This window comes from Psychrobacter sp. NPDC078501, from assembly GCF_044900935.1.
Taxonomy (GTDB): Bacteria; Pseudomonadota; Gammaproteobacteria; order Pseudomonadales; family Moraxellaceae; genus Psychrobacter.
On the sequence record NZ_JBJDOS010000005.1, the window covers coordinates 56,390 to 171,732 of the forward strand.

Below are 115,343 nucleotides of genomic sequence, written 5' to 3' on the forward strand. Positions count from 1 at the left end.
GCATATTGGCTGCATTGGCCTTGGTGACGCTACTGATTCAACAAGTCATGACCAAGATACAAGAACGTAAATTTGCCAAGTCTGAGCGGCTCGCCAGCGCACCTGAACTGCCAGTGAGTGCCAACGCAACGGCCGCCACTGAATCGGTAAGCGCGGACAGTACTGGCAAGGTATAACTGCCATTATCTGATAAATGATGTTAATACTACGGATGCAGCCGCTACTCAGCTACTTGCCACGATACGACAAAAGATATAATAAGAGATACGATTATGAGCATTGAGATTCGCAACGTTAATAAAAAATTCGGCAATTTTACCGCTTTAGACAATATCAATATCACCGTGCCGACTGGCAAGCTGACGACGTTACTAGGTCCATCAGGCTGCGGTAAGACTACTTTGCTACGTATTATCGCGGGTCTGGAATATGCCGACTCTGGACAGGTATTGTTTGATGAGCTAGATGTGACCAATACCCCAGTCCAAAAGCGCCATATTGGCTTTATGTTTCAGCATTATGCGCTATTTCGCCATAAGAACATCGCGGATAATGTGGCGTTTGGATTGACCTTGTTGCCAAAAAACGAGCGTCCGAGCAAAGCTGATATCAATAAGCGCGTGGCAGAGCTCTTAGACCTCGTACAGCTACCACAAGTTGCCAATGCTTATCCACATCAGCTATCAGGTGGTCAGCGTCAGCGCATAGCGCTAGCCAGGGCACTTGCTGTCAAACCGAAGCTGTTGCTGCTAGATGAGCCGTTTGGTGCACTAGATGCCAAAGTCCGTAAAGAGCTGCGCACATGGCTAAAAAACATCCACCATGAGCTTGGTATCACCAGTATCATGGTAACGCATGATCAAGAAGAAGCGCGTGCAGTATCAGATGAGATCGTCGTGATGAATCAAGGCCGAGTAGAGCAGGTGGGCACGTCAGAGGAGCTGATACACCAGCCAGCCAACGCCTTTATCAGCGATTTCTTAGATCTTGTATAATTATTTGACCTAGCGCAATTTAGGTCGAATTATCAATATTTGAGCAAAAAAAAGACCTACGAAAGTAGGTCTTTTTTGTTTGGCGCATTGCCGCAGATCTATTGTCTTAAGCGCTTTTTATAAAGCACAGTCAAAGAACCAAAAATCTAAGCGGACAATAGTATCTAAGCAAGATCCGATACATCTCTACTAGTGCCTCTAGGAGTGATTTGCTCGTAGGTGATGTCTAAGATATCTTGACACCAATCTGGTAAATCATCAGCGACCTCATACCACATCCAAGTACCGTCACGTACACAGCTCAAAATACCCAGTTTTTTCAAATGGTTTAGGTGGCGTGATATCGTTGGCTGTGGCTGGTCAAGCATATCTACCAAATCACCCACGCAACGTGCTTCTTTTTTGAAAAGAATTTGAAATATTTTTAGACGTGTCGGATCAGATAGGACTTTGAATAAATCGATAGGTCGTATCGTAAAGTTATTATCAGACATAGGAGAATTCCAATGGGCTTCGTTAATAGGGGTTCAATATAACAGCAGTTATCTACAAAATCGATTAAAAAATAAGCAAATTTACAGTTCATCGTCAATTCACTACCTTTGACAATATTCGGTTACACGCACATTTATATCCACTTACATAAATGAACTACCTGTAATACAAGGATACTGTCTCAACAAATAAATATATCGAATGTGATTGAAAATGATAATAATTATCGTTATTATACTGCAAGCGTTAAACGTGATTTCAACGACTAATTTTTAATTGCTAGAAGACAGTAAATTATCCGTTTATCAATGACACTTATCACAAAGGTTTTTATATAAGTGTCGTATGCCGTCATTATCGAATAGTGGTATTCCGAGGAGCCAATCCATGTACGTATGTATCTGCAACAACGTAAAAGAAAAGCAAATCAAAGCAGCTATTGCTGCAGGTGTTGATACGCTCGATGGTCTAAAAGATACGCTCGATGTAGCAACGTGCTGTGGCTGCTGTGAGCCGATGGTCAATGACTACCTAGACGAACATCATGCAAAACTTGATGATTTAGCGTACGCCGTTTAAATATTATCAACCATATAACTTATAATATAATACGATAAAATATATTCATTATTTTGCATCTAACTTTATTTATTATACATAAGGGGTAGGGTGCAAGCGTCCATATAACCTCACTCAAACGCCAGCATGTTATATAACACATATCAATACTAGTTGTAGCTAATTATGATTCTCAATTAGCATCTTATTCTTAGTTCATAACGTTACACCCTATACTGCGCCTGTATGCTACTATATTTATCTGAGATTAGAAGCCATTTTATTGATTTTGATTTTTACTGATCAGTTCGCCAATTATGCTATCCTTATATAATAAATTGTGGATGTATGGTGATCGGTAAAAATAAATAGGGGAGTACGCGTTATGATAGGTAGCCAGAAAGTCATTGATTATTTGAATTTCTTACTAGGTGGTGAGCTTGCTGCCCGTGACCAATATTTTATCCATTCAGAGATGTATGCTGAGTGGCACTATGGCAAGTTGTACGATCGTATCCATCATGAAATGGAAGACGAAACGCTACACGCACAGAACATCATTCGCCGTATCTTGATGTTGAGTGGCACGCCAAAGATGTCTGTCGACGCTATCCATATTGGTGCGACTGTCCCTGAGATGTTGCAGTTTGACCTAGATTTAGAGTATCAAGTACAAAAGCATCTAAAAGAAGGTATCGCACTTTGCGAAGCAGAGCATGACTATGTCACGCGTGAGATGCTGGTTGAGCAGTTGAAAGACACCGAAGAAGATCATGCGCATTGGCTTGAGCAGCAGCTCCGTCTCATCGACATGATTGGTCTACCGAATTACCTACAAAGCCAAGTGGCTGAAGTCACTCCTAATATTGTCTGATATCATCCTACGTATGAATAGCATTCACAGTATTTAGCATAAATAATAGAGATTAAGGGAGAAAGGTAATGACAGGGGATAAAGAAGTTATTCGCGCGTTAAACAAAGTACTTGGGCAGTCATTGATTGCCATCAACCAGTATTTTTTGCATGCACGTATTGCACGTCATTGGGGTCTAGAGGCGCTTAATGACTCATTGTATAAGCAGTCTATTGCTGAGATGAAATGGTCAGACGACCTAATCGCTCGTATTTTGCTGTTAGGCGGCTTGCCAAACTTGCAGGAACTGGGCAAGGTATTGGTCGGCGAAGATGTACCAGAAATCATTGAGTGCAACCTACGTCTTGAGAGACAAAAGTTCGATATTATTACTGATGCCATCACCTTGTGTGAGACAAAGTCTGACTACGTCTCTCGCCAGCTATTAGTCACGCTAAAAGATGGCAATGAAGAGTATGAAGACTGGTTAGAGACGCAGCAGGACTTAATCGAGAGTATTGGTGTAGAGCGCTACATCCAATCGCAAATGAGTGATGATGACGCATAATAGTACTTATTATTGAGGTAAGTCGTAATAAAAAGCCAGTATGAGATTGATAATCCAATCGCATACTGGCTTTTTTCTGTCTATAGATAAGACATTTCTAACAGTTCGGCTATACAGAATAGAGATGTGTCGTACGTAAAATCTCACTTAATAGAAAGCTTATCTCGATTGAAGACACGCCCTAGTATAAACCGCGGCCATCCTCAGGTTTTAAACGTAAAAAATACAGCCCCGAGAGAATGGTCAAAATTCCCAATATCCAGTAAGTGGTTTGGAACGCTACTAACGTATCCATCTGTAGACGCTCACGTAATAGATTCAATACAGCAGCACCGAACGCAATACCAAAGCTAATCGCTAGCTGCTGATTGACTGCCATTAAGCTATTGCCGCTACTGGTCTGTGTGCCTTGTAAATCGCCAATCGTAATCGTATTCATCGCACTGAACTGCATAGAGTTGCAGGCACCCATGATGGTCAAGATAGGTATAAACCATAGCCACTGCGATGCATCATTAAACTGCGCTAGTACAATGATAAGCGAACCCATAAACAAGGTATTGTAGACCAGTACTTTGCGATAGCTAAACCGTTGAATAATCTTGCTAACCCAAGGTTTGATGCCTATAGCACCCACTGCAATCGGGGCAAGCAACCAACCTGCCTGCGAAGGTGAGTACTCAAATACCACCTGTAGTAGTAAAGGAAGCAAAAATGGTACTGCACTGATACCAAGCCGCGTAAATAAATTGCCTGTAATACCGATTCGAAAAGTGCGAATGTCAAACAAGCTGAGTGGAAACAGGGGAGCTGCTCGCCGTTTGGCATGCCAGATATACGCACCGATCAATAGACTTGCGCCTAACCCAAGCAACAATCCATAAATCCCGCGACCTGTCTGTGAACCAAACTCGACAGCCAGTGTGAACCCGCAAGCAGCGGCGGCAAACAATACAAACCCTGTCCAATCAAGACGCTTAGTATCTTCATAGAGCGCTGGGACCAGTTTTTTGCCCATAATAAAACCTGCCACACCCATCGGTATATTGATCAAAAATATCCAATGCCAGCTAGCATATTGCACGATATAGCCGCCTAATACTGGACCGACCAGCGGTGCAACCAAAGCAGGTATTACAGCAAAATTCATCACAGTGAGCAGCTTATTGCGCGGATAAGACTTAACCAATATCAAGCGAGCGACAGGCGTCATCATGGCACCGCCGATACCCTGTACCACACGTGAAGCAACCAAAAAATCTAGCGTTTGCGACGCCGCGCACAGTAATGAGCCAATACAAAAAATGATGACCGCGGATAGAAATACGCGGCGTGTGCCATATTTATCCGCTAAAAAACCACTGATAGGGATAAAAATCGCCAAGGTTAATGCATAGCTGATGACAGCCCACTGCATCTTTAGTGGCGACTCACCCAGTGCTTGCGCCATTTGTGGCAACGAGGTATTCAAAATAGTAGCGTCTAAAATTTGCATAAATAGCGCTACCGCTAGTACGTAAGGCAGGTATTTCTCTTGAGTTGGGGTGAGCGTTACCATGTGAGTCCCATTGAACGTCTCGTTATGAAGTAAGAAAATAGCGGATTTGCGAGCAGATCACTATGCAAGCTGAGTAGTATAAGAAAGCCTAGCTCATAATAAAAGTGACTCAAAGTAACTGATATAAGATAACTTATATAAGAGCAACGATGCGAAAGGTAGCTAATAAAAAGGCAAAGAGGTGAAATAAGACAAAAAATTCGATGCGTGCTAATAGCTCGTCTCTATTTACTTTGGCAGTAGAAACACAACATTGATTACAAGAGAGGACTTTAATATCGTTACGAGTTCTCGTTATAGTAAACCTTCGCGGCAGTCATAAATACAAACCGAGGATAAATTATGAGTCAAGATAATAATAAATACGTACCACCAAAAGTTTGGACGCAAGATAAAGATAATGGCGGCAAATTTGCTAGTATTAATAGTCCAACGTCTGGAGCTCGCTATGATAAAGAGCTGCCTGTTGGCGATGCTCCGTTACAGCTGTACTCATTAAACACACCAAATGGTGTCAAGGTAAACATACTATTAGAAGAGCTGGCAGAACTTGGTATTGACGGAGCAGCATATGATGCCTACAAAATTGATATTTCTAAAGGTGAGCAGTTTGGCTCAGGGTTCGTAGAGATAAACCCTAATTCAAAGATTCCAGCTTTGGTCGATCATTCTACTGATACAGCAGGCGAGCCGATAGCACTGTTTGAGTCGGGCGCTATCTTAATGTATCTAGCAGAAAAGTTTGATAAGTTCCTGCCACTGGCTACTGGCAAAGCGCGAGCAGATTGTCTGTCTTGGATTATGTGGCAAATGGGTAGCGCGCCTTTCTTAGGTGGCGGCTTTGGGCACTTTTATGCGTATGCGCCTGAACCTTTAGAGTATCCAATCAATCGCTATACGATGGAAACCAAGCGTCAGCTCGATGTATTAGACACGCATTTAAAAGATCATGAGTACCTATGCGGCAATGATGAATCTGATTACAATATTGCGGATATGATTGTCTGGTCTTGGTATGGCCAGTTGGCACTAGGTAAGCTCTATGACGCAGCAGAGTTTTTACAAGTAGAAGACTACAAACACTTGCAGCGTTGGGCTAAGAAAATCGCTGAACGTCCTGCAGTTAAACGTGCAGTAGCGCTAGAGCTAAAACCAATCGACTAAACCAAGCACTCAATACAGTTTAGATCTAGCACTACAGTTTAAACATAAGTAAATCTTAAACACAGCAGCAAGGCTGATAAGCAAATAGCTTATCAGCCTTTTTATTTATATTCATATAAATGAATATAATGATGCTAGGTCTTCCCTTTGTCTTTACACAATGATACATTAGTACAACAGATAGAAACACTAGTGCGTTAAGATAGCCGAGCACCATTACAATAGACAGGTGTTTATACTTCTTCTACTGAAAGGTGATGATTATGAAAGACAATAATTATATAAAAGATATGTCGCTATCAAAAGGTGCTGATTTAACTGGTGTTAGTAGGTCAAGCATTACCTATGACGATCATAAGTATGATTATAATAGCTATAAAGACAGTGCCCAGTCTAATAAAAATCCCAAAAACCTCACTGTAGAGCATTATTCGGAAAACATACCTAAAAAAATAAAAGAACAACCCACCTATATGATAAAAAATAAAATATTACTGCCTGTACTTGCAGCGCTTAGCACAGCTTTACTCAGTACCACCAGTATGGCCAATACATCGACTGAGTTTACCAGTCAAGACTGGCAAGTCGCTTGTGATAATACGCGTACGTGCCGGCTAGCAGGCTATCAAGCAGAGAATAACAGTGAGTTTCCGGTTTCTATATTGCTCGTACGCCGTGCAGGTGCGAATGCTGGCGTGGATGGTAAAGTAAAGCTTGGCGGGGCAAAGGACAGTTCGTCTAAAGCCTTAATGCAGCTCGGTAACCGTCATCGCATCTCGTTGTTTATTAATGACAAGGATTATGGCGAGACGAAGCCGTATTCAGCCGCTGCAGGTAACGCTGAGTTGACTCAAGCACAGGTAACTGCATTGTTAGAGGCGTTGACCAAATCTAGCAAGATTACGTTAGCCTTGCGCAATTCACGTTGGCAGCTCTCTGACAAAGGTGCCAGTGCTGCTATGCTAAAAGCCGATGAGTTCCAAGGTCGCGTTGGTACATCCAGTGCTTTTATCAAAAATGACGATGCTGTTAAATCTAGTGGCGGTATATTGCCTCCCAAAGCTGCACCAGTACTACGGTTTGTCGTGCCAAGTGCCAAAGCAGACGATGGTAATGACAAAAAGTTTGTGATGAGGTCCTCTCAGTTGGCAGCGTTGGTAAAAGGCACAATGAAAGATGCAGACAGCGTTTGTCCCAATCTTTCAGACAAATCACCTTGGCGTATTAGTCGTCTAAATGGCTCGCAACTGTTGGCACAGCATGAGTGCTGGACGGGCGCTTATAACGCTGGAGCAGGGGTTTGGGTGATCAATGATAGTAAACCTTATAAGCCAACGTTGGTAACGACCAATGCTACTGGCTACGATAAAGGCAAGCTTACCTCTGTACAAAAAGGGCGCGGCATCGGTGATTGCATGAGCAAAACTGATTGGCTATGGACGGGCCGTGCATTTGAAAAAAGTCATGAAAGCACTACTGGACTGTGCCGCTTAATCGAGGCGGGTGGGGCATGGCAGCTACCTACCTATGTCACAGAAGTCAAAGTAGTACGATAGATAAATAACGAGTAACTCATTTGCTTTAGCTATTCAATTTTGCTTTAGGTATTAAATAAATCACCTAAACTTGTTTATTATCAACACTGTTAGTGCTTATTTACTCAGTAATTGAAGAAATAGGTACATATAATTTTTTATTGTGCTATACTGCGTCGCCACGTTAGCTTAGGCTTTCGTGAATTATGAGATTGATAACATCGCCTGCGATTTTGGGTCTAGGATGACCATAAGTAATTGTTGCCGATGATTTTGTGTACTTAAATAACCTTTAAAAATATCCGTTATTTTTGACTCATATCTTATCTACTGGCCTATAACTAGGGTCTAGATTGGTTGCTGTTTGCCTTTATCTGCTTTGGACAAAGCATTGATAATGAGCGTATATCAAGCAAGGATAAGACACTCGGCACTACCACCAAAATACGTCAGACAGCACGAACGCATTTATTATAAAGACGCTAAGCTCTATTGGCTTGGTTTCTAATTATCGACAATTTTATGTTGCTCGGTAATGCTAATAAGAGCAGCGTGGTGAACGGTTATCAGTGGTATGCATCAAGTTTGCTGAATTTACAGCAACTTATACTTACCAAGGATTCTTATGACTGACATCTTATCTGCAATCGCCGCTGAAAACGGCATCATCGAAAGCACTGACACTCCAAATACTGATAATAATACTCAAGCGGCTGCTACTGACGCCACTGAAGAAAACAAAATTACCTTTACTGATCTTGGTATTGCTAAGCCAATTCTTACTGCGCTTGATCGCAGTGGCTATACCAATCCAACCCCTATTCAAGAACAAGCTATTCCTTTTGCTCTAGCCGGTCGTGACCTTTTATTGTCAGCGCAAACGGGTAGTGGTAAAACAGCGGCTTTCGTTATCCCTGTACTTGACCGTTTGAGCCGTGCCACTAGCTTTGACAAACTAACCAAAGCACTTATCCTAACGCCAACGCGTGAACTTGCTCAGCAAGTACATGACAGCGTTCGCACTTATTCTAAAGACATGCGCGGTCTATTTTGTGTACCACTAGTTGGCGGCGCACCATACAACGGTCAGATCACTGCTTTGAAAAAGGGCGTTCAAGTAATCGTTGCAACTCCTGGTCGTCTACTTGACCATATCAATGCAGGTCGCGTTGATTTGTCAAACCTAGAAGTATTGGTACTTGACGAAGCTGACCGTATGCTAGACATGGGTTTTGCTGATGACATCAGTGATATCCTTCGTGCAGCACCAATCGATCGTCAAACGATCATGTGTTCAGCAACTTGGGATGGCCCAGTAGGTAAAATCGCTGCCAGCTTCACTAAGAACCCTGAGCGCGTATCAATCAAAGTAGAATCTGCACACATCGAAGAAAAAGTGTATTACTGTGATGATTTTGATCACAAAAACCGTTTACTTGACAAAATCGTTTGCCAGCAAGATATGGAACAGATCATTATCTTTGCTGCTACCAAACGTAGCACTGAAAAACTGGCTAAGCAGCTACAAGAAGCGGGCCATAAAGCAAGCTTCCTACATGGTGATTTGCCACAGAGCAAGCGTAACCGTATCGTTCAAGACTTGCGTAATGGTAAAGTAAAAATCCTAGTAGCGACTGACGTTGCTGCTCGTGGTCTAGATATCCCAGCCATCTCGCACGTTATCAACTATGACTTGCCGCGTCAGACTGAAGATTACGTCCATCGTATCGGTCGTTGTGGTCGTGCTGGTCGTACTGGTGTTGCTATCAGCCTATGTAGCATGGATGATCGTCCACAGCTTAACGCTATCAACCGCTATTTAGATCGCAAAATGGAAGTATGTGTTATCGAAGGTATGGAGCCTAAGAAAACTTACGTACCTAGCGAAAACAAAGGTAATGGTCGTGGCCGTGGTCGTGGTCGTTCTAACGGCGGTGGCGGTCAAGGCCGTGGTCGTTCAGGCGGTGGCTATGCTGGTAAATCTAGCGGTGGTGGTCAAGGTCGTGGTCGTTCAAGCGACAGTGCTCCAACTGGTCAACGCGCTAGCAACGACAGCGGTTATCAAGGTAAGCCACGTGACACGTCAGGCAAACCAAATGAGCGTTCAGGTGGCAAGCCGTATCAAGGCAAGCGCACTGGTGGTCCAAGCCGCGGTGATAGCAATGGCGTTCCACGTGGTGAGCGTGCTGCAACTGGTCGCGGTCGTCCAAGCGGCAGCCAAGGTCGTCCAGCTGGTCGTTCTGACAGCCGTGGCCAAGGTCGTCCAAACGGCGGCAACCGTGGTAATAATTCGTAATACAGCTATATTTGACGATTAAAATCATTGATTCATTAATCGTCTAAAGATAGCATTGAAAAAGCCAGATACTTGTTATCTGGCTTTTTTGTGTTTACTTGTTTTGTATTACGCCATGATTAGCTTATACCCTTACTTGCCTAGCCGTTCCCTTGCTATTCATCCTGTCAAATACTACTCGGCAAATCCTAGCTAATAGTCGATGGCTGCTTGCAGGAGTTTTTTGCCTTGTCTATACTGATTTACTTTTGCCCGTTGTAACTCTTGGAGCGCCTTGATGCCTGCCACCTCAAACTTAGCAATTGATAATTTGCCATTAGCCTTTGGCATCATTATGGCCATTATTGGTCTGGTTTTTTATACCCAAGGCTTGCCGGGTAAGTTTTGGCGTCGGTTTTATGCCGTATTGCCTGGTATTGTACTTTGCTGCTTTATACCAGCCACCTTAAATAGCTTAGGCGTGTTTGCCGATGGCGTTGGTTCGCAGATTTATGGCTTTACTGCGACTTATTTGCTGCCAGCAAGTTTGCTATTGATGACCTTATCCATGGATGTGCCCAAAATATTGGGCTTAGGCTGGAAAGCGATCGCGATGTTTTTTGCTGCCAGTATCGCTATCGTCATCAGTGGTCCAATCAGTTTGGGAGTCGCTAAATGGGTATCGCCTGCCATGTTTACCGATGATACGTTATGGCGTGGGTTCTCGGCCGTAGCGGGCAGCTGGATTGGCGGCGCAGCTAACCAAGCAGCGATGAAAGAGCTATTTGGAGTCAGTGATGATTTGTTTGGTATGATGATTTTGGTCGATACCACCAATGCCTCACTGTGGCTGCTAGCTATCTTAGTAATGGCTAAACATAGCGACAAGATAGACCGTTTTTTGCGCGCTGATACCAGTAGTATTGATAAAGTAGTCAAAGCAGTCGAGAGCTATGAGCGTGATCATGCCCGCCCAGCAACCATCAATGACTTGATGGTGATGTTTGGCTTATGCTTTGCCATGGTTGGAGTGGCACACTTTGTCGGTGGTCAGATTGCAGATTTCTTTGCCCCTTATAGTTGGGCCGTTCAATATAGCTTTGCCAGCTCGTTCTTTTGGATGGTAGTGATTATTACGGTAATAGGGGTTATATTTTCGTTTACTAAGATGCGTAGGTTAGATCATGTTGGCGCATCAAAAATCGGCACAGTATTTATCTTTGTATTAATTGCCGCAATCGGTATGCAAATCAATCTGGCGGGTATCGTCTCACAGTGGCGTTTACTGTTAATCGGCTTACTATGGATGAGCATCCATGTCGTTATCATATTTGCCGTCGCTAGAATCATTCGTGCGCCATTTTTCTTTTTGGCAGTTGGCTCTAATGCCAATACGGGCGGTGCATCCTCAGCACCGATTGTCGCTACGGCATTTCATCCATTACTGGCGCCTGTTGGAGTCTTCTTGGGTATTTTAGGTTACGCAGTAGGGACATTTGGTGGTTATATTAGTACCCAATTGATGCGTTTGGTTGTGTCTTAATACCTAAGTTGCCAGTCTCTTAGCAACTTAATAGCATTTCTTGCTAAACAAAACCCGCGTTGATGCGGGTTTTTTATTATTAATGATTGGGTGACTTGAGTTATCGTTTTGTCTATCTATGCTATTGATACGTAAGCCTAGCCATGGCTATGTATGAGTACGTGTTAACCTTTCTGCTAATTGGATAAAGACAATTAATTAAATAAAAAAAACTAAGCACGTTAGGAATAAACAACGACTTGATAGGAACAATAACGCTATGGCGAATTCAAAAAAACTAGAAGAAAAAACAAGTAAAACAAGCACAGTGAGAAATGCCCTTTATAACCCTGATCAAGACAATATTCAGGTCAGAGGCGCGCGCGTACACAATTTAAAAAACGTCGATGTTGATTTGCCTCGCAATGCTTTGGTAGTCTTTACCGGTATATCAGGCTCAGGGAAATCATCATTGGCATTTGGTACACTATTTGCCGAGTCACAACGCCGTTATCTTGATTCTGTATCGCCTTATGCTAGACGACTGATCGATCAGGTCGATGAGCCAGATGTCGATACCATAGAAGGGTTGCCACCAGCAGTCGCCTTACAGCAAAAACGGGGTACGCCTTCAGTGCGCTCGTCCGTAGGTAGCGTAACGACGATATCCAATGGCCTGCGTATGCTCTACTCACGCGCAGGAGAGTATCCAGCAGATCAAGGAATACTATATGCCGATGCATTTTCCCCCAACACCCCAGATGGCGCTTGTCCGACTTGCTCAGGTATTGGCCGCGTATTTGAAGTCACTGAAGAGCTGCTGGTGCCAGACAATACCAAGACCATCCGTGAGCGGGCAATTGCGGCTTGGCCACCAGCGTGGCAAGGTCAAAATCTTAGCCGTATATTGACTACATTGGGCTATGATATTGATAAACCATGGTACACACTGCCGAAAAAGACGCGTGACTGGATTTTGTTTACGGATGATACGCCAACAGTACCTGTCTATCCTGAATACAACATTGAGCAAACGCGTGATGCGATCGAGAAGGGCGAAAAGCCAAACTATATGGGTACTTTTACCAGTGCCAAAAACTTCATTTTGCACTCTTTTGCCACCACTCAGAGCCCGCGTACCAAAAAACGTGTCTCGCAGTTTATGCAGATATCTGAGTGCCCAGAATGTCACGGAAAAAAACTAAAGAAAGAATCGCTATCGGTTAAGTTTGCAGGACTCGATATTGGAGAGCTATCACAGCTAACACTAACTGAAATGGCGGAAAAATTAGAAACAACCGCTCGTACCAAGGTAGCGGATAACATACCAAACCGCGAAAAAGCCATCGTTGCCCAGCGTATTGCTAGTGACATTCTCTCTCGTGTTGAAGCGCTGACAAGGTTAGGTTTGGGCTATCTCTCGCTTGAACGTACCACACCGACACTCTCTCCTGGCGAGCTACAGCGATTACGATTAGCCACTCAAATTCGCTCGCAGTTGTTTGGCGTGGTATATGTCCTTGATGAGCCATCAGCTGGTTTGCATCCCGCTGATACTCAAGCATTGCTAGGGGCGTTGGATGAGCTAATCGCGGCTGGTAACTCGGTGTTTGTCGTTGAGCATGACGTTAGTGTTATTAGACATGCTGATTGGGTAGTAGATGTCGGGCCAAAGGCGGGCACGCATGGTGGCGAGATTGTCTATAGTGGGCCTATAGAAGGCCTTCGTGAGATTGAACAGTCGCATACTGGTCAATATCTATTTGCCAATGCTACGTCTAACGCACAGTCAAAATCTAGCACAAGGCAGCCAGCAGCCTGGCTCAAGCTTGCCAACATTGAGCGAAATAACATAACAGGATTAGACGTTGAGTTTCCGCTTGGGGTCATGACCAGCGTCACAGGGGTCTCGGGCTCAGGCAAATCAAGCCTTGTCAGTCAAGCGTTGGTAGAGCTTATCAATGAAGCATTGGGACAAAAGACAGTTACAGAAGCGCCTATTGGTGAAGCGGATTTGTTAGAGCAAGAGCTTGAATCAATAATTGGTGGTGAAATCGTCGCTGGCATGGAGCACGTCCGTCGGCTTATTAATATCAATCAAAAAGCGATTGGACGTACACCGCGCTCTAATTTGGCAACCTATACTGGCTTGTTTGACGATGTACGTAAGATTTTTGCGGCGACTAAGCAAGCAAAATCTCATGGCTATGATGCAGGCAGGTTCTCGTTTAATACGACCAAAGGTCGCTGCCCAAATTGCGAAGGTTTAGGGTTTGTCAGTGTTGAGCTGTTATTTCTGCCAAGCGTCTATGCACCTTGTCAGGTTTGTCATGGTCAACGCTATGACGAGGAAACGCTAGCAATCACTTATCGAGACAAAAACATCGCTGAAGTATTGAATTTAACAGTTGAAGCGGCACATGAGTTTTTTGTTGATGAAGCACCTATTTTTCGTGCATTAGAGGCGTTGCTACAAGTTGGACTTGGTTACTTACGTCTGGGTCAGCCTGCTACCGAATTATCGGGCGGCGAAGCACAGCGTATTAAACTTGCCACCGAGCTGCAACGCACGCAGCGAGGCGACACGCTATACATATTGGATGAGCCAACCACCGGCTTACACCCTGCCGATGTGTCTATGCTTATGACGCAGTTAAATGGTCTCGTCGATGCGGGCAATACCGTCATCATGGTTGAACATGATATGCAAGTGGCTAGCAATAGTGACTGGATCATTGATATTGGGCCAGGGGCAGGGGATGCGGGCGGGGTAATCGTCGCTCAAGGCACGCCATATGACGTTGCCCAATCAAAAGACAGTCGTACTGCACCGTTTTTATTGGTGTAATGGCAATATATTTATATCAGTGTCTTTACATCAGTACATGTTACTGATGTAAAAATTAGTATTAGAAATAGAGTTTTTCTAATACTAATTTTTTATAAATATAAATATCTATGCAGATGTCTCTTGCTGCACTTGCAAACGCTCAATCCTAGTGAGGTAACTGTGTCCCAGCTCTGGCTCTGCCGAGGCTATCCAAGCAGCATATCCTGACAACGTATTTAAAGTCTCATCAGCGCGTAATGTACCGCCTGTCTCTAAGTTATGAACGGCTGCTCGTAACATGCGCTTAATCTGACGAGATACCCTTGGTACACCTTGTCCATTGACCACCATGCCAGTAACGTTATGCTGATTGCCTTTACGAATCACACGTGTCTTATCGTTATTTAACGCAAAACCTTCTTCGCGTAATATCTTATGGACTGAGCCGAGCAGTTGCCCGATTAGCTTATTATGCTGCGTATCAGCTTGTTTCTTTGCGGTGCTGGTCGTGGCTTTAATCGTTGTTTTAGACTTCGATTTGGGTTTGGTGTCTTCAATAGCAGGAACACTAAACGTCAAGTCATCGGCGTAACGGCTATAACGTAGGCCTAACTTTTCTGCCAATCCTGTCAAGCGTCGATCCAGATTTAAGCAAACGATGTTCGTTAATGCAGGACTGGTAGGCGCGCCTTGTGGCAAGGCTCTATCGCCTAATGCCACATAGTAGGTAACGCCATCTTGCTGCACCACTTGTCGGGGCGACTCCGTACACAATAATGCCAATAATGTGGCAATTTGCTCTGGGTAGCCAGCATGACGGAATACTCCTTTGACACGGCGCCAGCTCACGCTAGGAAAGAAATCTTTGACATCAAGCTTAATAAGCAGCTCACTATTGCTATGTATGGCTGCGTTGGTCACGATAGATTTGCCGCGTACAAAGCCATGGGCGGCACCATGCGTCGTTAAGTTATTCAAAATATTGTGCAAAATCCAGCGTTGTACAAACTTCAAACGTGGTATCGGCGACCATATTTGACGCGCTGTGCCATTGCGTTTGGCAATAGTAAAATGCGAATAAGACAGATTGGTGGCGACCTCTCTTTGATAGCACAATCCTTTTAACTGCGGGATGCTAAGGTTCACCGCTTCTGCTAGCTCATTATGTTTACGCAGCAGTGGCAGTTTGTTTTCAATCAGCCGATTGGCCGCGTCTTTGATATCCCATTTATCGGTACTGGTATCGTCCGTCCAATATACATGGCGGCCAAGATAAACCATGTGATGCGCTTTGTATGCTTGCCAAGCAGCTTTTTTGAGACTTTTTTCTTCAGCTGCTTCCTTTTTTAAGGATTTTTTATAGCAATCCCGTTCTTTTGGGCTCATGTTATCGACAGGCTGACGATCGACCATAAAGCCTTGGCTGACCAGCTGCTGCTGAACGTATTGGTAACGGCCGCCTGCCAGCTCAATCTCTTGCCATAATTGTTGCCACTGACGCTCAAAAGGAGTGGGTGCTGGCTCAGGACTGATGTAATCGTTATGGTTGGCTGTGTGTGTGATCATACATTACATCCCTTGGTTTTCGATAAAGCCTTTGGCTTCAAATCTGGCAATATGTTGTAAAAAAGCGGCTTTGGCTTGAGCTGGTTGATTAAACACCAGTTGCTGGCGTGCGTCCTTATTACCTGTAGTTTGTTCAATGGTAATTTTTTTATGGGCAATGGTGATGTAGACATACGCAATAGAGGTTTCTTGCGCTGCTAAAGTCTGTGGTTTGTTGTTTGCAGTCTCATGTGAGTGGGTCGCTGGTTGAGTTAAGGCTGTCAAATCAAGCGTCATTTCAGAAGGTAATGCCTTCAACGAGTTGTTGGCTGCTTTTGTTGGTACGCTTTCTTGATTACTCACCGTCTTATTAACGCGTTTACTCAAGACACGAGTGTCATGCCAGCTGTCATTACTGGTGTTATTCGGGTCGTATTGATTGTACCTAAGACGCAGCGCGATAAGATGCGCGCACACACCATGAGTGAGACGATGTTGTAGATACTGCGGGCAGCTACATTCTGCTTTGGTCACCAGTCCTTCGTCGCCCAATTGCAGCTGACTGTGGTAAGTACGTCTGTCTTCTTCGACATGGATATCTGCACGGATGGTAATGCCTTTGATAGCAACAGTCTCAACCGAAAAATTCTGTACACCATCGGCACGACTTAATAAATCAAAGGCCTGTTTTTCTGCCTCATTGTGATAAGCAAACTGCGCCATCTCAAGCGGTGCTTGGGTCAATGGTCTGTAATGATACAGCTGCGTCGCCACATCATAGCGAATCAAGCCCTGCTGAGTACCTGACAGTAGCCATTGCTGCACTTGCTGATTAGACACTGATGCAGGATCTAATGACGTATCTGCTGATAGCGACTTTACCAAGTCTTCTAGATTGCTGGGGGTATTTGCCAGCGTGGTCATCAATACAGACAGGCCGTTATTGTCATCGCTATTATCATCATTGCGAGCGTTTAAGGTTGCTTTACCACTGCCTGATAACCCTTCCCTAGCAGCTAATGTATTATGCAATGGGCGCTTGGGCAATAATAAGTCAAAGTTTAATGACTGTGACCAGTTGGCTTGGCTAAAGCCTGTCATGGCAAAGGTGAAGTGAAATCCTTTGCCCGTCACGGTCCAATAGCTTGGCATGCCTTGACCCAATAAAGAGACGGAAACACTATCAGCATGCGGCAACAGTCGTTTTAATAGGCTGAGACGACGACGACCCCATAAGCGAATCAGTTTGGCCTGTTGGCCTTGATAGGGTTTTTGCTGTTGGCTAACTTGGCTTGTGACAGTGATATCAAATGGCTCAAGTACAATAATCGGTAATTGCTGTGGTCTGAGTTCAATCAGCAGGCCTCGACGTTTGCCCTTAATATCAGCATGCATACGCAGCTCAAACAGCACGTTATACAATGCGATTGGATCGAGATGGATGGTGTCTTGTGGCAATTGACCTGCAGACTGTACTTGTAGCAGCGCTCTGATCCAGCTTTTGGGCACATTGATACGTTTTTCTATGATCTGTCTTTTTACGGTGGGCGTAGTTATCGTACTATCAGTATCTGCTTCAGCGGTTTCTGGCATGGTTTCGAGTAATTGTAAGCCGACCGCTTCATGACCAATGTCTAATATCGTTTGTTGATGATCGCGTATTTTCTCAATACCGTTAAACAAGGCTGTACTATAATCAATACTAGTGGTGCCAAGGGTAGCTTCGGCACTTTGCTCAAAAATCTCATTGGTCAATGTCAGTTGGGCATAGCAGCCTTCATCACGGCTAAACACCTCAAAGCTGACACCTTGCTCATGCACCTGAATAATCGGGTCCAAAATACAAAAAGCCAGTGGGTCATTGTCGAACAACCACGTGAAATAATCACGCTGCGCAGTAAATAGGTTCTTATTGCTGCTGGCACGGCGCATCTGCATAAATACCGTGTACGCTGAGCGGTCTTTTGGCACATAACGGTAGTCACTACTGACCACATCAAATAGGGCTAGCAAACTGTCACGAAAGACAAGGGGAGACTTGACCTTACCGTGGAAGTTAACCTCCGATCGATTCAGCTGAGCAAATAGTGCCACATGCTGAGTGTGTTCGGTCGTTTGCGCCTCCAACAATGAGTCTGACGATTCGCTAACTTGACTGATTTGGCTGGGTGCGGTGTAGTCCAACTGCATCATCAGGCCATCAGTGTTTGCTACTACTTCTGATTCTGTTTCTAATGCTTGGTCTAATTGATTATCTATAGTCATTGACTGTCTCCTTCACCCTGATTGCTTTTTTGACTGCTGTCCTGACTATTTTGTGCTGCGATGGATGACGACGGACGTTTTCGCTGTGCTCGTATCATGGCACGCTGCCAGCGGCGTAGTACTTTATAAGCAAGCTTCTGAATGTCTGAGTTTTCATGTGTCATGAGCGTCGTCAGCCACTGTTCAATATTTGGATCATGTAGCTGTCCAAGCGCTTCGATGGCACGGATGCGAACTGTCATCTCCATGTTGTCATTATTTGCACAATGATAAAGTGTGTCAGCGTCTTTTGCTTTGATCCACTGTAGCAGCTGTTGATTGATTGGTATCTCGGTAGACGAGCCCTTATGTTTCAGCGCATTCTTTACTACCGTTATTATGGATTTTTGGGTAGATATACCGCTTTGTTCAATACGAGTTAGTAGCGTTGATAGTAAGGTTTGGTTGTCATAAGTGAGCGGCGATTGAACCGTAGTTGATACGCTGCTCAATGTTGGCACTATATTTGATAACACCTTATCGTCAGCGACTGGTCTGGCCAGTAGTCCTAACAGCGCTTGCTGCCACCAATCGCTAACAGTCGTAAAGAGCAGTGGAATAGAGGTGATGGTCAATGGTTGACGAGCATCACTGAGCCACTCAAGCATTGCTGAGATCCGCTTAGCTGCTACTTTATCGACAGCACCTTTAGCAGTTGTGATAGAAACATGACGCATGATTAGCCAAACCAGTTGTCTGATGGTGCCACCCACTTGCCCAACCATATCAATCCATTGACTATTATTGATGGTCGTTGGACTGCGGTTGATAGTGTCGATAAGCGTATGCCATTGCTCGCTTGCAGTGTCAAAATGCTGCTGCAATGTCGCAACCATTTCTTTGTCTAGATAGCTGGCTGGATACTGAGTCAGATAGCACAGTCCAATATGCTGTGTCAGTGTGTTGTTACTGGTAATCAACGCGGTAAGCTGTGATGTTGGCATATCTTGCTTGGCCATAATGGCATTTTGCAGTGCCATCAAGATGTTGGCTGGTAAGTGTGCGCCATGCTGGGTGATAAATGCTGCCAGCTCATTGATGCTGCTATTATCAATAATACGCTTGAGGCTCAAACGCTCCGTCTCTTCTACAAAGTCATCATTATGGCTTTGGATGGCTGCCCAGTCATAAGGATAAATCTGCGACGCGAGACTGCCCCAGGTTTTCTGTGCCGCAGTATAAGCCACCATGAGCACAGCACGATCTAGATTGTTTTGCTTTAAGATATCTAAAATTAATGCTTTATTGGCATCGCTATCATTCATCTGCAGTAGCCATACCGCATGCCTTTGTGGACGGAAAAATATGGCTTTATCGATATGAGTGCGGATATAGCTGCGGATTTGTTCCCAAGCAGGCGTTGTGTTGAGCCAGCGCAGTCCATTTAACCAATGGACAATGGCGGGATTGGTGAAATAGACTGCGGGGTCTGACAAGTGCAATTTTAATAGCTCAAAAATATGCGAACTATGCTCAAAGTCACCACCTTGTGCAAGGCGACCTAAGGCTTCACTGGCCACGTCTTGTAAGTAGTGCTCGTCGTCCTCGGCCAGTTTGATTAACTTGTCATAGGCTTTGTATAAGGTATGAACCTGTAAGTTTTTATCAGCGTTGTCCGCAGGCGAGCTAGCATTAGGCGAGTCAGCATTTTGATTTTGGTTTTGATGGTCACTGCTGCCTAGTAGCTCGCCAATGGCTAACACACTGCAGTTGCGGAATTCGACATCAGGATTATAATCGATCGTGGCCATCAAGATATTGACCCCATCAGCATGACCGCATTTAGCGAGTCCTTCAGCCGCGGCAAATTGCACATCGGCGTCTTTATTACGCAGGGCATTTTGTAATGAAGCAATGCTGCCGTGTCGTTTTTTGGCACGATATGCCAGTGTCTCGACCAATTTAAAAGTGTATTTAGCTGGCATCTGCTCGTAGGCTAGCGCTAAAGCGCTATCAATGCGCGAGGATAAATCACTGTCATCCGACTGCACCCATGCAAGTGACGGCAATAGCAGCGCGGCAAGTGCATAATCACTATGATTCATAAGCGTAGTAAACAGTGACAGCAAGACTTGCGAGTCTCTAGGGTGCTGACGTTGTAACCAACGCGTATCTTCACGCTCATCTAGGTAGTCATCAATGTGCTGATCGTAGCCACTAATTTTCACCAAAGTGTCAAATAAGTATTTACGCTCTTCTTTATTTTTTTGCGGCGTGTGCTCAAACAGATTCTCTAAACGCTGTAGTAATGGCGCCACGAGATTCGTGTTACGTAGGTCAGCGATATCACTATAAATAAACTGCTTAGGTTTGTTTATATGTGGGTCATCAAGTAAGACTAATAATCGTAAGTGCGCTTCATTAGCAACTTGTTCAGCAGTAGCAATATCAAAGCTGCTCTCTAAACCACTCTTTAAACGACCCTCTAAAGTGTTCTTATTGATGAATTGGTACGATGTGAGTGCATCAACAAGCAACTGCCAGCTACGGTATTTCTCATTATTGGCCTGAGAATCTTCAGCAAAATCAAATAAGCTATCAAATAGCGTGCTGTCTGCAAAGAGTACGTCATAAAACTCAACCAGTTGACTCAGTGCTTGATATTTTGCATTCCAATCATCACTCTTCACAGCATGCAGCAAAAACGTCAGTTTGTCTTGACGCTGTACTGACGGCGATTGACTGTTTGCAAAAGGCGTGACAATGACTTGTTTCCATTCAGCAACGATCTGAGGCAGTAACGACTGACAATAAGTCTGTAGCCCAAGTAAGCTAGCAGGCAGATGGCCTAGTCGGCCCTTTAACAGCTGATAGGCCTCTTCTGCTAAGGTGTGATTATTGGTTTTTAACAAATCAATGAGTTGTTGATCAGCGCTACTACTGACGGTGTTAATATTAGTATCTGTTGTTTTGCTCGGCTGCTGTATAGCATCGTTCTTTGCGGTATCTAACAATAGATCCAAGCCGCGTTTTACCATGTCACGGTAGGGCGTACTCATGGCATAGTCAGCCAGCTTTTTGGCAGGCATGTTTAGCTTATACAAGCATGCCCAAGCCAACTCACGAGTGTCAAAACTACTGTGGTTGAGTAGTGGTAACAACACGCGACTGGTACTGTCTCGCCAGTCCTCATTGTTATTAGTATCAAACGCCGATGATTGAGTAGCAAGCCACATTAGCCCTCGAATGGCTTGGTCTGTGGTGCTGCTATTAGCATAATAATCATCGCCTGCGCGTATGACGCCAATCCAAGCACCAAAGGCAAGAGACTGGTATGGATAATGCACCTCAGAACTGTCTTGCTTATCAGTAGGAGAGCTATCGACTGTTTGTGCATGGCCTGCCATGTTAACGGTGGCTGTAGCGGGGTGAGCACTTAGCAATGCCTGCAAACTGCGTTGCCATTTTTGTAATGTCTCAAAAACATCGTCCTCATCGTCATAGTAATCATGGGCGAGTAATTCAGATAAGTTGCAGATAACATCGATAGTTTGGGCACGTACCAATGGCTGCTGATGGCGACTAAGGTTGGCGAGCTGTTGTAAGTTTTTAGTACTGACGGTTGTCAGAATATTTGCTCGGATAGAGACCGTATTATGTGACTGTCCTTTAACACCAGCTTTATCTGCCGTGTTTGGCATGGCATCCATCATCATCGTGATGACTTCAGAGTGAGAAGATAAAATACTGCTTAATTGACGTGACAAGTAATCACTTAGGTACTGCCACGCTGACGATAGTGCTGGCTGACTACTAGGATATTGTACGTCATTCGGGTAACGAGCGAGTATATTGGCGTAGACTACTGCCGTGTCATTATCCGCAAAGCTTAGGGCTTCTATCAGTCGGTTAGGTTGACCAGTGCTAGTAGCGGTCTTTTCAGGAGCTTGCAGGCTATCTTGCCAGCCACCTTGTAAGTCATTAAATATCAATAACAGTCTGGCTGCTACTGCATAGGACTCTGACTCAAACAAAGGCCGTAGTTGACGGGCATGAGTGATGGTCAAGCCATGCTGTGCTTGAAGCCAATGCGTAGGCGTCATCGGTGCGACAAGCGTACTAAGATTGTCTGTTTCGTCTCTTATGTTATGAGTAAGGAAGTATTGCCCGCGAGCATCACCCAAAATAGCCAAACACAAACTGGCTGATTGACTGATAATGGCGCGCTCATATTTTTGCCATTTCACCAGTAGATCAATGTCCTCAAAAGAAACTATTTGCGTAATCTTTGGTGCAAGAGGTTTAAAATCAGCATCAGGGTGGTGTAGATATTTAGCATACCAACCTAGCGCATCATGCTTTGATGGGTATGCCAGTTTAGACAAACCAAACAGTGCTTGGCTTACATGACTGTGCCACTGAGTATAGCTGTCACTTTTCTTGCCTTGAGGGGGCATAGGTAGCTCTAGATAGTGTTTAAAGACTTGATACGCTTGTTCATCACTCCGCTGCGCCTGTTCTTCGTCAGCATATAGGCGTGATTGGCTGGCCAGTAGTTGAGCGACTGTCAGCTGGATGTCAGGATAAGGGCTGCTTAGGGCTGCGGCAATCAATGCTTCGTGATGATTCGGTTGATCATCGGTGCTACTATCATCTAGGCTATTGTGATCCGCTAAAATAGTAGGCTGTAAGTCTGTTAGCGCCAAAGCAACCGTCAAGGCTTGTTTACGCAGCTCAATACTGTCATCAGCGAACATAGCCACGAGAGCTGGCATCAGTTGTGTCAGCTGAGTCGTATTCGCTCTGGCTTGCACTGTCGTAAGGGCCAGTTGCTTGGTATCAGAATAAGGGCTGGCAAGCGCGTTCAGCATGACGTCAGCAAACCCTAAATGCTTGCTTTGCTTAAGTGCGATGTCAAAGGCTTGTTTGCGAATAGCGGCAAACGTATCTGCAAAAAACAAGGTTAAGACAGCTTGATTGATCTTTTGACTATCAGTTTCTTCAACTTTATTTGTTTTATGCTTCGATGTCATCGACAGCAACAGTCGTTGCCATTCTTCTATCGCCACTTGATGCACATCTTCAAAGAGGCTTTGCTGCAATAGCTCAATAATGTCAACGATAGCACTGTCAGAAACATTTTTAGAAATATTGTCAGATGACTGCTGAAATTGGCGGTTTAATAGAACTTTAACCACTTCTAACCGAATACTGGTAAAAGGGTTGTTCAATGCCTGTAGCAGTATGTCTGTCATCTCTGACGACATCTGAGTGCTTTTGTCACCACTATTTGAGCTATTTGGTGCAACATGCTTTAAAAACAGCGCTAAAGACTGCTCATGAATGTCTTGATGTTTAGAAGCAAAACCTGTCGCCGCCCAAGACAATGCATTGTCTGCCAACTTACCATAGGCTTGCATGGCCACTTGGCGCACGCCAGCGTCCATATCGTCTAGTAATGTCGGTAGGACTGCTTTGGCATCTTCTATATTTAAATGACCAAGCGCGGTGGCGACACCAGCACGGATGATGGCGCTGTCATCCGTGCTCATCAGACTAATCAGGGTGCCAAACGCTCGTTTGTCTTGTAGGCAAGCCAGCGCATAAGCCGCTCGGAAACTGATATCTTCGTGACTATTGCTTAAGCTTTGTAATAAGGGCTCTAACGTATCATTGCTTAGCTTTATAGATTCAGCAGTAGGCTTCTTGGATTTTGCCTTACTCTTAGATGCTTGGGCACTATCTGCTTGCGAGATAAAATCTTGTGTAGATAAGGTTAAACGGATCGCCTCATCGGATTGTTTAACCGTATCATTCGCCGCTGTGCTACTAGCGTTATCTAGTAGCGTGCCACGTAGTAAGCGAAAGTCATCAAAATCAGTCAGGGTGCGTAATATTTGCGTGTCACCTTGCTGTTTTAACGCCTCTATCAACTTAGGCTGAGACAGTAGCGAGACGTAAAACGCCGTTTGCCTAATCTCTGTATCACGATGGTTCTGTAGTAGTATCAGCTGACGCGAGACTTCAAGGTGGTTTAGCATATCGCGTTGATACAGACGAATTAACCCTGATTGGACAATGTCTGATTGATTGCAGTCTAATGCCATCAAATCTGCTTGAGGACTGTTCTCTGGCAACAGTGTCTCAAGTGAGGCCAATGCTTGCTTACGAATATTCGCAAAACTGTGTGATAACGCTTCTCTTAAAATAGGTAAGATGCGGCGCTGGCTCGTGGCATCCTTCATCGCGACCTTTAGGTAACCTTGTAACGCAGAAGCCACCACTTCTTCGTAGTAACGATTTTTAAAGGCTTCTTCTAGATAATGTAGCGGGCGCTTTGCCGTACTTGCGCGGTCGGCCAAGGCATGAAAAGCAGCAAGACGTACTTTTGCACTGTGCGCTGAGCTTAGTTGCTGCTCTAAAACCTGTGCAGTTTTATCAAGATTAGTAGTAGCAACCCACTGTACCAATTGCAATGCTTGATTGGCCGTGAGGGTGTCGCTATCAGCAAGTAATTTTTTAACCAGTTCTAACGTTTGGTTATCTGCTTGCGCCTGTAGCAGCGCTAGGCCTTCTTTAAACGACACATCATTATTGTTTGACGTATCTGTCAGTAACTGGCTGATTCTCTGATAGCCATCTTTGATGATATAAGTGACTGGCAATAGCTTACTATTTTGTGAGGAGCTATTCTGTGACGTACTTTGAGTATGGTCAATAGGTATGAAACGTAGGCTCTGATCGGCACTGACGACGATGAGCGTTGGTTGTTCAGCGTAAGAAGATAAGACGATCTGTCGAGCCTTGGTTAGATCCTCTTTACAGCTGTTTGGCTGACCTTTATCAAATGCCCATGACTTAACACTTTTGTCATCTGCTGCGGTAAATAACCGTGTGTCTGAGACACAAAGCGCCGTGATCATTTCGCTGTGCTGACTAGACTTGGCTCTATCGACAGGGTGTAGATCGCCTTGGACATGAGTACGGTATAAGCCCTTATCTGCGCCTGCTGAGAAGAAGTACTGACCGACTGGCTCAAAACAAAGCGCATTTACTTTACCTTGGTGGAGCTGTTTGCGGCTACTTAGATTGAGCTGAGCTTTATCTGATACCCATTGATAGCTACTAACATCTCCCGTTTTATCTGCCACGACTAACCACGAGCCATCACTTGACGTTGCTAGCGCTGTTAATACAGACTCTTTGCTTGATGCTGCTATAGAAGACGAATAAGGCTCAATGATGACAGTACTGCTGGCTTGACTGTCCTGATAAAGCCATACCACGATGTGTTTTGGATATAAGATAGCCAAGGCATCTTGTAGTGGTGCCATTGCTACGGCACGGCCTATAGCATTTTTGTTATTTTTAGGTGCATCGAATAAGGATGTAGCACTGGTCTTCTTAACTTTCTTGGCTTGCCAATCCGTTTGGTACAGATGACCGTCGTCACCAATCATAACAATAGTGCTGTCATCTATTTTGGTAATGGCTTGCATCGCACAAGGCAGCGTAGTTGTCGATAAGCTAAATTGCTCACCTTGTTGATCAAGGACGTATAAGACCGTAGTAGATGCTTGCTGCTGGCGAGTAATAAAAAGACTGCGCCCATCTTGCTTGGTTGTCTTTTGAGTTGCCGCTTGGGTGCTGTTGACCTTACTGACTAAGCCAATAATTTGACCCCAATAGGGGAGTGTTATTGTTTTCATGGTGTTATCTCAGTTGGGGTGACGTCATATTTTTTTAAGTATCTTTTATTTATATCTGTCTGCCAAAGCCGTTAAGCCGATGCCACTGGCTGCAGATTTTTAGATAGCTCAGGATAGCGATGCAATAATCGTGTGACGGCAACCAAACACGCATGACGCTCCATCTTGCCTGCCGAGTGCGTAAAGGTGAACAGTATGGGCATAATGAGCGCCGCGAAGGTGCTGTCAGCCAATGCCACATCACGGAACGTTTCAATCAACGCCAATTTGGCACGACTCGCAGATATGGGTTTTAGTGTGATGTTGCTATCTGACTCAGTTTGCTCTGATGACGAGCGCTTATCTGAGTAGCGTTGTTGCTTATGCTTACTGCTGTCACTAGCACTTGACGCTTGCGAACCGCCTAGACGTCCAGGCGGTAGCTCAAAGAGACCACGGCGTAGCAGCATTAATAATTGATCGATTTCTGCAGGCAAGCTTGCCAAACGTTTATCTGACTGCTCTGTTATGACTGGTTGAGCGCTGCTGTCTTTATCTGGTGCAGCATCTTTATCTTTACTATCGCTACTGGTTGGTTGCCAGTTTGGGGATACGTGACGCGCCTTGTAGTGTTTCCATAGCATGGTCACAGCGGCATAACGTACTTCACGGTCTGTGCTTTGGGTCAATCGATATAAAGACTGCACATCTTGGAAATTGGCATGACGCTGTAGTAGGGTGATACCGATTTGGCGAGCGACTCGCGCTTTGCTTTCAATCAACGCATTCAGCATGCTAGCATTCAATTGTGCTGACTGAACGTGATAACGTCGATTGGCAACGGATGGCTTATCCAATAGCGCACGCTTCAGCAGTTGCGTGACTTCAGTATAGGGAGATTCTGCCATCATCAGCCATAGGGTTGGCGTTGGTTGCCACGTCGCCATCTCATACTCACTCAGTAATAAGCCAAATTCTCGCAGCTGGCTGTTACGGTGTTGAAGTAAAGGAATGACACGCTCTGCATCAAAAAATGAAGAAGGAATAATCGCATCGGGATCGACAGGTCTGTCAGTCAGTGCCATACAGATCTGTTCATGATGATGACTGAGATAGCTGATCGCAAGCTCACTGATAGGTGCAGTAGCGTCATCTGTTGCCATATGCCACAGTGCGTTGGCACCTGCAAAAGTATCGTCTTCAGATACCTCTCTCGATTGACCACTCAGCATCTGTAAAAAAGCTGTTTCGGAAATAATCTTTAGGGCAGCACCATCGGCGATTAAGCTTTCGGCTTTAACTTGCTTGCTACCTTTACGGCCATTACCGTATAACGGTGAACCATCATCACCGATGACTAAGTAATCTAACTTGCCGTTGACGGCGCTGCTAATAGTACCATTAGCTGCTTTCACAACTTTTTCGGCCTCGCCACGAGTCATACTTTGCATCTTGCCTGTGAATAAATACCGTTGGCCAGTTAAATCTACTTCAGTAGCAGCATCGCTATTTGAGTCTTTATTGTCAGTGCCATTACTAGAAGCGTTGTCAGTAGAGGCGTCTTCATTACTGTCAAGATATGCGATAAAGTCGGCAGGCAAGAACCCTTTGTTAATGCGTTCAATAGCAAATTCACGATAGAGGGCTTGTTCGCTATGTGCAAGATTCATAAGCCAGTCGAAACCTAAATCTATCGGCGCAAACCGACGCACATCAGACAGCCAATTCCTCACGTTTTCTGCTAAGTACTCATCAAAGGCCAAGTACTTTTGCCAGTTTTTAATAGGAGTGTCAGCAGATTTCAATTGCTCAACATATTCACTCAATTGCCAATCAGGCTCATAGGCAAGTGCATGCCAATAGCTCATATCAAGCGTCGCGGCTGACAGTACATCTTCATCAAACCAATCGGTAATAGTGGGTTGCGACAGTGGATGTAATAGCAGTATTTGCCACACGTCAGCGTTTACTTGGCTCAAATCCAAACGTCTGAGCTGATCTAACGCAAAGTCCATACAGTCGCTGTCGTTATTAGCAGAGAAGTCGTGTACTTCTGGTATATCTAACTGCTGGGCAACGCGAATAAAGTATTCAGCGCCCAGCTCTTTGGCACTATAAAGCTCAGGCAGCTTTTTTATCGCAAACTTTACGCTGTGTGTTCTACCACTAGTCAATCGTTCAAAAAACCATTCAGGGGTTAAATCGCGCCTCGTAAAGTGTTTGTTAAGTTGTTTGCTCGCGGTTTGATAGTGATGTTCGGTATCTAATAGCTGACCCCAACCGTTGATACCAATATCAGCAACAGGGTCACGACTCAGGATACTATTGATGGCAAATGCTCTAACAGGTTCATAATCTGACATGGCCAGTAACATCAGCTCAGTGAGCGATAAGTCTTGAGCATAGCTTTTGGCATAGCCAATCGCATATTGATAGGCGGCAGGATAGTGTGAATGGAGTAGCTTTAGCACCACTTGATGCAAGTCCAATGTTTGAAATTTAGACTTTTCAAAATGCGGTGAGTTTTCTAATAGCCAAACAATCATCTCATCCCGCGCTTTACTGTGCGCTTGTCCAGCAGATAGATATTGTAGCGTCTCACCACTCACATCACGCAATTGGGTCTTAAAGTCATGCTTTAGGCTATCGGTTGCGAACTGTCTGATAGCCTCGTTTTTAGCGATGGCCAATAGCTGGATAAGTGGTTCAGGGTCTCGTTGCCATTCCTCAGAGAACGCGCGACCTTTTGCATCAAAGAGCTTGCGAGGTGAGCGACTGCTGAATCGATTGACGCCATAATCAAGGCTGTTATGAAAACAGATATGATTGAGCACCCAGCTGTTCGTTTGTTCAAGGCTGCCTGCCGTCATGGTTTCGTCATAGCTGGCGAGTACAGAGACGGCGGCATCAATGTAGCCAATTGGCATTTGCTGACCCAACTGGCGCAGATAACGCCATGCTCTAAGGCTCATATAGGTTTTGGTCGCTAGGCTGACCGCAGAGTTGGCGGTTTGATTGAAACGCTGTAAATCAATCTTGGCGGCTATTTGCCCAAATATCTCATAATCTTGAGAAAATTCTGCTTGCTTATAAATGCGCTTTAAACCTTTCCACACACCGTAGCTGACTGGCAAAGCCGTAATGGCTTGTTTTAAGATGGCTCTAGAGTACGCGCTGCCATCTTCCCACAGTGCGGTCAGTATTATGTGGATTTTGTAGCGATCTGGGAGGGGGTAAACGCCTTCGTCTGCTTCCAGTTTAGCAATCATTGCCACGCGCTCTGCAAACTGTACTTCGGGGTGTTGCTCCCGAAACTGATGACTAAATATCTTATCTAAAAACCGATCAAAAGTAAGCTCATGCTCAGGGATGGGTGTCTCAGGAATCGCATCAGCTTGAGTTGCCAATGTACATAGTTTATCGACCAAACTTGGATCTTGGACTTGCCAAGCTTGCTGAATTTGTGAAAATGACAGACTCATAGAAATTTGCCTTAATTTTTATTTTGTCAGTGCGCGTAATTTTGTAGCACCATAAAAGCGCGTTTCACAGAAAATATCAAGGACTTTTGTAAGGAAATATATGGGCTGCGACATATAGCGTCGCGCCTAATTTTATTTGCAATTATATATTGACAATAATAACTATTATGAGGCAAACTTAACAAGTTGTGAGATTTAGCGTTTCACCGTTTACGGTGAGGGGCGACGTTGCGTCGTCCACGAGTCAAGCCATTACATTTTACCCAAGGAAGACTGTTTCAGTCCTGCTAATACCTAGATAAAGGCCCTAGTGTCATTAGCTCGCTGGCGCAATCACGCAATCGTGATTGAGCTAATGCACTAGGGCCTTTATCTAGGTGCAGTCCAGTGAGTCTTCCATGTACCAGGTCATGAGGTAGATTACACAACAATTGAGTGTGACATCATTATGATGGCATTCAAGGCCTTTAAAGCAAAACCGGAGTAGGGCTGTTTATTCAGCGCTACTCCGGTTTTTTATTGCCTGATTATTAGGTGATAATAAAAAGCCCTTTATGATAGACAAAGGGCTTTTTATTACAGAAAATATGATTTTATACGGAACTATTTACCCCCAATAACCATCAGGACATTTTGGCAATTCAACTAACGTGCGACGTAACGCATCTGACCATTGATGACGGATGGTATTAAAATATTCATCACGCTCATCAATACGTCGGCCATTGGGCAGAGCTAGGCTGTCATTGTCATAAAGTACAAAATCTATCGGCATACCGACTGATAGATTTGAGTGAATCGTGGAATCAAATGATAGCATCAAGGCACGTGCTGCGTGTCTTACATCTGTGTTATAGCTGACAGAACGATCCAAAATAGGTTTGCCATATTTGCTTTCGCCTAACTGAAAGAAGGGCGTATCTTCTGTGGCTTTGATGCAATTGCCTTCAGGATAAATCAGGTATAGCTCAGGTGGCTGTCCTTTGATTTGACCACCAAGCATAAACGAGCTGGTAAAGGCGCCATCGCGACTAGAGTTAGCGACTGCTTTTGCATGGTTCATCTTTTCACGCATACATTCACCAACCATTTGCGCGGCATCAAACAACGTCGCTACTGTGTTGAGGTTACTCTCAGCACGCTGGTCAATGTCGCTTTGTAGTTTATTGAACACTGCCTGCGATGTCGCTAAGCTGCCAGCTGTCTGTAGCACCATAAAGCGCTCGCCCTCAACGCCGTATTGATACAACTTTCTGAATGTCGATATGTGATCAACACCGGCATTCGTGCGCGTGTCACTGGCAAAGACCATACCGTCTTTTAGACGAATGGCAGCACAATAAGTCATAAGATACCCTTGATGAATAAACGTAATAAAAAATAGCAAACGCTATGATAGCTTTTTGACTAATACCAAACTGTAAAGATTTTCGTAACCGCCGCCCATACGCACGCCGCGAACAGGCGCCGTATCTAAATAGTCTCGCCCAATAGCCACATACACATGTGAGTTTGGGGTAAATGCCTGATTTGAGATATCAAAAGTATACCAGTAACCATCCAGCCAAACCTCAGCCCATGCGTGACTGGCCATGTGATTTTCGGTATCGTCATACAGATAACCGGACACATAACGCGCTGGAATCTGTTGATCGCGCAAGATACTTAAAAACACATGCGTATGGTCTTGGCACACACCTGCACTTGTCGCAAACGCCTCAGCAGCGGTCGTACCCACATGCGTGACGTCTTTAACGAAGGGCATTTTCATAATAAGGGCATTCGCCATTGCCTTTAGACTGTCATGAGTGGGCGTTTTTAGATATGGCGCTGCAAATTCTCGCATCTCTTGTGAACATTTGGTCAATGGGGTTTGTACGGTAAATAGCAGGTAGGGGACATGATCCATATCCTCTAGTCGTTCGGTTTCGGTGTTGATCTCAACGATACCCGACGCCTGCATTTGTAAGTTGTTATGTGCCTCGTTACGACTGAGCGTGAGCCATGCATTACCAAAGCCGTCTTTTTGGTTGGTCGCCACTTTAGGGAGCATCACATCCCATTTATGTATGGTTTGGTGCGGCATTTGCATGGGGGTCATGCGTATATACTGTACACTGCGCTGTGCCAGCTCATCGTAATAATAGTTGGTTTGGTGACTGATTTGAAGTTTCATGGCATTTTCCTTATAGCATCTTTCTATTTTCTGTTTATTCCATATGTCTCATGAGCCGTTGTTATTGGTTTTTGGCTAGACACCTTCTATACACCTTGACGCAATATGAGATTGAACTCCTTGCTAATCAGCGCAAAATCACTAAATTTCTTTGACCTGATCATCTGGTTGGTCAAGCGGATAAGTTCACGCCAGCGCGTATTCTCCGGCAACTCATTAATCCAGTGTCTGAATTCAAAACTGACCTCTGTTGAATCTTCTCCTAACAAGACGGCACGCTCAAGCTGCTCAAAGTGACGCCCTAATTGCCAGAAGCAAGTCACTGTCGGATTCTCTTGTTTCATCGCAGCGTTACACGCATGTAGCTGCAAGGTCGCTGCTCGATACGTGCCAGCACTCGATAAACGCTTGATCAAGTTATATAACTCAGCAGTATCTTTACCAATGACACCTTTGGCCTCTTGGACATTATCCTCAATCGATTGCACGATATTGGGTATGATGTTTTGTTCCAAATCAGCCATCATTTGTGCTTTCATGGTGGTAAGTGACACTTCACCATCAACGGCAAACCCTAGGTGACTGATTAAATGCCTAATCTGTGATTTTTTGAGATCGCCTTTGATAAGTTGTTTCATAACATCGTCGTAGTAATACAGACGCTCACTATATCGGCCTAGCCATATTAAGTGACTGGCGGTAGAGAGTAGCAGTATCATGGGCGCATCATCTAAACTCTCGTAACCTGTTTCTAAGGGTTGGACGCGATCATAATAGTTCGCGTGCCCTGAAGCATTGACACCTATTGATGATAAAGGCGAGCACTTGTCGGTTTGCTGGCTGTCTAAATCGCTATCATCAATAATCCAAGTATCCTTGATACCGCCGCCTTGTGATGAATTGACGACCAAAGAGCCTTCAACCATGGCCACTCGTGTCAGACCACCAGGTACAATATCTACTGTGCCATCACCATGACTGAGGATAAAGGGACGCAAGTCAATATGACGCGGTGCGATACCGTCGCTTACGGCAGTAGGATTGGTAGATAATGATATAGTCGGTTGGGCAATAAACCCGGCTGGGTTTTCAAGCAAGCGCAGGCGATATTCTTCGATTTCTTTTTTGGTTGATGTTGGACCAATGAGCATCCCGTAGCCGCCTGAGCCTTGCGTTTCTTTTACCACCAGCTTATCTAGATTGTCGAGCACATATTTTAGATCGTCAGGCTTACGGCACTGGTATGTCTCGATATTAGGTAGGATAGGCTCTTCATTTAAATAGAATTTAATCATATCCGGTACAAAAGGATATAAACTCTTATCATCGGCCACGCCCGTACCTGGGGCGTTAACGATCACCACGTTGCCAGCGCGATAAGCACTCATTAGCCCTGATACACCCAATATGGAGTCAGATTTAAAGGCTAACGGATCAATATAGGGATCATCAATGCGGCGGTAGATCACATCGACTTGTACCTTGCCGCGAATGCCTTGCATATAGACTTTGCTGTCTTCAACGACCAAATCATAACCATGGACGAGTGGTACATTCATCTCATGCGCTAAGAAGGCATGCTCATAATAGGCACTATTAAAGCGACCTGGCGTTAAAATGACGACTTGTGGATCATATTTGGATGTTGAGCTGGCAAGACAGGCTTTGAGACGGCTAGGGTAATCACTAATACCCATAATAGGCGTTTCAGTAAATATATCAGCTAATAGTGTCTCTGATATATTTCGGCTCTCAAGCATATATGAGACGCCTGAGGGAGTACGCAAGTTATCCTCTAACACACAAAATTTACCTGTCTCGTCTCGAATCAAATCAATACCGCTGATATGAGAATAGATAGGTTTGTCGAGCTCAATGCCCATCATCCATGGCTCATAGCAGCCACTAGCATAGACGTAGCTGGCAGGGACAATATCTGCCTTCATGATGGCTTGGTCATGGTAGATATCATGTAAGAATGCATTGAGAGCCGTGATACGCTGTTTACAACCTGCTTCTATTTGTTTCCATTCGCTCGCTGCAATAATGCGTGGAATGATATCAAACGGAATCATACGCTCGATATTTTTGGCATCGCTATAGACGGTAAAGGTGACCCCTTTACGGTAAAAGATATTTTCTGCTTGTTCGTTTAGATAATTGAGGGCATCCATGTTGATGTTATCAAGCCAATGGCCAACAGCTTGTGCCACTGGGCGATACTTACCCTTACTGATCTGCAATTCATCGAAACTTTGTGGTTTTTGCTCAGGTTTTTCTGAAGTGTCTTTTCTTAAGGCGTCTGTGACTGTCGTTGAATGAGGACTTGTGGTATCGGTACTGGTTGATTTAATAGATTGACTCTGACTCTGATTTGCAGATTTTTCTTTGTCTGGGTTTCCATCTTTAGACTGACTTTGAGATGCTGTTTTATTCATAAATACCTCACGTATCCTTGGTAAAGTTATACTTTATGATGAATACACTGTCTATGCTAAGTAGAGTAGCACTTGTACTGCGCCCAACAGGTAGTCTATCTCCTGTATGAACTATACAACGGTTACTGAGCAATATACAACAAGAGTTAAATAATAGATTTTTAAAAACTTTAACCTAATTTTAATAAGTTTAACTCAATAAAAACAGGAGGAGAGAAGACATGAAGCTACGTGGTAGGTTCTTAATGCTGGCAGGTATAGGGTTGTCAGCGACTATCAGTGTGACTGGCTGTGGTAGCGAACCACAACAAGATATCTTGCCCGCTGGTAGCACAGTGGTCGCACTTGGGGACTCATTGACCTATGGCTATGGAGCAAATACTGAAACAGCGTATCCTACGGTGCTAGCAGAGCTAAGCAAATGGAACGTCGTTAATGCAGGTGTCAATGGTGATACTTCTGCAGATGTGCTTACTCGAGTGAATGAGATCACTGAGCAAAATCCTGATTTAGTATTATTGGGTGTGGGCGGCAATGATGTATTGCAGCGCATTGCACCTGATACGACGCGGGATAATATCATCGCGACTATCGATACTTTGCAATCCAAAAATATTGACGTTGTCCTAATCGCTGAGCCGCATCTCAGTACTAGTGCTTTGTTTGGAAAAGCCAGTGATAATCCACTGTATGAAGATATTGCGGAAGCTGAAGGCATACCTCTGTATTCTGATGGCTGGTCAACTGTACTGTCAGATGATGCATTGAAATCTGATAAAATTCATGCCAATGCAGCAGGATATAGACAGTTCGCTGAAGGGCTGCATGATTATCTAAAAGACGAAGGGTGGGTACGCTAAACCGCAATGTAAACCACAGTTTTTAAGTTTAAAAGCCTTTAAACTTAAAAACTGTGAGTAGAGCGTATGTCTGTAGTCAGTGTATAAAGCACAAAAAAAGCAGAGAGCTGATTGACTAGGCTCTCTACTTTTTATTTTCATTTTGCTAATGACAAATAGTCGATAAATTTAATAGCCTAGTCTTTTTCATTGTCACCCATGACGACTACCAAACCTTCATCAGCGGCTATCTTACCTTCGCAGATATCTTCATAAACCTCTAGTAAGCCATTGACTCCATCAAGCTCTTGAATCTTTAACCACGCACTAGTTTTTGCGGTGCTATTCATGATGTAATGCATAGAGCGTTTATTAAATTCTTCAGGACCCCATTCTTTCATACGTTGCTGTACATGACTGGGCGCAAAAAACTGTTGGCTACGCGCTTGAATGATACCTTCGGTATGACGTGGTTCGTCCCAGTGCGTAAGACCGACATTGCTGGTGTAGCGCATGTTATCGCCTAAGTGTCTATGTAGACGGCTGAGCACATCGGTATTGGCCGACATATCGACAATAACTGTCGTCTTAGTCGCATCAATCTGCTCTAGCGTGTCATAGCTAAGCACACTGTCATAAGCGTCAATTGACTTAACAAAATCTATATTACGGTTTGATGTGAGACCGATAACGTGCGGTGTGTCTTTATCATCAACTAAGCCGTATGCTAAACCTGTACTGGTCTTACTAGAGGCACTGATAATCACCACTTGCTCTGCACTAAACCAGTCATTACTCTTCAATAAGTCATGTAAGCAAAATGAGGTCAGATGCAATACGAACAACAGCATGCGCTGATCGTCATGAGCGCGGTCATAGCCTCGTTCATGATTGACGCGCTGATATAGGTTATAACCGGGTGGTAGCTCGGAACGATGGACACTACCATCTAGTAAGCTGCTCTGCGTGACTCGCTTGGGCGTTATGATTAACTCATTGGCGGGCGGGAAGTAACCGAATAAGCGCTCACCAACCGGTAGTGCATCGCTATTTGATTCGATCACATCACCAAATCCCCAGACTGGAATAATACCCCATTTTTCGGGCTCGTTGCCATTTGGCGGAAAAAACTGCCAATAGCGTAATTGGTCACCCATGACCGCATAAGTAATATTATTTGCAGTAAAGGCAAAGCGATCAACTTTGACACGTACTTCGCCATCACCTAGGGTATGTACAGGCGTCTCTTGCAGGCGAGCTTGGGTTAAGTTTGCTTTGTTGGTCTGAAATTCTTGCATGGTTATTCCCTTTTTTATTTTACTTTATGGTCATCAGATTAAGCATTAGCAGTTTTGGCTTGACGCGCTGCCGTTATTTGCATGACTTCGCCCATGAGCTTGGGCATGTTTGCAGCGGCTTTTGGTCCTGCTTCTTTTAGACGCTTAAGAATAGCAAGCTCTTCAGGCGGGGTGTCTTCGCTGGCTCGTACCAATTTGGTGAAGCCATCTAATCGATTGTTAATCATCCATTCACGTAGCGCAGGCTCTTTTGACCAACGCATCTGATTCTGCATTTGTTTAACAAGCCCAACCAAAAAGTCCGTATCATGATTTGGGATTGGCACCACTTGGCACAACTCATTTTTGATGGTTTCGTCATCGTAATTGGTCTCGATGTGGGCGATAAATGCGGCACTAAATACAGGCTGATAGGTACGTACGGTTTGTACCACCACAGTATCACCTTTGAACACATCGTACGTCTCTGTCACTGGTACTGCCCGTGCAGAGCAGTCGATATGCATGGTGTTGGGGGTGGTAGAAATACTGTCCTCACCAAAATAAATTTTGTCAGTATCTAAGCGGGTCACGCGACCTTTACGTACAATGTTTTTAACACGGCGTAATTGCTTAAGCTCGTCGCTACTAATGGTAGCACCATGAAACATTTTCGGGCGTACATTTGGATCAATCCGCATTAATACGCCGCCTTTTTCTAAACGATTAAACAAGTCTTCGATGTTTTCAGCTTCAGCAATCGCTTCTGCTTGAGTAGCCTGTGCTCCAATAGTATGGGTGAAAAATTCACGAGAGGGTTGGGTGTTTTTACGATCGATCAGCCAAGCATCTCTTGGCATAATCCACATGATATGGTCTGGATCAATTTGGTTTTCTAGTAGCCATAAAACCGCATCTATACCTGTTTTTCCGCCGCCGATAATCACGTAACCATCACGGGGTTTGGTTAAACTCGGCAAATCATTTAGCGGCCCAAACTTAACACCTTCAGCAATCTCAAAGTTTGGGGTATGGGTCGCTGGTACTGAAGTTTTAAAATAAGTACCATCAATGATTTTCTTATTGACCTTAACCTCATAGCTAGTATCAGACAGCAACGATGAAAACTTACCGTCGCCTTTGTACTCACACATCGGAAAGTACTGCACGCGGCCACTTGGTAAAAACGTGTGCTTCATGACTTTATCAAAGTACGCCATGACTTCTGCGCCTGACGCCAGCTCGGACAAGCCTTTATTTAAACCAATTTTATCAATCATACCGCCGCAAAGCTCACGTGAGCTAACGCCATAAAAAGACGATGGCTGATGCAGTGTGACAAACGAATAGGCATCGTTCCAATGACCACCTGGCTTATGATGTTTATCGACGATAATAATATTAGCATCTGTTTCTGTGAGCAGCACATCGGCAAAAGCCATGCCCACCGCGCCACTACCAATGATTAGATAATCCGTTTCTAGCTGTTGAATACTCATAGCGTCCTTACTCTTAAGTTGAGTTTCTATCGATACAATCAATTCATAATTGTTTGTGCATAACAGTGTTATATACTAGAATAACACTGTTATAACTGTCAAGATATAGTGAGAATCTAATGGATGCTAGAACCAAAATACTAAACGCCGCATCTGAGCTTTTCTTAGAAGGGGGTGGGGATGCCTTGAGTGTACGCGCTATATCTAAGCGGGCAGGACTGTCCACCATCGGTATATACAGTCATTTTCAAGGTAAGCAAGGCATACTAGATGCGCTGTACATAGAAGGATTTAATCTTGTCCGTGAAGCCATGGATGTCATTCCGGAAGGTAAGGCAAGCAAAGAACAAGTGCTAGAGGCGTGCCTAGGGTATATTAATGTAGGCGAGAAATATGAAGCGCATTATCGGCTGATTTTTGGGGAGTCTGATGCAGGATATCAGCCCTCAATCGAGGCCATTGCAGCAAGAGATAGTGCATTTTCAAAGTTGGTTCGGGTGGCGGGTTCTTATTTATCAGAGGATGCTAGCGTGACGGAACGTCGGCAAATAGCGTTAGATATCTGGGCTATCGTACATGGGTACGTCAGTATCAGTCACCATGTGGTGTTCGCCGATGGACTGGAGCTAGACTGGAAGACGATGGCACTTCGTGTGGTTGAAGTACAGTTGGATGCTATTGACTTAACCAAAGCTAGGCATTAATAAAGCCTTTCCGAACAACCCGGTAAATAAGCAGCATGAAGGTGACAATAAATATTAAACAGCGATTCGTAAATATTGCTCGCAGGTAGGTACATAGCGTTTAAATAATCCATCGCTTTACTTAAAAATCAAGTAAGCAAACATATGTCTTTTATCTTGTAAACTGCACTACTTTAGGTTATTTTTCAGTATCGTTTACAGTTCTTTAACCAAGGAGAAGCAGTTTGGATACTAACTTATCACCGCTTAAGATTTCAGTGGTTGCGGCGCTGACACTGCTTACAGGCTCGCAAGTATTTGCAGAGGCCAACTACGGTGATTATGGTACAGAAACGGCGCTGACGCTTGCCCGTGACTATGCTGGTCGTTATACAGGTTCCGATAAAGAAGTCCAAGCTGCTGATTATATGCAGCAGCGCATGACCATCGATGGCAGTAACAACCAAGTCAATCGTCAAACGTTTGATTTCGTAGCGCCTCGTGGTTTATTCAGAGGTCAGACGTTAACGAGTAATAACGTTGTCGTGACCCAAAAAGGCAGTTCTGACACCAACAGAACGCTATTTGTCGGTGCACATTATGATTCTGCCGTTGCCTATCCAAACTACGAAAACCTAGAGGCACTGGACGATAATGCTTCTGGGTCTGGCGTCTTAACTGAGTTGACCAGAAACCTGACAGGTATTGAGACAGAGCATGACATCCAATTTGTGGCATTTGGTGCAGAGGAGGGCGGTCTCAATGGTTCAAGGGCGTTTGTTGATCAATTAACGGACGCGGAAAAATCAACAGCACTGGGCATGATTAACCTAGACAGTCTGATTACAGGCGACAAAATGTACGCTAATGCAGGGCGAAATGCTTACGATAATGATGGCAACGAAGTGGCTGCCAATGTAAGTTTGCGTGAAAATGCGCTGCGTATTGCAAAAGAGCTTGGTATTACACTAGAAGTCAATCCAGCTATTATCGCACCAGGTGAGACAGAGCCATACGAGCCTTATGGCGTTGGCTGCTGTAGCGATCAGGAGTCTTTTGATAGTGTCATGCAGGTCGTAGGGTTTGAGGCAACCAACTGGGCCCTTGGGCCTGATTATGATGGTTACACGCAAACTGAAAACCCAGATATTCCAGGTGGCTATACGTGGCATAACCCTGCATTAGATAATGAAGAGGTGCTTACTGCGGCCTTTGGTGAAGAGCGCATAGCGCAAAGAATGCGTGACTACTCTCGTATCATCAGCAGATTGATTGTTGAACAAACCAATGCCGATATCATCGCCTCAACCAAAAGTGCGCTCAATCTTCAAAATACGATGGGCTTAGCTTTACAGGACAGTGCTACCGACTCGCACTCAGCGGTGTTTGAGCGCGCCAATGCTTTGGCATTGCATACTCTCGACGATGCGGAGCCTTTTGATTCCGAGTCGCGTACTCAGGTTTGGGTAGATGGCTCTCAAAGCTACGTGGATGCTGAGGACGCACAAGAAGGCACTCGCGCCAATATTGGTCTATATGGTGAATATATGGTACAGCCAAGCTGGCGTGTTGGCGCAGGTGTGCAAGCGGCCAATCAAAACAATAACACCGTAGAAAACGGCATTAAAAAAGACACAAGCTATGGTGTGCAAGCCTATTCTTTATTGGGCGGCAAAGACACGGCTTGGTGGAACACCACATCTCTGAGTTTATCTAAACATGACTTGGACGTTAATAGAACGGTAAAACTGGATGGTAATGACGGCATCAATATTATCAACAATAGCGAACGCGGTGATGCGGATGCCGATGTGTTTAGCGCATACAATGAGCTTGGCTATAACTTTCTTATTCAGAAAAATGTCGCACATGGCGCCTTTTTGGGTCTGAATTACAGTGATACAGATATAGATGGCTATACTAGCGGCAATGCAAACTCTCGCACTGCGTTAAAGGTTGATAGCACCTCTAGCGAGGCATGGGATTCAGAGCTTGGTTACCAGTTACAGTATGGCTTTAGTTTGATGGGTACGCCTGCCAAACTTCAAGGTAAAATCGCTTATGTGCATGTTATCGACGATGGTTTAATAGATAGTTTATCGACAACGTCTTTAGCTGATGGACAAACGAGAAACGTTAGTATTACCCAAACAGATAAAGATGATGACTATGGACGTTTTGAGCTGAGTGTGAGTAACAAGGTTCATAAAAACGTTTATGCGTATCTGAATGGCGATACCACCTTTGCACGTGACGATAAAGACAGCTCAGTACAGCTGGGATTGCAGTATCAATTTTAAATCTTAATGTATGAATGTCAGACTGCGCTGCTCAATAATTCATTTATGAGCAGCGTTTTTTGCTTATGCATGTCAATATATTAATTATAAGTGCGTATTACTGATTGACGCTACAATAATCAGGTTCAGTAATATCAATGTGTTCGAAATATTAAAAGAATAGGGGTGGCATGTATGTTTGGCATCATAAAAGATTGGCGTGAACAGCGTATATTAGATAATAGTGAATTTAGCCATGCTGACTGGAAAAAGGTAGCCGAACGTATTGTCATATTGGATCGATTAAGTACCGATGAGCTATCACATTTATTTGAGCTTGCAACGTTATTTTTGGCCGATAAATTCATCAATGGTGCACAAGGTTTTGAGATTACCAATGCTGTCAGACAGTCTATTGCACTACAAGCCTGTTTGCCTATCTTGAACTTAGGCCTTGATTGGTATTCTGGCTGGTCATCGATTATTATTTATCCTGGCTCGTACAAGAGTAACAGTACTACGGTAGATGAGTTTGGTATCGTCCACGAAGGCACTCAGCACCGTAGCGGGGAAGCATGGCTGCGAGGGCCTGTTATTCTTTCATGGAAAGATGCCAAGCACTCAGGCGAACGTGACGGACATAACGTTGTCATTCATGAATTTGTCCATAAGCTTGATATGATGAATGGCCGCGCCAATGGCTTTCCGCCACTGCAACCTGATATGGATCCTGCTCAGTGGACACAGATTATGTCGCGAGATTTTGAAGATTTTCAAACCCATCGCAAGTCAGGGCTTGATCGTTATGGCGCAACCAATCCTGCCGAGTTTTTTGCGGTTCTGAGTGAAGTGTTTTTTGAAACGCCGCAAAAGCTGGTTGATGCTTATCCGGATATTTATGAGATTATGGTGAAATTCTTTCGTCAGACGCCGTTATAAATGATACTTATAGAGATGGTGATAGTAAGCTGTATTTAAAACAGCATAAGCATATTGGAATTAGGGAAGCTTAGGTGATCAACTATAAAAACTTAAGCGAGCTACAACAAGCGCTAAAATTAATCAAAAAAACCGCACAAAGTCCCGAGCTTAAAACTGACGAAGGACGCGAACTGGTTGAGAGTATAAGCCGCTATACGCAGACGTTTGTATGGTTACAGCGCTATTACGAATATGCTATCGTTAGAGGGCTAGTAAAAAAGATTATTATTAAAAACCATATCAAAAACCATGTAGCACAAGCTGCTATATATATTTAATTGAATATATATAGCATTTATAACCAGATAGAGTAGGCTGTCAATTTAAACCAGTCTTATAGAAGTTGTCGGGTAATCGTTTTCTACGCCTTAAACCGTCCATTGATCATTAATAATGGCCACTAGGTAACGCTTGCCTTGATACTCATCAAATACCAAGCGTAGTACCCGCCAGTCCATACCCTCATACTCATCAGTGCCTTTATAATAAAATTCTACAACATCTGATGTTTGGTATATTTCTTTTAAGTTATTGATAGAGTTGCCGTTACTTTTAAATTCATTAACATTGATACTAGCGTTATTGAACTTTTTGCCATCTACCCAAGTATCCAAATAAGTAGGCAACGGCGTGACCAACAGATCGCCAGTACCATCTTTTTCGCCCCAAGTAAATTGGATATTGGACTGCTGTAAATACTGTGCAAATTGCCCGCGGCTAAAGACTTTATCTGACTCAGGCCGTACATAAGCGTACATCGAAAAAAGAACGCCACGTGTTGGATGGATATCATTAGTGATTCTAGAAAAGTCCTTATTTGCCAATGCACGCTGTATACGTAACGCTTGCTGTCTAAGGGTTTGCTGGCTGATATCAGCATTAATAGGTGTTGATGAGCTACTGGTTGGCTGAGATACAATGGCTTCGCTGGACTCAGAAGCAGACTGACAACCCGTCGCAGCTAGCGTGAATAGCAGAAGGCTGCTAGAGGCTAATGTCGCAGATTTTTCCTTAAAAAAAGCAGGTAATGTCATCATAAAATCATCCTTAGCACAGTTATTAGCGAAAGAAACATCACTATAAATTGTCATGGGAACTGGTAAAAAATACCATAAAAGCGCTATGTAATCGATATTTTGGTAAGTAAACCTGAATGATACGATAATACAGCAGAGTCCGAATATAGGTATGATGTAATAGTCGGTAATACTTATAGGACAAAAGCTCGCAGAGAATAAGATGCCAACATATAAATCGCTGACATTACTATTGACCATAGGACTGATGCCTGTCGGTCACGCTATAGCGGATGTATCAAAAGTAGATCAGAAACAAAATGCCATGGCTGATATAAAGATTGCGACTATCACGAAAATGTACCAACAAGATATTGATGACCAAGGCATGAGTCATCCTGTAGTGCTGCAGCAATATGCTGATGCTGACTTGCAAGCAGCCATGCAACTTGAGCAAGAATATTTTGATAAAACTCAGACGTCCTGCAATATAGATTACGATGTACTTTGGAACTCGCAAGATCCTGACTATGCGCAAGACAAAAAATTTTCAATAACTGATCAAGGATTGGTTCAGGTTAGCTTGGCACAAGGTAGCGATATTTATTATGAGTTGTCATGTGATGACAATGATAAAAACTGCCAAGTTGCAGATGTGGTTTTAGATCAGGATGGCAAAACTTTGCGTCAGCATTTACTTGAAACTTGTCGTTAGTAAGATTTTATAACCAATAATAAATCTGAGCTAAAGTATAAGAATGACATGGTATAAATGGTTTTTCGCCTAACTACCAAAACCGTTGGTTTGTTTTCGCATAATGTATATTATGTTAAATTAAGTCTATATGGTTCATTAGGTTATAGGCTTAAGCCTTACTAACTATAGAATCAGGATTATCAGATACTTCTAATGCTACTGGATATAAACATCCTACCAAACTGTTTAGCTCTCACCGACTAACTCTGTCCTGTGAATTCAACCGAATCTTTTAGATGATAGCTCACGCTTGATCAGTTTTACTTCTAAGCATCTCTGACAGGCATATTATTACGTCAACCCTTTAACGATTTATTAGACGTTAAGGTTTGAATGCTCTGTATGACTGGTTATTAATATTTTATGATTTGCGACAATACGAATGGCTATGTCCAAATGCGTCCTTAGTTTTTTATTCGATATAATCATGGCTATTCGTCTGCGATAGCTTATTTACTATCTGTGTCCGCTGGCTAAGTCTTCAATATAGATATGCTAATAGCCTATTTTTGATAACCATCATTTGTATGATTAGAAATCCTCTAATATCACCAACCCAGATTTAATTGCAAAAACTCAGTCAGACGTTATAACTCCTTCGAATATTTCTAATCTTATCTAGCCTTCAACACTATGCCCAAGTCATCACGTATAACCTTTTAAATTTAAATCATAGACAGACTGTGAAATCATTAGAACTGACTCTATTTTCTTTTGCATAGTGATAATTTTATCTACCCACAAACAGCCATCCTCTGTTTATTGTTATCAAGCCATTTTTAAAAGGAATGAGCTATCTATTGATATCTTTTAATATATCTAGCCTTTCGTTATATATTTTCTATATACCCCTAAAAATTGGTGCATTCTAAATTTGCACAGAACAGTACTATGACCCTGATTTTTATATTCTGTCCGAGTACAGGAGCATGTGTTTTGTAGAGAATATGCTCAACTCCTTGCCGAATCAATCATGGATATCATAATCGCATTTAACTATGTATCGAAATAACTGGTGGAAATGCCGTCTAACCCATTCAGCGTATGGCCTACTCACTATTTGGCCACTATGCTATAATTATCCCCAAGTGAACCTTGGGGATAATTACGTCTTAAAAACTATTATCTAAAAGGCTTTACTAACAACACTAACGAATACCAGTGTCCATGATAGTGTCCAATACTTCTATATTTTTCTACAGAAGAGACTTTTTATAAGTCATCAATCATAAACCTATCATCAACCTTAATTATCATATGACGGATATACATTATGGCTATCGACACAGCAAACGATATCAACAAGCTCGAATGCCGAGACAAAGATTATTCTGTCAGTGTCTCAGGTGTAGCTGGCTTAAGTCTTCGTATTTATCCAAATGGCAAAAAGGAATACTACTTACGTTACTCCCATCCGCATATCGAGGGCAAACGCCCTAGGATGATGTTGGGTAAGATTGAGGATGTCAGTCTCCATGAGGTTAAGTATAAAGCAGACACCATTCTTGATATGGTCGCAAAAGGCTCTGACCCTAAAGCTATCCAGCAAAAAGAACAAACCAATAAATATACTCACCTAAAAAACGCACCATTTTCTGAGATTGCAAAAGCATGGCGAGAACACAAAACAGCAGGTCGCAATCAAAGTAAATCTAAAAAACCGTCATACAGTGAGTCAACCCTCAAGTTCTGGGATTTATGTCTAGGATATATGTGCCAAGAGATTGGTGATTTAAGAATGGACGATATCACCAGTGAGATGATACTGAGTGTGTGCGAGTCGATTCAAAACAATGGCAATCAAGCGACTTTCGTTGGTGCGAGCACTCGGCTATACACTGAAAAAGTCTTTTCATTCGCTGTTGCTCGAGGGTTGTGCGATAGAAATGTAGCTGTCGATACCCGTGGTGAGCTTGCCCCTGCCAATTCAGGCAATCACTTGCCTGCCATCACCAAACCAGATCAATTTGCGACTCTCTTAAAGGATATGTCCAATTTTAAAGGCGCAAGCAAAATCACACTAGAAGCTATGAACTTATTGCCTTATGTGTTTGTACGTAGTATCGATCTGCGCTCGATGCGTTGGGATGACATCGATTGGGATAATAATACATGGGCATTCTCCCCGACTAAGGGCGAAGGTCGTGACGATATGGTCTCGCACTTAGTTGTTCCCTTAGCCACGCAAGTAATTGCGCGATTACGAAATATTCAATCAATTACTGGGCATAAGGAATATGTATTTGCCTCGATGCGCGGTTCAAGCAATGCTTATATTAGTAAAGCGACGTTGGTGCAGATATTCCACCGGCTTGGATACAAAGATGTGCAGTGTGCGCATGGATTTCGAGCATCCGCTAAAACTTTGCTCATGGAACAGCCTGAGCTACGCTATTCTGACATCGTCACAGAATTACAACTAGGTCACAGGATAAAAGACACACATGGCGGGGCTTACAACAGACTTGACGAAATCGATACTAGGGTACAGATGATGCAAGATTGGGCAGATTATATAGATAATCTTCGGAGTCGTTAGAGAGTTATTTTAGAGTCAAAAACCATATTTTTTTGCACTTATTTATGGCTCTTTGAAATGTATTTTACGGAAGTTCACAGGAGACATGCCAGTAAACTGCTTAAACTGTCGACTAAAGGCGCTATGATCACCGTATCCACAGTTTAAGGAGACTTGAGTTACTGTTAGCTTATGATTCGCTAATAGTCGAATGGCATGCTCTAAGCGCATTTTTTGTACAAACTGAATGGGTGACATATTGAGCACTGCTTTGAAGGTACGCTCCAATTGCGATTGACTAAGATTTGCCAATTTCGCCAATTGGCCAATATTAATTTTTTGATCAAGATTGTCTCGTACGTATTGATCTACGCTTGCCAACCGAGCGTGCTTACGTAATATCCGCTCGTTATCTTCATCAATATCTACTGATATACCTACCATCGCTACAATATGATTTTCTACATCATAGACGGGGGTTTTTTGCGTGATACACCATCCTAGCTGTCCTGATGCATAACTATGTAGTTCTAACTTATCAATAATCTCCCTGCCTTCCCTTAACACTCTAAGATCCTGATTGAGATAATCCTTGCCCTGAGACTCCAGAAAGACTTGTTCTGTAGTCAGTCCTATTAGTGCTTTTTTGTTTTTAAGCCCGCTACGTCTAATGAGCGTTTTACTGACTAATCGATAGCATGCTTGATCATCTTTAACAAAAAACACCACATTTTTCATAGTATCAAACAGAGGCATCAATAACGATATATTGCCAACAAACTCATCAAAATTGGCTGGTTGATAAGTCTGTAGGTGTTTTGACAGTTGTTTTGTAGGTGCTTCTAATACTAACGGCCGCATCGGTATATTCCCATATAGCATCTCAAGCTTGTTGTTGAGCTTTTCAGGTATTTTAGGGTGCTACACCATATTTATACTCCTAAATATCTTTATAACCTGTGCAGAAATGCGCATTTATTCATATAAAAACATCAAGACTGCTTTTCTGAAAAACGTCATTCTATATTTACGCCTTGTTCATTTATGAATAACGCTAACAGTATATTAACTCACGGATGAATCAGGTAGGCAGTCATGTTTGATACGCTTTTCACTCTTAAGATTATTGATTCGCATACTGGCGGTGAACCTACTCGTATGGTGTATGCAGGATTTCCTGAGCTTAGTGGGCAATCTATTCAAGAAAAACTTCAGGACTTCAAACAGAATTTCGATCATTTACGTCAAAGTATTATCCTAGAACCTCGTGGTAATGATGTGCTTGTCGGAGCGCTTTTGTGCCCGCCTTCTGATCCTCGTGCCACGGCTGGCGTGATCTTCTTTAATAATCATGGCTATTTAGGTATGTGTGGCCATGGCACTATCGGCGTTATTGCATCTCTAGCTTATCAACAAAAGATAACCGCTGGTGATCACTATTTAGAAACAAGCGTAGGCCTAGTTAAAGCAACCTTGCATGATGATGGTAGTTGTAGCGTCCAGAATGTCCCCTCTTATCGCTACCAAAAACAAGTAGAAGTTCAAGTACCTGATATCGGTCCTATCTATGGAGATATCGCTTGGGGTGGTAATTGGTTTTTCTTAGTCAACGATCATAAGCAAGCTATTGAAGCCAATAATGTTGAGGCGCTTACTCAATTTAGCATACAGATCAAAAAAGCTCTTCATAAGTCTGGAATCACGGGTGCTGACAATGGCGAAATTGATCATATAGAACTGTTTGGCAAGAGCGATCTCGCCGGCACTAACAGCAAAAACTTCGTATTATGCCCTGGATCTGCCTACGATCGATCTCCTTGTGGTACTGGAACCAGTGCCAAATTGGCTTGCTTAGCCGCAGACAATGTACTCGCACCTGGTGAGACTTGGTATCAGCAAAGCATCATTGGCAGTGTCTTTAGTGCCAGCTATCAGCCTATTGATGTGCTTAGTCATCATAGCTCTCTTCATAACCACCCTATCAATACTATTATCCCCACGATCCGAGGGTACGCCTACGTATGTGCAGAGACCTCGCTCATCGTTCAAGACAGCGATCCGTTCAAATGGGGTATTTCTTTATAGATACCAGTTTATATAGCTTCTAGGAAGTAACCAATCACTGCTCAGCAAGCTCAGAAAAGCGAGACTCTCATGGACACACAAGTGTTTGATATACATATCATTGGTGGTGGCATTATCGGACTATGTGCTGCGATTACCCTACAGTCTCGTGGGGTAAAAGTTGCAATTTTGGAAGCCGATAAAATTGCTCGCGGTGCAACTTATGGCAACGCAGGTCACATTGCCACTGAACAGGTTTTCCCTATCGCTGATGCCAGTATCTTACGACATGTTCCTGCCATGCTACTCAACCCTGAAGGGCCTCTGCGGATAGATTGGCGCTACCTTCCACGCTTAGCACCATGGGCGTTTCAGCTATTACTTAATATGCGTACCGAACCATTTGCACGCAGTCACCAAGCGCTTTTGGCATTAAATGCGCAGAGCCTTCAAGCTTGGCAAGATTTTGCCAAAGAGTGGCAGTTACATTCTTGGGTACAAATACAAGGATCTGTTTTAACCGCAGAGACACCTAACAGTCTAAAAATGCTGACTGAACACGGCCAACGCTTAAATAGTTTAGGTGTCTCTAACAGCCTACTCTCACAGTCAGCATTGACAGCTCTTGAGCCTGGGTTAAAAGACAATCAACTGGGTGCTTTGTTTTTTCCAGAGACAGGTCATATCACCAATATAGAAGCCATTACCCATAAATTAAGTACTATTTTTAGATCGCTTGGTGGTCAAATTTATGAGAATTGCCGTGTTCTGAGCGCGGAAGTAATAACTGATGGTATTCGTTTGACGACGACACAAAAGCAGCTTCATGCCAGCAAAATTATGCTCGCCGCAGGAGCTCATTCCAAAGCCTTAGCCAAACAGCTCACAGGCGTCTCAGTACCAATGGATACAGAGCGAGGCTATCACCTGATGCTTCCTAACGAAAGTCAGCGTCTCAACATCCCTATTTCTAGCATGGATCGCCGCTTTATTATGACACCAATGGAGAAAGGGCTGCGCTTGGCTGGCACTGTTGAGTATGCAGGACTTGAGGCGCCAGCAAATATGAACCGTGCGAATATGCTGTTAAAACAAGCTCAAGCAATGCTAAAGGCCCCACTAGATAGTGACAGCAATACGCAATGGATGGGGTTTAGACCTTCTACAGCAGACTCGCTACCCATCATAGATAGACATAACTCAGTCTTTTTAAACTTTGGTCATCAGCATCTAGGTCTGACCCAAGCTGTGGTAAGCGCACAGATGATCGCGGCTTTGTATTTTGGCGATACTGCCATGGTAGATTCTACTGCCTATCGTCTAAATCGCTTCAAACGTAAGTCTTTTAAATAATAATCGAACATCTTATCTCTATGACAATTCATAGAACCAACAACGTCGCTAATAGCTCATGGCTTACTAACGGCTTTTACTTCCAAATAAGGATATTTATATGAACATTCATGGCGTTTTAGTCCCTATCGTTACTCCTTTCGATGTTAATGGAGATATTGATACTCAAAAGTTAACCGAACTGGTCAATGTATTCATAGAAAAAGGCGTTACCGGAATCGTAGCTTGCGGTACAACGGGGGAATACTACACGTTCTCGCCTGCAGAGCGTGAGCTGGTTTTGACCACTATCGCTGACGCTGCCAAAGGCAAAGTCACTCTGATTGCAGGTATCAACAGTTTATCGACCAATCATTCTATCGAACTTGCTCATCAAGCCAAAAATCTGGGCTACGACGGCTTAATGTTATCAGCCAATCCGTATAGCCTACCAGACCAAGACGGTATTATTGCGCATTTTGAAACCGTCGCTGATGCCACTGACCTACCTATCATTATGTATAACTTTCCAGCACGCGTCGGTGTGAGCATTGAATTTGAAACCGTCGCGCATTTATCCAAACATCCCAATATTGTAGGTGTCAAGGAGAGCAGCGGCGATTTTAGCCATGCATTACGTATGCTACAGGCTGATTTTGAAAACTTTGAAGTGGTTTGTGGTTGTGACGATCAACCAGTAGATTTCTTCTTTTGGGGTACTAAGAGCTGGATCGCTGGTGCGGCTAACGTATTTCCAGCAGAACAAGTCGCATTGTTTGAAGCCACACAAAAAGGTGATTGGAACCGTGCTAAGGAGCTGATGACAGCCATGTATCCTGCTATCCACTCTATGGAGTCTGGAAACTATAACCAAAAAGCCAAAGCAGGCTGCATTAACGGGAGCATTAATGTTGGGTCAGTACGACTACCTTTGACTGATATGTCAAAAGAAGAGACTCAGTCATTTTTAGCACTTCTGTCTTGATACATCGCACCATTCTTATCGTTCCTACCATTGTATAGAAAAGGACAGTCTAATGAGTATGACCACAGCACAAGTCTTCGAACTCGCCAGCAACCAACAGCTTTGGGCAGGCCATTTAATAGATACCACAGCACCAGTACCTGAGACAACACTCCCTAACTACAGCCCTATTGATAATACCTGCATAGGTAGCATTGCTAATGGAAGTCGGCAAGATGTTAATACGGCGGTCGCGGCAGCCCGAGACGCTTTTGAACATGGCGAGTGGCGACGGATGTCTCCTGCAGAGCGCAAAGCTATCATGCAGCGCTGGTGTCAATTGATGCATGAGCATATGGATGAGTTAGCTGCCCTAGATTGCGTCGATGCAGGCAAGCCTATTACAGAATGTCTCAACACTGACCTGCCCGCTACGATTGAAACCTTCGAATGGTACGCCGAAACGGCTGATAAAGTTTTTGGCAAGGTTGCTCCTACTGGCGCAGATGCGCTAGGCCTTGTGGTACAAGAGCCTATCGGTGTAGTGGGTGCAGTACTACCATGGAATTTCCCAGCACAAATGTATGCATGGAAAGTTGCACCCGCATTAATAACTGGCAACTCAGTCATTGTTAAACCGGCTGAATTAACCTCGCTCTCAGCATATCGATTAACACAATTGGCGTACGAGGCTGGCGTGCCAAAGGCGGCGTTGCAGTTAGTCTGTGGGCTTGGGGAAGAAGTAGGTGCGGCACTCGGTCAGCATATGGATGTTGATATGGTTTCTTTTACAGGATCAACCGAAGTCGGTCGACTGTTTCTACAGTACTCTGCACAAAGCAATCTTAAGGAAGTCGTCTTAGAGTGTGGTGGCAAAAGCCCTCAAATCGTCTTTGCAGATGCCATTATCAATGAACAAACCATCGAGCATATTTTATCCGCTGCTTTTTGGAATATGAGCGAAAACTGTAGCTGTGGTTCACGTCTACTTGTCCATTCTAGTCAAAAAGAAGCCTTGTTAACGCTATTAAAAGAAGGTCTTCAGTCTTGGAAGGTTGGTCATCCTTACGATCCTGAGGTCGCTATTGGCCCAATGATCGAAAAAGCGCATTTTGAGAAAGTAATATCGCATCTCAATACTGCCAAAACGGAAGGTGCTCGTTTGATCGCAGGTGGGCGTATCCACGATGAACTCGGTAGTGGCTGGTATATCGAGCCTACCGTCTTTGATAATGTCAGCCCGGATATGACGCTGTTTAAAGAAGAGGTTTTTGGTCCGCTTTTAGCTGTCACAAGTTTTGAAACCGAAGAGGCAGCTATTCAGCTCGCCAATCAGAGTGATTATGGGCTTGCCGCTTCCTTCTATACACAAAACGTCCATCGCGCATTCCGCGTGGCATCCGCTATTAAAGCTGGTACCGTCTCGATTAATGGTTTCTCTGAGGGCGATATTACGACACCTTTTGGTGGTTATAAACAATCTGGCTTCGGTGGTCGTGACAATGGCTTAGAGGCGTTGTCCCAGTATACCCAAACCAAAACTATCTGGTTGGTGAACTAAAAACTGACATTGTCCGCTATCCACGCCCAAGTCAGCATAACCAAAAACATTACAAGGAAGTAAAGTTATGGAAAATATCATCAATACTATCGTCGGGTATATTTGGAGTGACGCCCTAGTCTATCTTGCGTTAGGCGTCGGCATATATTTTACAATTATGACTCGTGCCGTACAAATCCGTTATTTCAAAGAAATGATTAGGCTGTTGTTCGACAAACAAAGCTCATCAGCTGGGATTAGCTCCTTCCAAGCTTTCTGTATGGCGCTATCAGGACGTATTGGTGTGGGTAATATCGCTGGGGTTGCAACAGCCATTGCAGCAGGTGGCCCTGGGGCGGTATTTTGGATGATTTTCATGGGTGTGTTAGGTGGTGCTAGCGCTTTTATTGAGTCTACCTTAGCGCAGGTATACAAACATAAGGTCGGCGATCAATATCGTGGCGGCTCCCCTTTTTATATTGAAAGAGGATTAAAGCTAAAACCTTTTGCTATCATCGTCGCTATCGTGACCTGTCTATCTTACGGCGTGTTAGTGCCTGGTGTACAGGCCAATACCATTGCGGACTCTTTTGATACAGCATTTAACATACCGCCCGTTGTAACAGGGATTATCCTTGTCGTACTATTAGGTATCATTATATTTGGCGGTGTAAAGCGTATTGCTAATTTTGCAGGAAAAGTCGTACCTGTCATGGCAATTGGTTATATCCTTATGATGGTGATTGTATTGGCATTTAACGCTCAAAATATCCCTGCAATGTTTGCACTTATCTTTAAGAGCGCTTTTGGCATGGATGCAGTGTTTGGTGGTATGGTTGGGACCGCAATATCTTGGGGCGTACGCCGTGCTGTTTTCTCAAACGTTGCGGGTGCTGGCGAGGCGACCTTTAGCTCAGCGGCAGCCGAAGTATCACATCCTGCTAAACAAGGCTTAGTGCAAAGCTTCTCTATCTACATCGATACGGTGCTTGTCTGTACTGCAACAGCGCTAATGATCCTATCAACTGGCATGTATAACGTGGTGACCCCTGAAGGTGTAACCCTAGTTGATAATATGCCTGGTGTTGAAGCTGGTACGGCATTTACCCAAGCGGCTGTCTCTACTGTCTTTAACCAGTATGGAAGTGGCTTTGTTGCGATTGCTATCTTTTTATTCGCCTTCACCTGCTTGGTTGCTTATTACTATATTGCCGAAACTACGTTGGTCTATTTGGACAATAAACTGCGCTACCCCATTCTCAAACATGTACTCAAACTGGTCTTTTTAATCGTTTGTTTCACTGGTAGTGTCCAGTCAATCGGTATGATGTGGGCGTTAGGTGACATAGGGTTTGGCAGTATGTGCTACTTAAATTTCATTGCCATTTTACTTCTAAGTAAAGTTGCTCTAAAAGTTCTAAAAGACTACGACGAGCAGATGAAATTAGGTATAAACCCTGTCTTTGACCCTAGAAAGGCTGGAGTGGATAATGCGGACTTTTGGATAGAATATAGCAATGAGCATGGTCATAAAAAATCGCTTTAATAATAGTGCATTAGAGGTCTGCTAATATCTACTAGTAAAAAAGTTGTTATCAACATCAAGCAGGCCTCACCTATTTATGTTAAATTGCAAAAAACCATAAGGATATTACGTATAAGATAACCATAGTATTGTATCCATTCATTTGATAGGAAGGTTGAAGATGACACTAGATAACAACGTACTACGTAAACGCACCAGCTTGTTGGGTTCATTATTAGGTGATGCTATTTCTCGCCAATCTGGTGAGCAGACGCTAGATACGATTGAGACGCTGCGCAAAGGCTTTATTCAACAGCGTCGTGAGCCGAATGAGGCACATAAACAGCAGCTTATCGATTTTATTGCTTCTTTAGACAATCAAACCTTAAAAAACGTCATACGCGGCTTTTCTATCTATTTTTTCCTAGCCAATCTAAGCGAAGAGAATTACTTGCGTGAGCAGCGTCACGCGCAGCGTATGCAATCTGAGCAAAGCTGGGAAGGATCATTTCGTCGTACCTTACTTGAGTGTCGTGAACGCAATATTGAGCCTGCTCAAATGCAAGAGCTGATTGATCAGCTGAAGTTTACACCTGTATTTACGGCGCATCCTACCGAAGCGCGTCGCCGTACTACGATGAATATCTTACAAAGTCTATTCACGCATAGCGACGCTTTAAATAACGTGTCTGAAAACAGCTTCGCCTACGAGCAAGCTAAAGAACAAACGGCGCAAACGATTGATCTATTATGGTCGTCTGACGAAGTGCGCACCCGTAAGCCGTTGGTATATGATGAGATTAACAATGGCTTGCATTACTTTAATGCCAGTTTGTTCAATGCCATTCCTAAAGTATATCGTAATATCAAAAAAGCCATCGTTGATATCTATCCAGAGCTGACGGATTACCCATTACCAGCGTTCATGAGTTTTGGCTCTTGGATCGGCGGCGACAGAGATGGCAATCCTTTTGTGACTTTTGAGACCACAGAGCTTGCCGTATTGATGCATGCGGATACCGTGTTACGTCACTATCAAGTTCTGCTAAAAAAACTGCGACGCCAGCTCATTCATAGCGATACGATTGTGACGGTCGAACCTGACGTATATGCCAAAATCAAAAGTTACGATGAGCTCGATCAACGTGTGTTTGATTACAATCTCGATGACTATGGCAATGAGCCTTATCGTCGCCTGCTCTCGATAATCCTCACTAAAGTCAAAGCCACCAATCGCCGCATTCAAAGCAAAGGTACGGATATCGAGGCCGAAAAAGATGCTTATCGCAATCCAGAAGAGTTACTAGAAGACCTGCGCATTATCCGTCAAAGTGTCAATACACACGATACGGCACATAGCGATGGGTTATTACTCGATGTGATTCGTCTGGTCAAAACTTGCGGCTTTCATTTGGCAGCGCTCGATATCCGTCAAGAGTCCTCATATCATAGTGAGGTGATTGCCGATATCTTTGCTAGTGCCTCCAACCTGCCTGATTATCAAACGCTAAGCGAAACCGAACGTCAGGAATGGCTCACACGATTGCTAGAAAAACCAGGCACGCCGCTTATCTATACTGATAACCTGACAGACAAAACGCGTGAGCAATTGTCACTGATGAATTCGGTCGCTACTCTACGCAAATTGGTTGGCCAAGACACCTTTGGCAGTTACGTCATTTCAATGACTAATAATGCCAGTCAGCTACTAGAAGTATTGCTGCTCATGCGGTTTGCAGGCTTATGCAGAATTGATGACGAAGGTCAGTTGTCTGCTGACCTACCTGTCGCACCGTTGTTTGAGACCATCGAAGATCTCAAAAATATCGATAAAATCTTGCCTGCCGTGCTAGACAATCCGCTGTATCGTGGACTGCTACAGAACACGGACAACACGCAAGAGATTATGCTAGGTTATTCAGACTCATCAAAAGACGGCGGTATTATCACCTCTGCTTGGCAGCTTTATAGTGCACAGCAAACCATCAATAACATTGCTGAGCAATATGGCATAAAAACACGCTTGTTCCATGGTCGTGGCGGTTCTGTGAGCCGTGGTGGTGGATCAACGCACAAAGCCATTGCGGCACAGCCAGCAGGCACGCTGCATGGGCAGATTAAGGTAACTGAGCAAGGCGAAGTGCTCTATGCCAAGTATGCCAATACAGATACTGCCGTGTTTGAGCTGACCATGGCGATTACGGGTACACTCAAAGCCTGCTCGACAAGGTTTGTGGTACAACCGACTGAGTTGCCAGAGTATGAAGCGCTGTTTGCACGCTTAGCAGATGCTGGAGAGCAGCGCTATCGCGAGCTGACCGATCATACCGAAGGGTTTTATAAATTCTACTCCGAGGTCACCCCAGTACAAGAAATCTCTTTATTAAACATTGGCTCACGTCCTGCTCATCGTAAAAAAGGCCTGCCAAGTAAGACCACCTTACGAGCGATTCCTTGGGTATTTGGCTGGTCACTCGCACGCTTTACCTTACCTGCTTGGTATGGCGTCGGTAGTGCGCTAGATAGCGTCAAAAAAGACGAAGCATTGATGAAAGAGATGAATCAGCATTGGCCTTTCTTTAGCGTATTTATCAGTAATATCGAAATGGCTTTTACCAAAGCCAATATGAATATTGCCGAGGCCTATAGTCAACTGTGTGATGATGAGCCGTTACGCGAAAAAATCATGACAGCGGTCACCGATGAATACACGCTGACTAATTCGGGCTTAAACTCTCTGCTTGAACAAGATTCTTTATTGTCCAATCAGCAAAACCTTGCTTCATCCCTGCAGTGGCGAGACGCTTATCTAGATCCTATTAACTATATCCAGATTGAGCTGTTGAAGCGTGCTAGACAACAGAATATCCCGAATGATTCGGCACATGACGACCTTAATGTAGAAGATCCATTAATCCGTAGTATCAATGCGCTAGCTGCAGGGTTACGAAATACTGGTTAAGGTAGCTTTTCGATAATTAGCTTTCGGATAAATAAAAAGCTTATACCAATTGTCGCAAATATTAAGGCTTCGTTCGCGAAGCCTTAATATTATCCAAAACCCTTCAGAAAATATCTCGCCAGATATCAATCGCAGTTTAGTACTGCGTTGATTGATATTGCCCATTAGGTGATTCGTAATTCATTGTTTGAATAACCGATCCGAACAAGATACCGTAAAATATATTTTTACTTCATGTATATGTAGGGTCTGCTCCAATGGAAACGCCTCAATCAACACCATCTCTAGACATCGCAGCAATTGATTACCATATAGAATCCGTTGCACTCATTGACCGCGCTATTCAAATACGCTGGAATGATGGTATCGACAGTACGTACCACTATATCTGGCTGCGTGATAACTGCCCATCGGCTTTTCATCCGCACACTGGCGAGCGTAGCTTTGATTTACTGAGTGTCTCAAAAGATATCCATCCACTATCCGTCTCTTTTGATGAGACAACGCTGACGATTGAATGGTCAGAACAAGCGCATATCAGTCACTTTGATCAGAGTTGGTTACGTGAGTTTGGGTATTCTAGTGCATTGGCCAAGGACCATAGCAGTCCTTATGAAAGTTGGGATGGCACGTTTATTGACCACATCCCCATGTATGACCAGCAGAGCATCATGACCAGTGACAGTGCTTTATATGAGTGGATGAGTGCGCTGGATAAATATGGGCTTACTATCATTGATAATATGCCAGATGACTCTGATGCTGGCGTACAGACCGCCATGCGAGTCGATTATCTGCGGCAGACTAACTTCGGTATGACCTTTGATGTGATATCAGAAAAGTCACCAATCAATTTGGCTTATACCTCGCTCTCATTACCTTTGCATACCGACTTGCCAAATCAGGAGTTGCCTCCAGGCTATCAATTTTTGCATTTTTTGAGTAATGAAAGTATAGGTGGCGAATCTACTTTTGTGGATGGATTAAAGGTGTTAGAAGGGTTACGAAAAGAGCAGCATGAGTATTTTCGCTTGCTTGCCGAATATGCCATCCCCTTTCGTTTTCATGACACTGCCCATGATATCCGTGAGCACCATCCCGTCATCAATTTAGACAACTTTGGCAATATTGTCGAAATCAAATACAACGCGCATCTTGCAGATGTTTTTGATTTGCCAAGTGATGTTATGTACGACTACTATCTTGCTTATCGAGAGCTGATGGCTCGACTAAAAGACAGTCGCTATAAGATTGAATTAAAATTAGCGGCGGGTCAAATGGTAGTTTTTGATAATCGCCGAGTCCTGCATGGGCGTAACGCATTTGATGAAAACGTCGGTGAGCGTCGTCTCAAAGGCTGTTATGTTGACCGCTCAGAGTTCAAAAGCCGTTTGCGAACGCTCAAAAAGCAACTGGCTTAACACGACCCACAGTACTTGGCCTCGGTGTCTGTTGATGACTCTAAGCTGCGTCCCTTCATGTTGCCTTATGAAAAATACAAGCGCTCTATCAAGCAGCTTTACGACCTTTCACAAATAACACCAAGCTAAAGCATGGAGCACTGAGCCCACAAAAAAAGCCCCATTTCTCCTCTCTAAACATGAGAGAAGAGAAATGGGGCTTAATATTATTCACTTACTGACTTATAGTTATCATAATCTTATAGTGCTAATAGCAGCCCTAATAACTGGATTCACGATATAAGGTTTTATGTGCTTCTATTTTAAAGTCTGCAGCGCTGACAGCAGGCGTTATACCATGTGCACTGTATTTAGCTTGTATGATCTGTTCTTCCTCACGAAATAGTACATTTTGCGCTTCTTGCTTGAAGTCATGATAGCTAAGGGCGGTGTCATCCTCATGACCGTCAATCACTATAGGTCTGCTAGGTTGGTTTTGGCTATTCGAATACTGTTGTACAGTCTGATTAGCATTAGCCTCTTTAGTAATGTTGCTGACTGTTAAACCGTTATTAGTAGGCGACGCTTGAGATAACGTGGAAGAAATACGGTTAGACATATAGAAAGCAGATATTAGAACAATACAGATGACACTGATAATAGCAAAAACAAGACTACGGGGTCTGATGCTTTTTGGCTCGATATCATTATTCACGTTTTCTGATTCATTCATAGTTACGTACCGTCTAATTCATATCACTAATAGCACATAACCGTGCCTTTTACATAATGATACGAATTTTATATTGTATTGCAACGATTTCTAGTACGAACGTCTCGAATAAATTGATAGACGGTTATCTAACTGTTAAAAATGGTATAAAACGTAAATCCTTTAATCATTGGTTTCGCGGTATAAGGTGGTCTGTGACTCTTGTCTAAAATCTTCATAAGTTATAGCAGCTTCTTCAGTAGCTATAACAGTGGCATCATCTTCTGGTGTAGGATCTTTAGAAGTTGACTCTAATTCATTAGCAGCTGGCAGGTCCTGACTATTGTTGCCCAAAGTATCTTGCTGAGTAGTGGCTGGTTTACTGTCTGTCTCTACGTTGACATCAGTGCTGTTGTCTATACTATCAACCGCAGAAGTAGATAAGACTCCTGAAAATACAAGCATTAATGCAATAGCAACCAATACGATTAAACCAATCGCCACAACTGTTATGAATGGTTTCTTGCTTTTGATCACTTTATTGTCTATGACTGGCTCTTCGATAGCTGATTCAGACACATTCTCAATGTTTAAAAAGATGTTTAAAGAATCATCATCCGATATCTCATTTATGTTAGATTCACTATAGTCAATCGTAGAGGATGACTCTGTTTGATTACTACTATCTATATTGTTGCGATCTATATATTCTGAGGCCTCTGTATCTGAACTGACATCATTGACATCGATACTAATGCTGTCGCTATCGTTAGCGATATTCAGCACATTATTTTCAGATATATTTTCAAATACTACATTTGTATCTGAAGCTTCAGAGGTAGTGTTTGCTGCTGTAGCATTTTCTGTTTCTAGCAATAATTCTTGCTCACTGCTTTGATCTTCAAACAGTTGCAACTCTTCTGTGCTCAAGGGTTCGAAAGCGGCAAGGTTCTTTGCACTTTCTAGTGTTTCAAACTCAGCCTGATCGTTCTCTTCAGAACCATGGACTCGATTGATAAAGCGTTCATAGATGTCGTTGTTATTACGCTTACGCGACTTTTGGTCAATAATTCTAGCCAATTTTCCTTCAAAATCGGTGCCAGCGTCTTCTTTTTCGTCGCTCATAGAATAATACCAAACCAGTTTTCTCTACTGGTGTTAAATGATTGCTAGAATGAATTTTCTTACTATAGTGTAACAGTGTTATTAGCCAACAATATAGTTGCTCGACCTATTATCTTCAAGCACAATTTATGGGATAGCGCTAATATTGATAAGAACTATTCTAAATAATATGATAAACCAATCTTAAGAACTGTTCTATGTAGAGATAGCATAGACTATGACAGGCTCAATAGTATGGATTTAAAACAGCTCAATGCATTTATCGCGGTTGCCGATTTGCGCAGCTTTAGCGCTGCCGCCACCAAAGCAGGACTGTCACAGCCGAGCCTGAGTCGCTTGCTAAAACAGTTAGAGACTGACATGGGCGTGGTGCTTATTGATCGCTACCACAGGCCACTACATCTGACTGAAGCGGGCAGTTTTTTCTACGATAAAATAAGCACGATACTGACCGAGATTGATACTGTAACCAGTATGACTCAGCGCCTATCAGCACCCAGCAGCGTTTTAAATATAGGTTTTGTGCCCTCAGTACTATATGGCCTGTTGCCTGAAATCATTGCCACGCTTAAACAGTTCAGCCCTGATATCGACGTTAATTTAAAAGACATCAGCTCATATCAACAAATAGATGCACTCAAGTCTGGTGAAATTGATATTGGTTTTGGCCGATTTGCCCATCAAGACCCATGGATTCAGCAAATCCTGCTACGTCATGAACGCTACGTGGTGGCATTGCCAAAATCACATCCGCTTGCCAATGTACGTAAGCAGCGCTTGATAGACCTAGCGAACAATCGCTTAATTTTATATCATCAAACACATTTGCCAGTATCGTCCACGGTGACGACAGAGACAGGAACCCAATCGAGCGACAAGTTATCTACAAATAGAGTCAACCGTGCTGCTACTCATGAAGCATCATCTAGCGCTAGCGAGCCTATTACTGAGCCTTTACTACATCTTTTTGCCCAGTATGGCATCTCACCTTTTATGACCACGACAGTCAGTGATTTGCAGGTAGCATTGGGACTGGTCGCGGCAGGCGAAGGCATTACATTGGTGCCTGCCAGTTTGCAAACCGTACGTACGGAACAGATCAGCTACCAACGTTTGGTTCATGAAAATGTCACCTCCCCTATTTATTTACACACCCTCAAAGACTTTGTACATCCCAAAATACCTGACTTGCTCACAGCTATTTATCACGTCTACGAACAGCGCGGCATCACTTATCGGCAGCAAAATTTTGTGTCACAGGCCTAAATGGGCAGATATCCGATGAATATTGTGTTATAAAGAACCGCCAAAAATAATTCATTTTAAATATTGATATTATTTTATAAGTATGCTAACTAACAAGAATAGCAATGCAAACAAATAGTAATACTAACTAGAATAATCATTCTCCTAGACAGTGTTGGTGTGATAAAGTCGATACGATGTAAATCGTTTTATATTTAGACGATTTATAGGACGTTCTTTTCTGATCATTAGCAAGCTGACACAGGTAAGTGATAATTTGCTGTTTTAACCATTTCGAGGTATTCATGTCCACACAACAACTCAACAACCCAAGTGCCCCTGACGATAGCGTTGCCTCGCAACAAGAGGGCTTTAGCTGGCGCATCTTTGGCCCAGGCATTTTGATGGCGACTGCTGCCATTGGTGGTTCGCATTTGATTTCATCAACACAGGCGGGTGCTATCTATGGCTGGCAATTGGCTATTATGATTGTATTGGCCAACGTGTTTAAGTATCCGTTTTTTCGCTTTGCAACTGACTATGTCTACGATACTGGCGAGAGTTTGATTGCAGGCTATGCCAAACGCTCAAAGGTATATCTTTGGGTATATTTTATTCTTTCTATCTTGTCAGCGGTTATTAGTACGGGTGCGGTTTCACTTATTGCGGCCGTAATTTTGGGCTTTATGTTGCCAGCCTCACTTGGTCTGTCGACAATGGCGTTATCTCTCATTATCGTCGCGGTCTCTTGGTTCTTTTTGATTGCAGGGCATTATAAGTTGCTCGATGGCGTGACTAAGTGGATTATGATTGCGCTTACCACGGCTACCGTTGCTGCAGTTATCATTGCAGCTGGCAAGCCAACCGTTATGGCAGTAGATTTTGTGGCGGCTTCTCCTTGGAATTTAGCCACGTTGGGATTCATCGTAGCACTCATGGGCTGGATGCCAGCACCGCTTGAGTTTGCTGCAATTACCTCTATGTGGACCTCTGCCAAAGTCAAAGCGGATCACACCACGCATAGCCAAGGCTTGTTAGATTTTAACGTTGGCTATGCAGTCTCAGCGATATTGGCCTTGTTCTTCTTATCGTTAGGCGTGTTTGTCCAGTACGGATCAGGACAAGAGATTGAGTTGGTCGGCGGTGCTTATATCAACCAGTTGATCAATATGTATACCGCAACCATTGGTGAATGGTCGAAATTGCTGGTCGCTTTCGTCGCCTTTATGTGTATGTTCGGCACAACCATCACCTGTGCTGATGGCTATGGACGCGCTAATGCTGAATGCTGGCGCCTGCTAAAAGGTGAAAGCGAAATCAATAAAAAGCAGATCGCTTTTTGGACGACCTATGCTATCGGTGGTGGTCTAGTAATTATCACTTTCTTCACAGGACAACTAGGCGCTATGCTTAAATTTGCCATGATATCGGCGTTCGTCTCTGCGCCTATTTTTGGTTGGTTAAACTACTCATTGGTTAAAAAGCATAAGAAACTGTCAGCAGGTATGAATGCTCTGTCTATCGCGGGTCTAATATTCTTGGCAGGCTTCGCATTATTGTTCTTGGCCAATCTTGCAGGTCTATTTGCTTAAGCTTTTGCTTACTATAAGACTCAGCACTTAACAATCTTATTTAAGCGAAACATAAGCCCTAATAGCCTAGCTGTTGGGGCTTTTTGATGATTGTCGTTAAATTAATAAAACAGTAATCATGAATTAGCAAACTTAGTAATTGTAACTAAATGTAAAAAATAGAAGGTTTTAAAAGCTGTAATTTTAAGCAATATGAATACTTATCATAGGAAATTACCAATAAATGCATAATGCTATTTGAATTATAAATACTATTAAATATACTACATTTAATTATTATTTAAATTAAATATTAATTGAGAACTCAAACTTTTCAGGCATGAATAATTGAGTATAATCAGCTACAACAATTAGAATATTTTCCCTCCATGTAAGGACAATCATATGACCTCATCTTCAGCAGGCGCGCGCTTTCGCAGTGCTCTCACTCAAAAAAATGATAACAACCAGCCATTACAGATTGCAGGCGCTATCAATGCCTATACAGCGATGATGGCGACCCAAGTTGGTCATCAAGCGTTGTATCTCTCTGGTGCTGGCGTGGCCAATGCGTCATTTGGCTTGCCTGATCTTGGTATGACCAGCCTTGATAACGTACTAGAAGATGCTCGCCGTATCACTGATGCAGTCGATACCCCACTGCTTGTCGATATCGATACGGGCTTTGGTGGCGCATTTAACATCGCTCAAACTATCAGAAAAATGGAAAAAGCAGGCGTCGCGGCAGTACATATCGAAGACCAAGTGGCGCAGAAACGTTGTGGTCATCGCCCCAACAAAGAAATCGTTAGTATCTCAGAGATGGTTGATCGTCTAAAAGCGGCGTTGGACGCAAAAACTGACCCTGACTTTGTAGTGATGGCTCGTACAGATGCCCTATCAGTAGAAGGTTTGGACGCTGCTGTTGAACGTGCCGTTGCCTTCCAAGAAGCGGGCGCAGATATGATCTTTGCAGAAGCGCTGACCGATATCGAGATGTATCGTAAGTTCACTGATGTACTCGATATTCCAGTACTGGCAAACATGACAGAGTTTGGTCAGACAGATCTATATACCACTGATCAGTTGTATAGTGTGGGTGTCGAGATGGTGCTATATCCACTATCCGCTTTCCGCGCTATGAACAAAGCAGCATTGAACGTTTATCAGCATTTGTTAGATGATGGTACACAAGACAAAGTCGTTGATACCATGCAGACTCGTATGGAGCTCTATGATTTCTTGAACTATCATGAGTTTGAGCAGACACTAGACAAGCTATTTGCTGATAATAAGTAGTTAATAACTAATAATTGCCAAGTAGCAACGCCGAAACGATAAACCACCTCTGTGTGCTTTATCGTTTCAAAACCCGTCTTCATTTACCTTTAGGTTATTTATGCCATTTTCTACTGCTCATACGGTTGTCAAATCCTCACTACTTAGTAGCACGCTTGCGGCGCTGTTATTCATGACAGGCTGTGATAAAACACCAGAAAACGTCGACGATACTACCAGTGATACGAGCGAGACTGTGGTTAGCGAAAGCGAAACTGATGCTCAAAATGACTTGATCATGACGACGATTACATTAGATACCGTCAACAGCCTATTGTTTGCACCAATTATCAATAGCGGCGCGCTCAGTGAAGAGCAAGTCAGCTGCCTCGAGTCACGTGACAAAGACTTGGGTAAAGCGGAAGTCGATCGTTTTTATAAGAGTCAGTTTACTGATGCAGAGTTAAAAGAATTAGATGACTTTTATACGTCGGATGTGGGTAAAAAATTACTTGCTTTTGGCAATGAGCAATTGCGCGTTATGAATGGCGAAGAGGTGGCAACGCCAATGGCTGACCCTACCCCAGAAGAAATGACTGAAATTCAGACATTTATGGAGTCACCACTAGGTGCCAAGTATATGAAGATCAATAATGCAGAAGGCGAAGGCAGCGCAATGGAAGTCTTAAATGGCCCTATTGAAGCTGAGTTTGAGCGCTGTAAGGTCGATTTAGACGGCCCACAGCCTGAACAGCCTGCATAACGCTAAACTGGCGCTATAGTCAGTCATTAACCAATAAATTTATTATCAGAAACACCGTTTTCACTCAAAAAAGCTACCAACAAAAGGAATGTAAACATGGCAGCACAAAAAGAACTTTCAGGCGCAGGTCTACGTGGACAAGTCGCTGGTAAAACCTCTTTATCTACCGTTGGCAAATCAGGCTCTGGTCTGACCTATCGCGGTTATGATGTATCAGAGCTGGCAGATAAATGTATTTTTGAAGAAGTGGCGTATTTGCTGTTATACGGCAACTTGCCTACTCAAAGTGAGCTTGATGCCTATCAAGCCAAACTCAAAAGCTTGCGTGGCTTACCACAAGCATTAAAAGACGTACTTGAACGTATCCCAGCTGATGCGCATCCAATGGACGTGCTACGTACGGGCTGCTCTATGCTTGGCAACCTTGAGACCGAAACTGATTTTGCTCAGCAAAACGATCAAACTGACCGTATGCTAGCGGCCTTCCCATCGATTATCAACTATTGGTATCGTTTTACCCATGACAATGTACGTATCGAGACCGATACAGATGATGCCACGATTGGCGGACATTTCTTACATTTGCTCAAAGGCGAAAAACCAAACGAGCTACACGAAAAAGTAATGAACGTCTCGCTTATCCTTTATGCAGAGCATGAGTTCAATGCTTCGACCTTTACCGCTCGTGTGTGTGCATCTACCTTATCTGACATTCATTCTTGTATCACTGGTGCAATCGGTTCACTACGCGGTCCATTGCATGGCGGTGCGAATGAAGCGGCGATGGATATGATTGAAGGCTTTAGCTCACCTGATGAAGCTGAAGAAGAAATGATGGGTATGCTGGCTCGTAAAGACAAAATCATGGGCTTTGGTCATGCGATCTATAGCGAGTCAGACCCGCGTAACGTTGTGATTAAGGGTTGGGCTGAGAAGCTAGCTGCTGATGTTGGTGATGAAGTGTTATACCCAGTGTCAGTACGCTGTGAAGAGGTCATGTGGCGTGAGAAAAAACTGTTCTGTAATGCTGACTTTTTCCATGCATCAGCCTATCACTTCATGGGTATCCCAACCAAACTGTTCACACCTATTTTTGTCTGCTCACGTCTGACTGGTTGGGCAGCTCATGTATTTGAGCAACGTGCTAACAACCGTATCATTCGCCCAAGTGCTGAATACACGGGTGAAGAGCTGCGCCCAGTACCGGATATGAGTGCGCGTTAAGTTGATTTCTTTTAAGTAGCTATTGTTACGTACTTACTATCAGCTAGCGGCAGTGCTAGCTGATACAGGTATGATGATTGAGCCTTGCTATGATCTCTGCAGGTTTAATCGTCATACGCTATCTTTTTTATAGACCACGCCCTTTTAATTTTCGATATCGCTTCTTTAGCAAAGCCTACAAAAGCAAACGATGATTTTGCTAAAGGAATGAATTTTTACCCAATATCCACGCTTAACTACTTATTATAATTAGCCAACAGCCAAAGGTGACTTATGGACAACGCCCTAGTACAACCAATGAACGAACAATTCAAGAAGCCACTTCCCGGTACTGACCTTTATTACTTTGACACCCGCGAAGCCGTCGAGAGTATCGAAGCTGGCGCGTATGACAAACTACCATTTTGCTCAAAAGTATTGTGCGAAAACCTAGTACGCCGTTGCCCACCAGAAGAGTTGACCGATGCGCTAAAGCAGCATATCGAAGGCAAGCAAGATCTAGATTTTCCTTGGTACCCTGCCCGCGTCGTTTGTCATGATATCTTGGGACAGACGGCCTTTGTTGATTTGGCAGGCCTACGTGATGCTATCGCTGAGCAAGGCGGTGATCCGTCTAAGGTAAACCCTATCGTGCCAACTCAGCTTATCGTTGACCATTCATTGGCCGTTGAGCACGCAGGCTTCGAAGACGACGCGTTTGAGAAAAACCGTGCGATTGAAGAGCGCCGCAACGATGACCGTTTTCACTTTATCAACTGGTGTCAGTATGCTTTTGACAATGTGAACGTCGTACCGCCGGGTAACGGCATCATGCATCAGATTAATCTAGAAAAAATGTCACCTGTCGTACAGGTCGTGCACAATAAAGCTGGTGAAGAAGTCGCGTTTGCCGATACATTGGTTGGTACTGATAGCCACACGCCGATGGTCGATGCACTAGGTGTAATCTCGATCGGTGTTGGCGGTCTAGAAGCCGAAAGCGTCATGCTGGGTAACCCATCCTATATGCGCCTGCCTGATTATGTGGGTGTCAAATTAACGGGCAAATTGCAAAAAGGCATCACTGGTACGGATCTCGTACTGGCGATGACTGAGTTCTTACGCGACGCAGGTGTGGTCTCTACCTATATCGAATTCTTCGGTGACGGTGCACGCCAGCTAAGTGTCGGTGACCGCGCTTCTATCTCCAACATGACGCCTGAATATGGTGCCACTGCCGCGATGTTCTATATCGATGAGCAAACCACTGACTATCTGCGTTTGACTGGTCGCTCTGAAGAGCAGATTAAATTGGTTGAGCAATATGCCAAGCAAACTGGCTTATGGGCTGACGGCATGGAAAAAGCCGAATACGCACGCGTCCTTGAGTTTGATTTGTCATCAGTGGTACGTAATATGGCAGGCCCTTCGCGCCCACATGCCCGTGTATCGACTACGGACTTGGTTGCCAAAGGTATCGCTCATGGCGCTGACGAAAAATTGCCTGAACCTAAAGACGGTCTCATGCCAGATGGCGCGGTTATTATCGCTGCTATTACCAGCTGTACCAATACTTCAAACCCACGCAATATGGTTGCCGCAGGCCTCGTCGCCCGTAATGCTAATGCCAAGGGCTTATTGCGTAAACCTTGGGTGAAATCTTCACTAGCACCCGGCTCAAAAACCGTCAAGATGTACCTAGAAGAAGCAGGGCTGATGCCAGAATTGCAAGAAATTGGCTTTGACGTAGTCGGCTTCGCTTGTACCACGTGTAATGGCATGAGCGGTGCGCTAGACCCTGATATCGAAAAAGAAATCATCGACAATGATTTATTTACCACAGCAGTGCTCTCTGGTAACCGTAACTTCGACGGTCGTATCCATCCGTATGCCAAGCAAGCATTTTTGGCATCGCCGCCACTGGTTATTGCTTATGCCATCGCTGGTAACATCCGCTTTGATATCGAAAAAGACTCATTGGGCAAAGACAAAGACGGCAATGACGTCTATCTAAAAGACATCTGGTTTGATGATGAAGAAGTGGATGCCATTGTTGCTGCTGCTGTTAAGCCTGAGCAATTCAATGCCGTATATATCCCAATGTTTGATGAAGCCAAAAAAGACACAGGTAAGGCACTAAGCCCATTATATGACTGGCGTGAAATGACCACTTATATCCGCCGTCCGCCGTACTGGGAAGGCAAAATGGCTAAGAAAAATAAACTGACGGGCCTACGTCCGCTTGCTATCCTTGGTGATAACATCACAACCGACCATATGTCACCATCAAACGCCATTCTTGGCTCATCAGCAGCTGGCGAATACCTCGATACCATGGGCTTGCCTGCTGAGGACTATAACTCATACGCAACCCATCGTGGCGACCATTTAACCGCGCAACGCGCCACCTTTGCCAACCCTAAGCTATTGAACGAAATGGTACGTGATGAAGATGGCGAAGTTGTCCAAGGCTCACTGGCGCGCGTCGAGCCAGAAGGTCAAGTCATGCGCATGTGGGAAGCGATTGAAACCTACATGAACCGTGAGCAGCCGCTTATCATCATCGCAGGTGATGGCTATGGTCAAGGCTCAAGCCGTGACTGGGCTGCCAAAGGTGTCCGTCTCGCTGGCGTAGAAGCAGTCGTCGCTGAGGACTTTGAGCGTATTCATCGTCAAAACTTAGTTGGCATGGGCGCGCTACCTCTACAGTTCGAAGAAGGCACCAATCGTCATACGCTAAATATTAGTGGTTCAGAAACCTTTGATGTCACAGGTGAAGTCTCTGCTGGCGGGTTGATGACGTTGGTAATCCATCGTACTGATGGCACCACTACTGAAACGCCAATTATCTGCCGCTTAGATACTGCTGACGAAGTAAAAATGTACAACGCTGGCGGTATGCTACAACGCTTTGCTAAAGAGTTTATCGAAGGTACGCTGGATATTGTCTAAGGTTATCCTGTAGTTTTTAGTGTGATAAGCAGCAAAGTATAAAAGTCGCCGATGTTGTATAACCTTATATGACGTCGGCTTTTATTTGCTTTTGCGTTCTATACACTGAGTTTTGTTACTTACTCCTAAGTACTAGATAGCAGCTAAATATTGAGTTTGCTTAACCAATGGCGTAATATGTACCATATATTGTACAAATCATGAAGCGTATTATGAAAGGAGTAAACCATGAGAGTCGTTAGTTTTTCAGAAGCCAGAAAGCATCTAAAATCTGTCCTAGATACGGTAAACGATGATGCCAATGCCACTATCGTAACCCGCCGTGACGCTGATGATGCCGTTGTGATGTCACTTGATTACTACAATAGCCTGATGGAAACCGTCTATCTACTAAAATCTCCTGCCAATGCAGCGCACTTAGCGGACTCTATTGCCCAATATAAAGCTGGCAAGACGGTTACGCGTGAGCTAATAGATACGGTAGAAGATAGTGATAAAGGTGATGGTAGCAGCGATAATAATGAGCATACGGATAGCGATATTGAGAGTGCTTGAACTCAAAGACTGTAATCCATCCAAAGGAAAAGGGTCTAACAATGAGTGAACAACTAGCATGGACAGATGCTGCGTGGAAAGACTACCTGTACTGGCAAACGCAGGACAAAAAAACACTCAAACGTATTAACAAACTCATCACCGAATGTAAGCGTAATCCGTTTGAAGGCATTGGCAAGCCTGAACCCCTAAAAGAAAATCTATCTGGATTTTGGTCAAGACGCATCGATGACGCCAATCGGTTGGTATATGCCGTCGATGATAACTATCTGACGATTATCTCTTGTCGCTATCATTATTAACGAGCACTCTTAATCATGCATGTTTACTTGCTGATGGCAGTATACCCAATCTTATAACAATATAAAAAGGACTTAATACAGTGACCCAAACCAATTCTAAATCAACACCCTCTTTCACCCCGCAACTATTTGTCCCCGCTACTTATATGCGCGGTGGTACTTCAAAGGGAACATTCTTTAAACTGTCTGACTTACCTGAGCGCTGCCAAGTCGCTGGCGAATCACGTGATAACTTCCTATTACGTGTCATCGGTAGCCCAGATCCTTACGGTAAGCAGATTGATGGTTTAGGTAATGGTAGCTCTAGTACATCAAAAACGGTAATTTTATCGGCCTCTGACAGACCAGACCACGATGTGAATTATCTGTTTGGACAAGTTAATATCGCCAAGCCTATGATTGATTGGGCGGGTAACTGTGGCAACTTAACTGCGGCCGTTGGCGCCTGTGCGATTAATATGGGTCTAGTCGATGCTGACAAGATTGCTAACAGCATTGACGACAATGCAGATAGCGGTATTTGTGAAGTACGCATTTGGCAAGAAAATATTGGTAAAACCATCATTGCCCATGTGCCAGTCTATAAAGATGCAGATGACAAAGTACAGGTTCAAGAGACAGGTGATTTTGAATTAGACGGTGTCACCTTCCCAGCAGCTGAAGTCAAAATTGAGTTTATCGATCCGGTTGATGCCACCAGCGACATGTTCCCGACGGGCAATTTGGTCGATGATTTCGATGTATCAGGCTGCGGTTTAAATACCGATAGCGTCAAAGCGACCTTTATTAGCGCTGGTATCCCAACCATCTTTATGAAAGCAGAAGATTTAGGCTTTACGGGTACTGAATTACAAGGCGACATCAATAGCGATGGTGAGCTACTTGCCAAACTTGAGAAAATCCGTGCCACAGGCGGCGTAGCGATGGGATTATTTAAAGACGTGAGCGAGGCACAGACCAGCCAACACATTCCTAAAGTCGCTTGGGTAGATGCAGCACAGAGCTATACCGCCTCTAGTGGTAAGTCGGTCGATGCAGGTGAGATTGATTTAGTGGTACGTGCCATGAGTATGGGGCAATTGCATCATGCCATGATGGGTACAGCAGCAGTCGCTATTGCCGCCGCAGCAACCACACAAGGAACCTTAGTAAATGAGGCCGCTGGTGGTCAGAAGTTCGATGAAGTACGTTTTGGCCATCCATCAGGTACATTGCTCGTCGGTGGAAAAACCGAACTGGTAGATGGACGCTGGCAAGCCAAAAAAGTGTCGATGAGCCGCTCAGCAAGGCGTATTATGGTGGGTGAAGTTTTTGTGCCAGCGGATGCGTTTTAAGCGTAGACACGGCTTATTTTAATTTGCGATAGAGTTTTATGCCAACATCTCCCCAGCCACGCCGTGTGCAATTAGACAAGAAAGCTCCCGTCGAGAAAAAAGAACGGCGGGCGCTGCTGTGGGATATTCTAAAAAAACTGGCGGTATTTGCTAAACCTTATCGCCTGCTTATTATTGCTACCTTAGTGCTGACCGCCCTAGGCTCCTTTACCGCGCAGGTCAATGCGTTTGTACTACGTTATACCGTTGATACGTTAACCGAAATTGCTACGCTTGCCGAGCCATGGCAAGCAGGTCTGCGTATGTTAGGTATTATTAGCGCGGTCCTTCTGACCAAAGAGATCCTGTCGATATTCATCTCTTTTGGTCAGCGTTTTTTTGGTGAAAAAATTCGTATCAACTTATCTCGTGACTTGTCCCAAAAAATCATTGAGCGCATCCTTACCTATCGCATGGCGTTTTATACCAGCAGTGAAAACGACAGTGGTAAATTGCAAACTCGTATTGATTATGGGGTCAGCAGTTTAACCAGCCTCGTGCAAAACTTCTTTATCGACATGCTGCCGTTATTTGCCAATGCGATTGTGGCACTTATCATCATGTTTTCGACCAATTTTTGGGTTGGCATGGTCGGTCTTATTATCATACCCATTTACTTCTTTATCAGTCAAAAGCAAGCACGCCGTCTGCAAGGGTTTCGTCGGCAGATGCGTGGGTTTCGAGAAGCCAAAAGCGGTTTGGTGATCTCTTTGATTAATTCAATTAGCGTGGTGAAATCCTTTGTCCGTGAGTCCATTGAGGCTGATAAGCACTTAGCCATTCAAAAAGAAATGACTGACAACCAGCTGCGCATTCGTAGTATTGGCTTTATTTATGATGCCATCAAAACCTTTATCGAGCAGATTGGTGTGGTGGTTATCATCCTTCTCACCGCTTATTTTGTGCTAAAAGGCGAGATGACCATTGGCATGATTTTGTTTCATGTCATGCTGTTTCAAAACGTCGCCGCCCCTATCCGTCAATTACACCGCATCTACGACCAGATTAATAATGCATTGACCTATGCCGAAGGTTTTTTCGATATTTTAGAAGACGATAAACAAGTCGAAAACATCGATGGTATCAGTAGCGAAAACCTCAAAGGTCACATCGAGCTTAAAAACGTTGATTTTACCTATCCTAATGGCACGCAAGCGCTAAAAAACGTTAGCTTTACCATCAAGCCTAATCGTATCACCGCGTTAGTTGGCCTTTCTGGCGCAGGCAAGAGCACGATTATCAATCTATTGGTCAAGTTCTATGCCCCAGACGCTGGCACGATTTGCCTAGATGGACATGATTTGGCTGACTGTGATACCCATGAGTTGCGTCAGCGCATCGGCCTAGTACTACAGAGCAATCATATTTTTTCGGGTACGATTAGTGAAAATATCCGTTATGGCAATATGAATGCTAGCGAAGATGACATCATCGTGGCTGCAAAAAAAGCTTCGATACATGAACAAATCGTCGCCTTGACAGACGGCTACGAGAGTACTGCCAAGTCGTTATCAGGTGGGCAGCAGCAGCGTATCGCGCTGGCAAGGATGTTTTTAAAAGATCCGCCGATTGTGTTTTTGGACGAGCCGACCGCCAGTCTCGATGCTATCGCCAGTCAACAGGTTAAAAAAAGCCTTGATCTGATCAAAAAAGATCGTACCGTTATTATGGTTTCGCACAATATTGCTCAGATTATCGACGCCGATGATCTGGTAGTCATAGAGAATGGCGAAGTGGTTGAGACAGGTACCCATGAGGTACTTTATGCCCAACGCGGCAAATACTTTGAGATATTTAGCGCCATGTCTGATAGCTTAAATTTAGACAAAATCAGCCAGACCCTAAAGGGTTAGGAATGGTTAATGACTGCCTAAATCGTTATAATGCCCCTATTTTACCGCCTATTGCCAGAAGCTTGCCCATTATGAATTGTGAATTTTCTATCAAAACCTTTGATGAGCTGACCTCAGTTGACCTTTACCATATCCTAAAAGCACGCTCGCAGGTTTTTGTCGTCGAACAAAACTGTGCCTATCAAGATATGGATGAAGTTGATTTTGATTGCTTGCACCTAATCGCTCATCAAAATGCAGCATTGGTGGGCTATTGTCGTATCATTCCACCTGAGTTTAATAAGCTAAAATCCAATCTATCGGTTGCTGACCCTACCATTAAGACCAACCACACTGCGATGCCTGCCATCGGTAGAGTGCTTGTGCTATCGGAGCATAGAGGTGATGGCCTAGCACGGCAGATGATGAATCAGGCTATTGCACAGTGCCGAAAAAAGTACGGTAAAAAGCGTCCGATTATCATCTCAGCACAGGTTTACTTACTGAGTTTTTACGAGTCGTTAGGTTTTGTGCCTGAAGGCGAGCATTATCTCGAGGACAATATCGAGCATGTAAAAATGGTGCTATACGTTGCAAAGAAAAACAAAATCAAAAAAGAGAGTACGGATACTGCATCAACCACGACTAAAGTTTTAAGTTTCCTGCTGTTTATCATGGCCGCTTTGTTTGTTTTAGGTCTGTTGTACTTAATGATTTAGATCGCTGCTAACGTCTTAATTCTTAACATAATTCAAATTGGTTGTTCTATATTGAGTATGCTACTTTTAAATGATGATTCCTTTAAAAGGATGGCTGAGATAATCAGTCAAGGAAGTAGTACACTCAGGATGAGGTAACAACCATGTCAACTACCAATTCAAATATCAATGATGCGACGGTAGAGAGTAACGTCCGTCCAGAATATGACGATGAAATTCAAAAAATTGCCGATTACGTTCTCAACTATTCAATAGACGAGCAGTCCCCAAACCCTACTGATGCGTGGAATACCGCGCGCCACTGTCTAATGGACACGCTTGGCTGTGGTCTATTGGCATTGCGCTTCCCTGAGTGTACCAAGCACTTGGGGCCTGATTGCCCTGATCAAATAACGCCGCATGGCGCTCGCGTCCCTGGCACCTCCTATAGACTAGACCCCATCAAAGCCGCTTTTGATATTGGCTGTATGGTGCGCTGGCTTGACTATAACGATACGTAGCTTGCTGCCGAATGGGGCCATCCTTCTGATAATCTGGGTGGTATCTTAGCGGTTGCCGACTATATTAGTCAAAAAAATATCAGCCAAGGACAAGCACCATTAACCATGAGAGCCGTGCTTGAAGCCATGATCATGGCGCATGAGATTCAAGGTGTACTGGCACTAGAAAACTCATTCAATCGTGTGGGGCTCGATCATGTGTTCTTGGTCAAGTTGGCGTCAACCGCCGTCGTTGCAAAATTTTATCAGCTGCCCCGTGAGCGCATCATGGCAGCGATTTCACAAGCAATCGTCGATGGTCAGGCACTGCGCACCTATCGTCATGCACCCAATGCTGGCAGCCGAAAATCATGGGCGGCAGGTGATGCGACCAGTCGTGCGGTACGTCTGGTTGATATAACGGCGCGCGGTGAAATGGGTATCCCTGGCGCATTAACTGCACCGCAGTGGGGATTCTATGATGTGCTATTCAGCCATACCAATAAGGATCTAGCGACAAAGCCTGAAGGCGAACGTCGTTTTAAATTTCAGCGAGATTTTGGTAGTTATGTGATGGAAAACATCTTATTTAAAATAAGCTTTCCTGCTGAGTTTCATGCTCAGACCGCTTGTGAAGCCGCAGTCATTTTGCACCCACACGTAAAAGACAGAATTGACGATATCGACAAAATCGTCCTGACTACCCATGACTCAGCGATTCGCATCATTTCAAAAGAAGGCGCGCTTGCCAATCCAGCAGATAGAGATCACTGCTTGCAGTATATGGTGGCTGTGCCGCTGCTGACAGGCGATCTAATGGCAGAGAACTATGAAGACGACTATCACGAGCAGCATTTGTCAATCGATGAGCTACGTAGCAAGATGGTTGTAGAAGAAAACGCGCAGTATTCAAAAGACTATCATGACCCAAGCAAGCGCTCTATTGCCAACGCCATTCAAGTATTTTTTACAGATGGTAGCAGTACAGAAAAAGTGGCTGTTGAATATCCTATCGGGCATAAACGCCGCCGCGCTGAGGGCATCCCTGTACTGGAAGCTAAATTCCGCGCCAGTCTAGCCACTCGTTTTATCGAAAGTCGCTGTCAGCAGATCATTGAATTGTTTGACGATCAAGAAAAGCTTACGCAAACACCGGTAAATGAGTTTATGGATTTATTTATGGCTTACTAACTAGGGCTGATTAACGGCGCATCTTTTATGGTCTTATTTAGCGAATATACCTACTACCAAGGTATGAGCTCTCCCGCCCAATCGACAAAGCTGCCTGATTGAGCAACTGTCATACCTGATAGCACATCTAATAAGCACTCCGCGCTATACGCTGGTGAGAACAGATGTCCTTCAGCGACATTGCCTTGGAACGGTGCGGAGAGTTGGGTGTCAACAGTGCCTGGTTGCATGACAACCACGCAGACGTCTTTTAGTGACCTACCCCATTCGATACTTAGATTTTTCATGCCCATATTAAGCGCCGCCTTACTCATTCTATAGCTATACCAACCGCCAAGCTGATTGTCAGTAATACTGCCAACACGGGCTGATATGGTCGCAAAAATCGCTGGATTCTCAGCGCTGCGTTTAGCTTTGGCGAATAATGGCTTAATGTGCTTGGCGATGAGCAATCCTGCTAGCGCATTGATTTGCATATTTTGCAAAAAAAACTCGGTATCCATTTGTCGCAGCGCTTTCTCTGGCTGCGCGGTATCTGTATGCAATAACCCCACGCAGTTAATGACCCAATCTATATGACCGACTGTCTGCTTGATGGTATCAGCCGCTTTTTCGATGCTGTCCTCATCGCTGATATCCATCGGTAGCCAGTGCAGATTTTCTGTTTCAACATTCGGTTCAGTGCGATGATAAGTGGCAAATATTTGTACACTATGGCTGTGATTGGCTTGCACCAGCTGTTGGACCATAGCTTGACCAATACCGCCTGTACCACCGATAATCAGGTAAATTTTGTCATTCATGTGATACTTTTCCTTGTTTATAAGTCTTTATTTATTTTGGCTGATTTTATGAGGGTTTGCTATAGTCAATATACGCTACAATAATTGCTAGCGATTAAACCGACGTTTTGTTGTATCTTATTTTTATATTGATGTTTTTATACGGATATCAGCGCCTTATGCTATCACCTCAAGACCAATTGACCGAGCTGGTACGTGCTTTAGAGACCGATCAGCACGTTTTTGCCACTGACCCGTTATTAATCACGGAAAAACTACAGGGCGAGGATGGCACGCCTATCCAAAAGCTGCATCGACGTGCATCACGTATAGATAGCAACGGGGCGCTTGCGCGTGTTCTAGGCAAGATTGATGGTCGTATAAAGGGCATCATGATTGTTATGAGCGTGGTGTGGTGTATCTCAGGTTTTTTGGGATTGTTCACTCTATTGCAGTCTAATGTTGTGAACTTCTTTTATGTGTTGGTCTGTCTACTTGGTTTTCATACCATTATGCTTGGCGGCTGGCTTGTCATGACCCTTATCAATCGAGATCAGCAATCACCCAGTTGGTTTGCCAGTTTTGTCAGTCCAAGTTATCTCATACGTGGTAAGGACGATGTGACCAAAGCGGCCGTCGATCTGTATGAACGCCAGTTGCAGCACAGCGGTATGCGTTGGTATTTGGGTAGATTTAGCCATCAGTTGTGGCTGGCTACCTTGACCGGTATGCTGCTTGCGATTATATTTTTGCTGGTTGTACGTCAGTATAGCTTTAGCTGGGAGTCAACCTTACTCTCTGATCAAGCGCTTGTGAGCTTGACTCAAGTATTAGGCTGGCTACCTAGTATGGTGGGATTTGGTGTGCCAGACAGTACAGCGATCGCACAGAGCAGGCTTGTCACCGAGGCGATGCCGCTGTCTGTTGCAAGGCAATGGGCAGGGTTACTAGTTGGTAGCTTGCTAATGTACGGCATTGTACCTCGAGCGATAGCATGGGCGTTCTGTGCATTGATGTTCCGCCGCAAAAAAATGCGTTTGGATATCAAACAGCCCTATTATCAAAAAATCCTAAACTTCTGGCAGCGGCACGTGGTGGATGCTGATGACTTTATAGAAGCGCTAGCCCCTATCGCCCCAAAAGCGACGGTCAGTGCGGGCAAGAAGTTAGTTGCGCTGCTTGAATACCCTGCAGATCAGGACAACTGGTGGCAGTCAGGGTTAGATAGCAGCCATCATGATTTTGACAAACATAGTCTTGAACACTCAAGCGAAGTTGAGAATTTTGGTATCGTTGATGATCGTGATGATATGACACGGCTTAAAAACTATCTAGATGCGCATCCGGTGCAAGTTTTACTTGGCATTCATAGCAATGCACTGCCCGACCGCGGTACGCTACGCAAACTCGATCAAATCGCTGCTCACGCAAAAGATGGGCTTATCGTACAACTGCTGGGAGATAACAGCGTTTCTGCGGAATTGACTGACGCTCGTACCGATGATGAGCCATTAGACAAACAAGCGGTTCGCTATCAACAGTGGCAAACGGCGCTTTCTGCACGAAAAATTGGCTTAGTTGATATAGATACTTAATACATTCTAATTTTTAATCTATTACTTTCAATCTGTTGTTCATATATGAACTTATCATTATGACTGGTATGATATACAATAAATAAATATTATAGGTCTATAACCTCAGGCAATCTTAAAGACTTATTGATATAACAGTTTAATAGCTGTGACGTCATATTAAGATAACAAGGATGTTTTATAGTGGCTAGGAGCCCAAGATGGCAGCAGACAATTCCCTTATGACCCTAGATCAGTATGGTCAACTATTGGATGGTTACCGAGAGGCGTTAAACCAAAGTATCTTAACGGCTGCGCCAGAGTCATGGCAGCCAATGCTGGCGAGCATTATGCCCGCGTATTGGCAAGAGTGGCTGCTTCCGCTGGCTGGCGGTCCATTTTTCTTGTTATTTTTGGCAGAATGGCTCTATCAGTCCAAGCGCGGCAATAGTAAAAGCTTTAGTTGGCTCCGTGCGATAACCAATTTTAGCTTAGGCGGCTCTTATTTAGGGTTTGAATTGATTGTCCAAGCGCTTATCGTCATACCTATCTGCTTATGGTTATATCAATATCGCTTATTTACTATTGAGGTGACATGGCTTACCGCCATCCCTATATTCGTCGCGGTTGAGTTCAGCTATTATTGGTTCCATCGCGCGTCACACCGTATGAATTGGTTTTGGTCAGCGCATGTCGTGCATCATTCAGATGACCATATGAATCTGTCCACCGCCATGCGTCAAAGCCTGCTGTACTCTGTAACGGGTTGGTGGTTGTTTTTTGTTCCGCTGATGATGCTAGGGGTTCATCCAGTCTGGGTATTCTTCTTTTATGCGTTAGATTTGATTTATCAATTCTTTATCCATACCGAAACCGTGGGGAAATTTCCAAAATGGGTTGAATATGTCTTTGATACCCCATCCAATCACCGCGCCCATCATGGCACCAATAACGAATATATTGACCAAAATTACGGCGGCGTTCTCATTATTTTTGATCGCTGGTTCGGCACCTATGTAGAAGAGGATACGGTCAACAACCCTGTCAAATATGGTGCCGTTGGTGAAGCCAGCCACGATAATATCATTAGCCTGATATTTGGGGTCTTTTACCGTATGTGGCAGCGGTTCTTTCGTGCCAAAGGGTTAAAGAAAAAGCTAAAGGTACTGCTGCGTCCACCTAGCGCTGTCTAATATAGTCAATTCTCTATAAATTGGATACGGTGTCAGTCTCGCTTAGCCTACTATTTGTAGTGCTTTCACTCGCCTTCCTTGTATCCAAATTATATTGAACCGACTAGAGCCTGATTATAAATGCGTGGACTACGATTTATGAACCGATACCCAGTCAGATTTGTTTTACAATAAATGGCTACTATGTGTTTTTGCCATCAATAAATATAAGACTTTACTATGAATAATGACAATAAAAATAATCATGCAGGTCTCTTTGCAGACAAGGCTTATGAGCCAACCCCTGATGTCTCAAGCACTCCTTCAGACAACACCTCAAAATCTACAGTAGCTCAGTCAATAGCTACTCAGGATAATCAACCTGTATCAACCGAAGCATCAGCAACGACAGCACCAGTGTCAAGGGTAACAAAGAAAACCATCGCCAGTGGTGAACCGCTCAAATTGGCCGTTGTTGGTCATACCAATACGGGTAAAACCTCTATACTGCGCACGTTATTGCGAGACGTATATTTTGGTGAAGTCAAAAACGAAGCTGCGACCACGCGTCACGTTGAGCAAGCACAGCTGACAGACAGTCGAACTGGTGAGGTGCTGGTAGCACTATACGATACGCCTGGTCTGGAAGATGCTTCAGGGCTTATGGACTGGCTAGAGGACAACACTGCCAGTCGCCGTGATGGTATTGAACGTCTGCAACAGTTTTTGGCGGCGGATGTCGCTCAAGGTTCAGACAGCTATGACTTGCCCTATGATTATAGTCAAGAAGCCAAAGTCATTCGTCAGCTGCTGACAAGTGATATGGCCATTTACGTGGTAGATGCTCGTGAGCCTGTATTGGGTAAATATAAAGACGAGCTATCGATTTTGTCTTGGGCTGCTATCCCCGTCATGCCTGTTTTTAATTTTACAGACAGCCAGAATGCTAATATCGACGACTGGCAAACGATGCTGGCAAGACGCAATCTGCATATTTCAACGCGTTTCGATTCGGTCGCGTTTGAGTTTGAAGATGAGATGCGCCTATGGAAAAACCTAGCCACCATGCTCACCCACTCTGAGATGCTTGAGCAGCTGATGCAACGTCGAACGGAAGACTGGGCTCAGCTGTATGATGAGGCCAATATCATCATCGCTGATTTTTTATTGAATGTTGCTGCCTTTGTGCGCGAGATCAATGAAGATGACGACCCACTGCCTGTACTACAGCAAATGCAAGAAGCGGTCAGGCAAAGTGAGCGTGCGATGCAGCATAACTTACTTAACCTTTATAAGTTTTATGACAATGCCGTCGCTGCAACGCCGCTTGAACTACAAGCCTATCAACAAGATCCTTTTGACCCTGAACTACTCAAAAGCTACGGTATTCGTACCACTTCTGGGGCAGCAGCTGGTGCGCTTCTAGGACTAGGTATCGATGCAGCAGCCCTAGGTACGACTCTGGGATTGGGTGCCGCTATAGGTGGTATTGCAGGCGGGCTGCTATCGAATACCAGCAGTATTGCCGATAGGATTACTGGGGTAAAACGCTTGTATATTGATCCTGCAACGTTAACATTGCTAGCCACGCGAGCATTAGACTTACTTACTGCATTACGCCATCGTGGTCATGCTGCTACAGATGCCACTCAGTTATTATATAAGGGCGAAAACAGCAGTCTTGGAACGTCGCGAACTGACGACAGTAGCCATGCAGATGAAGACAATAATCCAATTACGGTATGGCCAACTCATAAACTACCAAGTGAGCTCAAAAAAGCGCGTGGTAAACCACAATGGTCGTCGCTTAGCAGCGGTAAGTCCGAACAAGCTCAGTTATTACGCACAGACATGGCATGGTCGCTGTCAGGTAAACTACAGTCGTATAAGCGTGAGTCATAAATTACTAGCGAACTATCTATGCACCCTATGCACTTAACAACGCACTTAATGCATCAGTACCGCGTACATCTGTCTGTTGCAGGTAAATCGGATACAGCGGGTACTTGGTAAAGCTTTGTTCGATATCCTGCAGCAAATGCTGCTGACGCTCAGCACGGCGTCGCCAAAACTCATCCGACTGCGCAGTTGATATCAACTGATTGATGACGATTGCTGCTGGCATGAGCTTACTATCTTCCAATTGCTCGATAGCGCGTTTGGTCTCAGCCAATGGCAAGACATCAGCGGTCATCACCAACACAATCGCTGTTTGTGTACGGTCATGTAGTAGCAACCCTGCTTGGCGGAACAATTGCTTGCGCTTTTCTAATACGGATACAGCTTGCTCCCAGCGATCTGATTTTTTTACTGCAAATGGATTGGCCACGTCGTTCTTTTCCGTGCTCTGTTTCTGATTGTGACTGTCCAAATGCGTCGCCACCGAACGTAGTTTGGCCTGTCGTCGCTGCTGTGCAAGCAGCCCATCCGTCCACGCCCCCATCATTTCTGGTAATACCAATAATCGCAAAGTATGACCTGTCGGTGCGGTATCAAAGATGATGTGTTCATACCCAGCATCTGCCGCTTCGACTAAATGGTGACACATGGATTCGAGCATCGCGGCTTCTTGAGCGCCAGGTGCCGACTTAGATAGCCTCAGATGCTCACGAATTTTTGGCATCATATCTGGGTTGGCATAAGCTTTAATCGTATTTTCGACTTGAGCGAAGTGCTCATCGACAATCACATCAGGATTTAACTCAATCGCATCTAGATAAGGTGATATTACCGTTTTATCATTATTGAGTCTTACATTTAATACATCACCCAAACTATGTGCTGGATCGGTTGAGACAATTAAGGTTTTTTGCTGCTGGCTTGCATAGTAGCTGGCTAGGGCTGCTGCAGTGGTGGTCTTCCCTACACCGCCTTTGCCGCCGATAAATATAATCGGTTGTGTCTCTAACTGCTCTACCAATCCATGTAAAGGGTGTAATGCCATATCATTATCTCGTATTTTGTCTCATTATCTAATAAATGCTTAGCTACTTTTTTATATAGTCAATCCACTACTGTTAGCAGCAGCCGACGTGGTCAAATGGACATCTATCCATCCCCATACGTGTATGCCATTCATGAAAGTTTTCTAAAAATAATGGTTGCAATTCTAATGTATAAAAGCTGGCGGGATTATCAATACCCAAGCTCTCGGCAAACATGAGCAACATAAAAAAATCTTCTTCATCACGTGCGGCCCGTGCCATCGTCTGACGATAAGGCGCATGATAAAATTCATTTAATCCACTCTTAAACCGTTGCCACCATGGTTGAGTGTTCTCTAATGGTTGAACGTTTACTATATTATTTGATGTGTTTTCATTTTCCATAATATGCTCGTATTTTACTTAATTCTTATGATCTATCATGCCTATATGATATAAAAAACGCCAGCAATTGCTGCTAGCGTTTTTTATTAAACAGACACTCAATATGGTTTAACGTTTAAACCTCACCGTTTTTACCTTTATGTAGTGACCACTCTTTGCGTAGTACAGACAAACTCTCAAACGTCACCAAAATGGTCGCGATTAAGATAATAATATCCATAATAATAAGTAGCCAATTACCATCAGTAAAGAAGGTTTTGAGCTGAATCAATAGTGCAAAGACAGTCATAACCAACAAGAACGACAATGGTGCTAAGGTGTACCAAACTGGCTTGCCCTTACGTAACAAGATAATGGTAACGATCATCAAGGTTAAGGCGGCCATTAACTGGTTGGTCGTACCAAATAGCGGCCAAATAATCATACCGCCCGCGCCATCGATACCACCAGCACCGAACGCTAATAACAAACAGCTTCCGACAGCAAGTAACGTTGCAACGACACTCTTATTGAGTACGGGTAAATTATAAAATTCACCAAATTCTTGGAAGATGTAACGCTGTAAACGTACGCCAGTATCCATCGTCGTACCAGCAAACAATGCAGCCATTACCGTAAGCATCGTCTGTGATAGCACCATGTCGATGCCAACGCCGGCATTCAATATGGTTGCACCGCCATCGATGAACGCACCGATAGAGCCATCACCAAACTTTTGATAGACCGCTTGCCAGTCACCAAGAGTCGCAAAACCTGCGGTTGCTGCAAGGATTGCTCCAAGCGCTAGCATACCCTCACCCAATGCACCGAAGTAACCAACGAAACGAACGTCTTCTTCTTTATCAATCTGCTTAGAAGTGGTCCCTGTTGCAACCAAACCATGGAAACCTGATATGGCACCACAAGCAATTGTCACAAACAATAATGGTAGAAGTGACGGTGTATCCGCTGGTAATGCAGTGTTAACGGCTGGCGCGACAATATTAGGCGTGCCGATAAAAATAGCGGCATATAATAAAATCAAACCGACAAATAACTGTAAGCCATTAATATAATCACGAGGTTGAAGTAGCATCCATACAGGCAACAACGATGCAATCGCCGCATAGGCGAACAAGATCAAGATCCATACTGCGTTATCAGGCAAACCCATGACGGTTTCAGGTAATACAATCGGGAACATAGGGCCAAGATAGATAAGCCCGTACAAGGCAGTTACCCCGATAATGGACACCCAGACCAAATTCATGTTGTAGCGATAGATACACTGTCCGATGATAAAGGCAACCACTAAGGCACCCCAAACTGGCAATACCGCAGATGGCGTCTTGATCATCATATTGGCAATAGCTACGCCAAATACAGCATTAACCATCAGTAGTAATAAGAAGATAACAACCATCATCAAGCTGCGGACACGTGTGCCCATGACAGTACCAGCGATAGAGCCAATCGACTGACCTCTATTACGCATACTTGCCCAAATAGCAGACATATCATGTACGCCAGCCATAAAGATAGTACCTACCACTACCCAAATAATAGCAGGCACCCAGCCCCAAATAACCGCAATCGCAGGACCGATAATTGGTGCAGCCCCTGCCACTGACGTGAAGTGATGCCCCCACAATACATACTTATTTGTAGGAACATAATCGATCCCATCTTTCATCGTATGTGCGGGTGTAGGACGGCTGTTGTCCAATGCTAAAATTTTGGTGGCGATAAATTTTGAATAAAACACGTAGCCGCAGAGCATAGCGGCAACGGCGAATAGTAGTACAATAGCACTATTCATCTCATCTCTCCCTAGACAAGTAGTCAATAGCCTTATAAGTTCAAGCTTTTTGAATTAAAATATGAAAAATATGCTAAATTAGTGTGCGATGAGTGACTCAACTCATCTATCGTTTAGGTAAATTCTAGCAATTTGCAAAATTATTACCAATCAACAAAGTCATTTATCTTATAACTAGGGCATGTCACTAATCAGCATTTGGTTTGATGAGCCTGAGACTAAAACTTTGTTTGAATAATAACCGATTTGGTGATAAATGTAACGCAAGTAAGACATAAAAAACAACAAATAAAGGAAGTGCAATGGCACATTATTTTGGATTCGCACCCTCAGATAAACTAAAAGCTTTAATCAGTGAGGCCGAACAAGTCGTTGCTTCAAATGAGAATGTAGAGTACTACCCTTATCGCGATGCCCTTACGCATCAGACAGCGCGTGATCTTACTGATAATTTATTGGTTGGTTTGGTAGATATTATTCCGAACCCTGAGCGCCAAGCCTCTATGCGTAAAATTGTTGGAACGATTGAACGTGCGACAGATACTTTGCTCAATATCTTACTAGGTAAAGAAAACAACAAAGACGTATTACCAAGTTTTCATTTTCTAAGAGATCATGCAACCTTTATTGATAATGAAGGCATTAAACGTGTTGGCTTTAAACTATCAGAAAAAGACGCCAATACCATCACTGAAGGGTTTGCTGCTATCACGCCTGAGCATGTAGATAGAGCCAAATTTAAAACGGCACTCGAAACCATGAACGAAGAAACATTGACCCACTTCATCAGTCGTTATGCCGAGACATTAAAGCTAGGCATGATCAAGCGTAAGTCAGTTCCAGTTGCCAAATCGGCAATTGATAAAGGCATGAGTATGGCACTTAATAAGCTATTACCTGACCTACCAAATGACTCATTGAATAGATTGGCCAATTATTACCGCCCATTTATTATAGAAAAGCCAGAACAACCCTAAAAGTTGGATTAATTTTGTCCCAAAAGTCATATGACGTTGGGCAAATTCACTAAAATTTGCTAAAATAAGCGGCACTTTTTACCAAAGGCGCACCCGATGACCCAAATCAGTAACCAAGAAATTGAAAAAACCTTACGCAACTCAGAGTGCCTTATTAGCAGTATCGAAGTAGCTGCTGCTTATGAGCGTTTGGCCGCTCAGCTCAATCTACATTATGCTGGTCTAAACCCAATTGTTATGGTCGTGATGAACGGCGGATTGATTCCAGCTGGTCAACTACTGACACATCTTACGTTCTACCATCGCATGCACTATATTCATGCGACTCGTTATCGCGATAACGAAGGTACTAACGAGCTTGATTGGAAATTCAAGCCTGATGTTAGTATCGAAGGTGAGCACGTATTGTTAATCGACGACATCTTTGACGAAGGTATTACCCTAAAAGCAGTTGTTGAAGAATTAAGTAAAGAAAAGCCTCTATCACTTGAGTCTTGTGTCTTGCTTAACAAGCAACATGATCGCAAAGTTGCAGATTTTGACGTAGATTTTGTGGGTATTGATGTTGCAGATCGTTATGTTTACGGTTGTGGTATGGATTTCCATGGTTACTTGCGTCACCTGCCAGGTATCTATGCAATCAAAGAAGACAAAGTTTAATTCTAAACTTAATTGATTAAAATAGTTAAATCCTAAAAAAGCATCCAATTTGGATGCTTTTTTATTGTGCTGACTTATTGCGCCAACAACAACTTGAATGAATCGTTAAAACTGTAATGCCAAACCAGTATGGCGTTCAGTTGGTGTTTGAACCGCTTTTTCTAAAGCGTGTTTGGTACTATATATCGTTACCTGCTTCTTAGCACGAGTCACTGCCGTATAGATAAGCTCTTTGCTCAGCAATCTTGCATGGCTGTTATCGAAAGTAATAGCAACATGATCAAATTCGGATCCTTGTGACTTATGAATAGTCATTGCATATGCCGTGGCTATCACCTCTTCATTTAGCAAATTAACAGCTATCCCTTGTGTCTTATTTTCAAAGAATACTTCTAATTGGCTCCTTTCATCTGATGTTTGTAAGCAGAAACCGATATCCCCATTAAATAGCCCAAGCTCATAGTTGTTTTGTAGCACCATAACAGGACGTCCATGGAACCACGTGTTTTGTCCCAATGGTAACTTTAACTCAGCAAGATGCCATTGAGTGAGGTAGTTATTGATATAGTGGTCGCCCCATTCACCATTATGGCCAGCAGTGAGGATTCTAAATTGATTAAATACTTCCATTAACGAAGAGGTAGTATTTTTAATTAATTCTGGCATGGATTTTTCTATCGGATTTTCTAGTAAATTTTCAATTCTACTTACGTATGATTGGTAATTACTAGAGATTCTTGAAATAGCTTTTTCTTTGCTTAGGCTATTTTCTATATTATTATTTAATATAGACTCTGCTTGTAACGTATTAACATATTGAAAACTCAAAGCAGCGTCTTGCCTTAATAATTGCCAAATAGCTTGAAGATTTGCCTCTGCTTTATTGATTTGAGTGGCCAGTTTACCGATACCTGACTCGGCGCTAAATCGGCGGCTCTCTGTTAGCTCTGCGTGTATGGGTTGCAATAGTGGAATACGGCATAGATCAGCCAATACTGCTCCTGCATCGACGGCTGCTAACTGATTAGCATCGCCTAATAATATCAGCCTAGCACCTGGCTTTACAGCGCTCACAAGGTAATTGGCCAACTCGACTCCGAGCATAGATGCCTCATCAACGATGATAATATCTTCACCGAGTGGGTTGTTGGCATCGTAGCGCGGTCTACCCGTTCGACCGATACCTAGTAGACGATGGATGGTTTTTGCCTCTTGCAACTGCAACTCTACATTTGCGTCATCTAAAGCCGCCTGCAGAGACTCTTGCATACGTTGGGCAGCCTTACCCGTCGGTGCGGCCAATGCCAAACTGGCACTGTCCGTACTGAATCGAATATGCTCAGCCCCATCCCCCCCACTCTCTGTCGCTTGCTGCAGCGCAATGACCAATTGAGCCACGGTATATGTTTTACCTGTGCCTGGACCACCAGTAATAATACTAAACGCATTATTATTAGCGACATTGATTGCCTTCACTTGGTGCTCATGAAGGTTTTCAGGTATTGCTATCTGTAAAGGACTTACTTGCTGATTTAAGATATTGTTGATATTTTTTGCTAAATTAAACTCTGCTTGCCAAGCACGGTGTAACCAAAATGTGATTTTTGAACTTCGAGTTTGTTCACTTTTAGCTATGTTGTAAATAATCGGTTGATTATTTTTGCTTAGGCTATTTTGATAGTTGTTATAATTAGTATTTGCCTCAACGTTAGCAAATAAAGCATGCTCATGGATTGAATGAACGAAAGTATTTAAGTCGCTATTTTTCAAGCGATGATATAACGTAGTTATCGCATTAAAACGTTTGATCAACGTCTCTTTTTCATGATTACTCAGTGCTAGCTGCGCCCACAGGTAATCTCGCTGACCAAACAAAGTGTCTAGTAATACAAATAGCGATATCTCCGTTGTAGTATCATCGTTTGATTGCGTGTCTATTTGCGTTTTTATCTGAGTATCAATCAGCGCAAAAATTGGTGTTGCTAGTATCTCTAATAATTGCTGCTGCCATGCATATAATGTGACTATTTCCCCATTAATCTGACCTTGCATGGGAGCTTCATGATCGGCCGTATCGACAGTTAATACAGTATGCCCCTCTTCCAAATGAGCCGCTAAAATAACGAATAGAGCAGTAAATAAGTCATTGTTTTCCGACTTATTGATTCTTTTGCTCTCATCATTCATATTTGCATCTTTCGCGTCATATGCTACATGTGTTTGCTGACGACGCAGCAAAATATAATCGCTGATGTTACTGGCCCAGCTCTCTTGTAAGCTAATGGCTGACTTACTTTTATTGTTATTATTACTCATCGTATATTTATCTCTTATTAATCTGATTAACTGCTATAACAATTTTTATCTACCTAGTTGCTATATAAGGTTTATTAATCCGGCAGGCCAAACAATGCATCTAGACCTTTAATAAAGGCGATGGGAATATCCCAAGTAACCAATCCATAGCAACTATTACTGCTCAAGCTATCGTGGTTAGACTGAGCCCTATCTTGCGATGTAGACATAGTAGCTGCTTGAGCATTCGGGTCATACACACCGCGTAAAAACACGTACTCTACAGCGCCTAAGTACTTATCTTCGTTACCCGTATAATCACTGATTCTCATAGCAAGGAACCGATGTAATGCTACTTGATAGATTGCTGCTTGTAGCCAGTACCCCGCCTTGGACATTGCTTTCTTGAGCGTATCTTCATTATAATCGCTTAGGCTATTTCCTAGAAAGTTACTCTTATAATCGACCACATAATACTTGCCAGCATGCTCATACACCAAGTCAATCTCACCACGCAAATAACGATATAGATGTGCTTTATTTTGTGGCACTAGAGTGACGTGTTTATCTGTCTCGTCAGGTAAATACCGTTGAAAAAGTTGACTAATATCCTGTGCTTTGAAATTCTCTGACAATCCCATGTTGAACTCTAACTCGGCAAATCGCTTACCTTTATCAAGAGCAATCAAGGGTTGATTGGAAGCCAACAGTGGCGCATGCAGCACCTCTTCAATCCAATTAACTAATGCCTCATGCTTGGTTGTATCTATTGACTCAAGATCAAACCCATCACTATCTCTTTGTTTTTTGCCTTGGGATCTGCGGCTCTGCTGTTCCGCACTGCTATATATCAGCGGCAACTGATAGCTATTAATCGCTCTATCAATAACCTGATGCCACTGGGCTTTATTAGTGAAATCGATTTGTTCAAATATCTCATGCAAAAACGTACCGGCATTGGCACCTTTTACAAAGGTAAAGCGGATATCATCTTCTACCTTGAGGCTTAGTTCACTGTCTTGTTCGAGAGACTCTTTGCTATTCAGTGAAGAAAGGTCTGAAACAGAAGACTCTGTCATATCAATATCTATCGCATCATCAATACGCTCATCCACTATCGCCATTGCTTGTGTAGATTCATCTAGCTGACGCGCTAAGGCGGTAAAACTGGTCTTGGCCCAGCCATAAAAATAATTGGTTTTCATCACCTCAGCAAAGGGCGCGTACTCAATAGCCTCTGTTGTAGGCTTATGAACATTTAACTTGGTAGCAGTCATCTGAACATTGTCATTTACGCCTGCTGATTGAGCATCAATGCTTGCGTAATTACTGTCATAAAACTCATTAACTTTATGCCCTCTGAGCATGCCTATGGTACCTTTGAGCCTATCAGGCAATTCAAACTTGGCCTCTTCAGACTCGAACCAATAAAAAACTGGCTTTAGCTCAAACCCTGTCTTGTTACTCGGATCTCGCAAAACAACATAAAGCTGCTCACTAGCCCGAGTAAAGGCCACATAGCCAAGCCGCCTTATCTCATCAAAACCTTCCTGTGTTTCGATATCGGTGTAGTAACCCTCATCCGTGGCAGAGCCTTGCAATGGTGAGAAACGGCGCTGATTACCCGTTAATTGATTATCTGTCGACTGCTGTACTTCTATCGACTGCCGCACTAGCGCTGAAGGCGCTTGTTGCGCGTTATATAGATACAGCCCATAGTCTTCCTTATTGCCAGACTTCCTACTGGCGTCACCCATTCCCAATACATAGACAATAGGGAACTCAAGCCCTTTTGACTTATGAATAGTCATCAATTGCACACCAGACTCTGTCGGTAGCGGATATTGCTTAGCCCAATCACTGTTGGGTGCTGTATCTATCTGCTGTCTGAACCAAGCTAGTAGCTCATATTCACCCATGCCTAGACCATACTGCGCCAAGATGTCCATTACATGACGCAAGTCCATGATATGACGATCACCTTCTGGATGAGCAGCTAGGGCCTGCCATACGCCTTGCGGCTGCACAGGGCTTTTATCTAATAAATAATGTAGCGCCGATAATATGCCAAAGTGCTGCCAACGCTGTGCCCCTTCTTTTAGATAGGTAATAAAGTCTTGATAGCTTTTTTTAGTATCAGTAGCTTCATTGGCTGGGAGGTCTTTCGAATTAGAGTTTTGTGAATGGGCGCTTGGCGTACTACTGCCCTCAGTAACGCCTGACTCATGGTCCGTCATCATGGCTTTGATGTTTTTGATACTCAGTCCATATAGATGACTTGTCAATACCCGATTAATCATGTCATGACGATACGGGTATAGCATGGCACTCAGCAATGCCGCCACATCTTCTGCCATAATAGTCTCAAAGATACTGACATCACTAGTAGTCAAAGTCGGCACATTAAGTTTCACTAGCTCATCTTCGACCCTTTTCAGATCTTTTTTGGCACGTGCCAGCACCCCAATATCACTCGGCTGTATCGGCTTACCTTTAAGTGTCTGACCACTATTAAGCAAAGTGACTATATGGCGAGCTGTGATTTCATGCTCGTCGTAATCAAACTCTTTGTCCTTATCATAAGGCAGATGCAACAAGCTCACTGGCTGAGCAGAGAGAACCTCTGTCACCAATACGTTATCTAGCCTATCTGACTCATTAAACCAAGACAGCTCATATTCCGGTTTTGCTGCTTTGATATGTTGATAGTGAATCCCAGTACCCAGCTGCGACAGCTTATTCTCAGCAGTTGTGGCATCAGCCATGCCAAACCAGCAGTTCAATGCGTTAATCACACCGGCGTTTGAACGGCGATTGATATCAAGTGTCCAAAGGGCACTTTTATCAAATTGGGATTTCATATAGTTGTAGTTGGCCACATCGCCACCACGAAACCCATAAATAGCCTGTTTGGGATCACCAACCAATAGCAGAAACTCATGATTGGCTTTCTTAGTGGTTGCCTGCTTGTCACTGTCCAACTGTTTACGCTTATTCTTTGGCAAATAGATGCTTTCAATCATAATGGCTTGCTCGCCATTGATATCTTGCGACTCGTCAATCAATGCCACAGGATAATGATGACGAATATAACGCGCCAGCTTATCTCCTTGGCGGCCAGTTAATGCTTGGTTTAAGCGTACCATCTGCAAACTAAAGGTCGTCTCGCCGCGCTCTTCCAAAATGACTGGTAGCCTATTGCGCACAGCCAGCACAATATGACGGTTAAGATTGGCCAATACCAACAAAATATGCTGATTCAAACTATCAAGCATGTCTAAGAGAGCCATTAACTTGCTAATGCTCTCTAGCTCAAAAAGTGTCTGATGCTCTTTTTCTTTATTCTTATTAAAGTTCTTAATTTTACCATCTTCATCGGGATATCTAGAATCCTGCAATGATGTCAAAATCTTGTTTTCGCTCTCATTTAAATAGCTATTAAAGGTCAGCTGATACTGCGATATCTTTTGATGCACCTCGATAATGGCATCAAACTGTTTGGTTAAATTAGAACCACCACGGAATCCTTGAGACTTTCTATAATCAGGATTTAAATAAGGCTGGATATCTACTAAATCTAACTGAGAAAACTCATTAATTAGTTTTTCGTATGCATCAAAGTCAAAGCCTTTCTCAATCCTTATCTCATCAATCGGCGCAGAGATAAAATTAAGCGAGCGAGTCACATATTTCTTATGATCGCCAACTGCAGTCAGCTTATCTTGCTGATCCATTAGCGCGTAAAGTTTAGGCTGCTCATAATATAATCGGCTCTGAAACTGACGCAGCTCATCATGGATAATACTGTCAGTCACCTGTTCAATACTGCTGTCTTCAATAATCCCCATACCCTGCTGGTGACCAGTTTCGCTACTGTACTCCGTCAGCCATTTTTGCGCCAAGCTATCGAGCGTGCCTACAAACAGCTTATCCAATGTGGTTAGTACCAGTGCCGTACGCCTAATAGCTTCCGCCATGGGGTAACTGTACACGTGATCTAGCAAATAGCCGACGAGATGCAAGTTAATAGGATCTTGCATGATGCCATCTAAGCGCACATATTTGGCCTGATTAACCAGCCAATCTTCGCGGTCTTTTTTTGCTTGTTTACGTTTCTCTGCCGCCGCTTGCTTATCAGCAGCAAGGTCTTGATTTAAATCGTCAATATCTGTCTCAACGTTTGCGTCTACGTCTGAATTACTGCCTGCTTGTGCGTCTTTATTACCCTCAGGCATGACTTGCAATATGTTGGGATAGAGACTCTCTTTATTGCCAGCATCAGCACTTAGGCTATTAACCCACTGCAATAATTGATAAAAATCCACCAAACGATCATGAATACGCTGACGCATCTCAGCGGCAGCGGCTCGCGTAAAGGTAGTAGCAATAATTTGCTCTGGCGCACGTCGTGCTTCAATTAGCAGGCGCAATACAATGCCTGTTAGCGTCCAAGTTTTACCAGTACCAGCTGAGGCTTCAATCAGGTGCTTGCCCGTTAGGTCAACATCAACTGCTGGTATCACATCAGCCTGACGCTCACTCATAGGATCTGAGTGAGGCGCATCTGAGTGCTCATCGAATAAATGTGGCTGTGTAGAAAGTTCAATGATATTGGTTGGATTGGTCAAGTCTGTCATATGGGCGCATACTTTTAATTATTATTTATTAAAACAAAATAGCAAAAATTAATTAGAGGCTGTTCTAGATAATGGGCTAGCCATCTAAGTCAATTAACGCAGTAAACATCGGCTCGTACAATGGTCGCGCCAAGGTGGTCAACGCGTCTGACAAAGCCTTAAATCCATCTTGATCACGTAGTACATATTGCCAAATGGCATGCTGAGAGCAAGTATCATATACTGTGTCTGTATGATAGCCAGACCGTAACCAATCTGAAAAGTCTGCTCGTTTTGGCCAATAACTGCCGCCTTCACTATCTTCAGATTTTAGGCACTTATCAAGGTAATTCAGTGCATACTCTGGTAATAACGTAATAGGCACTTGCCCAGATAACTTGGAAAAAATCGCCCATTTTATCAGCTCAATAACAGCGTCTTCATAGACAATGGGGCTTAGTTTAAATGCGATTACTTTGTCATACTTTTTGACTTGTGAGCTAGGCTTATTAAAACGCCAAATACTCACGCCATCACTTAATGCCACTTGCTGAGCGGTGGTACGTCTGGCCACTTGCCAATATAAATGTGATAACCAAAACTTAAGTAAATGCCTAGGACTGGCAGAATTGGGCAATATATTTAACCACTGCTTGGGGGATTGCTGAGCATAAGGCACGCCCGCCTGAATAATTGATATGGGTGCTAATATTGGTACTGAGCCTTTGATCTTAATGATTTTTGGCAACAGTTTAAGCAGTGTCTCTGCACCCTCTATATCTGTCTGGTCTTTTGAATCATTATCAGTGTTATTCAGTATATTTTTTAGCTCTATCTGAACAGGATATTCGGCGGTTGGGGTCAGTAGCTGTAATACACTACTGATATCTGCCGTACTCTCGTTGAGAATACTGCTTTCGTCAAAGCCATTAGCCATTAACTGCTCTTTGAACTCTAAACATTGCTGTTGCAGTTTCTTCTGTTGATTGGGTAGCGTGGTTTGGCGAGCGACACCAGCGGGCATAATTTTTTGATACATCAGAATTGGAGTGGTAGTTTCATCCGCTGCATTACTATCATTTTTCTTATTCTCATCAGCAACCAACTGTTTAATCAAATGATCTTTGATTTGATAGGTAGTTAAACTGTCTAAGAATAGCGGCTCTTGATGTGATAGTGCTTCTTCACCTTGTACCACATGCACCTTTTGAGACCGTAAGAATGCTTTGGCAGGATGACGCACTTGGTAAGCCAATGCCCCTTCAATATCTATCTCTCCGATGTTAAATACGCTATCAGATAACACTTGGATGAGCACCTCTGTCATGTTATTGACATCGTTAGCATCAACAACCGTATCTAGCGCCAATAGTTCGACCAATGCAGACAAGGTTTGATTGTCTACTTGACCTAGCTGTCCCAAGCCTTGACCAAGAACTTGAGCGATTGACTCATACTGTACTTTTGTAGGTAAGCCGACCAGTTGCATAGGCTCACTAGATACTCGCCCTTTCAATGTGTCAAACACCGCTTGCCAAAGGGGCGCAGGCGGAAACTGCTTTTTCTGAGCCAGTTTGGTTTTACGCATCGCTGTATTTAATAAAGCATCCAGTTCATCAATCATATCAACAGGGCTTGCATCCTGAGCATTGATATTAACGTTGGCATTAGCATTGTCATCAATATCAGGAGACACTTGCTCAGAAACATCAATGCCTTCAATTTCTGTCTCAAACAGACTCTCATGAAAAGGTAGTGCAGGATGCTCAGTCACCAACCACTGTTTAATCAATTTAGGCAAATAGTGCTTGAGACTCTCGGTGGTGGGATCAATATTCTCGGGTAATGTCTCAAGCGAGTTCACCTGCCATTGCACCTCGCCTTGCAAAAACTGCAATAGCTCGCTCACTGGGTTGGCTGGCAAATGCTCATGGGTATCCGTCAAGCTTTGGCCATTGTAGAACATCCAGCATGCACTGCGCGCGCACAGTAGCGCATCTAAAAATGCGCCGTTGTCATCATCTTCACTAACTCTGTCACCACGGCGTGCATTGGTCGCTTTCATCAAATCATAGCGGTTATCACGGTCACGCCCAGGAAACTCAGAGAGATCCATATTAAGCATCACCACTAGCTCGAACGGCACGTTTCTTAGTGCACCGAATCGACCAAAAGTAATAACCCCCGTCGGCTCCGCACTGACTTGCTGACTTTCAAGCTCGTTTTCGATACTGTCTAGCATAAAGCTCAGCTTGAGTGGCAATTGCTCCACACCTGCCAGCCTCTGCTCTACTTCTCTGTTATCGATATCACCACTAGCGTACTGCCTATAGTGACGATTGGCTCGCAGACTTGATTTAAAGCCATTCATCGCATTGTAGATGGCGCGCATGGTACGCGTTTGGTCCACATCGCCAAAGTAGCGATGGATAACTTGTGTCTCAATCTGATCAAGCCAATCTTCCGCTTTCATTTTTTGTGTATGATCATCACGTCGTGCAACCAAGCCCGTGTAAATACGACAAAGTGCTTCAACAATCAACGCATCATTTAGGCTCACTTGTGGCAATGGCAAGGTCATTTCTGGTAACGCAGTGCTTGGCCATTCATCGTCATTTAGATCATATAAGCAGTCGCTCAACTCAGCCTCTGGCATGACCAGACCTAGGGTCAATCTGTCTAATGCCTGTGCAAAGCTAAAGCGATAGTCGTAATCATTGCTGTCTAAAGTTTGCTTAAGATGAAGCTCGTCAAAACCGCGAATAAACCCCGCCTCTACCAATAAATCACAGCCACGGCTCATTTGCTCATGAGTCAGTCCAAAGCTTTCAAACAAGGGCGGTAACATCAACCAGTCTAAGACTTCAGCCGCTTCAAAACGAGCGCTATGACTACCCAATAGTTTGTAAAAACCGATAATGGCTTCCCATAACTGGCGAATATCGGCATCAACAACACCAGTCACTTTAGCAGGCAAGGTCAAACCGTCTTGACCTTTACCATTGACGAAGATAGAGCCAATCAATGCATGATGCCGTTCAACATCAGGTAGCAGTACAACAATGTCGGAGATATGGCGTTTCTTTTCACCTAGTTTGATAGGTTCATTTAGCCAACGACCAATCATAATACGTAATACTTCAAGCTGACGCTGCAAACTATGACACGAATGAATGCTTAGGCTATTATCTTGGGAAGAGATTGCCCAAAAACGGTCTTTCTCAAAACGCTTATTCTCTAACGCTTCATCTTCATACCAAGCCGTTACTGGCTTAGCTTCATCAAAGCTTGACTCTAGTTGCTTACTTACCGCTTGTGAGACTGTAGCAGCCGTTGCTTGCTGAGTAGATTGCTCATCAAGCATCAGCACATCGTTTTGCAAACGCCTTAATAAACTTGGACTATTTTGAGTATTACTAGCATCATCAATATACTCAGCAGCAACCTCATGATTAGAACCAATGCTCAGTGTATCGTCGAAATTATCTTGCCATTCGACTAGCGCATCGTCGTATTGCTCATTACCTGATAAATTGGCAAGCATCGCAAACGCATCGCGCGACTGCTTGCCCAAACGCGATAGCAAGCTGTGACCATAATCACGCAAAAACACACTCTCAGGGTTGATAATCTGCTGGCGTTGTAACCATGATTTATCAACGATATCTGCCCAAAACAGCTTTGATGGATTGTAATGCAATAGCGTGATATTCATGTATTGCGACAGACTCTGTAGAAAGTCTAACTCGGTCTGTGGCAGTTGCTGAATGGTAAATATACGCAGTACTTTGGGCAACTGATCACGCTCATTCGCTTTGTTGCCTTTTAAAGCTGACCAGAACGCACGCTCCAGTGCCACACGGTGTAGATGAACATCAGCAAATAAATGCGACCATAAAAAACGTTGGGAAATTTCTAACTCAACATAATGGTCGACCAACCACTCAGGCGTGCCGCGCGCATACTTATCAAAGCGCAGGGATAAGGCGTCTTTATCCGCTATCAACTCACTTACGTTCAACGGCTTGTTTTGCGACCATAATGCCAACCAATCCTCACGGTGAGTCAAATAGCGGTTAAACACCCTAGCCAAATCGCTTGCCAGCTGCCAAATGCGAGCATCTTGTTGCGCCTTATCCTGTTGTAAGCTGTCTTGTTGAGCGCTTGCCTGTGGGTCATCAATCAAAGACGCTAACAATGGATGAACTGGATGCTTTTCATCTGCAACGATTGTCTCTTGATAATAAGTCAAATACCCAAACAATCGCCACTGCATTACTGTCGGTGATAACACCGCCACTTCGGGTACATTTAGAGTTGTCGCTTCAGGGTTTTGCGCCAGTAAGTATGCATTATGGCGGGTTAATACATCTTGCATCAGTGTCCATTGATACTGACCCCAAAATTTAGTACGCACCAAGGTACTAATACCAGCACGGCTAGCAATAGTTTTGTCCAACCAATCACCCAATACCATTGACGGTACAATGACAATGAAGGGTTCAAAAACCGGCTGATCCTTGGACTGGTATTGTACAAGCAATTGATCAACGAGGTTTTCGGTACGGTGCGACTGAATAATAGTGAACATAGACAATAATCTGATTGCAATAAAGGTGAGATATTAGGATTAATAAAAAAGGCTTCACTTGTAGATGAGATGTCTGTATCCAATGTCAAAAACACCATAAAATATCTAGACAAAACAAAAATCGATACTCATCAATCCATGTTTGATGGTCGTTACTATGATGCATTTCTGCTAGCATGAGGGCCATAAACAAAAACAATCATAGTAGCAAACTCTACATATCCATTGATAACGTTGACTTGCCAAATTTGCTATCAGTGTGCCATTGATGGTTATCGTTTACTAGTGTAGATGCCGATATTATAATAAGCTTGCGACATTTAGTGTCGTTTTATACTATCATTCATATTTACAATGAAATAACCTCATTGTGGTTTTTAAATTGGCCTTTACAACCTGTATCTAAATAACACTTTCTATTGACGGGATTACTTAATATTATGCCATTGCGTCCCATTGATGCCATTTTTGTCCATCCAAAACAACGCTTATACGTCGTGTATTATCGCGGTGAGTTGTGGCAACTGCCGCGTATGAAAATTGATGATAGATCATGGCAAAACAGACGACCCTATACGAATGATAGTAGCTCACTTTATTTGAGCATCCATCAAGCTATCAGCGACCCTATCCTTGCGCAGAAATTGAGAACGCTAGATCTACCTGTAGCAGTACGTGGTAGCACGTTGCCGCGTTTTGAAGCATGGTGGGAGGCACATGGGTTTAGATGGTTAAAAGACAGATTGTTAACTGGTGAATCGCCGTTAGCAGCGCATCAAACTACTACGCCTGCCAAGGTATTAAACAACCAACCTGATTCTCTAATAAATCGCCAAACCAATGGTCATACTGATGAAAGTGGTGAAGTTAATGAAGAACAAGTATCTCCCCCTTCTGCAAATACGGATATTTTTGCAGACATGTTGGCTGAATTAACCGATGAAGTACTAGAACAAAAGCTTTAAAAGCTAGATACTACCCTGTATATAAACGTTGTTATGAATCAACTAATAATAAAAGAGCAGTAATATATGAAAGACTACAAACTACTGCTGGCTGGGCTAATCATGCTACTGCTCACAATCTTTATCGCGGTCTTTATTTGGTTGTGGACCAGTAATCGCAAAAACACAGACCCATTGCCAATCATGGCAAGTGAAAGTGAAGCAGACCCTAGTACGAAAGGTGATGAATCAAGAGAGATTGCTGCCAGTGTTTTATACATTCGAGCAGAGGAGAAGTTACAGATACCTTTGGACGATATCATTGTGAGCTTTGAATCTCGTTATCCGCACGTGCAAGTGCTAGCGAGCTATGTCCCCTCTCACGACCTTCTTACAGTACCAAGTAATGGTTCTACCAAAGACAAACTCTCTGACTTCGTTTTTGATACAGATATGATTATTACTAATGACGATAGCCTATCTACAGAACGGGTATCACTCCTACAGTCAGAATTGCAACAGGCACAAGATAGAAATGGTCAAAGTCAGCAAAGTATCGAGGGTTCTGGTACAAATGATGCAGCTGATAAAAATAGTGATAATAGTACGCATAATAAAGATAAAAAGATACACACTCTAAATCCCTTTAACTATGCGCTAAAAGATGAACAAGCGCTTGAAGGTGTCATCCTGACAGACGATACAACTGCTATTAACTTCCGTAATTTTTTACTATCGAGCACAGGTCAAGATATACTAAAAAAATATGATTATGAGAACATTAGTGGTTATAAGAACAGTGTAAATGACTTATTTAAACCAAACTCACAGGCGAAAAATGCATCAGGTGATCATGCTGTAGATGTCACTGACGCGCTTAGCAATGGTGAGTAAGGATAAATTGTCTTTATTTATCTTTTGTTGATTGCTTTTATGACTGCTTTTTTCTACAATGTCACTCCATAATGCGCCTATAGCTCAACAGGATAGAGCAGTTGCCTCCTAAGCGATCGATCCGAGTTCGAGTCTTGGTGGGCGCACCATCAAATATAATTTTAAGCACCGATTAACCCTTGTAAGCCTTACGCTACAAGGGTTTTTTATTGCGTGTCTATAATACACCCTGACCTTCCATACCTTAATGATAGAGGCATCGACTAACACCTCTTAGAATACCTTTAAAATATCTGAAATTATCAAGGCGTTGACTAACTCACCACCAAAACAAGCGACCATACAGACCCTATAGTTTTATATTAATGCATAGATAAAAAAATCACCCTAACTTTTCAAGTTAAGGTGATTTTTTATGGTGTTTGCAATATCGATAATAGCTAACTATCTAATCTCTAACTTAGAAAGAAGTACGGCGATAGTTACGATATTCAGGTAACCAAAAGTTCGCTTTTAATCGGCGTTGTAAATTCTCCGATGTGATAGGTAGTGCTAGCTTATCTTGAGCCGCTTGTAATGCCACTGCATACGCTATCTTTTCACTGATCTCTCTAATAACCTTGATCGGCGGTAAGATGGCACCAGGTGCTTTTTCGTATTCCATTGATATATCTGCAAGGGCTTGGCTTGCTGCCGTTAGCATATTATCGCTGATACCTGTCGCACGTGCTGCTAAAACACCTAGACCAATACCAGGGAAAATATAGCTGTTATTACACTGAGAAACCTCAAAAGACTGACCGTTATAAGTGGTATGAGGAAATGGACTACCCGTCGCAACAATGGCCTTACCTTTACTCCAATTCATGACTTCTTGCGGTGTTGCCTCCACACGAGACGTTGGATTTGAAAGTGGTAGTACAATTGGGTGCTCAGTATTAGCACATAGCGATTCGATCACTTCTTGGGTGAACAGACCTTTTTGTCCGCTAACACCAAATAATACGGTAATTTTTGCTTGTTTAACTACTTGCGCTAAGCCGAGTTTCTTACTTTTGTCCCAGCTTGCAATAGCTGATTCTTTTTGTACTAACGGTTCTTGGAATTTTTGCAGTTCTGTCATGCCATCTGTTAGCAGGCCATAACGGTCAACCATGAACACTTGACTACGAGCTTGCTCTTCAGTCAATCCTTCACGCTGCATTTGGCGAATAATATGCTCAGCAATACCGCAACCTGCAGATCCTGCGCCTAAAAATGCGATATTCTGTTGGCTAAGTTTTTGACCTTTGTTTAGACACGCTGCAATCAGAGTACCAACCGATACTGCAGCAGTCCCTTGAATATCATCATTAAAGCAGCATAGCTGATCACGATATTTATTCAATAATGGTGTCGCGTTTTCCTGAGCAAAATCTTCAAATTGCAATAACACTTCTGGCCAACGGCGCTTAACGGCTTGAATAAATAAATCCACAAATTCATTATATTCATCGCCAGAGATGCGCGGATTTCTCCAGCCCATATACATAGGATCATCAAGCAACTGTTGGTTATTGGTGCCGACATCCAGCAAAATAGGTAGACAGTAAGCTGGGCTAATACCACCACAAGCCGTATATAAAGACAACTTACCGATTGGAATACCCATACCACCAATACCCTGATCCCCTAGGCCCAAGATACGTTCACCGTCAGTAACAACGATCACTTTGACATTTTGTTTGGTGGCATTTTGTAGCATATCGTCGATTTTGTGACGCTCAGGATATGAGATAAACAAACCACGTTTACGACGATAAATTTGCGAGAATTTTTCACACGCCTGACCAACGGTTGGGGTATAAATGAGCGGCATGACTTCTTCGATATGCTGCTCAATTAGATGATGAAATAAGGTTTCATTGGTATCTTGGATGTTACGCAAGTAAATATGCTTATCCATCGCATCAGTGAATGAGCTTAGTTGATGATAAGCACGTAATGATTGCTCCTCAATCGTTTCAATATTATGAGGTAATAGCCCCGTTAAATTAAAACTACTACGTTCTTCTGATGAAAAAGCACTACCTTTATTCAATAAAGGTGTCTCTAAAAGAGCGGGTCCAGCAACAGGAATATATAAAGGACGCTTGTTTGACATAATGTAATCTTCTTATTAAAGGCATATGAGTGAAAGCCATACTAAGTGAAAGCTATGCTAGTGCTGCATTATACATAGCATCGACTGGTATTTAACAATAGATAACAAAATCATTTTGAATAAATATGCTTCTGAACTCGAGGCCACTGATACATTTACCGAGAAATAATAAAAAAGCACTACCCATTGGCAGTGCTTCTGAGGGTGTATCGAACAATTTATAATGGACAAACACTGAACTATTTAGCTACTTAGCTACTTAGCTACTGATAAATAATCAGCCCATGGCCAGTTTTAAATATCAGTTATAGAGTTCAGTTATAAACAACACGAGCAATTGCGTTTGGTTTTCGACATTTTACCAATACCCGGATTAAAGGTATTGGTTGGGTCTAGGCTTTTATAGAAATTTTGCAAATCAGGTTCTGCTTCGTATAGATGCCCTACATTATGCTCAGCAGGATATTTGGCTCCGCGTGCGCTCAGTAGCTCTAGCATCATTTTTTTAACAAGATGTGCATCACTACCCTTCTTCAAAATATAGTCTTGATGAAATACATAACAAAAAAAGTGTCCATAATAGAGTTTCTTTTCCAAATGCTGTTCAATTTCTTTAGGTAACGTTTCGAGCCATTCTAACTCGTTACGTGGTATAGCAATATCCAATGCCAATATATCGCCGACTTCTTTTTCATGTATGACTTCATATCTTAGTGCGGCACCTGCAGCGGCAAAGCGATGTAAAAAGGCGCTTTCTGATTCTTCTTGACTACATTCAAAATAGTTACCCGTATTTGAAGCGTCGAAAAAAACTTTCAGAAAATCCTGTGCTTCTGCTATGCCAGCATCACTCATTTTTAAGATAAGATGATGCTCATATTGGTCGCGGTACTCTAGCATTCGCTTCGGTAAATGCTTTGGGAACATATTGGCAACGAACTGCATAACTTTGTCAGTGAAATGCTTTGGCATCCATGACCATTTATGGAATTTTGCATCCATAGCACCTTTGATAGAAAACAATCTAGGTAAGGCATTGGTACCGAGATGCTTAATACTCAGGAACGTGTCCTTACCATACTTAGCAGATACATCAAATATATCACGATGCATATACTCACCCACTTCAGGGGTATTATCGAAGCTCGATAACATTTGCCTTCTGAGCTGTGCAAGCTCACTCACACTATTAGTGCCTATATAAAAGGTTTTCTCTTTTACAGCCGTTGGATAAGTGTCAAGACGTACTGCAAATACCGCCAGCTTGCCAGCACAGCCGCTTGCTTCATACAGTCTTCGCTTATCCGCATTAAAGCGGCTTGGTGTGCTTGCATCAACATCTTTTACTCTAGCGATGTACTCTTTGTCAGATGCGAGCTTGCCAGTGTCAGGTAGTTCTCTTTTATCGAAATTACCTGTTTGTAAGTTAGTGAGTATTTCTTCTGGAGTATCTCCTAACTCTACGTCTAGGTGATTAACTAATACTAGCTGACCGTGCTTGTCTATTTGGGCAAACAAAGCAAGCTCGGTATAAGCAGGACCTCTTTTCACCAGAGCCCCACCTGAATTGTTAGAAACACCGCCAATAATTGACGCACCCAACGTCGATGAACCGATGACCGAGTGAGGCGCTCTATTTACGGCTTTAAGCTGACTTTGCAATTGGTGCAACGTGGCGCCAGGTAAGCTAATCACTTGCTCGTTATCATTCACCAAATACAACTGATTCATTGCAAGGGTGTTAATCACAACCACTGGTCTATCGTAGTCATTACCGCTCGGGGTTGAGCCTTCAGTCAGCCCTGTTTTTGCTGCTTGCATGATAATAATGCAGTCGCCTTCCACACATATTTCTAGACTACGCCAAATCTCCAGCAGCTTTTGTGGAAACAAAACGGCCAATGCAGCTCCGCCGCCAGAACGCCACCCCATTCTATAGTGCTCGTTTTTCTCTGGATCTGCTTGTACATTGCTAGCACCTAATACGTTCGTCAGCTTGTCTAACACTTGATCAGGGCTAATGATGTCTTGAGAAGGCATATTTGATGAGAAAAGGTTTGATGAATGCATATCAATCTCTTTATCTTGGAGGTTACATGTGCTTTATGGTGCTAAAGGACCTTGAAAACCGAAAATGTAAATGGTAGCCATAACGATTATTCCGCAGAACAATACATAGTATAAAGTAGGTAAAATCGTGCGCCTGAGGGTAGCGCCTTCCATACCAAGCAAACCTACAGTTGCTGAGGCAGCCACCACATTATGTATCGCAATCATATTACCAGCTGCTGCACCAACGGCTTGTGCTGCTATGATTATAGAAGGTGAAATACGCAAGCTAATTGCAGCTTCATACTGAAATTGGCTAAACATCATATTAGAGACAGTATTAGAACCTGCGATGAAGGCCCCAAGTGCTCCAATCGTTGCACTGATTAAGGGGAAAACATTACCAAAAGCACCTGCAAATAATTCTGCACTCGCAACTGGCATACTTGCCACATCTGATAGATTGACGCCTGAATTGATAAAAATCCTGACCATTGGGATCGTAAATATAAGAACAAAACCAGCACTCAATACCGTCTTGCTTGACTCTTTGAACGCACTATTTAGTGCACTACCTGGCTTTTTGGTTTGGAAAAAAGCGGCAACCAAAGCACTGATTAACAATAACCCACCAGGTAAGTATAAAGGACTAAAATCAGCGCTAATATCCGTCTCGCCCAATACTGATGTAAAGTCTAACGTCACACTAGTAAGAAAAGCTTTGAAGCCCGCAAACACTCTTGAAAAAACCAATAACAGCGCAACCAGCAAGTAAGGGAACCATGCCATGAAAATAGACATTTTCTTACCATCTACATTCGGCGTCAAATCTTCCTTACTAACTACTAATTTACCAAGCCATTCACTTGGCCAGTTTTTTTGCGGCTCAAAATCCCATGTAGTTTTTGGCACTAAAAATCCACGTTTTGCCGCATTAACAACGATGGCGACACTAACCAAACCACCGACCAGTGACGGAAACTCTGGTCCTAAAAAGATACCAGTCAAAGTATAAGGAAGCGTAAATGCCAAACCTGCAAAAATAGCAAATGGCCAAATCGCAAAACCTTCCTTCCAGCTTTTGTTTTTACCAAAAAATCGAGTCAGCATCATTACCATAAAGAGTGGCATAAACGTACCAATGACCCCGTGCATAATGGCGACTTGGCTGGTAATTAGTTGTAAAAAATCGCCCCACTCTAGTCCTTGTTGTGCCAATTGGGTGCTAATGGCTACTGTATCTAATCCCTTGTTTACTCCAATAACGATAGGCGTACCGACTGCACCAAATGACACAGGCGTACTTTGTATCATCATTCCCATTAACACGGCACCTAGCGCTGGAAATCCTATCGCGACGAGTAAAGGCGCGGCAATAGCGGCCGCTGTACCAAAGCCAGCCGCTCCCTCAAGAAAGCAGCCAAAGCACCAAGCAATAATAATGGCTTGCACCCGCCTATCTGGCGATACATTGGTAAACCCAGCACGGATAACGGCAATGGCACCCGTATGCTTTAACGTATTCAATAAAAAAATAGCACCAAATACGATCCACAATACTGAGACGGTAATGACCATTCCCTGAATAATAGATGAAGACACGCGATTAAGCGTCATATCCCATACAAAGAGGGCAAGCGCGGCAGTAACCGCCAGAACGATTGGCATGGTTCTTTTGGCTGACCATTGCAAGCCTATCAAAAAAATACCACAGAGAACGATTGGCAGTAATGCCAACAGTCCATATATTGTTTGATTCAAAATCATAGTCCTTTTTTTATCGTGTAATCTTCCTTGAACCACTTCATTTAAGCATTTGTTTTTATAACTTCACGCTGTCGGTCAGACGAAGCCGAAGACAATCTCTGTCAGTGACATGATTAATAGAATGGTTAAATAAACAAATGCTCAAAATTCCCTAAAATATTCTACGCCTTGTCAATACATTGATATATTGCATCAAAGGACAATGTTATTTTCTTTTTTTGCTATAATCTAAAACGTATTACACCAATTGGGGAACAAGTATGGGCAAAGCTGACGATATGATTTTATTCGTCCAAGTGGTTGATGAAGGGTCATTTTCTCGGGTCGCTGAAAAGCTGTCATTAACGAATTCAGTGGTAAGTAAACGCATTGCAAGATTAGAAGAAAGCTTAAATGCACAGCTACTGTATAGGACAACCAGAAAGTTAAGCTTAACCGATGCAGGAAGGACGCTTTATGACAAAGCTAAAATCGCTAAATTTGCCTTTCAGGAAGCTGAAAATGCCGTTACAGGCTATGGTGAGGACATGAAAGGCAACATACGTATAACCATGCCAGCGGTCTCTGCAAATCTAATATTGAGCGAATCCATTGCCGAATTCTGTAAACAACACCCAGAAATATCAGTAGATTTACAGATTACCAATCGATTGGTTGATTTGATAGAAGAAGGATTTGATCTGGCGATAAGGACAGCAGAGCTTGAAGACTCATCACTCATTGCAAGACGTCTTATAGATAGCCAGTGGGTCATATGTGCGACACCAGACTATTTAGAGCGACACGGTATACCTCAAACCCCTGAACAATTACGGAGTCATGAGTGTTTGGTCTATAAGTTTGATCATACGGCGAATGGTATATGGCCGCTATATATAGATGGCACGGAGCAACTGCTTCCTGTACAGGGTCGGTTTCATAGCAATCATCTTAATGCGATTAAACAAGCGACCCTTAGCGATTTAGGTATCGCCTTTTTACCACAAGCACTTGTTTATGAAGAAATGCGGCAAAATACGCTCACTCAGATTTTGCAGCGCTTTACACGAAAAAAAATGGGTATGTATGCGGTTTATCCCAAGGCGCGGCAACCGGACCAAAAGTTGAAACTGCTTGTATCGCATTTGCGAGAATCATTACATCAAAAACAGGCTTACTACTGCTAATAACCTTTAGACAGATCAATAGGCTTGTCCACTCTAGCTGCTTCTCCGCTAATGCAATCCTGACGCGCATAGCACAGTGGGAAAATGGCGCATGATACCAGTGTAAACCTTAAAATTCAGTAACGGATTCATACGTAAGAATGATAATAGGGATAATAGCCTTCCTTACATATCGAATGCGTTAAATGCGATTTTCATCGTACATCACTGCTTACGTCCTCCTTTACAACCTCGTCGACAATATTTTGACATCAACAGTCATTAAAAATGCCATTATGATATTAAATTAGCCTTCAGTCATTATAAAATCATTAGGTATGAAGCTAGCAATACAGTCAGCAAGTTATTGAATTATTTGATAATATAATAAGTCAAGTAGTATAAACTTATCTGATACTTGCATCGCGATATTTTTAGGTTCTCTTAAATGTTTTTATAAAAATGCAGGTTGAATAATAAGGTAAAACCATCTAATAATAGATCTATAGGTTCTAGACATTTATCTAGCAACTTATATCCACTACTATTAGGAAATAAATACAATGACGTATAAAAATGTAACTGTCGCGGGAAGCGGCATCCTAGGCTATCAAATTGCTTTTCAGGCCGCATTTCATGGTTTTAATGTCAGTGTCTATGACATCAATGATGAGGTTTTAGAAAAAGCAAAGTCAAAATTTCAATTGATGTGCAAGGCTTTTCGAAAGGATTTGAGGGCAACTCAAGAGCAGTTGGATAAGGCTTTTGACAATCTCAGCTACACTTCAGACTTAGCAGAAGCGGTCAAAGATGCTGACCTAATGATTGAAGCCATTCCCGAGATTCCTGAAATTAAAATCGAATTTTATGAAAAACTTGCCAAACTAGCGCCAGAGAAAACCATCTTTGCGACCAATACCTCTACCTTACTTCCTAGTCAGTTTGCAGAATCAACGGGACGACCTGCGCAGTTTTTAGCGCTACACTTTGCCAATAAAATTTGGATGCATAATGTCGCCGAAATCATGGGGCATCCTGGGACAGATCCTAACGTATTTGATGAGGTTGTTGCTTTTGCTACTGCCATCGGTATGGTGGCAATGCCGCTGGATAAGGAGCAACCCGGCTATATTATGAACAGTTTGTTGGCGCCTTTTATAGATGCAGCTTTGCAATTGGTTGCAAAAGAGGTCGCCGATCCACATACGATAGATAAAACGTGGATGATAGTAACTGGCGCACCGTCAGGTCCCTTTGCCATATTGGATACTATCGGTATCAATACTGCCTACAACATCACGAAGCTATCTGCTGAAAAAACTCAAAACCCTGTAAGGTTTAAGGCTGCTCAATATTTAAAAGAGCAATTAATCGATCAAAACAAACTAGGATTCGCGACTGGTGAAGGATTTTATACGTATCCAAACCCAGCCTTTATGCGCCCTGAGTTTTTAAAATAATAAATAGCTTTCAAACTGGCTCCAAAACACAAAAGGCCATTCAAGCTGTATATTGCATCGCTTGAATGGCCTTGTCAGTCGCGCATTTTATCTAACTAAATATCTTGATATTAGGGTTTACTTTCGGCGATGACTATCCAAACCTATCTACGTTATGTTTGTTCACTAAAAAGAAAAGTCATATCGCGTCAATGCAACGATCTCAATTGGCACTGCATACTTCCAAGGCATACCGCCCGTACAATAGAACTGGCCATCTTCAAAAGCCACAATGTGAGATGTGAAGTCATTACATACCTGATCTTCTATAGCGTTCTCATCACTCTCGTCACTCACAGCACACCATATACTTTGATAACCTTCCTCAAGCATTGAACGAGTTAATTCGCTTCCAACAGTTACTGTATCCATGTTGTTACTCCTATTCAATGACAATGATTAGTAAGCTAAACAAGTGGCTTCATAACAACAATTACTTGAGCATCTTCGAACCTGTTATATCTATCGTTGAAAAATATTGGTGACTAGACAGATGAGCTTATAAATAGATAGTACAGATGTATTGTCAACTAGAACAAGAAGTTGTAGATAGGTGGTAGATTTTCATGCATAGGCTGTAAAACTAATCTGCATGCAGAGTATAACAGTCATTATATTGATAGTGAGTTATAGCCCCACATCATCATGAGTAAGTGCCACTCTCTTTACTGAGACAGCATATTCCCATAGCTCACCTTTATCACAAACGAACTGATCGTTATTAAAGGCTACAATAGGGACCAATAATTCATAGTAACCATTATCTATGGTTGCGATAGCATAATCATCGCTAACGTTGCTGACAGCACACCATACATAGTTGCTGACATTTCCCAAGATGGCTTTGGTTAATTCACTGCCTTGTAATTCAGCAATCATCTTCAGGCTCCAATATCTATCAAGTTAAACTATTACTTTATAGATAAATTCGGTTTTTGCAATATATCTGTATAACCCATAAGTTCTCGAAATACGCTTACCTCACTTCAAGCAGATTTTTTATAGTTAGAATTTATGCTCAAACTATTCAAAGATATTTTTAATCTTATGCTCGATATACTGTCTTTTCGGTACGATAAACAGGCTTTCATTGGTGCTATAAAAGACTGCTTAATCGATGCTCGTTAACGCTTTACTAACATCTAAGAAATTGACAGCAGGGGTCAGCTTATACTACCATTGATAATTACTTTCATTCATCTTACTGATGTACCAATAGTATTCATTCAGGAGCAATCCCATGCAGTGGACTAAACCAGCTTTTCAAGACATCCGTATTGGTTTCGAAATCACGATGTATTTCGAAGCCCGTTAAAATTTACGAGCACTAAACCCATTAAAAGCCCTAGATGACTAGGGCTTTTATTTTTTTGGAAATATTGATTTATGTATATTCACGTTTTAGGCTCAGCTGCTGGTGGTGGTTTTCCGCAGTGGAATTGCAATTGCGCTAACTGCCATGGTGTGCGTCAAGGCACGATTCAGGCAAAGACCCGTACCCAATCCTCAATCGCCATATCAGAAAATGGTATAGATTGGATCTTATTCAATGCGTCCCCTGATATTCGCCAACAGTTATTTGAATTTAAGGCAGCTCAGCCCGCACGTAACTTAAGAGACACAGGTATCACAGATGTGGTGTTGATGGACAGTCAACTTGACCATACGACCGGCCTGTTGACCCTACGTGAAGGCTGTCCAATGCCTGTTTGGTGTACGGACATGGTGCATCAAGACCTCAGCACAGGTTTTCCACTGTTTAATATGTTAAAGCACTGGAATGGGGGTCTACAATATAATCAAATCGATCCAAAACAGAGCTTTCAAATTGACGGCTACAGCAATTTAGAGCTGACGCCTTTGGTGATTAGAAGCTCTGCACCGCCCTACTCTCCGCATCGTAATGACCCACATGATGGCGACAATATTGCCCTGATTGTAAAAGACTTAAAAACACAAAAACAACTCTTTTATGCGCCAGGTCTCGGTAAAATTGATGATCAAGTGATGCAGATTATGAAAAGCTCTGATTGCGTGATGATTGACGGTACGCTATGGACGGACAATGAAATGCAAGAGTGCGGCGTCGGTACGAAGACCGGCCAAGACATGGGACATTTGCATATCAGTGGTGAAGATGGCTCATTGCATTATCTAGACCAGTTAGATAACGCTCGTAAGGTGCTAATCCATATCAATAATACCAACCCGATATTGAATGAACAGTCTGAACAGGCTGCGACATTAAAACAACATAGTGTTGAAGTAGCATTTGATGGTATGCAGATTGAGCTTTAAGACAAACGGTAAGGCAAGATAGCAATCGTAAGGTGAGAACAATGCAAGAAGAAAACACAGCGCTAAGCCCAGAAGCGTTTGAACAAGCGATTATGGCTAAGGGTCAGTATTATCATATTTATCATCCCTTTCATATCATGATGCATGAAGGCAAAGCGACCCAGCAGCAAATCCAAGCGTGGGTCGCCAACCGATTTTATTATCAGATCAACATCCCATTGAAAGACGCAGCCATTATGGCAAACTGTCCTGATCAGCGCGTACGTCAAGAATGGATCCAGCGTATGATTGATCAAGATGGCGTATATCCTGACGGCGGTGGTCGTGAAGCATGGTTGGGTCTGGCAGAGGCAGTTGGTTTGACCCGTGAGCAAGTGATTTCTGAAGATCTAGTGCTACCGGGTGTGCGTTTTGCCGTGGATGCCTATGTGAACTTTGCGCGGCGCACCTCATGGCGAGAAGCCGCCAGTAGCTCACTGACCGAGCTGTTTGCCCCGCAGATTCACCAGTCACGTTTAGAGTCTTGGCCCAAGCACTACCCTTGGATAAAGGAGCAAGGCTATACCTATTTCCGCTCACGCTTGAGTCAAGCGCGCCGCGATGTTGAGCATGGTCTGACCATCACACTCGACTCATTCAAAACCGCCGAGCAACAAGAGCGTATGCTTGAGATCCTACAGTTTAAGCTCGATATCTTATGGACGATCTTGGATGCATTGAGCTTGGCCTATGTGCATAATCAAGCCCCTTATCAAAGCGTTACCACTGACAATGTTTGGCATAAAGGATTATTCAAATGAGTATACCTGCTAGCTTACCTGAGCTGGATCAATCCATCGTACCGGTATGGCGTCACGGTTATCGTTTTCAGTTTGAGCCTGCGCAAAACGCCTATGTCCTACTTTACCCTGAAGGCATGATTAAGCTCAATGACAGTGCCAGCATCATTGGGCAACATATTGATGGTCAAGCGTCCATTGCTGATATTATCCAAAAGGTACAAGCTATGTTTGGCGATATTCCCGAAATCGAACAAGACATCATTGAATATATGCTGGTCGCCCAGCGTGAACATTGGATTGATTTAGTATGACTGCGCCAGTCGGGCTACCGCTATGGCTGCTTGCTGAGCTGACCTATCGCTGCCCCTTACAATGCCCTTATTGCTCAAACCCTATCGATTACGCTCAGTATAAAGAGGAGCTAACGACAGAGGAATGGTTTGATGTGTTTGATCAGGCGCGGCAAATGGGCGCGGTGCAGCTTGGTTTTTCTGGCGGCGAGCCACTGGTTCGTCAAGACTTAGAAGAATTGGTCGCTTATGCGCACAATCAAGGTTTTTATACTAACTTGATCACGTCGGGTATGGGATTGACCGAAGCTCGGATTGCGCATTTAAAAGAAGCAGGTCTTCAGCACATTCAAATCAGCTTTCAAGCCAGTGATCCAACGGTCAACAATGCCTTAGCAGGTTCAAAGCATGCCTTTGAGCAAAAATATGAGATGTCACGTCTGGTCAAACAGTACGATTACCCGATGGTACTTAACTTTGTCATTCATCGGCAAAACATCGATCAGATTGACCAGATTATTGACCTCTGCTTAGAGCTGGAAGCCGACACGGTCGAGCTGGCTATTTGTCAGTTTTATGGTTGGGCGTTTGAGAACATAGAGGGTTTGCTACCAACCAAAGCGCAAGTGGTCCGAGCTGAACGCATTACCAATGAATACCGTAAGCAGATTGAAGAACGTGGTATCAAGTGCAAACTTATTTTTGTGGTGCCTGATTATTATGAAGAACGTCCAAAGCCCTGTATGGATGGCTGGGGCAAGATTTTCTTAACAGTGGCCCCAGACGGTACAGCTCTACCTTGCCATGCTGCCAGACAAATGCCAATACAGTTTCCTAATGTACGACATACACCACTGTCAGATATTTGGTATGACTCTGCGAGCTTCAATCAGTTTCGCGGTGATGACTGGATGCCCGATATCTGCCAAAACTGCCCAGACAAAGAACGCGATTATGGCGGCTGTCGTTGCCAAGCCTTTATGCTGACGGGCGATGCCAAAAACGCCGATCCTGTGTGTGGCAAATCGCCTTATCATTATCTAATCGAGGAGGCACGTATCAATAGTGAAACGCCTGTACCTTTTGAAGATTTACTGTTTAGAAATCCAAAAAATTCTAAATCACTGAGTAACAAACAGCTGAATGAAGAGCAATTGATTCCTACTCGTACGGTAACGGATTAACTATGAACGCTCAGCCTGTGATATTTGATGGACATAATGATCTGTTGACTCGCCTTTGGCTAAGTTCAGCTGCCGATCCGGTACATGACTTTATTTATGGCACGTTACCGGGACATTTGGATTTACAACGCTGCAAAGAAGCGAATTGGATGGGCGGATTATTTTCTATATTTTTACCGCCCTACGCTTATGTGAAAAACAACCAACCTGACAAATTAGCCAACCCATCACATTCAGATTTTACTCCGCAAGAAATCGTCGATATCTGTTGTGAACAATTGAAACTAGCCCAGCAACTACAGGCAAGATCTGATGGTCAAATCCAGATTTGCACCTCGTTAGAACAAATTCAGGCCTGTCAGCAGAATAAGCAACTGGGCATCGTTTTGCATTTGGAAGGTGCTGAGTTTTTAGCCATACAGCCTGACCTGCTGGATGTGTTTTATGAGGCAGGACTCAGAAGCATTGGCCCACTATGGAATAGAAAGAGCCTCTTCGGTGATGGCTTGAATGCTTCCTTTCCGCACCCTCCAGATACAGGATCTGGGCTCACGACTCAAGGTAAAGACCTCATTCTTAAATGCAGTGAAAAGCAGATGCTGATCGATGTGTCGCATATGAATGAGCGTGCTTTTTGGGATACGCTAGAGATTGCCTGCCAGCCTATTGTTGCGACACATTCAAACGCACATACTCTCTGTCAGCAAGCACGGAACTTAACTGATCAGCAGCTGGCTGCTATTAAACAAAGCGATGGTTTGGTTGGAGTGAATTTCGATGTGGCGTTTCTTCGTGCAGATGGGCAACGTAATACGCAAACTTCGCTTGATGTGATTGTCGACCATCTTGATTATCTGATCGACCATCTAGGCGAAGATCACGTTGGGTTTGGCTCTGATTTCGATGGTTGCCTACTACCTGATGAGTTATCTGATATCAGTCAAATCTCTATGTTGATTGAGCGAATGCAGCAACGGCACTTCTCTGATCAACTGATTGAAAAGATAACGTCAAAAAACTGGTTTACGGTGCTTGATAAGGTATGGCAATAATTATAATAGCCATCCAGCAATTACTGTCTAGGGACTGTTGTTTTGCTCGTCTGATTAAATAGGGTAACCATTAATTTTTGTTTTACCTTAACACCTGCTCTACCCGTTCAATCAAGTATTCTTTGACCGTATTAAACAGTGGATCGATTAATCGCCGTTCTGGACAAATCAAATATAGTGGATAGTTGGCCACTTGCCAGCCGTCCAACTCTACCTCAACCAGTCTCCCTGCCTTCAAATCGCCGGCTATATCTAACTGAGACTTTAATGCGATGCCTTTACCCGCCACTGCCCAGCGGCGCACAACGTCACCGTCTTTACTTCTGCGATTGCCATCCACGGCCACACGTTTAGTCTTTCCCGCTTTCTCAAAAGTCCACTCGCTCAAATACTTTTCATCATGCCCCAAACGTAAGCAATTATGCTGCGATAAATCTTCCGGCATTTTTGGCATACCAATATCCTTATCAATTTTGCCCAAATACTCCTTTGACGCACACAATATAGGGCGATTATTCAATACAATAGGTAGTGCGACCAGTGATGAATCTTTGGGCGCGCCGTAACGTAGTGCCAAATCAATCTGCTGACCGTACAAGTCCACATAGCTGTCTGACATATGTAGCTGCACCGTCACTTTTGGGTGAATGTCTATAAAATCGTCCAACCAAGGCAAAATTAAGTTTCGTCCCAAATCTGATGATGCCGACAGCCGAATGGTACCCGTCAGCTCAGCATCATTGTCATGCAGTCCTGCATAAGCGTTGTCTAAAATAGCCACCGCATCTCGGCAATGCTTTAAATATTGCTCACCCTTGCTAGTTAGACGCAGCCTACGAGTAGAGCGAACAAATAATACCGTCTCAATTTCCGCTTCTAATCGCTTGACCGCTGCACTCACAACGGCAGGCGACAGATCTAAGTGCCGAGCACAGGCAGATAGGCTACCTAAGCGAGCGGTCTCAATAAAAATACGTAAATCCTGCAAATTTTTCATCGTCATGCCTTCGTTCAATTAGCGTCTAACTTAGCAACCACCATCGCTTGCTGCTGCTAGCCTCATCATTATATAAAAATTATTGAAACTGTTTCTCTAAACCTGCTGATTATCAAAATCATTAATTATAGTAGCATGCACCTATAAGATTTACTCACACATTTGGAGATACACGATGGATACTATAATACGGCCTACAAGCACACAGGTTACTCAACACCATAGCCACCATGATAGAGATAATAAACAAAGCGCACTACAGCAAGCACGCAACTTACCACTACCTTCAAAATCAGATATGCTGAGACGTGCAGCATCGGTAGAGCATTTCTGGCATCAAAACAGCCAGTTACTAGAGCAAGCGTGGGCAGAATGGGAAACCACTGAGCATGACTTGCCTGTACTTGATGACTCATTATTTGATCCAACTCTACGTGATGTAGTGACGCAAGCATGGCGCACTCCTTCTACGGAGACGGCTGTTAAAAACTTATGGCAAGAGATACTACCTGACGTATACCAAGGGCAACTCTTTGACCCAGCACAACTATCAACGCTGCGCCGTTATCTGCAAGCAATCGCAGACGCTAACATTCCTATACGTCCTCCTTACGGTATCGCATTGAACAGTAATGGGGCTATGCTAGATGCGCGCTCGTCAGGCTATTTGGCCACCCCTAATTTTCAGGCGTTTTATCATAGAGTCATGAATCAATATATGCGCCCTATCGCTCGGTTGTTATTTGCCAATGTTTATGGCTATGACACTCAGACCGTTGGGTTCTCAATTCAATACCAGCCGACAGGCGACACATCGCTACAACTTCATACTGATGCTTCAGCAGTGACTATGAATATTAACCTAAATCTGCCAGGCGAAGACTTTACTGGATCAGAAGTTGACTTTGTCGATCGCCATTTAGGGCAAACCAAACGTGCCATTTTTAAACCTGGCATGGCGATTATTCATAGAGGCTCGGTGCCTCATGCCGCACATCCAATCACCAGTGGCAAACGTACCAATATGGTGCTTTGGCTATATGGCGATAATATGCAAGTACCACGAGGAGTTGGGCTTAATAGTCATATTGATGCCAATCAACGTTGGACTGCTACGCACAGTCAGCCTGATAATTTCGCGCCGTTTTAACAGCGGTACGCTATCGTTAGGTCAGACACAGCATAAAAGGTTAAGACAAGCATGAACATTTAAATGAATGATTACCTCTACGAAAATGCACACTTGAATGAGTAAGCGCTATTAATTGATATGTTATAATGTTTCGTTTTAATTATATAAAGGCTATTGTATGCCGACACCGTTTCAACGGTTACAAGCGATCGACGCACTTCGAGGGCTTGTGATGCTCATCATGATGGTGGATCATGTTCGAGAGACCTTTTACTTACACCATCAAGTTCCTGATCCAATGCTGATACCAGGAACGGATGAACCACTATTTTTCAGCCGAATGGTTGCCCATTTATGTGCGCCTGTCTTTGTGTTACTGACGGGACTGTCTACTTATTTGTACCAACACAAGCACAATAGTATCCAAATGACCCGCGAATTTTTAATCAAACGCGGGCTTTTTTTGGTGTTTTTGGAGCTGATTGTCATCAACTTTGCTTGGACAGCACA

77 protein-coding genes, 1 tRNA gene and 4 pseudogenes (2 of these 82 running past the window's edge) are annotated in these 115,343 nt (G+C 43.5%); 54 read left to right on the forward strand and 28 right to left on the reverse strand.

Features of this window, described 5'->3' with window-relative positions; genetic code table 11:
- Together cysW and ACI2IW_RS10055 are read left to right on the forward strand one after the other, a co-directional pair.
- Window positions 1–176, forward strand: the 3' portion of a protein-coding gene (cysW, locus tag ACI2IW_RS10050; protein ID WP_404693557.1) for a sulfate ABC transporter permease subunit CysW. Its footprint begins 775 nt before the window's first position; 176 of the gene's 951 nt are visible here — the last part of the coding sequence; the start codon falls outside the window, past its left edge; the stop codon is at window positions 174–176.
- Between the two features lie 96 nt (window positions 177–272).
- A complete protein-coding gene (locus ACI2IW_RS10055) occupies window positions 273–995 on the forward strand; it encodes a sulfate/molybdate ABC transporter ATP-binding protein (protein WP_082624600.1) in 723 nt (240 codons plus the stop codon).
- A 164-nt stretch (window positions 996–1,159) separates the two neighbouring features.
- Here ACI2IW_RS10055 and ACI2IW_RS10060 read toward each other — a convergent pair whose 3' ends face one another.
- The gene (locus tag ACI2IW_RS10060) at window positions 1,160–1,489 is read right to left on the reverse strand and encodes a helix-turn-helix transcriptional regulator (protein WP_057760261.1); all 330 of its coding nucleotides are present in this window, start codon (window positions 1,487–1,489) and stop codon (window positions 1,160–1,162) included.
- Between the two features lie 388 nt (window positions 1,490–1,877).
- Here ACI2IW_RS10060 and ACI2IW_RS10065 point away from each other — a divergent pair, with 388 nt between their 5' ends.
- From ACI2IW_RS10065 to bfr (ACI2IW_RS10075), 3 genes are all read left to right on the forward strand, one after another.
- Window positions 1,878–2,069, forward strand: coding sequence for a bacterioferritin-associated ferredoxin (locus ACI2IW_RS10065; RefSeq protein ID WP_165598065.1), 192 nt, complete (start codon window positions 1,878–1,880; stop codon window positions 2,067–2,069).
- Between the two features lie 364 nt (window positions 2,070–2,433).
- Window positions 2,434–2,922: a bacterioferritin gene (gene bfr, locus ACI2IW_RS10070; RefSeq protein WP_201607172.1), complete on the forward strand. Its 489-nt coding sequence runs from the start codon at window positions 2,434–2,436 to the stop codon at window positions 2,920–2,922.
- 68 nt (window positions 2,923–2,990) lie between these two features.
- A complete protein-coding gene (gene bfr, locus ACI2IW_RS10075; protein WP_191113616.1) occupies window positions 2,991–3,470 on the forward strand; it encodes a bacterioferritin in 480 nt (159 codons plus the stop codon).
- A gap of 181 nt (window positions 3,471–3,651) precedes the next feature.
- On the opposite strand, the gene ACI2IW_RS10080 is transcribed toward bfr (ACI2IW_RS10075), so the two are convergent.
- Entirely contained in the window at window positions 3,652–5,028 is a 1,377-nt protein-coding gene (locus ACI2IW_RS10080) for a DHA2 family efflux MFS transporter permease subunit (protein ID WP_404693558.1), read from the reverse strand.
- A gap of 342 nt (window positions 5,029–5,370) precedes the next feature.
- Here ACI2IW_RS10080 and yghU point away from each other — a divergent pair, with 342 nt between their 5' ends.
- The 5 genes from yghU to uvrA all read left to right on the forward strand — a co-directional run bounded on the left by yghU (window position 5,371) and on the right by uvrA (window position 14,372).
- Window positions 5,371–6,192 (forward strand): glutathione-dependent disulfide-bond oxidoreductase, encoded by an 822-nt coding sequence (gene yghU / locus ACI2IW_RS10085; RefSeq protein WP_101205897.1) that lies wholly within the window; start codon window positions 5,371–5,373, stop codon window positions 6,190–6,192.
- A 263-nt stretch (window positions 6,193–6,455) separates the two neighbouring features.
- Window positions 6,456–7,748: a DUF1176 domain-containing protein gene (locus tag ACI2IW_RS10090; protein WP_404693559.1), complete on the forward strand. Its 1,293-nt coding sequence runs from the start codon at window positions 6,456–6,458 to the stop codon at window positions 7,746–7,748.
- 604 nt (window positions 7,749–8,352) lie between these two features.
- Window positions 8,353–10,023, forward strand: coding sequence for a DEAD/DEAH box helicase (locus tag ACI2IW_RS10095; RefSeq protein WP_179799169.1), 1,671 nt, complete (start codon window positions 8,353–8,355; stop codon window positions 10,021–10,023).
- Window positions 10,024–10,300: 277 nt separating this feature from the next.
- The gene (locus ACI2IW_RS10100) at window positions 10,301–11,545 is read left to right on the forward strand and encodes a DUF819 domain-containing protein (RefSeq protein ID WP_404693560.1); all 1,245 of its coding nucleotides are present in this window, start codon (window positions 10,301–10,303) and stop codon (window positions 11,543–11,545) included.
- 259 nt (window positions 11,546–11,804) lie between these two features.
- Window positions 11,805–14,372, forward strand: a complete 2,568-nt coding sequence (gene uvrA / locus ACI2IW_RS10105) for an excinuclease ABC subunit UvrA (protein ID WP_404693561.1) — start codon at window positions 11,805–11,807, stop codon at window positions 14,370–14,372.
- A gap of 108 nt (window positions 14,373–14,480) precedes the next feature.
- On the opposite strand, the gene ACI2IW_RS10110 is transcribed toward uvrA, so the two are convergent.
- From ACI2IW_RS10110 to ACI2IW_RS10140, 7 genes and pseudogenes are all read right to left on the reverse strand, one after another.
- The gene (locus tag ACI2IW_RS10110) at window positions 14,481–15,920 is read right to left on the reverse strand and encodes a reverse transcriptase family protein (protein ID WP_404693562.1); all 1,440 of its coding nucleotides are present in this window, start codon (window positions 15,918–15,920) and stop codon (window positions 14,481–14,483) included.
- Between the two features lie 3 nt (window positions 15,921–15,923).
- Window positions 15,924–18,164: a hypothetical protein gene (locus tag ACI2IW_RS10115; RefSeq protein ID WP_404693563.1), complete on the reverse strand. Its 2,241-nt coding sequence runs from the start codon at window positions 18,162–18,164 to the stop codon at window positions 15,924–15,926.
- Window positions 18,161–25,852: a HEAT repeat domain-containing protein gene (locus ACI2IW_RS10120; protein ID WP_404693564.1), complete on the reverse strand. Its 7,692-nt coding sequence runs from the start codon at window positions 25,850–25,852 to the stop codon at window positions 18,161–18,163. The genes ACI2IW_RS10115 and ACI2IW_RS10120 overlap by 4 nt, the downstream gene beginning before the upstream one ends.
- A 71-nt stretch (window positions 25,853–25,923) precedes the next feature.
- Window positions 25,924–29,313: a BRCT domain-containing protein gene (locus tag ACI2IW_RS10125; protein ID WP_404693565.1), complete on the reverse strand. Its 3,390-nt coding sequence runs from the start codon at window positions 29,311–29,313 to the stop codon at window positions 25,924–25,926.
- A gap of 607 nt (window positions 29,314–29,920) precedes the next feature.
- Complete coding sequence (locus ACI2IW_RS10130) at window positions 29,921–30,661, reverse strand: peptidase (RefSeq protein WP_057760236.1); 741 nt, start codon at window positions 30,659–30,661, stop codon at window positions 29,921–29,923.
- Between the two features lie 42 nt (window positions 30,662–30,703).
- On the reverse strand, window positions 30,704–31,489 hold the full coding sequence (locus tag ACI2IW_RS10135; protein WP_201579743.1) for a transglutaminase family protein: 786 nt from the start codon (window positions 31,487–31,489) through the stop codon (window positions 30,704–30,706).
- An 854-nt stretch (window positions 31,490–32,343) separates the two neighbouring features.
- Window positions 32,344–33,927, reverse strand: a pseudogene (locus tag ACI2IW_RS10140) (circularly permuted type 2 ATP-grasp protein); the annotation flags it as partial.
- Window positions 33,928–34,148: 221 nt separating this feature from the next.
- Between ACI2IW_RS10140 and ACI2IW_RS10145 the strand changes: the two are divergent.
- Window positions 34,149–34,787 (forward strand): GDSL-type esterase/lipase family protein, encoded by a 639-nt coding sequence (locus tag ACI2IW_RS10145; protein WP_404693566.1) that lies wholly within the window; start codon window positions 34,149–34,151, stop codon window positions 34,785–34,787.
- Window positions 34,788–34,963: 176 nt separating this feature from the next.
- Here the strand turns inward: ACI2IW_RS10145 and ACI2IW_RS10150 are convergent, their stop codons facing one another.
- Together ACI2IW_RS10150 and ACI2IW_RS10155 are read right to left on the reverse strand one after the other, a co-directional pair.
- Complete coding sequence (locus tag ACI2IW_RS10150) at window positions 34,964–36,064, reverse strand: DUF2855 family protein (protein ID WP_404693567.1); 1,101 nt, start codon at window positions 36,062–36,064, stop codon at window positions 34,964–34,966.
- A gap of 38 nt (window positions 36,065–36,102) precedes the next feature.
- The gene (locus tag ACI2IW_RS10155) at window positions 36,103–37,542 is read right to left on the reverse strand and encodes an NAD(P)-binding protein (protein WP_404693568.1); all 1,440 of its coding nucleotides are present in this window, start codon (window positions 37,540–37,542) and stop codon (window positions 36,103–36,105) included.
- Between the two features lie 119 nt (window positions 37,543–37,661).
- On the opposite strand from ACI2IW_RS10155, the gene ACI2IW_RS10160 reads away from it, so the two are divergent.
- From ACI2IW_RS10160 to ACI2IW_RS10175, 4 genes are all read left to right on the forward strand, one after another.
- The gene (locus ACI2IW_RS10160) at window positions 37,662–38,246 is read left to right on the forward strand and encodes a TetR/AcrR family transcriptional regulator (protein ID WP_404693569.1); all 585 of its coding nucleotides are present in this window, start codon (window positions 37,662–37,664) and stop codon (window positions 38,244–38,246) included.
- Window positions 38,247–38,470: 224 nt separating this feature from the next.
- Window positions 38,471–40,525 carry an autotransporter domain-containing protein gene (locus tag ACI2IW_RS10165; RefSeq protein ID WP_404693570.1) on the forward strand — a complete coding sequence of 685 codons (2,055 nt, stop codon included), beginning with the start codon at window positions 38,471–38,473 and terminating at the stop codon, window positions 40,523–40,525.
- A 174-nt stretch (window positions 40,526–40,699) separates the two neighbouring features.
- On the forward strand, window positions 40,700–41,443 hold the full coding sequence (locus tag ACI2IW_RS10170) for a zinc-dependent peptidase (protein ID WP_404693571.1): 744 nt from the start codon (window positions 40,700–40,702) through the stop codon (window positions 41,441–41,443).
- A 74-nt stretch (window positions 41,444–41,517) separates the two neighbouring features.
- Window positions 41,518–41,763, forward strand: a complete 246-nt coding sequence (locus ACI2IW_RS10175) for a hypothetical protein (protein WP_404693572.1) — start codon at window positions 41,518–41,520, stop codon at window positions 41,761–41,763.
- Window positions 41,764–41,853: 90 nt separating this feature from the next.
- On the opposite strand, the gene ACI2IW_RS10180 is transcribed toward ACI2IW_RS10175, so the two are convergent.
- On the reverse strand, window positions 41,854–42,522 hold the full coding sequence (locus tag ACI2IW_RS10180; protein WP_404693573.1) for a hypothetical protein: 669 nt from the start codon (window positions 42,520–42,522) through the stop codon (window positions 41,854–41,856).
- Window positions 42,523–42,724: 202 nt separating this feature from the next.
- Here ACI2IW_RS10180 and ACI2IW_RS10185 point away from each other — a divergent pair, with 202 nt between their 5' ends.
- Both ACI2IW_RS10185 and ACI2IW_RS10190 read left to right on the forward strand, forming a co-directional pair.
- Window positions 42,725–43,216, forward strand: coding sequence for a hypothetical protein (locus ACI2IW_RS10185; protein WP_404693574.1), 492 nt, complete (start codon window positions 42,725–42,727; stop codon window positions 43,214–43,216).
- Between the two features lie 1,315 nt (window positions 43,217–44,531).
- A complete protein-coding gene (locus ACI2IW_RS10190; protein ID WP_404693575.1) occupies window positions 44,532–45,797 on the forward strand; it encodes a tyrosine-type recombinase/integrase in 1,266 nt (421 codons plus the stop codon).
- Window positions 45,798–45,839: 42 nt separating this feature from the next.
- Here ACI2IW_RS10190 and ACI2IW_RS10195 read toward each other — a convergent pair whose 3' ends face one another.
- Entirely contained in the window at window positions 45,840–46,637 is a 798-nt protein-coding gene (locus ACI2IW_RS10195; protein ID WP_404693576.1) for a helix-turn-helix domain-containing protein, read from the reverse strand.
- Between the two features lie 234 nt (window positions 46,638–46,871).
- On the opposite strand from ACI2IW_RS10195, the gene ACI2IW_RS10200 reads away from it, so the two are divergent.
- The 7 genes from ACI2IW_RS10200 (at window position 46,872) to ACI2IW_RS10230 (ending at window position 57,584) form a co-directional block, all read left to right on the forward strand.
- On the forward strand, window positions 46,872–47,861 hold the full coding sequence (locus tag ACI2IW_RS10200; protein ID WP_404693577.1) for a proline racemase family protein: 990 nt from the start codon (window positions 46,872–46,874) through the stop codon (window positions 47,859–47,861).
- Window positions 47,862–47,930: 69 nt separating this feature from the next.
- Window positions 47,931–49,193 carry an NAD(P)/FAD-dependent oxidoreductase gene (locus ACI2IW_RS10205; protein WP_404693578.1) on the forward strand — a complete coding sequence of 421 codons (1,263 nt, stop codon included), beginning with the start codon at window positions 47,931–47,933 and terminating at the stop codon, window positions 49,191–49,193.
- 100 nt (window positions 49,194–49,293) lie between these two features.
- Complete coding sequence (dapA, locus tag ACI2IW_RS10210) at window positions 49,294–50,157, forward strand: 4-hydroxy-tetrahydrodipicolinate synthase (protein ID WP_404693579.1); 864 nt, start codon at window positions 49,294–49,296, stop codon at window positions 50,155–50,157.
- 52 nt (window positions 50,158–50,209) lie between these two features.
- The gene (locus ACI2IW_RS10215) at window positions 50,210–51,697 is read left to right on the forward strand and encodes an aldehyde dehydrogenase (RefSeq protein WP_404693580.1); all 1,488 of its coding nucleotides are present in this window, start codon (window positions 50,210–50,212) and stop codon (window positions 51,695–51,697) included.
- Between the two features lie 67 nt (window positions 51,698–51,764).
- Window positions 51,765–53,222: an alanine/glycine:cation symporter family protein gene (locus ACI2IW_RS10220; protein WP_404693581.1), complete on the forward strand. Its 1,458-nt coding sequence runs from the start codon at window positions 51,765–51,767 to the stop codon at window positions 53,220–53,222.
- 160 nt (window positions 53,223–53,382) lie between these two features.
- Window positions 53,383–56,163 (forward strand): phosphoenolpyruvate carboxylase, encoded by a 2,781-nt coding sequence (gene ppc, locus ACI2IW_RS10225; protein WP_404693582.1) that lies wholly within the window; start codon window positions 53,383–53,385, stop codon window positions 56,161–56,163.
- A gap of 257 nt (window positions 56,164–56,420) precedes the next feature.
- The gene (locus ACI2IW_RS10230) at window positions 56,421–57,584 is read left to right on the forward strand and encodes a TauD/TfdA family dioxygenase (RefSeq protein ID WP_404693583.1); all 1,164 of its coding nucleotides are present in this window, start codon (window positions 56,421–56,423) and stop codon (window positions 57,582–57,584) included.
- A gap of 259 nt (window positions 57,585–57,843) precedes the next feature.
- Here ACI2IW_RS10230 and ACI2IW_RS10235 read toward each other — a convergent pair whose 3' ends face one another.
- A complete protein-coding gene (locus tag ACI2IW_RS10235; RefSeq protein ID WP_404693584.1) occupies window positions 57,844–58,296 on the reverse strand; it encodes a hypothetical protein in 453 nt (150 codons plus the stop codon).
- Window positions 58,297–58,458: 162 nt separating this feature from the next.
- Entirely contained in the window at window positions 58,459–59,400 is a 942-nt protein-coding gene (locus tag ACI2IW_RS10240; protein WP_404693585.1) for a hypothetical protein, read from the reverse strand.
- 234 nt (window positions 59,401–59,634) lie between these two features.
- On the opposite strand from ACI2IW_RS10240, the gene ACI2IW_RS10245 reads away from it, so the two are divergent.
- The 12 genes and pseudogenes from ACI2IW_RS10245 to ACI2IW_RS10300 all read left to right on the forward strand — a co-directional run bounded on the left by ACI2IW_RS10245 (window position 59,635) and on the right by ACI2IW_RS10300 (window position 74,863).
- Window positions 59,635–60,666 carry a LysR family transcriptional regulator gene (locus tag ACI2IW_RS10245; protein WP_404693586.1) on the forward strand — a complete coding sequence of 344 codons (1,032 nt, stop codon included), beginning with the start codon at window positions 59,635–59,637 and terminating at the stop codon, window positions 60,664–60,666.
- A gap of 284 nt (window positions 60,667–60,950) precedes the next feature.
- Window positions 60,951–62,237, forward strand: coding sequence for an NRAMP family divalent metal transporter (locus ACI2IW_RS10250; protein WP_404693587.1), 1,287 nt, complete (start codon window positions 60,951–60,953; stop codon window positions 62,235–62,237).
- Window positions 62,238–62,621: 384 nt separating this feature from the next.
- Window positions 62,622–63,515, forward strand: a complete 894-nt coding sequence (prpB, locus tag ACI2IW_RS10255; protein ID WP_114700000.1) for a methylisocitrate lyase — start codon at window positions 62,622–62,624, stop codon at window positions 63,513–63,515.
- Between the two features lie 100 nt (window positions 63,516–63,615).
- A complete protein-coding gene (locus ACI2IW_RS10260) occupies window positions 63,616–64,257 on the forward strand; it encodes a DUF2059 domain-containing protein (RefSeq protein WP_404693588.1) in 642 nt (213 codons plus the stop codon).
- Between the two features lie 96 nt (window positions 64,258–64,353).
- Window positions 64,354–65,481, forward strand: coding sequence for a 2-methylcitrate synthase (gene prpC, locus ACI2IW_RS10265; protein ID WP_102090708.1), 1,128 nt, complete (start codon window positions 64,354–64,356; stop codon window positions 65,479–65,481).
- 297 nt (window positions 65,482–65,778) lie between these two features.
- Window positions 65,779–68,412 carry a Fe/S-dependent 2-methylisocitrate dehydratase AcnD gene (gene acnD / locus ACI2IW_RS10270; protein ID WP_404693604.1) on the forward strand — a complete coding sequence of 878 codons (2,634 nt, stop codon included), beginning with the start codon at window positions 65,779–65,781 and terminating at the stop codon, window positions 68,410–68,412.
- A 228-nt stretch (window positions 68,413–68,640) separates the two neighbouring features.
- Window positions 68,641–68,889: pseudogene (locus ACI2IW_RS10275) on the forward strand (type II toxin-antitoxin system Phd/YefM family antitoxin); the annotation flags it as partial.
- 119 nt (window positions 68,890–69,008) lie between these two features.
- On the forward strand, window positions 69,009–69,269 hold the full coding sequence (locus ACI2IW_RS10280; protein ID WP_037025847.1) for a Txe/YoeB family addiction module toxin: 261 nt from the start codon (window positions 69,009–69,011) through the stop codon (window positions 69,267–69,269).
- An 80-nt stretch (window positions 69,270–69,349) separates the two neighbouring features.
- Window positions 69,350–70,603, forward strand: coding sequence for a 2-methylaconitate cis-trans isomerase PrpF (prpF, locus tag ACI2IW_RS10285; RefSeq protein WP_404693589.1), 1,254 nt, complete (start codon window positions 69,350–69,352; stop codon window positions 70,601–70,603).
- Window positions 70,604–70,641: 38 nt separating this feature from the next.
- The gene (locus ACI2IW_RS10290) at window positions 70,642–72,495 is read left to right on the forward strand and encodes an ABC transporter ATP-binding protein (protein WP_404693590.1); all 1,854 of its coding nucleotides are present in this window, start codon (window positions 70,642–70,644) and stop codon (window positions 72,493–72,495) included.
- Window positions 72,496–72,566: 71 nt separating this feature from the next.
- Window positions 72,567–73,193, forward strand: coding sequence for a GNAT family N-acetyltransferase (locus ACI2IW_RS10295; protein ID WP_404693605.1), 627 nt, complete (start codon window positions 72,567–72,569; stop codon window positions 73,191–73,193).
- 143 nt (window positions 73,194–73,336) lie between these two features.
- Window positions 73,337–74,863: pseudogene (locus ACI2IW_RS10300) on the forward strand (bifunctional 2-methylcitrate dehydratase/aconitate hydratase).
- Window positions 74,864–74,916: 53 nt separating this feature from the next.
- On the opposite strand, the gene ACI2IW_RS10305 reads toward ACI2IW_RS10300, so the two are convergent.
- Window positions 74,917–75,666 carry an SDR family oxidoreductase gene (locus ACI2IW_RS10305; protein ID WP_404693591.1) on the reverse strand — a complete coding sequence of 250 codons (750 nt, stop codon included), beginning with the start codon at window positions 75,664–75,666 and terminating at the stop codon, window positions 74,917–74,919.
- A 158-nt stretch (window positions 75,667–75,824) separates the two neighbouring features.
- Here ACI2IW_RS10305 and ACI2IW_RS10310 point away from each other — a divergent pair, with 158 nt between their 5' ends.
- From ACI2IW_RS10310 to ACI2IW_RS10320, 3 genes are all read left to right on the forward strand, one after another.
- Complete coding sequence (locus ACI2IW_RS10310) at window positions 75,825–77,240, forward strand: DUF2868 domain-containing protein (RefSeq protein WP_290176911.1); 1,416 nt, start codon at window positions 75,825–75,827, stop codon at window positions 77,238–77,240.
- Window positions 77,241–77,440: 200 nt separating this feature from the next.
- Window positions 77,441–78,412 (forward strand): sterol desaturase family protein, encoded by a 972-nt coding sequence (locus ACI2IW_RS10315; protein WP_404693592.1) that lies wholly within the window; start codon window positions 77,441–77,443, stop codon window positions 78,410–78,412.
- Window positions 78,413–78,631: 219 nt separating this feature from the next.
- Window positions 78,632–80,293, forward strand: coding sequence for a DUF3482 domain-containing protein (locus tag ACI2IW_RS10320; RefSeq protein WP_404693593.1), 1,662 nt, complete (start codon window positions 78,632–78,634; stop codon window positions 80,291–80,293).
- 25 nt (window positions 80,294–80,318) lie between these two features.
- On the opposite strand, the gene ACI2IW_RS10325 is transcribed toward ACI2IW_RS10320, so the two are convergent.
- The 3 genes from ACI2IW_RS10325 to ACI2IW_RS10335 all read right to left on the reverse strand — a co-directional run bounded on the left by ACI2IW_RS10325 (window position 80,319) and on the right by ACI2IW_RS10335 (window position 83,518).
- Complete coding sequence (locus tag ACI2IW_RS10325; RefSeq protein WP_404693594.1) at window positions 80,319–81,335, reverse strand: ArsA family ATPase; 1,017 nt, start codon at window positions 81,333–81,335, stop codon at window positions 80,319–80,321.
- 73 nt (window positions 81,336–81,408) lie between these two features.
- Window positions 81,409–81,720, reverse strand: a complete 312-nt coding sequence (locus tag ACI2IW_RS10330; protein WP_101205857.1) for a cory-CC-star protein — start codon at window positions 81,718–81,720, stop codon at window positions 81,409–81,411.
- Between the two features lie 115 nt (window positions 81,721–81,835).
- Window positions 81,836–83,518 (reverse strand): carbon starvation protein A, encoded by a 1,683-nt coding sequence (locus tag ACI2IW_RS10335; protein WP_191113583.1) that lies wholly within the window; start codon window positions 83,516–83,518, stop codon window positions 81,836–81,838.
- Window positions 83,519–83,820: 302 nt separating this feature from the next.
- Here ACI2IW_RS10335 and ACI2IW_RS10340 point away from each other — a divergent pair, with 302 nt between their 5' ends.
- Entirely contained in the window at window positions 83,821–84,495 is a 675-nt protein-coding gene (locus ACI2IW_RS10340; protein ID WP_404693595.1) for a hypothetical protein, read from the forward strand.
- Window positions 84,496–84,591: 96 nt separating this feature from the next.
- A complete protein-coding gene (locus ACI2IW_RS10345) occupies window positions 84,592–85,155 on the forward strand; it encodes a hypoxanthine-guanine phosphoribosyltransferase (protein WP_057760160.1) in 564 nt (187 codons plus the stop codon).
- 105 nt (window positions 85,156–85,260) lie between these two features.
- On the opposite strand, the gene recD is transcribed toward ACI2IW_RS10345, so the two are convergent.
- From recD to ACI2IW_RS10360, 3 genes are all read right to left on the reverse strand, one after another.
- Complete coding sequence (recD, locus tag ACI2IW_RS10350) at window positions 85,261–87,471, reverse strand: exodeoxyribonuclease V subunit alpha (RefSeq protein ID WP_404693596.1); 2,211 nt, start codon at window positions 87,469–87,471, stop codon at window positions 85,261–85,263.
- A gap of 74 nt (window positions 87,472–87,545) precedes the next feature.
- Complete coding sequence (locus ACI2IW_RS10355; protein WP_404693597.1) at window positions 87,546–92,087, reverse strand: UvrD-helicase domain-containing protein; 4,542 nt, start codon at window positions 92,085–92,087, stop codon at window positions 87,546–87,548.
- 76 nt (window positions 92,088–92,163) lie between these two features.
- Window positions 92,164–96,657 (reverse strand): exodeoxyribonuclease V subunit gamma, encoded by a 4,494-nt coding sequence (locus ACI2IW_RS10360; protein ID WP_404693598.1) that lies wholly within the window; start codon window positions 96,655–96,657, stop codon window positions 92,164–92,166.
- Between the two features lie 440 nt (window positions 96,658–97,097).
- Here ACI2IW_RS10360 and ACI2IW_RS10365 point away from each other — a divergent pair, with 440 nt between their 5' ends.
- The 3 genes from ACI2IW_RS10365 (at window position 97,098) to ACI2IW_RS10375 (ending at window position 98,644) form a co-directional block, all read left to right on the forward strand.
- Window positions 97,098–97,622 carry a hypothetical protein gene (locus tag ACI2IW_RS10365; RefSeq protein WP_404693599.1) on the forward strand — a complete coding sequence of 175 codons (525 nt, stop codon included), beginning with the start codon at window positions 97,098–97,100 and terminating at the stop codon, window positions 97,620–97,622.
- A 66-nt stretch (window positions 97,623–97,688) separates the two neighbouring features.
- Window positions 97,689–98,495: a hypothetical protein gene (locus ACI2IW_RS10370; RefSeq protein ID WP_404693600.1), complete on the forward strand. Its 807-nt coding sequence runs from the start codon at window positions 97,689–97,691 to the stop codon at window positions 98,493–98,495.
- 73 nt (window positions 98,496–98,568) lie between these two features.
- A tRNA-Arg gene (locus ACI2IW_RS10375) sits at window positions 98,569–98,644 on the forward strand.
- Window positions 98,645–98,955: 311 nt separating this feature from the next.
- On the opposite strand, the gene ACI2IW_RS10380 is transcribed toward ACI2IW_RS10375, so the two are convergent.
- The 3 genes from ACI2IW_RS10380 to ACI2IW_RS10390 all read right to left on the reverse strand — a co-directional run bounded on the left by ACI2IW_RS10380 (window position 98,956) and on the right by ACI2IW_RS10390 (window position 104,448).
- Window positions 98,956–100,638 carry an NAD-dependent malic enzyme gene (locus tag ACI2IW_RS10380; protein ID WP_101205849.1) on the reverse strand — a complete coding sequence of 561 codons (1,683 nt, stop codon included), beginning with the start codon at window positions 100,636–100,638 and terminating at the stop codon, window positions 98,956–98,958.
- Window positions 100,639–100,956: 318 nt separating this feature from the next.
- Window positions 100,957–102,708 (reverse strand): D-lactate dehydrogenase, encoded by a 1,752-nt coding sequence (dld, locus tag ACI2IW_RS10385; RefSeq protein ID WP_101205848.1) that lies wholly within the window; start codon window positions 102,706–102,708, stop codon window positions 100,957–100,959.
- Window positions 102,709–102,741: 33 nt separating this feature from the next.
- On the reverse strand, window positions 102,742–104,448 hold the full coding sequence (locus tag ACI2IW_RS10390; RefSeq protein WP_101205919.1) for an L-lactate permease: 1,707 nt from the start codon (window positions 104,446–104,448) through the stop codon (window positions 102,742–102,744).
- 266 nt (window positions 104,449–104,714) lie between these two features.
- On the opposite strand from ACI2IW_RS10390, the gene ACI2IW_RS10395 reads away from it, so the two are divergent.
- Window positions 104,715–105,620: a LysR family transcriptional regulator gene (locus ACI2IW_RS10395; protein ID WP_101205847.1), complete on the forward strand. Its 906-nt coding sequence runs from the start codon at window positions 104,715–104,717 to the stop codon at window positions 105,618–105,620.
- Between the two features lie 542 nt (window positions 105,621–106,162).
- A complete protein-coding gene (locus ACI2IW_RS10400; RefSeq protein WP_101205846.1) occupies window positions 106,163–107,059 on the forward strand; it encodes a 3-hydroxyacyl-CoA dehydrogenase in 897 nt (298 codons plus the stop codon).
- 165 nt (window positions 107,060–107,224) lie between these two features.
- Here the strand turns inward: ACI2IW_RS10400 and ACI2IW_RS10405 are convergent, their stop codons facing one another.
- On the reverse strand, window positions 107,225–107,470 hold the full coding sequence (locus ACI2IW_RS10405; protein ID WP_201606636.1) for a hypothetical protein: 246 nt from the start codon (window positions 107,468–107,470) through the stop codon (window positions 107,225–107,227).
- 255 nt (window positions 107,471–107,725) lie between these two features.
- Window positions 107,726–107,977, reverse strand: coding sequence for a hypothetical protein (locus ACI2IW_RS10410; RefSeq protein WP_101205844.1), 252 nt, complete (start codon window positions 107,975–107,977; stop codon window positions 107,726–107,728).
- 361 nt (window positions 107,978–108,338) lie between these two features.
- On the opposite strand from ACI2IW_RS10410, the gene pqqA reads away from it, so the two are divergent.
- From pqqA to ACI2IW_RS10440, 6 genes are all read left to right on the forward strand, one after another.
- Window positions 108,339–108,413 (forward strand): pyrroloquinoline quinone precursor peptide PqqA, encoded by a 75-nt coding sequence (gene pqqA / locus ACI2IW_RS10415; protein ID WP_075107140.1) that lies wholly within the window; start codon window positions 108,339–108,341, stop codon window positions 108,411–108,413.
- 71 nt (window positions 108,414–108,484) lie between these two features.
- Window positions 108,485–109,396, forward strand: coding sequence for a pyrroloquinoline quinone biosynthesis protein PqqB (gene pqqB / locus ACI2IW_RS10420; protein ID WP_101205843.1), 912 nt, complete (start codon window positions 108,485–108,487; stop codon window positions 109,394–109,396).
- 41 nt (window positions 109,397–109,437) lie between these two features.
- Window positions 109,438–110,196, forward strand: coding sequence for a pyrroloquinoline-quinone synthase PqqC (gene pqqC / locus ACI2IW_RS10425; protein WP_101205842.1), 759 nt, complete (start codon window positions 109,438–109,440; stop codon window positions 110,194–110,196).
- A complete protein-coding gene (gene pqqD / locus ACI2IW_RS10430) occupies window positions 110,193–110,489 on the forward strand; it encodes a pyrroloquinoline quinone biosynthesis peptide chaperone PqqD (RefSeq protein ID WP_057760106.1) in 297 nt (98 codons plus the stop codon). The genes pqqC and pqqD overlap by 4 nt, the downstream gene beginning before the upstream one ends.
- Window positions 110,486–111,652, forward strand: a complete 1,167-nt coding sequence (gene pqqE / locus ACI2IW_RS10435) for a pyrroloquinoline quinone biosynthesis protein PqqE (RefSeq protein ID WP_101205841.1) — start codon at window positions 110,486–110,488, stop codon at window positions 111,650–111,652. The genes pqqD and pqqE overlap by 4 nt, the downstream gene beginning before the upstream one ends.
- Before the next feature lie 2 nt (window positions 111,653–111,654).
- Complete coding sequence (locus ACI2IW_RS10440) at window positions 111,655–112,704, forward strand: dipeptidase (RefSeq protein ID WP_404693601.1); 1,050 nt, start codon at window positions 111,655–111,657, stop codon at window positions 112,702–112,704.
- Window positions 112,705–112,786: 82 nt separating this feature from the next.
- On the opposite strand, the gene ACI2IW_RS10445 is transcribed toward ACI2IW_RS10440, so the two are convergent.
- Window positions 112,787–113,701, reverse strand: coding sequence for a LysR family transcriptional regulator (locus tag ACI2IW_RS10445; protein WP_201572290.1), 915 nt, complete (start codon window positions 113,699–113,701; stop codon window positions 112,787–112,789).
- A gap of 175 nt (window positions 113,702–113,876) precedes the next feature.
- On the opposite strand from ACI2IW_RS10445, the gene ACI2IW_RS10450 reads away from it, so the two are divergent.
- On the forward strand, window positions 113,877–114,851 hold the full coding sequence (locus tag ACI2IW_RS10450; RefSeq protein WP_404693602.1) for a hypothetical protein: 975 nt from the start codon (window positions 113,877–113,879) through the stop codon (window positions 114,849–114,851).
- A gap of 160 nt (window positions 114,852–115,011) precedes the next feature.
- Window positions 115,012–115,343: pseudogene (locus ACI2IW_RS10455) on the forward strand (DUF1624 domain-containing protein); its annotated part runs 187 nt beyond the window's last position; the annotation flags it as partial.

What these genes read in the sequence shown, in the direction of transcription:
- ACI2IW_RS10055 (WP_082624600.1), top strand. Translation starts at nt 273, where the DNA reads ATGAGCATTGAGATTCGCAACGTTAATAAAAAATTCGGCAATTTTACC.
- ACI2IW_RS10060 (WP_057760261.1), bottom strand. Translation starts at nt 1,489, where the DNA reads ATGTCTGATAATAACTTTACGATACGACCTATCGATTTATTCAAAGTC.
- ACI2IW_RS10065 (WP_165598065.1), top strand. Translation starts at nt 1,878, where the DNA reads ATGTACGTATGTATCTGCAACAACGTAAAAGAAAAGCAAATCAAAGCA.
- bfr (WP_201607172.1), top strand. Translation starts at nt 2,434, where the DNA reads ATGATAGGTAGCCAGAAAGTCATTGATTATTTGAATTTCTTACTAGGT.
- bfr (WP_191113616.1), top strand. Translation starts at nt 2,991, where the DNA reads ATGACAGGGGATAAAGAAGTTATTCGCGCGTTAAACAAAGTACTTGGG.
- ACI2IW_RS10080 (WP_404693558.1), bottom strand. Translation starts at nt 5,028, where the DNA reads ATGGTAACGCTCACCCCAACTCAAGAGAAATACCTGCCTTACGTACTA.
- yghU (WP_101205897.1), top strand. Translation starts at nt 5,371, where the DNA reads ATGAGTCAAGATAATAATAAATACGTACCACCAAAAGTTTGGACGCAA.
- ACI2IW_RS10090 (WP_404693559.1), top strand. Translation starts at nt 6,456, where the DNA reads ATGAAAGACAATAATTATATAAAAGATATGTCGCTATCAAAAGGTGCT.
- ACI2IW_RS10095 (WP_179799169.1), top strand. Translation starts at nt 8,353, where the DNA reads ATGACTGACATCTTATCTGCAATCGCCGCTGAAAACGGCATCATCGAA.
- ACI2IW_RS10100 (WP_404693560.1), top strand. Translation starts at nt 10,301, where the DNA reads ATGCCTGCCACCTCAAACTTAGCAATTGATAATTTGCCATTAGCCTTT.
- uvrA (WP_404693561.1), top strand. Translation starts at nt 11,805, where the DNA reads ATGGCGAATTCAAAAAAACTAGAAGAAAAAACAAGTAAAACAAGCACA.
- ACI2IW_RS10110 (WP_404693562.1), bottom strand. Translation starts at nt 15,920, where the DNA reads ATGATCACACACACAGCCAACCATAACGATTACATCAGTCCTGAGCCA.
- ACI2IW_RS10115 (WP_404693563.1), bottom strand. Translation starts at nt 18,164, where the DNA reads ATGACTATAGATAATCAATTAGACCAAGCATTAGAAACAGAATCAGAA.
- ACI2IW_RS10120 (WP_404693564.1), bottom strand. Translation starts at nt 25,852, where the DNA reads ATGAAAACAATAACACTCCCCTATTGGGGTCAAATTATTGGCTTAGTC.
- ACI2IW_RS10125 (WP_404693565.1), bottom strand. Translation starts at nt 29,313, where the DNA reads ATGAGTCTGTCATTTTCACAAATTCAGCAAGCTTGGCAAGTCCAAGAT.
- ACI2IW_RS10130 (WP_057760236.1), bottom strand. Translation starts at nt 30,661, where the DNA reads ATGACTTATTGTGCTGCCATTCGTCTAAAAGACGGTATGGTCTTTGCC.
- ACI2IW_RS10135 (WP_201579743.1), bottom strand. Translation starts at nt 31,489, where the DNA reads ATGAAACTTCAAATCAGTCACCAAACCAACTATTATTACGATGAGCTG.
- ACI2IW_RS10145 (WP_404693566.1), top strand. Translation starts at nt 34,149, where the DNA reads ATGAAGCTACGTGGTAGGTTCTTAATGCTGGCAGGTATAGGGTTGTCA.
- ACI2IW_RS10150 (WP_404693567.1), bottom strand. Translation starts at nt 36,064, where the DNA reads ATGCAAGAATTTCAGACCAACAAAGCAAACTTAACCCAAGCTCGCCTG.
- ACI2IW_RS10155 (WP_404693568.1), bottom strand. Translation starts at nt 37,542, where the DNA reads ATGAGTATTCAACAGCTAGAAACGGATTATCTAATCATTGGTAGTGGC.
- ACI2IW_RS10160 (WP_404693569.1), top strand. Translation starts at nt 37,662, where the DNA reads ATGGATGCTAGAACCAAAATACTAAACGCCGCATCTGAGCTTTTCTTA.
- ACI2IW_RS10170 (WP_404693571.1), top strand. Translation starts at nt 40,700, where the DNA reads ATGTTTGGCATCATAAAAGATTGGCGTGAACAGCGTATATTAGATAAT.
- ACI2IW_RS10180 (WP_404693573.1), bottom strand. Translation starts at nt 42,522, where the DNA reads ATGATGACATTACCTGCTTTTTTTAAGGAAAAATCTGCGACATTAGCC.
- ACI2IW_RS10185 (WP_404693574.1), top strand. Translation starts at nt 42,725, where the DNA reads ATGCCAACATATAAATCGCTGACATTACTATTGACCATAGGACTGATG.
- ACI2IW_RS10190 (WP_404693575.1), top strand. Translation starts at nt 44,532, where the DNA reads ATGGCTATCGACACAGCAAACGATATCAACAAGCTCGAATGCCGAGAC.
- ACI2IW_RS10195 (WP_404693576.1), bottom strand. Translation starts at nt 46,637, where the DNA reads ATGCGGCCGTTAGTATTAGAAGCACCTACAAAACAACTGTCAAAACAC.
- ACI2IW_RS10200 (WP_404693577.1), top strand. Translation starts at nt 46,872, where the DNA reads ATGTTTGATACGCTTTTCACTCTTAAGATTATTGATTCGCATACTGGC.
- ACI2IW_RS10205 (WP_404693578.1), top strand. Translation starts at nt 47,931, where the DNA reads ATGGACACACAAGTGTTTGATATACATATCATTGGTGGTGGCATTATC.
- dapA (WP_404693579.1), top strand. Translation starts at nt 49,294, where the DNA reads ATGAACATTCATGGCGTTTTAGTCCCTATCGTTACTCCTTTCGATGTT.
- ACI2IW_RS10215 (WP_404693580.1), top strand. Translation starts at nt 50,210, where the DNA reads ATGAGTATGACCACAGCACAAGTCTTCGAACTCGCCAGCAACCAACAG.
- ACI2IW_RS10220 (WP_404693581.1), top strand. Translation starts at nt 51,765, where the DNA reads ATGGAAAATATCATCAATACTATCGTCGGGTATATTTGGAGTGACGCC.
- ppc (WP_404693582.1), top strand. Translation starts at nt 53,383, where the DNA reads ATGACACTAGATAACAACGTACTACGTAAACGCACCAGCTTGTTGGGT.
- ACI2IW_RS10230 (WP_404693583.1), top strand. Translation starts at nt 56,421, where the DNA reads ATGGAAACGCCTCAATCAACACCATCTCTAGACATCGCAGCAATTGAT.
- ACI2IW_RS10235 (WP_404693584.1), bottom strand. Translation starts at nt 58,296, where the DNA reads ATGAATGAATCAGAAAACGTGAATAATGATATCGAGCCAAAAAGCATC.
- ACI2IW_RS10240 (WP_404693585.1), bottom strand. Translation starts at nt 59,400, where the DNA reads ATGAGCGACGAAAAAGAAGACGCTGGCACCGATTTTGAAGGAAAATTG.
- ACI2IW_RS10245 (WP_404693586.1), top strand. Translation starts at nt 59,635, where the DNA reads ATGGATTTAAAACAGCTCAATGCATTTATCGCGGTTGCCGATTTGCGC.
- ACI2IW_RS10250 (WP_404693587.1), top strand. Translation starts at nt 60,951, where the DNA reads ATGTCCACACAACAACTCAACAACCCAAGTGCCCCTGACGATAGCGTT.
- prpB (WP_114700000.1), top strand. Translation starts at nt 62,622, where the DNA reads ATGACCTCATCTTCAGCAGGCGCGCGCTTTCGCAGTGCTCTCACTCAA.
- ACI2IW_RS10260 (WP_404693588.1), top strand. Translation starts at nt 63,616, where the DNA reads ATGCCATTTTCTACTGCTCATACGGTTGTCAAATCCTCACTACTTAGT.
- prpC (WP_102090708.1), top strand. Translation starts at nt 64,354, where the DNA reads ATGGCAGCACAAAAAGAACTTTCAGGCGCAGGTCTACGTGGACAAGTC.
- acnD (WP_404693604.1), top strand. Translation starts at nt 65,779, where the DNA reads ATGAACGAACAATTCAAGAAGCCACTTCCCGGTACTGACCTTTATTAC.
- ACI2IW_RS10280 (WP_037025847.1), top strand. Translation starts at nt 69,009, where the DNA reads ATGAGTGAACAACTAGCATGGACAGATGCTGCGTGGAAAGACTACCTG.
- ACI2IW_RS10290 (WP_404693590.1), top strand. Translation starts at nt 70,642, where the DNA reads ATGCCAACATCTCCCCAGCCACGCCGTGTGCAATTAGACAAGAAAGCT.
- ACI2IW_RS10295 (WP_404693605.1), top strand. Translation starts at nt 72,567, where the DNA reads ATGAATTGTGAATTTTCTATCAAAACCTTTGATGAGCTGACCTCAGTT.
- ACI2IW_RS10305 (WP_404693591.1), bottom strand. Translation starts at nt 75,666, where the DNA reads ATGAATGACAAAATTTACCTGATTATCGGTGGTACAGGCGGTATTGGT.
- ACI2IW_RS10310 (WP_290176911.1), top strand. Translation starts at nt 75,825, where the DNA reads ATGCTATCACCTCAAGACCAATTGACCGAGCTGGTACGTGCTTTAGAG.
- ACI2IW_RS10315 (WP_404693592.1), top strand. Translation starts at nt 77,441, where the DNA reads ATGGCAGCAGACAATTCCCTTATGACCCTAGATCAGTATGGTCAACTA.
- ACI2IW_RS10320 (WP_404693593.1), top strand. Translation starts at nt 78,632, where the DNA reads ATGAATAATGACAATAAAAATAATCATGCAGGTCTCTTTGCAGACAAG.
- ACI2IW_RS10325 (WP_404693594.1), bottom strand. Translation starts at nt 81,335, where the DNA reads ATGGCATTACACCCTTTACATGGATTGGTAGAGCAGTTAGAGACACAA.
- ACI2IW_RS10330 (WP_101205857.1), bottom strand. Translation starts at nt 81,720, where the DNA reads ATGGAAAATGAAAACACATCAAATAATATAGTAAACGTTCAACCATTA.
- ACI2IW_RS10335 (WP_191113583.1), bottom strand. Translation starts at nt 83,518, where the DNA reads ATGAATAGTGCTATTGTACTACTATTCGCCGTTGCCGCTATGCTCTGC.
- ACI2IW_RS10340 (WP_404693595.1), top strand. Translation starts at nt 83,821, where the DNA reads ATGGCACATTATTTTGGATTCGCACCCTCAGATAAACTAAAAGCTTTA.
- ACI2IW_RS10345 (WP_057760160.1), top strand. Translation starts at nt 84,592, where the DNA reads ATGACCCAAATCAGTAACCAAGAAATTGAAAAAACCTTACGCAACTCA.
- recD (WP_404693596.1), bottom strand. Translation starts at nt 87,471, where the DNA reads ATGAGTAATAATAACAATAAAAGTAAGTCAGCCATTAGCTTACAAGAG.
- ACI2IW_RS10355 (WP_404693597.1), bottom strand. Translation starts at nt 92,087, where the DNA reads ATGACAGACTTGACCAATCCAACCAATATCATTGAACTTTCTACACAG.
- ACI2IW_RS10360 (WP_404693598.1), bottom strand. Translation starts at nt 96,657, where the DNA reads ATGTTCACTATTATTCAGTCGCACCGTACCGAAAACCTCGTTGATCAA.
- ACI2IW_RS10365 (WP_404693599.1), top strand. Translation starts at nt 97,098, where the DNA reads ATGCCATTGCGTCCCATTGATGCCATTTTTGTCCATCCAAAACAACGC.
- ACI2IW_RS10370 (WP_404693600.1), top strand. Translation starts at nt 97,689, where the DNA reads ATGAAAGACTACAAACTACTGCTGGCTGGGCTAATCATGCTACTGCTC.
- ACI2IW_RS10380 (WP_101205849.1), bottom strand. Translation starts at nt 100,638, where the DNA reads ATGTCAAACAAGCGTCCTTTATATATTCCTGTTGCTGGACCCGCTCTT.
- dld (WP_101205848.1), bottom strand. Translation starts at nt 102,708, where the DNA reads ATGCATTCATCAAACCTTTTCTCATCAAATATGCCTTCTCAAGACATC.
- ACI2IW_RS10395 (WP_101205847.1), top strand. Translation starts at nt 104,715, where the DNA reads ATGGGCAAAGCTGACGATATGATTTTATTCGTCCAAGTGGTTGATGAA.
- ACI2IW_RS10400 (WP_101205846.1), top strand. Translation starts at nt 106,163, where the DNA reads ATGACGTATAAAAATGTAACTGTCGCGGGAAGCGGCATCCTAGGCTAT.
- ACI2IW_RS10405 (WP_201606636.1), bottom strand. Translation starts at nt 107,470, where the DNA reads ATGGATACAGTAACTGTTGGAAGCGAATTAACTCGTTCAATGCTTGAG.
- ACI2IW_RS10410 (WP_101205844.1), bottom strand. Translation starts at nt 107,977, where the DNA reads ATGATTGCTGAATTACAAGGCAGTGAATTAACCAAAGCCATCTTGGGA.
- pqqB (WP_101205843.1), top strand. Translation starts at nt 108,485, where the DNA reads ATGTATATTCACGTTTTAGGCTCAGCTGCTGGTGGTGGTTTTCCGCAG.
- pqqC (WP_101205842.1), top strand. Translation starts at nt 109,438, where the DNA reads ATGCAAGAAGAAAACACAGCGCTAAGCCCAGAAGCGTTTGAACAAGCG.
- pqqD (WP_057760106.1), top strand. Translation starts at nt 110,193, where the DNA reads ATGAGTATACCTGCTAGCTTACCTGAGCTGGATCAATCCATCGTACCG.
- pqqE (WP_101205841.1), top strand. Translation starts at nt 110,486, where the DNA reads ATGACTGCGCCAGTCGGGCTACCGCTATGGCTGCTTGCTGAGCTGACC.
- ACI2IW_RS10440 (WP_404693601.1), top strand. Translation starts at nt 111,655, where the DNA reads ATGAACGCTCAGCCTGTGATATTTGATGGACATAATGATCTGTTGACT.
- ACI2IW_RS10445 (WP_201572290.1), bottom strand. Translation starts at nt 113,701, where the DNA reads ATGAAAAATTTGCAGGATTTACGTATTTTTATTGAGACCGCTCGCTTA.
- ACI2IW_RS10450 (WP_404693602.1), top strand. Translation starts at nt 113,877, where the DNA reads ATGGATACTATAATACGGCCTACAAGCACACAGGTTACTCAACACCAT.